At 65.0% G+C, this 114,623-nt stretch carries 107 protein-coding genes, 2 tRNA genes, 1 other RNA gene and 1 pseudogene (1 of these 111 running past the window's edge); 69 read left to right on the plus strand and 42 right to left on the minus strand.

What is annotated here, in order from left to right; all coding sequences use genetic code 11:
- Positions 1 to 672 (plus strand): hypothetical protein (locus tag EYQ35_10835; protein ID HIF64631.1); only part of this gene is annotated, 672 nt, incomplete at its 5' end.
- A gap of 1 nt (position 673) precedes the next feature.
- On the opposite strand, the gene EYQ35_10840 is transcribed toward EYQ35_10835, so the two are convergent.
- From EYQ35_10840 to EYQ35_10890, 11 genes are all read right to left on the minus strand, one after another.
- Complete coding sequence (locus EYQ35_10840; protein HIF64632.1) at positions 674 to 1,111, minus strand: cytochrome C; 438 nt, start codon at positions 1,109 to 1,111, stop codon at positions 674 to 676.
- A complete protein-coding gene (locus EYQ35_10845; GenBank protein HIF64633.1) occupies positions 1,108 to 1,683 on the minus strand; it encodes a methylamine dehydrogenase (amicyanin) light chain in 576 nt (191 codons plus the stop codon). The genes EYQ35_10840 and EYQ35_10845 overlap by 4 nt, the downstream gene beginning before the upstream one ends.
- Positions 1,680 to 2,330, minus strand: coding sequence for a methylamine dehydrogenase accessory protein MauD (gene mauD / locus EYQ35_10850; GenBank protein HIF64634.1), 651 nt, complete (start codon positions 2,328 to 2,330; stop codon positions 1,680 to 1,682). The genes EYQ35_10845 and mauD overlap by 4 nt, the downstream gene beginning before the upstream one ends.
- A 4-nt stretch (positions 2,331 to 2,334) precedes the next feature.
- Positions 2,335 to 2,874, minus strand: coding sequence for a methylamine utilization protein MauE (locus EYQ35_10855; GenBank protein HIF64635.1), 540 nt, complete (start codon positions 2,872 to 2,874; stop codon positions 2,335 to 2,337).
- Positions 2,871 to 4,145, minus strand: coding sequence for a hypothetical protein (locus tag EYQ35_10860; GenBank protein ID HIF64636.1), 1,275 nt, complete (start codon positions 4,143 to 4,145; stop codon positions 2,871 to 2,873). The genes EYQ35_10855 and EYQ35_10860 overlap by 4 nt, the downstream gene beginning before the upstream one ends.
- 88 nt (positions 4,146 to 4,233) lie before the next feature.
- Entirely contained in the window at positions 4,234 to 4,761 is a 528-nt protein-coding gene (locus tag EYQ35_10865) for a peptidylprolyl isomerase (GenBank protein HIF64637.1), read from the minus strand.
- A gap of 53 nt (positions 4,762 to 4,814) precedes the next feature.
- Positions 4,815 to 6,146, minus strand: coding sequence for a DEAD/DEAH box helicase (locus EYQ35_10870; GenBank protein ID HIF64638.1), 1,332 nt, complete (start codon positions 6,144 to 6,146; stop codon positions 4,815 to 4,817).
- Between the two features lie 795 nt (positions 6,147 to 6,941).
- Positions 6,942 to 7,014 (minus strand) — tRNA-Phe (locus EYQ35_10875).
- Between the two features lie 131 nt (positions 7,015 to 7,145).
- Entirely contained in the window at positions 7,146 to 8,093 is a 948-nt protein-coding gene (gshB, locus tag EYQ35_10880) for a glutathione synthase (GenBank protein HIF64639.1), read from the minus strand.
- A gap of 25 nt (positions 8,094 to 8,118) precedes the next feature.
- On the minus strand, positions 8,119 to 8,952 hold the full coding sequence (locus tag EYQ35_10885; GenBank protein HIF64640.1) for a 16S rRNA (uracil(1498)-N(3))-methyltransferase: 834 nt from the start codon (positions 8,950 to 8,952) through the stop codon (positions 8,119 to 8,121).
- Complete coding sequence (locus EYQ35_10890) at positions 8,949 to 9,818, minus strand: 50S ribosomal protein L11 methyltransferase (protein HIF64641.1); 870 nt, start codon at positions 9,816 to 9,818, stop codon at positions 8,949 to 8,951. The genes EYQ35_10885 and EYQ35_10890 overlap by 4 nt, the downstream gene beginning before the upstream one ends.
- A gap of 88 nt (positions 9,819 to 9,906) precedes the next feature.
- Between EYQ35_10890 and EYQ35_10895 the strand changes: the two genes are divergently transcribed.
- Complete coding sequence (locus EYQ35_10895; GenBank protein ID HIF64642.1) at positions 9,907 to 10,623, plus strand: glycerophosphodiester phosphodiesterase; 717 nt, start codon at positions 9,907 to 9,909, stop codon at positions 10,621 to 10,623.
- 20 nt (positions 10,624 to 10,643) lie between these two features.
- Here EYQ35_10895 and EYQ35_10900 read toward each other — a convergent pair whose 3' ends face one another.
- Positions 10,644 to 13,358, minus strand: a complete 2,715-nt coding sequence (locus tag EYQ35_10900) for an insulinase family protein (protein HIF64643.1) — start codon at positions 13,356 to 13,358, stop codon at positions 10,644 to 10,646.
- Between the two features lie 124 nt (positions 13,359 to 13,482).
- Here EYQ35_10900 and EYQ35_10905 point away from each other — a divergent pair, with 124 nt between their 5' ends.
- From EYQ35_10905 to acpS, 23 genes are all read left to right on the plus strand, one after another.
- Positions 13,483 to 14,046 carry a CvpA family protein gene (locus EYQ35_10905; protein HIF64644.1) on the plus strand — a complete coding sequence of 188 codons (564 nt, stop codon included), beginning with the start codon at positions 13,483 to 13,485 and terminating at the stop codon, positions 14,044 to 14,046.
- Positions 14,010 to 15,764, plus strand: coding sequence for a DNA primase (dnaG, locus tag EYQ35_10910; protein ID HIF64645.1), 1,755 nt, complete (start codon positions 14,010 to 14,012; stop codon positions 15,762 to 15,764). The genes EYQ35_10905 and dnaG overlap by 37 nt, the downstream gene beginning before the upstream one ends.
- The gene (rpoD, locus tag EYQ35_10915; GenBank protein HIF64646.1) at positions 15,754 to 17,850 is read left to right on the plus strand and encodes an RNA polymerase sigma factor RpoD; all 2,097 of its coding nucleotides are present in this window, start codon (positions 15,754 to 15,756) and stop codon (positions 17,848 to 17,850) included. The genes dnaG and rpoD overlap by 11 nt, the downstream gene beginning before the upstream one ends.
- Before the next feature lie 15 nt (positions 17,851 to 17,865).
- Positions 17,866 to 17,942: transfer RNA gene (locus EYQ35_10920), tRNA-Met, on the plus strand.
- On the plus strand, positions 17,908 to 18,690 hold the full coding sequence (locus EYQ35_10925) for a hypothetical protein (GenBank protein HIF64647.1): 783 nt from the start codon (positions 17,908 to 17,910) through the stop codon (positions 18,688 to 18,690). Before EYQ35_10920 ends, EYQ35_10925 begins: the two co-directional genes overlap by 35 nt.
- 63 nt (positions 18,691 to 18,753) lie before the next feature.
- Positions 18,754 to 19,124, plus strand: an RNA gene (rnpB, locus tag EYQ35_10930) — RNase P RNA component class A.
- Between the two features lie 304 nt (positions 19,125 to 19,428).
- Entirely contained in the window at positions 19,429 to 19,878 is a 450-nt protein-coding gene (mraZ, locus tag EYQ35_10935) for a division/cell wall cluster transcriptional repressor MraZ (protein ID HIF64648.1), read from the plus strand.
- Positions 19,879 to 20,055: 177 nt separating this feature from the next.
- Positions 20,056 to 21,003 (plus strand): 16S rRNA (cytosine(1402)-N(4))-methyltransferase RsmH, encoded by a 948-nt coding sequence (rsmH, locus tag EYQ35_10940; protein ID HIF64649.1) that lies wholly within the window; start codon positions 20,056 to 20,058, stop codon positions 21,001 to 21,003.
- Positions 20,990 to 21,331: a hypothetical protein gene (locus tag EYQ35_10945; protein ID HIF64650.1), complete on the plus strand. Its 342-nt coding sequence runs from the start codon at positions 20,990 to 20,992 to the stop codon at positions 21,329 to 21,331. Before rsmH ends, EYQ35_10945 begins: the two co-directional genes overlap by 14 nt.
- The gene (locus EYQ35_10950; GenBank protein ID HIF64651.1) at positions 21,318 to 23,273 is read left to right on the plus strand and encodes a PASTA domain-containing protein; all 1,956 of its coding nucleotides are present in this window, start codon (positions 21,318 to 21,320) and stop codon (positions 23,271 to 23,273) included. The genes EYQ35_10945 and EYQ35_10950 overlap by 14 nt, the downstream gene beginning before the upstream one ends.
- Positions 23,150 to 24,814 (plus strand): UDP-N-acetylmuramoyl-L-alanyl-D-glutamate--2,6-diaminopimelate ligase, encoded by a 1,665-nt coding sequence (locus EYQ35_10955; protein ID HIF64652.1) that lies wholly within the window; start codon positions 23,150 to 23,152, stop codon positions 24,812 to 24,814. The genes EYQ35_10950 and EYQ35_10955 overlap by 124 nt, the downstream gene beginning before the upstream one ends.
- Complete coding sequence (locus EYQ35_10960) at positions 24,652 to 26,199, plus strand: UDP-N-acetylmuramoyl-tripeptide--D-alanyl-D-alanine ligase (protein HIF64653.1); 1,548 nt, start codon at positions 24,652 to 24,654, stop codon at positions 26,197 to 26,199. The genes EYQ35_10955 and EYQ35_10960 overlap by 163 nt, the downstream gene beginning before the upstream one ends.
- Positions 26,196 to 27,272, plus strand: a complete 1,077-nt coding sequence (locus EYQ35_10965) for a phospho-N-acetylmuramoyl-pentapeptide-transferase (GenBank protein ID HIF64654.1) — start codon at positions 26,196 to 26,198, stop codon at positions 27,270 to 27,272. Before EYQ35_10960 ends, EYQ35_10965 begins: the two co-directional genes overlap by 4 nt.
- 6 nt (positions 27,273 to 27,278) lie before the next feature.
- The gene (gene murD, locus EYQ35_10970; GenBank protein ID HIF64655.1) at positions 27,279 to 28,667 is read left to right on the plus strand and encodes a UDP-N-acetylmuramoyl-L-alanine--D-glutamate ligase; all 1,389 of its coding nucleotides are present in this window, start codon (positions 27,279 to 27,281) and stop codon (positions 28,665 to 28,667) included.
- 12 nt (positions 28,668 to 28,679) lie between these two features.
- Positions 28,680 to 29,810 (plus strand): putative lipid II flippase FtsW, encoded by a 1,131-nt coding sequence (gene ftsW, locus EYQ35_10975; GenBank protein ID HIF64656.1) that lies wholly within the window; start codon positions 28,680 to 28,682, stop codon positions 29,808 to 29,810.
- Positions 29,807 to 30,886 (plus strand): undecaprenyldiphospho-muramoylpentapeptide beta-N-acetylglucosaminyltransferase, encoded by a 1,080-nt coding sequence (gene murG / locus EYQ35_10980; GenBank protein ID HIF64657.1) that lies wholly within the window; start codon positions 29,807 to 29,809, stop codon positions 30,884 to 30,886. The genes ftsW and murG overlap by 4 nt, the downstream gene beginning before the upstream one ends.
- A gap of 44 nt (positions 30,887 to 30,930) precedes the next feature.
- On the plus strand, positions 30,931 to 32,334 hold the full coding sequence (locus EYQ35_10985) for a UDP-N-acetylmuramate--L-alanine ligase (GenBank protein ID HIF64658.1): 1,404 nt from the start codon (positions 30,931 to 30,933) through the stop codon (positions 32,332 to 32,334).
- Positions 32,315 to 33,253 (plus strand): UDP-N-acetylmuramate dehydrogenase, encoded by a 939-nt coding sequence (gene murB / locus EYQ35_10990; GenBank protein HIF64659.1) that lies wholly within the window; start codon positions 32,315 to 32,317, stop codon positions 33,251 to 33,253. Before EYQ35_10985 ends, murB begins: the two co-directional genes overlap by 20 nt.
- Positions 33,254 to 33,276: 23 nt before the next feature.
- Positions 33,277 to 34,149 (plus strand): FtsQ-type POTRA domain-containing protein, encoded by an 873-nt coding sequence (locus EYQ35_10995; protein ID HIF64660.1) that lies wholly within the window; start codon positions 33,277 to 33,279, stop codon positions 34,147 to 34,149.
- A complete protein-coding gene (ftsA, locus tag EYQ35_11000; GenBank protein HIF64661.1) occupies positions 34,142 to 35,356 on the plus strand; it encodes a cell division protein FtsA in 1,215 nt (404 codons plus the stop codon). Before EYQ35_10995 ends, ftsA begins: the two co-directional genes overlap by 8 nt.
- 128 nt (positions 35,357 to 35,484) lie before the next feature.
- Positions 35,485 to 36,792 (plus strand): cell division protein FtsZ, encoded by a 1,308-nt coding sequence (ftsZ, locus tag EYQ35_11005; GenBank protein ID HIF64662.1) that lies wholly within the window; start codon positions 35,485 to 35,487, stop codon positions 36,790 to 36,792.
- A 71-nt stretch (positions 36,793 to 36,863) separates the two neighbouring features.
- Entirely contained in the window at positions 36,864 to 38,564 is a 1,701-nt protein-coding gene (locus tag EYQ35_11010) for a radical SAM protein (GenBank protein HIF64663.1), read from the plus strand.
- Positions 38,564 to 38,968 carry a holo-[acyl-carrier-protein] synthase gene (gene acpS / locus EYQ35_11015; GenBank protein HIF64664.1) on the plus strand — a complete coding sequence of 135 codons (405 nt, stop codon included), beginning with the start codon at positions 38,564 to 38,566 and terminating at the stop codon, positions 38,966 to 38,968. The genes EYQ35_11010 and acpS overlap by 1 nt, the downstream gene beginning before the upstream one ends.
- A 95-nt stretch (positions 38,969 to 39,063) precedes the next feature.
- On the opposite strand, the gene EYQ35_11020 is transcribed toward acpS, so the two are convergent.
- The gene (locus tag EYQ35_11020; GenBank protein HIF64665.1) at positions 39,064 to 39,525 is read right to left on the minus strand and encodes a hypothetical protein; all 462 of its coding nucleotides are present in this window, start codon (positions 39,523 to 39,525) and stop codon (positions 39,064 to 39,066) included.
- A gap of 188 nt (positions 39,526 to 39,713) precedes the next feature.
- Between EYQ35_11020 and EYQ35_11025 the strand changes: the two genes are divergently transcribed.
- On the plus strand, positions 39,714 to 40,082 hold the full coding sequence (locus tag EYQ35_11025; protein HIF64666.1) for a hypothetical protein: 369 nt from the start codon (positions 39,714 to 39,716) through the stop codon (positions 40,080 to 40,082).
- Between the two features lie 7 nt (positions 40,083 to 40,089).
- Here the strand turns inward: EYQ35_11025 and EYQ35_11030 are convergent, their stop codons facing one another.
- Both EYQ35_11030 and EYQ35_11035 read right to left on the minus strand, forming a co-directional pair.
- A complete protein-coding gene (locus EYQ35_11030; GenBank protein HIF64667.1) occupies positions 40,090 to 41,223 on the minus strand; it encodes a hypothetical protein in 1,134 nt (377 codons plus the stop codon).
- Positions 41,220 to 42,095 (minus strand): hypothetical protein, encoded by an 876-nt coding sequence (locus EYQ35_11035; protein HIF64668.1) that lies wholly within the window; start codon positions 42,093 to 42,095, stop codon positions 41,220 to 41,222. Before EYQ35_11035 ends, EYQ35_11030 begins: the two co-directional genes overlap by 4 nt.
- Before the next feature lie 128 nt (positions 42,096 to 42,223).
- Between EYQ35_11035 and glpK the strand changes: the two genes are divergently transcribed.
- The 11 genes from glpK to EYQ35_11090 all read left to right on the plus strand — a co-directional run bounded on the left by glpK (position 42,224) and on the right by EYQ35_11090 (position 52,198).
- Entirely contained in the window at positions 42,224 to 43,696 is a 1,473-nt protein-coding gene (glpK, locus tag EYQ35_11040; protein HIF64669.1) for a glycerol kinase GlpK, read from the plus strand.
- A gap of 111 nt (positions 43,697 to 43,807) precedes the next feature.
- Positions 43,808 to 44,014, plus strand: a complete 207-nt coding sequence (gene rpmE / locus EYQ35_11045; GenBank protein ID HIF64670.1) for a 50S ribosomal protein L31 — start codon at positions 43,808 to 43,810, stop codon at positions 44,012 to 44,014.
- 33 nt (positions 44,015 to 44,047) lie between these two features.
- A complete protein-coding gene (locus EYQ35_11050) occupies positions 44,048 to 45,118 on the plus strand; it encodes a peptide chain release factor 1 (GenBank protein ID HIF64671.1) in 1,071 nt (356 codons plus the stop codon).
- A complete protein-coding gene (gene prmC / locus EYQ35_11055; protein ID HIF64672.1) occupies positions 45,115 to 46,011 on the plus strand; it encodes a peptide chain release factor N(5)-glutamine methyltransferase in 897 nt (298 codons plus the stop codon). Before EYQ35_11050 ends, prmC begins: the two co-directional genes overlap by 4 nt.
- A gap of 11 nt (positions 46,012 to 46,022) precedes the next feature.
- Positions 46,023 to 47,291 carry a UDP-N-acetylglucosamine 1-carboxyvinyltransferase gene (murA, locus tag EYQ35_11060; protein HIF64673.1) on the plus strand — a complete coding sequence of 423 codons (1,269 nt, stop codon included), beginning with the start codon at positions 46,023 to 46,025 and terminating at the stop codon, positions 47,289 to 47,291.
- 24 nt (positions 47,292 to 47,315) lie between these two features.
- Complete coding sequence (gene hisD / locus EYQ35_11065) at positions 47,316 to 48,689, plus strand: histidinol dehydrogenase (GenBank protein HIF64674.1); 1,374 nt, start codon at positions 47,316 to 47,318, stop codon at positions 48,687 to 48,689.
- A gap of 27 nt (positions 48,690 to 48,716) precedes the next feature.
- The gene (gene hisB / locus EYQ35_11070) at positions 48,717 to 49,307 is read left to right on the plus strand and encodes an imidazoleglycerol-phosphate dehydratase HisB (protein ID HIF64675.1); all 591 of its coding nucleotides are present in this window, start codon (positions 48,717 to 48,719) and stop codon (positions 49,305 to 49,307) included.
- Positions 49,308 to 49,344: 37 nt separating this feature from the next.
- Positions 49,345 to 49,968: an imidazole glycerol phosphate synthase subunit HisH gene (hisH, locus tag EYQ35_11075; protein ID HIF64676.1), complete on the plus strand. Its 624-nt coding sequence runs from the start codon at positions 49,345 to 49,347 to the stop codon at positions 49,966 to 49,968.
- A gap of 1 nt (position 49,969) precedes the next feature.
- Positions 49,970 to 50,707: a 1-(5-phosphoribosyl)-5-[(5-phosphoribosylamino)methylideneamino]imidazole-4-carboxamide isomerase gene (gene hisA, locus EYQ35_11080; GenBank protein HIF64677.1), complete on the plus strand. Its 738-nt coding sequence runs from the start codon at positions 49,970 to 49,972 to the stop codon at positions 50,705 to 50,707.
- Positions 50,708 to 50,732: 25 nt separating this feature from the next.
- Positions 50,733 to 51,584 carry an imidazole glycerol phosphate synthase subunit HisF gene (gene hisF / locus EYQ35_11085; GenBank protein HIF64678.1) on the plus strand — a complete coding sequence of 284 codons (852 nt, stop codon included), beginning with the start codon at positions 50,733 to 50,735 and terminating at the stop codon, positions 51,582 to 51,584.
- A complete protein-coding gene (locus EYQ35_11090) occupies positions 51,539 to 52,198 on the plus strand; it encodes a VOC family protein (protein ID HIF64679.1) in 660 nt (219 codons plus the stop codon). Before hisF ends, EYQ35_11090 begins: the two co-directional genes overlap by 46 nt.
- Before the next feature lie 25 nt (positions 52,199 to 52,223).
- Here the strand turns inward: EYQ35_11090 and trxB are convergent, their stop codons facing one another.
- Positions 52,224 to 53,174, minus strand: coding sequence for a thioredoxin-disulfide reductase (trxB, locus tag EYQ35_11095; protein ID HIF64680.1), 951 nt, complete (start codon positions 53,172 to 53,174; stop codon positions 52,224 to 52,226).
- A 71-nt stretch (positions 53,175 to 53,245) separates the two neighbouring features.
- On the opposite strand from trxB, the gene moaC reads away from it, so the two are divergent.
- Together moaC and EYQ35_11105 are read left to right on the plus strand one after the other, a co-directional pair.
- The gene (gene moaC / locus EYQ35_11100; GenBank protein HIF64681.1) at positions 53,246 to 53,764 is read left to right on the plus strand and encodes a cyclic pyranopterin monophosphate synthase MoaC; all 519 of its coding nucleotides are present in this window, start codon (positions 53,246 to 53,248) and stop codon (positions 53,762 to 53,764) included.
- Between the two features lie 136 nt (positions 53,765 to 53,900).
- Positions 53,901 to 54,590: a JAB domain-containing protein gene (locus tag EYQ35_11105; GenBank protein ID HIF64682.1), complete on the plus strand. Its 690-nt coding sequence runs from the start codon at positions 53,901 to 53,903 to the stop codon at positions 54,588 to 54,590.
- A 28-nt stretch (positions 54,591 to 54,618) separates the two neighbouring features.
- Here the strand turns inward: EYQ35_11105 and EYQ35_11110 are convergent, their stop codons facing one another.
- Positions 54,619 to 55,050 (minus strand): single-stranded DNA-binding protein, encoded by a 432-nt coding sequence (locus tag EYQ35_11110; protein ID HIF64683.1) that lies wholly within the window; start codon positions 55,048 to 55,050, stop codon positions 54,619 to 54,621.
- 204 nt (positions 55,051 to 55,254) lie between these two features.
- On the opposite strand from EYQ35_11110, the gene EYQ35_11115 reads away from it, so the two are divergent.
- The 9 genes from EYQ35_11115 to folE all read left to right on the plus strand — a co-directional run bounded on the left by EYQ35_11115 (position 55,255) and on the right by folE (position 65,419).
- The gene (locus EYQ35_11115; protein ID HIF64684.1) at positions 55,255 to 56,052 is read left to right on the plus strand and encodes an undecaprenyl-diphosphate phosphatase; all 798 of its coding nucleotides are present in this window, start codon (positions 55,255 to 55,257) and stop codon (positions 56,050 to 56,052) included.
- Positions 56,045 to 58,561, plus strand: coding sequence for a DNA translocase FtsK (locus EYQ35_11120; protein ID HIF64685.1), 2,517 nt, complete (start codon positions 56,045 to 56,047; stop codon positions 58,559 to 58,561). Before EYQ35_11115 ends, EYQ35_11120 begins: the two co-directional genes overlap by 8 nt.
- A gap of 92 nt (positions 58,562 to 58,653) precedes the next feature.
- Positions 58,654 to 59,286, plus strand: a complete 633-nt coding sequence (locus EYQ35_11125; protein ID HIF64686.1) for an outer membrane lipoprotein carrier protein LolA — start codon at positions 58,654 to 58,656, stop codon at positions 59,284 to 59,286.
- On the plus strand, positions 59,283 to 60,692 hold the full coding sequence (rimO, locus tag EYQ35_11130) for a 30S ribosomal protein S12 methylthiotransferase RimO (protein HIF64687.1): 1,410 nt from the start codon (positions 59,283 to 59,285) through the stop codon (positions 60,690 to 60,692). The genes EYQ35_11125 and rimO overlap by 4 nt, the downstream gene beginning before the upstream one ends.
- Before the next feature lie 53 nt (positions 60,693 to 60,745).
- Positions 60,746 to 61,171, plus strand: a complete 426-nt coding sequence (locus tag EYQ35_11135) for a TraR/DksA family transcriptional regulator (GenBank protein HIF64688.1) — start codon at positions 60,746 to 60,748, stop codon at positions 61,169 to 61,171.
- A gap of 113 nt (positions 61,172 to 61,284) precedes the next feature.
- Positions 61,285 to 62,064, plus strand: coding sequence for a 7-carboxy-7-deazaguanine synthase QueE (locus EYQ35_11140; GenBank protein ID HIF64689.1), 780 nt, complete (start codon positions 61,285 to 61,287; stop codon positions 62,062 to 62,064).
- Positions 62,061 to 63,716: a glycerol-3-phosphate dehydrogenase/oxidase gene (locus tag EYQ35_11145; GenBank protein HIF64690.1), complete on the plus strand. Its 1,656-nt coding sequence runs from the start codon at positions 62,061 to 62,063 to the stop codon at positions 63,714 to 63,716. Before EYQ35_11140 ends, EYQ35_11145 begins: the two co-directional genes overlap by 4 nt.
- Before the next feature lie 106 nt (positions 63,717 to 63,822).
- Positions 63,823 to 64,869, plus strand: a complete 1,047-nt coding sequence (locus EYQ35_11150; GenBank protein HIF64691.1) for a hypothetical protein — start codon at positions 63,823 to 63,825, stop codon at positions 64,867 to 64,869.
- Position 64,870: 1 nt separating this feature from the next.
- Positions 64,871 to 65,419, plus strand: coding sequence for a GTP cyclohydrolase I FolE (gene folE, locus EYQ35_11155; protein ID HIF64692.1), 549 nt, complete (start codon positions 64,871 to 64,873; stop codon positions 65,417 to 65,419).
- A gap of 48 nt (positions 65,420 to 65,467) precedes the next feature.
- Here the strand turns inward: folE and EYQ35_11160 are convergent, their stop codons facing one another.
- Positions 65,468 to 67,048: a TolC family protein gene (locus EYQ35_11160; GenBank protein HIF64693.1), complete on the minus strand. Its 1,581-nt coding sequence runs from the start codon at positions 67,046 to 67,048 to the stop codon at positions 65,468 to 65,470.
- 309 nt (positions 67,049 to 67,357) lie between these two features.
- Between EYQ35_11160 and EYQ35_11165 the strand changes: the two genes are divergently transcribed.
- The 3 genes from EYQ35_11165 to EYQ35_11175 are packed head-to-tail and all read left to right on the plus strand — an operon-like array spanning position 67,358 to position 71,433.
- Positions 67,358 to 68,506 carry an alanine--glyoxylate aminotransferase family protein gene (locus EYQ35_11165; GenBank protein ID HIF64694.1) on the plus strand — a complete coding sequence of 383 codons (1,149 nt, stop codon included), beginning with the start codon at positions 67,358 to 67,360 and terminating at the stop codon, positions 68,504 to 68,506.
- Position 68,507: 1 nt separating this feature from the next.
- Positions 68,508 to 70,100, plus strand: a complete 1,593-nt coding sequence (locus tag EYQ35_11170) for a phosphoglycerate dehydrogenase (protein HIF64695.1) — start codon at positions 68,508 to 68,510, stop codon at positions 70,098 to 70,100.
- Between the two features lie 31 nt (positions 70,101 to 70,131).
- Positions 70,132 to 71,433: an adenylosuccinate synthase gene (locus tag EYQ35_11175; protein HIF64696.1), complete on the plus strand. Its 1,302-nt coding sequence runs from the start codon at positions 70,132 to 70,134 to the stop codon at positions 71,431 to 71,433.
- Between the two features lie 7 nt (positions 71,434 to 71,440).
- Here the strand turns inward: EYQ35_11175 and ggt are convergent, their stop codons facing one another.
- A complete protein-coding gene (gene ggt, locus EYQ35_11180; GenBank protein ID HIF64697.1) occupies positions 71,441 to 73,171 on the minus strand; it encodes a gamma-glutamyltransferase in 1,731 nt (576 codons plus the stop codon).
- Here ggt and EYQ35_11185 point away from each other — a divergent pair.
- The 3 genes from EYQ35_11185 to EYQ35_11195 all read left to right on the plus strand — a co-directional run bounded on the left by EYQ35_11185 (position 73,152) and on the right by EYQ35_11195 (position 76,038).
- A complete protein-coding gene (locus EYQ35_11185) occupies positions 73,152 to 74,333 on the plus strand; it encodes a GNAT family N-acetyltransferase (GenBank protein HIF64698.1) in 1,182 nt (393 codons plus the stop codon). The two genes, ggt and EYQ35_11185, sit on opposite strands and share 20 nt — an antisense overlap.
- A gap of 16 nt (positions 74,334 to 74,349) precedes the next feature.
- Entirely contained in the window at positions 74,350 to 74,637 is a 288-nt protein-coding gene (locus EYQ35_11190; protein ID HIF64699.1) for a hypothetical protein, read from the plus strand.
- A 399-nt stretch (positions 74,638 to 75,036) separates the two neighbouring features.
- A complete protein-coding gene (locus EYQ35_11195; GenBank protein ID HIF64700.1) occupies positions 75,037 to 76,038 on the plus strand; it encodes a hypothetical protein in 1,002 nt (333 codons plus the stop codon).
- A 185-nt stretch (positions 76,039 to 76,223) separates the two neighbouring features.
- On the opposite strand, the gene EYQ35_11200 is transcribed toward EYQ35_11195, so the two are convergent.
- Positions 76,224 to 76,505, minus strand: coding sequence for a sulfurtransferase TusA family protein (locus EYQ35_11200; protein HIF64701.1), 282 nt, complete (start codon positions 76,503 to 76,505; stop codon positions 76,224 to 76,226).
- A gap of 715 nt (positions 76,506 to 77,220) precedes the next feature.
- Here EYQ35_11200 and EYQ35_11205 point away from each other — a divergent pair.
- From EYQ35_11205 to EYQ35_11230, 6 genes are all read left to right on the plus strand, one after another.
- Positions 77,221 to 79,227: a hypothetical protein gene (locus tag EYQ35_11205; GenBank protein HIF64702.1), complete on the plus strand. Its 2,007-nt coding sequence runs from the start codon at positions 77,221 to 77,223 to the stop codon at positions 79,225 to 79,227.
- Between the two features lie 157 nt (positions 79,228 to 79,384).
- Positions 79,385 to 80,284, plus strand: a complete 900-nt coding sequence (locus EYQ35_11210; protein HIF64703.1) for an outer membrane lipoprotein-sorting protein — start codon at positions 79,385 to 79,387, stop codon at positions 80,282 to 80,284.
- A 157-nt stretch (positions 80,285 to 80,441) separates the two neighbouring features.
- On the plus strand, positions 80,442 to 80,720 hold the full coding sequence (locus EYQ35_11215; protein HIF64704.1) for an XRE family transcriptional regulator: 279 nt from the start codon (positions 80,442 to 80,444) through the stop codon (positions 80,718 to 80,720).
- A 114-nt stretch (positions 80,721 to 80,834) separates the two neighbouring features.
- Positions 80,835 to 81,872, plus strand: a complete 1,038-nt coding sequence (gene dusB / locus EYQ35_11220) for a tRNA dihydrouridine synthase DusB (protein HIF64705.1) — start codon at positions 80,835 to 80,837, stop codon at positions 81,870 to 81,872.
- A gap of 4 nt (positions 81,873 to 81,876) precedes the next feature.
- On the plus strand, positions 81,877 to 82,386 hold the full coding sequence (locus tag EYQ35_11225; GenBank protein HIF64706.1) for a 6-pyruvoyl tetrahydropterin synthase family protein: 510 nt from the start codon (positions 81,877 to 81,879) through the stop codon (positions 82,384 to 82,386).
- Positions 82,383 to 82,673: a hypothetical protein gene (locus tag EYQ35_11230; GenBank protein ID HIF64707.1), complete on the plus strand. Its 291-nt coding sequence runs from the start codon at positions 82,383 to 82,385 to the stop codon at positions 82,671 to 82,673. Before EYQ35_11225 ends, EYQ35_11230 begins: the two co-directional genes overlap by 4 nt.
- A 25-nt stretch (positions 82,674 to 82,698) precedes the next feature.
- Here the strand turns inward: EYQ35_11230 and EYQ35_11235 are convergent, their stop codons facing one another.
- Positions 82,699 to 84,033, minus strand: a complete 1,335-nt coding sequence (locus EYQ35_11235; GenBank protein ID HIF64708.1) for a M24 family metallopeptidase — start codon at positions 84,031 to 84,033, stop codon at positions 82,699 to 82,701.
- A 51-nt stretch (positions 84,034 to 84,084) separates the two neighbouring features.
- Here EYQ35_11235 and EYQ35_11240 point away from each other — a divergent pair, with 51 nt between their 5' ends.
- A complete protein-coding gene (locus EYQ35_11240) occupies positions 84,085 to 84,441 on the plus strand; it encodes a hypothetical protein (GenBank protein ID HIF64709.1) in 357 nt (118 codons plus the stop codon).
- 18 nt (positions 84,442 to 84,459) lie between these two features.
- On the plus strand, positions 84,460 to 85,284 hold the full coding sequence (locus EYQ35_11245) for a hypothetical protein (GenBank protein HIF64710.1): 825 nt from the start codon (positions 84,460 to 84,462) through the stop codon (positions 85,282 to 85,284).
- 15 nt (positions 85,285 to 85,299) lie between these two features.
- Here the strand turns inward: EYQ35_11245 and sppA are convergent, their stop codons facing one another.
- On the minus strand, positions 85,300 to 87,006 hold the full coding sequence (gene sppA, locus EYQ35_11250; protein ID HIF64711.1) for a signal peptide peptidase SppA: 1,707 nt from the start codon (positions 87,004 to 87,006) through the stop codon (positions 85,300 to 85,302).
- Positions 87,007 to 87,188: 182 nt separating this feature from the next.
- On the opposite strand from sppA, the gene EYQ35_11255 reads away from it, so the two are divergent.
- The 4 genes from EYQ35_11255 to EYQ35_11270 are packed head-to-tail and all read left to right on the plus strand — an operon-like array spanning position 87,189 to position 89,600.
- Positions 87,189 to 88,235 (plus strand): hypothetical protein, encoded by a 1,047-nt coding sequence (locus EYQ35_11255; GenBank protein ID HIF64712.1) that lies wholly within the window; start codon positions 87,189 to 87,191, stop codon positions 88,233 to 88,235.
- Between the two features lie 54 nt (positions 88,236 to 88,289).
- Entirely contained in the window at positions 88,290 to 88,634 is a 345-nt protein-coding gene (locus EYQ35_11260; GenBank protein HIF64713.1) for a histidine triad nucleotide-binding protein, read from the plus strand.
- Positions 88,619 to 89,371, plus strand: a complete 753-nt coding sequence (locus EYQ35_11265) for an HAD family phosphatase (GenBank protein HIF64714.1) — start codon at positions 88,619 to 88,621, stop codon at positions 89,369 to 89,371. The genes EYQ35_11260 and EYQ35_11265 overlap by 16 nt, the downstream gene beginning before the upstream one ends.
- A complete protein-coding gene (locus EYQ35_11270; GenBank protein ID HIF64715.1) occupies positions 89,364 to 89,600 on the plus strand; it encodes a hypothetical protein in 237 nt (78 codons plus the stop codon). Before EYQ35_11265 ends, EYQ35_11270 begins: the two co-directional genes overlap by 8 nt.
- A gap of 104 nt (positions 89,601 to 89,704) precedes the next feature.
- On the opposite strand, the gene EYQ35_11275 is transcribed toward EYQ35_11270, so the two are convergent.
- The 10 genes and pseudogenes from EYQ35_11275 to EYQ35_11320 all read right to left on the minus strand — a co-directional run bounded on the left by EYQ35_11275 (position 89,705) and on the right by EYQ35_11320 (position 99,336).
- Complete coding sequence (locus EYQ35_11275; GenBank protein ID HIF64716.1) at positions 89,705 to 90,049, minus strand: PDZ domain-containing protein; 345 nt, start codon at positions 90,047 to 90,049, stop codon at positions 89,705 to 89,707.
- Positions 89,817 to 91,202 carry a trypsin-like serine protease gene (locus EYQ35_11280; protein ID HIF64717.1) on the minus strand — a complete coding sequence of 462 codons (1,386 nt, stop codon included), beginning with the start codon at positions 91,200 to 91,202 and terminating at the stop codon, positions 89,817 to 89,819. Before EYQ35_11280 ends, EYQ35_11275 begins: the two co-directional genes overlap by 233 nt.
- Positions 91,112 to 93,205: a VacB/RNase II family 3'-5' exoribonuclease gene (locus EYQ35_11285; protein HIF64718.1), complete on the minus strand. Its 2,094-nt coding sequence runs from the start codon at positions 93,203 to 93,205 to the stop codon at positions 91,112 to 91,114. Before EYQ35_11285 ends, EYQ35_11280 begins: the two co-directional genes overlap by 91 nt.
- Before the next feature lie 6 nt (positions 93,206 to 93,211).
- A pseudogene (locus EYQ35_11290) lies at positions 93,212 to 93,573 on the minus strand (hypothetical protein).
- A 4-nt stretch (positions 93,574 to 93,577) separates the two neighbouring features.
- A complete protein-coding gene (locus EYQ35_11295; protein HIF64719.1) occupies positions 93,578 to 95,230 on the minus strand; it encodes a methylmalonyl-CoA mutase in 1,653 nt (550 codons plus the stop codon).
- A 37-nt stretch (positions 95,231 to 95,267) separates the two neighbouring features.
- The gene (locus EYQ35_11300; GenBank protein HIF64720.1) at positions 95,268 to 96,389 is read right to left on the minus strand and encodes a sodium ion-translocating decarboxylase subunit beta; all 1,122 of its coding nucleotides are present in this window, start codon (positions 96,387 to 96,389) and stop codon (positions 95,268 to 95,270) included.
- Positions 96,390 to 96,404: 15 nt separating this feature from the next.
- Entirely contained in the window at positions 96,405 to 96,833 is a 429-nt protein-coding gene (locus EYQ35_11305) for a biotin/lipoyl-binding protein (GenBank protein HIF64721.1), read from the minus strand.
- Between the two features lies 1 nt (position 96,834).
- The gene (locus EYQ35_11310) at positions 96,835 to 97,191 is read right to left on the minus strand and encodes a hypothetical protein (protein ID HIF64722.1); all 357 of its coding nucleotides are present in this window, start codon (positions 97,189 to 97,191) and stop codon (positions 96,835 to 96,837) included.
- Positions 97,192 to 97,193: 2 nt separating this feature from the next.
- Positions 97,194 to 98,744 carry a methylmalonyl-CoA carboxyltransferase gene (locus EYQ35_11315; GenBank protein HIF64723.1) on the minus strand — a complete coding sequence of 517 codons (1,551 nt, stop codon included), beginning with the start codon at positions 98,742 to 98,744 and terminating at the stop codon, positions 97,194 to 97,196.
- A gap of 133 nt (positions 98,745 to 98,877) precedes the next feature.
- Complete coding sequence (locus tag EYQ35_11320; protein ID HIF64724.1) at positions 98,878 to 99,336, minus strand: DUF192 domain-containing protein; 459 nt, start codon at positions 99,334 to 99,336, stop codon at positions 98,878 to 98,880.
- A 92-nt stretch (positions 99,337 to 99,428) separates the two neighbouring features.
- Between EYQ35_11320 and EYQ35_11325 the strand changes: the two genes are divergently transcribed.
- Positions 99,429 to 101,459 (plus strand): (Fe-S)-binding protein, encoded by a 2,031-nt coding sequence (locus tag EYQ35_11325; protein HIF64725.1) that lies wholly within the window; start codon positions 99,429 to 99,431, stop codon positions 101,457 to 101,459.
- 37 nt (positions 101,460 to 101,496) lie between these two features.
- On the opposite strand, the gene EYQ35_11330 is transcribed toward EYQ35_11325, so the two are convergent.
- Positions 101,497 to 102,462 (minus strand): electron transfer flavoprotein subunit alpha/FixB family protein, encoded by a 966-nt coding sequence (locus EYQ35_11330; protein ID HIF64726.1) that lies wholly within the window; start codon positions 102,460 to 102,462, stop codon positions 101,497 to 101,499.
- A gap of 27 nt (positions 102,463 to 102,489) precedes the next feature.
- Positions 102,490 to 103,242, minus strand: coding sequence for an electron transfer flavoprotein subunit beta/FixA family protein (locus tag EYQ35_11335; protein ID HIF64727.1), 753 nt, complete (start codon positions 103,240 to 103,242; stop codon positions 102,490 to 102,492).
- Between the two features lie 264 nt (positions 103,243 to 103,506).
- Here EYQ35_11335 and EYQ35_11340 point away from each other — a divergent pair, with 264 nt between their 5' ends.
- A complete protein-coding gene (locus EYQ35_11340; GenBank protein ID HIF64728.1) occupies positions 103,507 to 104,430 on the plus strand; it encodes a methionyl-tRNA formyltransferase in 924 nt (307 codons plus the stop codon).
- A gap of 3 nt (positions 104,431 to 104,433) precedes the next feature.
- Here the strand turns inward: EYQ35_11340 and EYQ35_11345 are convergent, their stop codons facing one another.
- The 6 genes from EYQ35_11345 to EYQ35_11370 form a co-directional block, all read right to left on the minus strand.
- Entirely contained in the window at positions 104,434 to 105,126 is a 693-nt protein-coding gene (locus EYQ35_11345) for an HAD family phosphatase (protein ID HIF64729.1), read from the minus strand.
- Between the two features lie 64 nt (positions 105,127 to 105,190).
- The gene (locus EYQ35_11350; protein ID HIF64730.1) at positions 105,191 to 106,330 is read right to left on the minus strand and encodes a HupE/UreJ family protein; all 1,140 of its coding nucleotides are present in this window, start codon (positions 106,328 to 106,330) and stop codon (positions 105,191 to 105,193) included.
- 46 nt (positions 106,331 to 106,376) lie between these two features.
- Positions 106,377 to 108,188: a DUF4215 domain-containing protein gene (locus tag EYQ35_11355; GenBank protein HIF64731.1), complete on the minus strand. Its 1,812-nt coding sequence runs from the start codon at positions 108,186 to 108,188 to the stop codon at positions 106,377 to 106,379.
- 166 nt (positions 108,189 to 108,354) lie between these two features.
- Entirely contained in the window at positions 108,355 to 109,242 is an 888-nt protein-coding gene (locus EYQ35_11360; GenBank protein ID HIF64732.1) for a hypothetical protein, read from the minus strand.
- Positions 109,239 to 110,150, minus strand: a complete 912-nt coding sequence (locus EYQ35_11365) for an acyltransferase family protein (GenBank protein HIF64733.1) — start codon at positions 110,148 to 110,150, stop codon at positions 109,239 to 109,241. The genes EYQ35_11360 and EYQ35_11365 overlap by 4 nt, the downstream gene beginning before the upstream one ends.
- A complete protein-coding gene (locus EYQ35_11370) occupies positions 110,150 to 111,064 on the minus strand; it encodes an SDR family oxidoreductase (protein ID HIF64734.1) in 915 nt (304 codons plus the stop codon). Before EYQ35_11370 ends, EYQ35_11365 begins: the two co-directional genes overlap by 1 nt.
- A gap of 54 nt (positions 111,065 to 111,118) precedes the next feature.
- On the opposite strand from EYQ35_11370, the gene EYQ35_11375 reads away from it, so the two are divergent.
- A complete protein-coding gene (locus EYQ35_11375) occupies positions 111,119 to 112,093 on the plus strand; it encodes a hypothetical protein (GenBank protein ID HIF64735.1) in 975 nt (324 codons plus the stop codon).
- Between the two features lie 36 nt (positions 112,094 to 112,129).
- Here EYQ35_11375 and EYQ35_11380 read toward each other — a convergent pair whose 3' ends face one another.
- Together EYQ35_11380 and EYQ35_11385 are read right to left on the minus strand one after the other, a co-directional pair.
- Positions 112,130 to 113,668, minus strand: coding sequence for an aldehyde dehydrogenase family protein (locus EYQ35_11380; protein ID HIF64736.1), 1,539 nt, complete (start codon positions 113,666 to 113,668; stop codon positions 112,130 to 112,132).
- A gap of 78 nt (positions 113,669 to 113,746) precedes the next feature.
- Positions 113,747 to 114,623, minus strand: the 3' portion of a protein-coding gene (locus EYQ35_11385) for a 3-hydroxyacyl-CoA dehydrogenase family protein (GenBank protein ID HIF64737.1). The gene runs 2 nt beyond the window's last position; the window shows 877 of its 879 coding nt (coding positions 3–879); only part of the start codon is in view: it crosses the right edge, with 1 base visible at position 114,623; its stop codon occupies positions 113,747 to 113,749.

The raw sequence follows: 114,623 nt of genomic DNA on the forward strand, positions 1-114,623 counted from the left end.
TTTACCCGTCGGTGGATCGAAGCTCACCCCCGGCAAGCCCGGTCGCCCGAAGCCCGGCGCTGCCAAGAGTTCGAGTCCTGGGCGGCAGGCGCCCGGTCGCTGATCGAGGCGGGTCGGATCGACAGCAGCTTTCCTTTTCTGCTCGCGTCGGTGGGCACCGGTACCTCGGTGTTGCTGGTCAACAACGACAGCGTGCACCGGGTGGGAGGCACGGCACTGGGAGGCGGCACCTTCATGGGACTGGTGAACGTGCTGGCCGGTGCCCGCGACTTTGCGGCCGCCGTTGTACTCGCGGCCGCCGGCGATCGAAAGAACGTGGACCTCCTGGTCAAGGACGTTTACCGCGACAGCAAAGAGTTGCCGCTGCCTGGCGACTTGAACGCGGCGTCCTTCGGCAAGATAACCGCTGATGGCCCCGAGCCCGTAGCGGCCGACCTCGCCAACTCGGCCGCGGCGCTGGTGGCCGAGAACATAGCCCTGCTCTGTCACGGCATGGCCGCTGCCGCGGGAGTGGACACGGTGGTGTACGGTGGCGCCACGCTGCGCGACAACCCGGCACTGGTGAGCGTGCTCACCGAGGTGTCGGCAGCCGTCGGCCTGCGAGCGGTGGTGCCGGACAATGGCGAGTTCACCGGCGCTCTGGGCGCGCTCAAGCTCGCTGCGAGTCTGTAGCCTACCCGTCGTTGCCGTCGTTGCCGTCGTTGCCGGCCAGCACGCGCTGACGCGCGGCCAGCGGGTCGAGGTAGGCCTGGGCCCGCAGGCGCCCGATTTCACTGGCCGTGTAAGGCGGGTCGGCCGTCGTCTGACCAAAGCGCGACAGCACCCAGTTGAGTACGGCTGCGAGCCGTTGGTCGTCCAGTGGTGAGTGGGCTGCGCCGGGCACGCGCCCGAGGTATTCACGGCCGCCGGGCAGCGCGAAGATGCGGCCGGTGTCGGCAAGTGAGGGTACCGCGCGTGATCCCTGGCCCTGGAGCAGGTGGCAGCCGCCACAGCTGAGCAGGTAGTCGTTGCGAACCTGCGCGTTGTTGTCGGTGGCTGCCTGGCTCGGCGACGCAGCAGCGGCGGTGGCTATAAGGGCAGTGACGAGCAGCGCCGGTAAGCGGGACTTCATTTCTCCGGCTGCCCTTCTACCGCCAGTCCGATGATCATGGCAGTGGAGCAGTTGTAGACCTGCGACTGCGCGCCCGCGCACCAGTTGATGTCGTTGTTGCGGTAGGGGTGGTAGACCGGCCGTTCCCCCTCGTTGCGGTTGCAGAAGCAGCGGCCGCAGGGGTTCTTGCCGCAGCAGTCGTTGTACCAGATGAGGTAGTCTTTCTTATCCAGCGGGTTGCGACAGGTTCCTATCCAGGTCACCGGCGACATTTCGGTGCCCGGCGGGCAGCTCGTGCCGCTGCCGCCACAACAACCGCATAGAAATCCGTCGATGGCACAGTTGCGCCAGTAGTCGCAGTGGTTGGGGTCGCCCTCGGGGCCTTCAATGTCTTCGGGCGGGGCGGCAGCGCGTGAACCGGGGCTTTCGTCGGAGGCTTGTCCGCGGGCCACCGGCAACAGTGGCAACGCCGCGACCCCGGCCACGGTGCCCCCAGCTATCACGTGGCCCAGGCGGGCGAGAAAACTACGCCGCCCACTGCGCCGCGCGAGCGCGCGCGAGCTGTTTTCCATCCAACGGTCCAACCTGCTCATAGAGCTTGTTCTCCTGCGGGTGCATCCAGCTCGTGGCCGGAGGGCTCAAGTTCGGCCGACTCAAGTTCGAGATACTCCTGTACCGAGGCCACGCCCAGGCGTCGCGCCTCGAACAGGCTCTCGAGGTGCTCGCGGGTGTTTACCATGCCGCGGGCGCGCAGCAGTCCGTCGCCGTCCACGAGGGCCGCATAGGGCAGTTTTGAAACCTGCCAGGCCAGGCCGAGCTCGGTTGATACCACCAGCGGCAGCGACGAGACCCCGTTGGCGCTGGCGTAGCGGCGGTACTCGTCAGGGTCGCCGTCGCCGGCCAGTACCACGCGTGCGCTCGCGTCTTCGTCTGCTGCTACCCGCAGCAGGGTGGGCAGCAGGGTGCGGCAGAGCGGGCAGGTAGGCGAGAGAAAGAACAGCAGCGTGTCGCGTCCGTCGGGGCTGGGCGCACCCAGTTCCAGGCTGCTCCCATCGAGCGTGGTGAGGGACAGTCGCGGCGCCGGCTGGCCCACGGTCGGTCCCTTGGCGGGTGCCAGCGCGCCTGCCGGTGCTACCCGTTCGTGCAGCAGGCCCACTTGCCGCGAGAGCGCGAACACGACCAGCGCCAGTGCCACCACGCAGACCCACAGCAGCACGTTGGTTATGACCAGGGCCTGCACGGCGTCAGGCCTCCTCTCCACTGGGCGATGACAAGGACATCAGCCGGTTGGATGCCGCCCACAGCAGGCTGGCGCAGGCCACCGTGCCCAGGAATGACAGGCCGTCGAGCCAGCCAAGTGCGCGAGCCGACGTGGGCGCGCAGGCCATCAGTCCGGCCGCCACCAGCGCCAGGTTACGGCCTAGCAGGCCGGGGTGCAGGCGTTGCGGTGGTCCGCCGCAGCCGCAGTCAAGGTCGCGCCGGCCACGCAGCAGGTTGATGGCGATGGCGCAGGAGTAGACAGTCAGCAGCGCGGCCGCCGCAAGCGCGGGCAGCAGCCCGGCCGCGGGCAACAGGAAGGCCACGGCCAGCAGCAGTTCTCCCACGCCGGTGGCCCAGGCGATGGGCGTGACCAGGCCGTCGGGCACGAGACGGTAATCCGAGAGCACCGAGCGAAAGGCCATCGGGTCGCTCAGCTTGTGCAGCGCTGCGCCCGCGAACAACAGCGCCATGCAGGCCCTCAGCGCCAGCGCCAGCACGGGATCGATCTCGGCCATGGTGATCACGGAATGCGGATCTCCCCGCCGGTCATGCCCGCTTCTTCTATGGTGTGCCGGTGGCGGCCGTCACGCGCGTCGAGTACGCCGATGACGCCGATTTCACCGTGGCGCAGGAACAGCAGCGGCTCGTCGTCCTGGCTCACCACTATCCTGTGGGCTCCCATTGACGGCGTAAAAAAACTCAGCGCGCGGTAGGCCAGGCTACCCGGCTCGAGACCCAGCACCGGGCGCAGGAAGGCCGGCAGCAGTGCCGGGATCTCGAAGGTGTCCGCGCGTGCTTGTTTTTCAAGGTCATAGACCCAGATCTCGCTGCCGGCGTCCTTGTGAGAGCCGGGCCCACCCTGGTGAACGAGCGAGTACAGGCGGCGGCTGTTGCGGTGAAGCGCGAGGTGCTGGGAGCCGCCCACCAACCAGGAATCGGTACGCTCTCGGTCGGTCATGAGCGACCAGCGCGCCACCAGCGAGGGCTTGCCGCCGGCAAACTCGACCTCGTGAAGGTAGCCGTCGAACGAAGCGAACAGCCAGCGACTACCGTCGCGCGCGCCCTTTTCGCTGAGCGGGTCTGCGACCACGTCGAAGAAGGGCTCACTGCGCCTGGTCTCGGCGGCGCTGCCGTCGTCGGCCAGGGTGACGGCCAAGGCGGCGCCGTCACCGCAGAGCATGCCGAAGCTGCGCCGCCCGGTGGGGTACACCAGCGAGCAACCGGCCACGGGTATCTCGGCCGCGAAGCGTCGTTGTTCGAGGTCAACGACGGTCACTGAACCTGACTGCACGAGGTTGAGCACCACCAGGAAACGCTCGTCGTCGAGCAGGGCCGACAGCGCTATGCCGGTGCCGGTCTCGGTAGCGTGCGTGGGCAGTTCGATCTCGCCCGTGACCGCGAGCGTGTGGAGATCGTAGATGGTCACGTAGTCGGTACGCTCGCCGCGGTGGCCGCGGTCGTATACCGGTTCGACCACGTAGACCTCGCGCCTCGAGTAGGACGTGTGCGGCGCCACCCCGCCCAGCGAGGCGGTGATGTCTACCATGCCCAGCGCCTGCCCGCTGTCGCCGTCAAACAGTATGCTGTGGCGAAACAGCCGGTCGCCCACCCACAGAGCGTGCGGGCCGAGCTCCGGGCGCACGCTTTCGACCACGCCGTGCGGGTCCTGGGCAACGATGGGCGTCGCGTCCGAACCGTCTTTGTTGGCCTCGGGCGCAGACGGCCAGGCGGTGTCGGCGGCTGGGCCGAGGGAGAAGAAAGTTGCGGCAAACAGTGCTGGCAGTAGTGCTTTCACGGGCGAAAGCACAGCCTAGTTACGCGACCGGCATGAGACAAGGCGGCGCCCGCCCGGTAATCGCGCCGGAGGTCAGCGCCGCCGGGCGCTATTGGACGGCGATGATCTTGACGTCGAAGGTCAGGTTCTGGCCCGCCAGCGGGTGGTTGAAATCAATCACGGCCGTTTCGTCTTTGATCTCGACTACGCGCACCGGACGACGGCTGCCGTCGGGCGCGCCGACCACCAGCGTGGTGCCGGCTTCGCGGGCTTCTTCGGGTATCAGCGACAGCTCGACCTGGCGGAAGGCCTCTTCGTCGATTTCACCGTAGCCGTCTGAGGATGAGAGTTTTACCTGTTTGCTCTGGTCTACCGCGAGGCCAAGCAGGGCTGCTTCGAGGGCCGGCAGGATCTCGTTGCTACCCTGGGTGTAGACCATCGGGGCCCGGCCCTCGCTGCTGTCGGCCGTCGTGCCGTCGTCGAGCTTGAGCGTGTACTCTATAGAGACCTTGCTACCTTCCTTTACTACCTTGGACTCCTTGTCGCTGTCTTGCGCGTAAGAGGCCGAGGCCACCAGTACTGCCAGAAGGCTGGCGGTCGCGATCCGTGCAACGGCTGTAATTGTTCCAGATCTCATAACATGGCTCCTGTTTTCTGGTTCCCTAGTACCGTGTCCGATAACCGGTCGCTTCAGGACGCTCTTGCGACCCGATTAGTGCGACGGCGTCCGCCGCCCGGTCCAGCTCCCTTGCTGTTCGAATCGCGGCCGTGTCGCTGCGGGTGGGTGGACTTGCTGGGCCCGCCGCCCGACGAGTTGTGCTTGCCGTTGCGCTGCGCGTGGACGTAGCGTTTTTCGTCGTCGGGTTGCGTCTCGAAGCCATCGACCACGCGGCGCTTGATCTTCACGCCCAGCTTTCGCTCTATGGCCTTGACCTGCTGCGCGTCTTCCCTGGCAACGAAGGTGTAGGCCTTGCCGCTGCGCTCGGCCCTGCCCGTGCGGCCAATGCGGTGGGTGTACGCGTCGGGCGTGTTGGGAATGTCAAAATTGATTACGTGCGAGATGCCAGCCACGTCGATGCCGCGGGCGGCGATGTCGGTGGCCACGAGCACGCTGAAACGCCCCTCACGAAAACCCTTCATGGCCCGATCGCGCTGGCCCTGCGTCATGTTGCCTTGCAGTGCCACGGCCTCGTGGCCCTTGTTGCTCAGCTGCTCGGCGAGTTTTTTGGCCCTGTGCTTGGTACGCGAAAAAACGATGGACGACTTGAAGTCGTCGCCGTCGAGCAGGTGTAGCAGCAGGTCTACCTTGCGCGTCGCTGCCACCGGGTAGAGCGCGTGCTCTATGGTCTCGATGGGCGCGGCGTGTTCGAGCTCGAAGACCTCGGGTTTGTACAGCACCGTGTTGGCCAGCTTGCGTATGGCCGACGGCATGGTGGCCGAGAACATCAGGTTCTGTCGGTCATCGGGCAAAGCGGCGATGATCTTGCGGATGTCGGGAAGAAATCCCATGTCGAACATGTGGTCGGCCTCGTCGATGACCAGCGTCTCCACGTGCGAAAGGTCAACGAAGCCCCTTCCGAAGAGGTCGAGCAGGCGCCCGGGACAGGCCACGATGATGTCGGGCTTGGCCTTCAGTCCCCTGATCTGGTTGCCGGCCGACACGCCGCCGAACACGGTGATGACCTTGGCCTTGGTAAACTTTGCCAGCAGTCGGGTCTCGGCCTGTATCTGCATGGCCAGCTCGCGGGTGGGCGCCAGTATGAGTGCGCGCGGACCGCGGCGGGGGTCGGTGACGATGCGCTGCAGTATGGGCAGCACGAAGGCAGCGGTCTTGCCGGTGCCGGTCTGGGCCAGGCCCAGTACGTCGTAGCCTTCGAGCGCCGACGGGATGGTGGCCGCCTGTACCGGGCGGGGCGTGACGAAGCCGGCCTCCTTGATGCTGCGACGAAGCGTGTCGTCGAGCGGCAGCTGCTCAAAAGTGGTCACCGTATCGGGAGAGCCGCCGTGGTTGGGGGCAGGCATGTCGGGAATAACCTGGTCGGAAGGGGAAGTGTCAGGGATAGAGGCGTCAGTAATAGAAGTAGTATCGTTCATTGGAAATAATTAACTCGTGGATGGACGTACACATTCGGTGTACCCACCGGTAGATTCAGACCCGTACAACAGAGAAGGGTGTGGATTTATTGAAACGCGGCGCGATCTTCCTAAAGAAGCGATCCTGCTGTGCGCCGCCAGTCGCCGGAAGGGCGACCATCAGAGGTTAATTGTATAGCCGGGCTTTGCTGCCGGCGCAAGCGCTGTTTTGCCTCGCGGCTCTTTTTTCTCCCCGGTGGCCGCTGTCGCTACCGTTTCTGACCGTCGACCAAGGTGCGGGCAGGCCTTCCAGCCCTCCTGCGACGCGGGCCAGGGCGGGACGACCGGGTGTTTGTATGAGGGTGTTCGCGGGAGTAAATAGAGGCCTGAACAGTCCTGTTGCGCTTGCCGAAAGGGGGTAAACAGATGCACGGATACAATCATAAGTTCGCTGTTCTGGCCACGGGCGTTTTTCTGGCCACCTGCCTTGCGGGCTGTGACGAGGGGACGACCACTACCATTTCGACGTCTGCTACTTCGACATCTGTTACTTCGACGAGCAGCAGTTCGGCCCCGTTCTCGACCTATGTCCCCTGCGAATTCCTGACCGTACCCCGGCCCTACTGCTCAACCACCACCAGTTCGACGCTACAAGGTGATTAGCCAACGCCGGCGTTAAGCGAGCCCGGCCGCGCAAGGCGTCACCTGGACCGATTCGCCCTGAACCACGGGCTGCGGGCAAGATGCCCAGGGGCGGAATCGAACCACCGACACGGGGATTTTCAGTCCCCTGCTCTACCGACTGAGCTACCTGGGCGTGAGGGCAACGCGCAGGCCACGCGCGGTGGCCGGCGTAACCTGCCTGCGCAACTTTTCTAACGGTGTAGGGCGGGGGGGTCAACACGCCGCCGGGCGTATGGAGGCAGGCTGCTGTCCGCCAGGCGCGGCTCAGTGGCCCGAGGGGCAGCGGCGCTCGACCAGGTCGATGACCTCGGCGGCGAGGTCGGCACCACCCAGTCGCTTGATTTCCTGCAGGCCGGTGGGGCTGGTCACGTTTATCTCCGTGAGCAGTCCACCGATTATATCCAGGCCGGCAAAGTATATGCCCGCTTCGGAGAGCAGGGGCTCTATCGTGCGGCAGATTTCGTGTTCGCGCTCGCCGATCTCGGCCGCCACCACGCTGCCGCCCACGTGCAGGTTGCCGCGCAGATCGTCTGCGCGCGGCACCCGGCGCATGGCACCGGCCGCACGGCCTTCGAGATAGACCAGGCGCGTGTCGCCTTCGCGCGACGCGGGCAGGTAACGCTGCGCCATGATCTGGCGGCGCCCGTTGTCGGTGGACAGCTCGAGTATTGCGTTGATGTTGAGGTCGCCCGCCGACAGGCGAAAGATGCCCTGGCCGCCGCAGCCGTCAAGCGGCTTGACGACCACGTCCTCGCCCAGGCGCTGCATGAAGGCCAGCACGCGTTGCGGGTCAGCCGTTACTATGGTCTCGGCCACGAGATCGGGAAAACGCAGGATGCTCAGCTTCTCACTTATCTCGCGCAGGCCCGCAGGATTGTTGAACACGAAGGTGCGCGCGGGGTCGGCCAGGCTGAGCAGCTGGGTGGCAAAGAAAAAATCCGAGTCAAAAGGCGGGTCCTTGCGCATGAAGATCGCGTCGAAGTCGTCGGCGCGCTGGTCCGACCACTGCCCGAGTTCAAAGTGTTCGCCCTGCACGGGCTTCACCGTTACCGGCGCGGTGTGGGCCGCCAACCCGTCGTCGTACAGGAGCTGGTCAATCTGGCAGAACCAGTTTTCGTGGCCGCGCGACTGGGCCTCGGCCAGGAAGACAAAAGACGTATCCATGCTGATGTCTATCCCGTCGAGCGGGTCCATGACGAAGAGAAATTTCATGATCGGCTGGCTACCTGCGGGCTGGCTACCTGGCCACCGGAGGCCGGCTGGTCCCGGCAGCGCTGGCGGGAATGACCGGCGGTTTACGTCCGAGGTCGCCCCACAGGTGCTGGCACACGGCGGCTGCCACTATCGAGGCGGTCTCGGCGCGCAGCACCCGCGGCCCCATGCCGACGTCGATCCACCCGTGCTGGTCGGCGAGTTCTAGTTCCTGGTCGGAGAAGCCTCCCTCGGGGCCGAGCACCGCTATTACGCTGTGGGTGTTGGGGTAGCGCTGTCGCAAGGTGGCGGGCGGGTCGTGGTCGGCGTTGGTGGTGAATATCAACCCCAGGGTGTCGTCGGGGCGGGTGGGTATGAACTCTTCAAAGCTGCGTATGCGCTCGACCACGGGCACCTGGGTGCGCCCGCTCTGCTCGGCGGCGGCCACGGCGATGCGACGCCAGCGTTCCACCTTGTTGACGGCCGTGTCTTCGCGCGGACGCGACACGCTGCGGTCGCTGCTTATCGGGCAGACGCGGTCCACGCCCAGCTCCACGATTTTTTCGACGACGAGGTCGAGCTTCTTTCCCTTGGCCAGGCAGGGGGCGATCGTCAGGTCGAGCGACGACTCGGTGCTGCTGTCTATCTCCTCCACTATACGCACCACCGCGGTCTCACCCTGGAACAGCTCGAGCACGCCCAGCGCCTCGCGTCCCTTGCCGTCGAAGACCACCAGCTCGTCGCCGGGCTGCAACCTGAGCACTGCCTGCACGTGGTGCAGGGCCGGGCCGGTGAGCACGGCTCGGTCGGCGGTCAAGCGATCGTCGCCCACGAAGATGCGCGTCTTTGGTGGTGAGGATGTGGTAGCCGAGTGGATCATGTCGATGCTTCTTTGCGGCAGATGGCGATGCTGCTCCAGCCGTCGTGTTGCAGGCAGTGTAGCGCCGTCCAACCCGGCTTGATAAACGCTGTTTGCACAATAGGCAAGCGCTCGTCGTCGATGCCCGACAAGATCAGCCTGCCCCCGGGTGCGACGCAGCGCGTCAGCGCGGGCTGCATGCCGACCAGGGTGGAGGCCAGTATGTTGGCAAAAACAAGGTCGTACAGTCCCCCTGAGGGCGGGCCGTCACACACGCGGGTCTCCAGTCCGGCCTCCAGTGAGTTCAGCCGCGCGTTCTCAAGCGTGGTGGTGACGGCCACCGGGTCGTTGTCGGTGGCCAGCGCGCTGCTGGCGCCCATGCGCAGCGCCGCCAGCGCCAGCACGCCCGATCCGCAGCCCACGTCGGCCACCCTGTCGCCCGCTTGCAGGCAGAGGTCGAGCAGCTCGAGACAGCAGCGGGTGGTCGCGTGTTGGCCGGTGCCGAAGGCGAGGCCGGGGTTGATGATCACCGTGTCGCGCTCCGGGGCCGCCTGCTCCCAGGGAGGAATGACCTCGAGTCGCTTGCCTATGGGCAGGCGCGGAAAAAAGCTTTTCCAGTTGTCGGCCCAGGCGCTGTTGTCGATCTGCCTGGGCGCGGCCGCGGTCACCATGCCGGCGGGCAACGACGCCGTGAGCGCGCGTGACATGCCGGCGGCCTGGGCGGCGCCGGCCGCCTGCAGGTAGACCACCAGCTCGGCTTCGCTACTGTCCTGGCCCCGCAGTTCGCTGTTGGCAAAGCCCTGCTCGGCCAGCAGTCCGGTGAGCAGGTCTACCTGCCCGGGGCTGCTGCGCAGCACCAGCTCGTACCAGCTGTGGTCGGTGTCCATGCGGGCAGGCTAACAGCGGGCCGCTCGCAGACAAAGCCGCCGGGCTTGGCACTTGCTTCGCCGCGGGGAGGCGGTTAGCCCTGCACGCATGCTGGTCATTGGTCACCGCGGCTCCACGGTCGACAGGCCCGAGAACACCATGCCGTCGTTCGCGCGTGCGCTCGAGGCGGGGGCCGACGGTTTCGAGTTCGACGTGCAGTTGAGCGCCGACGGTGCGCCGGTGGTCATACACGACGAGACGGTGGACCGCACCACCGACGGCTCGGGCTCGGTTGCCGGTCTGGAGACGGCCGGGCTCAGGCGCCTGGACGCGGGCTCCTGGTTCGACCCTGTTTTTGCCGGACTGCGCCTGCCCTTGCTCGACGAATTGCTGGCCGAGTTTTCGGACCGTTGCACGCTCAACCTGGAGCTGAAGACCGAGCAGGCCGACCCGGCCCTGGTCGAGCGCTGCCTGGCTGCCGTCAACAGGCACGCGGCGCTCGAGACGGTGGTGTTTTCGTCTTTCAGCTGGGACTGCCTGCAACTGTTGCGAGAGCGCAGTTCGGCGGCGCGGGTGGGCGTGCTCTATGTGCCCAACAAGGAGGAGGGTGCCTTTGAGGCCGCGGCCACCCTGGGCGCAGCCACCCTGCATCCGCACGTGTCGGTGGTCGACAAGAAGCTGATGGCGCGTTGTCGCAAGGCCGGGCTGGACATCTGGACCTGGAATGCCAACGACGAGGCCGAGGTCAGGCGGCTGCGCGATCTCGGCGTGGCCGCCGTGTTTTCAGACGACCCGGCGGCGGCCGTCGCGGCGTTGACCAACTGAGGGGAGGCCTGCCCTCTCCTTCAGGGGCCGACAACCGCGATGGTGACTTTTTCGGGGTCGAGGTAGCGCTGGGCCACCCGTAGCAGGTCCTCGGGAGTGACCGCGTTCATGCGCTCGGCGTGCTGGCGGCCGTTGAGATAGCCCAGTCCGTAGAGTTCGTTGAACAGCATTTCGTCGCCAATGGCGCCGTTGGTTTGCAGGGCGATGTCGTGGCTTCCCAGCAGGTAGAGCCGGGCGCGTTCCAGTTCGTCGCCGTCAACGAGTTCTGTTCTTACCAAGGCCAGCTGTTCGAGCAGCCCATCGATGGCGGGCTGTTCGTTGTCGGGGTCGGTGGCTATGTAGCCGCCGAACAGTCCAGGGGCCATGCCCTCGGTGTGGAAGGCGGTCACGCTGTAGGCCAGTCCGCGCTTATCGCGCAGTTCACGAAACAGTCGGCCGCCTTGCCGCGACAACACCGCGTCGAGAATGTCGAGGGCAAACCTGTCACTGTTGTGCAGGTCGGCGCCCGGCCATGCCACCACCACGTGTGATTGTTCGCGCGGTACCGCTTTGCGCACTTTCTGCACCACCCCGGGCGCATCGGCAGCCGGCGGCTGCACGAAGGCGTCGGCGGGTGCCTCGAGCCCCTCAAGCGCCGCCCGCAGGCGCTTGAGCACGTCGTCGCTCTGCACGTCGCCCACCACCGACACGACCAGGCTCGTGGGGTCGAGCGCGCGACGGTAAAAGTTTTCTATCGCGGCCTTGTCCATGGCCTGCACTGTTTCTTTTTCACCCACGGTCGTCATGCCGAAGGGGTGCGAGGGGTACACGGTGCGCCAGGCCAGTTCGAAGGCGAGGTGGCTCGTTGCGTCTTCCCTGTTGTCGATGACCTGCAGCAACTCGTGGCGGGTCTTCTCAATTTCGTCGTCCGGAAAGTCGGGCCTCAGCAGTACGTCGAGAAAAAGTTCGACGCCTTCGTCGAACGATCCCGACAGGAACGACCCGCTCACGCCCAGCGAGTTGCGACCCGAAAAGCCGCCCAGCTCACCGGCCATGGTCTCGACCTGCCGGGCCAGCTGCTCGCGGTCGATTGAGCCTGCCCCGCGGGTGAGCATCTCGGCCGTAAAGGTAGATACTCCGTTGTCCGATTTACTTTCGGCCAGCAGGCCACCGCGCATGGCCGCCCGGATGGAGAACAGCGGCGCTTCGTGGTGCTCCTGCACGATGATCCTGACGCCGTTGTCGAGCGTGACCAGCCGCGGCTCGGTGTCCCTCCCGTGCCTGGTGGTTGACCGCGAAGGTGCAGAGGGCCGCGCCTCGGCCTCGGCCTTTTCGTCGGCCTGCGATTGCACGGCTACCGAGAGCACGCGGGCCGCTTCCACGGCCGTGGCCTTGTCCAGTACCACCTCGCTGCCGGTGGGCACCAGGCTCACCACCGTGAGGTTATCGGCCACGAGGTAACGCCGGGCCACCCGCTGCAGGTCGGCCAGGGTGAGCGAGTCGAGTCGCTCGATGTAGCGGCGGTCAAAGTCGAGGTCTTCGTGCACGGTGAGCAGGTAGCCGGCTTCGCGGGCCTGGCCCTGCACTGTCTGGCGCTGGTAGATGAAGTCGGTTTGCAGGTTTTTACGCGCTCGCCTGAGTTCGTCGGCGCCCACCGGGCCGGCCAGCAGGGGCGTGATCTGTTCGAGCAGGGCGGGCAGGGTGGCCACGAGATTGGAGTCGTCCATCGACGCCGTCACCACGAACATGCCCGGGTCAGCGGGGGTGTAGGCGTAAGTGTTGACGCCGTTCACGAGCTGGGTTTCGGCCACCAGCTCCCGGTACAGGCGCGAGCTTTCGCCACCGCCCAGTATCCAGGCCAGGGTATCCAGTGCCGCTACGTCTTCGTGGTTGGCGCCGGGCACGTGGAAGCCCAGCGCGAGGTGCGACTCCTTCACGTCCATGTGCAAGGCCTCGAACTCGGTGCCGGCCTGCGCGGGTTCGCTGGCCCGGCTGGGACGTTCAACGGGGCGGTTTTCGAAGTCGCCAAAGAGGTCGTCGACCACCGACCGCAGCTCGCGCGCCTTGACGTCGCCCACTATCACCAGCGCCATGTTGCCCGGCGAGTAGAACCTGCCGAAGAAACTCAGGATCTTCTCACGGTCGAGCCCGGTTATTGATTCCTCGGTGCCTATGACCGGTCGGCCGTAGGGGTGCTGCTTGAAGGCCTTGGCAAACATGGCCTTGAACACGCGGCTTCCCGGCATGTCCTGGCTGCGCTTGTACTCCTCCATGACGACGCCCAGTTCGCGCTCGAGCTCTTCGGGGTCGAAGGCAGAATTGCGTACCGCGTCGGCCAGGATGTCGAGCCCCTGCTCGGCGTGACGCGAAGCCAGCACGAGGTGGTAAACGGTCTGGTCCCAGGAGGTCCACGCGTTGATGCGTCCACCGGAGCCTTCCACCTCGGCGGCGATCTCGCCCACGCCGCGGCGCGAGGTGCCCTTGAACAACATGTGCTCGTGCACGTGCGCCACGCCGGCCTCGGGGTCCAGCTCGTCGGCGGCGCCGGCCTTGACCCAGACCTGCAGCGCGACCACGGGCGCAAAATGATCCTCGCTCACCAGCACCTGCATTCCGTTGTCGAGTGTCCAGGTACTGAGTTTTTCTTCGCCGCGCTGCGGCATGACTGCGTCTATCATCGAGCTACACCCGTACAGGGACAGCGCAAAGACGGCAAGCAGGCTACAGACGTAGGATCCTGAGGCTGGGCGATTCATCGGTAAAAGGGGAACCGGGCGAATCCCATGTGGGGCGCGAGGTGTCAACCCGTGCTAGAGTAAACGCCTGTAGATGACCCGTGCAGGGGCTTAACAGCCGGTACTGGTCGGTGTGGAGGTTGGTATGAACATCGTCGATGTCGGGCTTCTCCTGCTCCTTTTTTTCGCGGCCCTCCGGGGTTACTCGCGGGGATTTTTTCACGAACTGCTCTCGCTGGTATCCATAGTGGCGGGCTGCGCGGTCGCGTTTCGTTTCTGCCCGGCCGTGGCCGAGGGCATCGCCGTTCGCGCCACCATGCCCTACTTTCTCACCATCAGCCTGGCCTTTCTCGCACTGTTTTTCCCGGTGGTCTTAGGCTTGAGGATAGCCAACACGCTGGTAGAACGCTTCTGGGTGTCGATTGCCGTGTCGCCGCAGAACAGGCTCGCGGGCATGGGCTTCGGTGTGCTCAAGGGCGCCCTGGTGCTCGGCAGCGCAGTGATACTGCTGCGCAGCTCAGTACCAGTGTCCGAAACCCGCGACGCTTTTGCGGGGCGTTTTCTCGGGGTAGCCGAAGAGCTGCAGGTGCGCGTGCAGGAGTCGCAGGTAGGCGATGCCCTTGCACGGGTTTCACTTGGCATTTTCGCCGTGGCAATGGATAAGGGACAGGACTGGTTCGTCTCTGTCGGCCACGACGGTCACCCTTGATTGCTGAGGACAAAATAAACGAGATCCGCGAAGCGGCGCGCATATCCGAGTTCATCTCGTCGCACGTCGAATTGAGGAGAGCCGGCCGCTCTCTGAAGGGCCTGTGCCCCTTCCACGAAGAAAAAACCCCGTCATTCTCGGTCAACGACGATGGCGGTTTCTATCACTGCTTTGGCTGCGGCGAAGGCGGCAACGTTTTTAAGTTCATCATGGCGCTCGAGGGGCTGAGTTTTCCCGAGGCGGTGCGCAAGGTCGCCGACCGTTGCGGCATAGAGCTCCCCGAAGAACGGGGCTCGGCCGGTGGCCCAGTGCGCAAGGACCTGTTTGCCCTGCTCGACTCGGTGGCCGGTTACTATCGTCGTGTGTTGCTTGAGACCCAGGCCGGCGAGTCCTGGCTCGAGTACCTCGCTGCGCGCGGCATCAACGAAAAGTCATCCGACAGTTTCATGCTTGGCGCGGCGCCCGATTCAGGGGACGGCCTGTTGCGCTGGCTCAAGCAGGAGGGTGCCGATCTCGAGCAGGCGCAATCGCTCGGCCTGGTCACGCGGCGGCAGGGCCGAACGGTAGACTCGTTTCGTTCGAGGTTGATTTTTCCGCTGCGCGATAACCAGGGTCGCGTGGTCGGCTTTGCCGGTCGCAAGGGCGAGACAGCCGAGGGCCCCAAGTACATAAACTCGGTGGAGTCGTCGGTCTATCACAAGGGTAGGGTTCTCTACGGGCTCGACCTTGCCCGCACCGCCGTGAGGGACAAGGGTTTCGCGCTGCTCGTTGAAGGTTACACTGACGTCATCGCCCTGCACCAGGCAGGAATGGAGAACGTGGTGGCCACCTGCGGCACGGCGCTCACCGCCGAGCAGGTCAAACTGCTCAAGCGCTTCAGCTCGGAGATGATCACGCTGTTTGACGGCGACGAGGCTGGCAGCCGGGCAGCCGGGCGCAGCTTTCCGGTGTTCATGGAGGCCGGCGTCTGGGCCCGTGGCCTGTCGTTGCCCGCCGACGCCGATCCCGACAGCTTTGTGCGCGAGCGCGGCGTGGAGGCTCTTGCGCAACTGCTGGGCGGGGCTGGCCCGCTGGTCGACACCTGGCTGCGGCAGCTTACCGGCCAGGCCGCCGATACGGCCTCCATGGCCAGGGCGGCCAGCGACCTGTCAAGTTTGCTCAAAAAGGTGCAGGACCCGTTCGAATATGACCTTTTGCTGCGCAAGGCTTCGGTGTGGACGGGCATAAGCGAGAAGGTTCTCAGGGGGCAGGCTGCGCCCATGCCACAGAAGCGCGTCGCGAGGGGCGCCGAGTCCCTTGGAGGGGCGGCGGGACTGGACGAACTGTTGGTGACCCTGCTGCTAAGTGATTCGGCGCTGGCCGCCTCGGTGGTAGAGGCCGGGGCCCTGGACCGCATGGAAGACGGGCCGTTCCGGCAGGTTGCGGGCGATTTACTGCAGGCCAGCAGCCCGGCCGACGCCGCCGACCAGCTGGCCGCGTTGCCCTCGGACCTGGGGGCGCGGGTGGCTCAGAGGCTCAACGAGGGGGTATATTCCGATACCGCCGTGGCTCGGCGAGCCCTGGGCGACTGCCTGTCGGGCCTGGAAAGACGGCAGCGCAAAGCAATAAACCGCCAACGCCTGCTGGAACTGAAGCGGGCTGAGGAGGCTGGCTCGGATATTGCTCCTATCCCCGGGATGGGAGACTGGAAATCCAGCCGGATGTCAGATGGCAAGTAGCAGCAAAAGCGACGCAACACCTGTTGGGGCGCCGGCCAGTGGGGCAGAACTGGCCCCGGAAGTAGGCGCCGAGGCCCTCGGGTCATTGCTCACCCTGGGAAAGAAGCAGGGCTTTGTTACCTACGAGGACGTCAACGTCGTGCTCGGTGCGGGAAGCGAGGACGACCGTAGCGTGAGCGGCATCGAAAGCATGCTTGAGGCTCTGCGCAAAAACGACGTCCTGCTCGCCGACAATACCAGCGAAGGCGAGCGCGCGGTAGCTGAGAGCAAGGCGGCCGCCAAGTCAGCCGCCAGCAAGACCGGCAAGAAGAAAGAAGTCGGGGCCAGCGATCGCGAGGGCGATGTCGACTACGTGCGCATGTACATGCGCGACATGAGCAACTTCAAGCTGCTCACCCGTGAAAAAGAAGTAGCCATTGCCAAGCGAATAGAGGCTGGCTCTAACCGATTGTTTGACCTTGTCTTTTCGTCTCCCTTTGGTCGCAACCGGGTGCGCGCGCTGTTGGAGCTGGTAGAGGCCGGCGATATTCGTGTTCGCTCGGTGGTCAAGCTGGTCGAACCCGATCTCGAGGTTTCGGGCGAGGTTTCGGGCGAAGGCGAAGGCGAGGGCGAGCAGGGTGCCGAGGGTGTCGTGGGCCTGGAGGCCGGATCCCAGGGCGATGATGCCCCGGATGATGATGCCCCGGATGATGATGCTGTAAACCTGGCCGCCGAGGTGGTGGCCGGTGATGAACTCGATGCCGAGGACGTGGCTGTTGAGCCCACTGCGGATGCCGAGGCCCCGGTTGGCGATGAGCCCGAAGAATTGGTAGCCAGCGAGGCAGCGTCGGAGGGCATGGTCGCCAACGAGGGCGAGCAGGAGCTCAACCGGCAGCTCACAGTGTTGCTTAAGAAGCTCGTGCGCAAGGCCAACAGCATTGAGCGCAACCTCGACCGGGCCGACGGCAGTGACGACAAGGACCAGGAGCGCTTGCTGGCATCCGCACGCCGGCTCAACAACGGATTTCTCCAGGGCTTGCGCGACATTCCGCTGCATAGCAGCCAGCTCAATTCGGTCGTAGAGGAAATCGCGACCGCGCGTTCGCGCCTGGGCCGGCGCCGGCGTCTGCTCGAGAAGGCGCGGCGTAAGACCGGGCGTGACCCCGAGCAGGTCGTAGAACTCGTGGGCAATCTAGGCAAGGGCAAGACCAGCGACCAGCGCATTTGTGGAACCCTGCGCTTGAGCGTCGAGGGTGCAATGAAGCTGGCCGTGGACATCGGCAAGTGCCAGGAGGAGACCTTGGAGATCATAGCCCTGACCGGGCTCACCGTTTCCGAGTTCGACGAGCTCTGGCGAAGCATCAACCAGGCCCGCGATGATACGACGACGGCCAAGACCGAGATGACCGAGGCCAACCTGCGCCTGGTCGTTTCGATAGCCAAGCGTTACAACAACCGCGGCTTGCAGTTTCTCGACCTCATACAGGAGGGGAACATCGGCCTGATGAAGGCCGTCGAAAAATTCGACTACAAGCGCGGCTACAAGTTCTCGACCTATGCCACCTGGTGGATACGCCAGTCGATCACCCGAGCCATTGCCGACCAGGCGCGCACCATCCGCATCCCGGTGCACATGATTGAGTGGATCAACAAACTCATCCGAGCCAAGCGGCAGTTTATCCTCGACCACGCCCGCGAGCCTTCGATCGAGGAACTGTCGGTCCTCATGGAGCTGCCCCCCGACCGGGTGCGCAAGGTGCTCAAGATCGCCAGGGAGCCTATTTCGCTTGAAACTCCCATCGGCGACGAAGAAGAGAGCAATCTCAGTGATTTTATTGAAGATAAGCGGGCTATCGCCCCCCCGGACATAGTGGTGAACAAGAACCTGCAGACGCATACGCGCAAGGTTCTGGCCACGCTGACCCCGCGGGAGGAGCAGGTGCTGAGGCTGCGATTTGGAATTGGAGAAAAAACCGACCATACCTTGGAGGAGGTCGGGGGACGTTTTTCCGTCACGCGCGAGCGAATACGGCAGATCGAGGCCAAGGCCCTGCGCAAGCTTCGGTTGCCCAGTCGCAGCCGTAAGCTCAAAGGGTTCGTGGGCTGAAACGTTCCTCGTTTCGGGCCCATAGCTCAGTTGGTTAGAGCAGTGGACTCATAATCCATTGGTCCCAGGTTCGAGTCCTGGTGGGCCCACCACTGGTTTTATGGCGACTGGTCTATCAGAAGTATATTGACGTCAGAGCTCAAAAAACTCTATGAACTACAGAAGACCGACAGCGGTCTTGCCGAACAACGCCGCGAGGTCGATCGCCACGAAGGCGCCCTGGCGTCGCGTCGCGGGGCGATAGCCGAATGCGCGCAGCGCGAGAGCGCGGTGGCAGCCGAGCGAGCCGCGTTGGTGCACCGGCGGGCCCTGCTCGAGCGCGAACTCGAAGATCTCAACTCCAAGCTGCGCGAGCGTAAGCAACGCCAGAACACAGTGGCCTCTGCAAGGGAGTTTGACGCTTCGAAGATCGAGCTTCGCGACCTCTCCCGCGACATAGAAGGACACGAAGAGCAGCTGTACGAAATCGAGGTCGAGATCGAGAAGGTCGAGGCCCGCTTGCTCGTGCATCGGAAGGAGCGCGAGGATCTGGAGCAGGCCGACCACAGGCAGGTCGAGGACGAGGGCGGGCGCATTGACGAATTGCGTGCGATTCTGGAAAAGGCAGCCGAGGAAAGACAGCTCGTGACTGGTGCCATCGAGGCGTCGGCGCTTAAGCGCTACGAGACCGTGCTCAAGCGCGGTGCCGGGCTGGCCGTGGTCGAAGTGGAAGGCGAAGCCTGCAAGGGCTGCCACGTGCGCATACCGCCGCAGGTGCTCATCGATATCCGGAGCTCACGTTCGATTAACCACTGCCCCAGCTGTCAGCGCATTCTTTTTCTGGTCTCACCGGAGGACTGATCCCTATCCGCATACGCGGGGCTGGACAGCGGGGGGCTTTCCGTTGTATGCAGTCGGTGAAACGGAGCTGGCCGGGCAGTCGCTCGCGTCTCGTACGCGGGAGGAAAGTCCGGACTCCTCAGGGCAGGGTGGCCGCTAACAGCGGCCCGTCGCGAGGCGGGGAAAGTGCAACAGAAAGTAAACCGCCCCGGCCAAGGCCGGGGTAAGGGTGAAACGGTGAGGTAAGAGCTCACCAGGCCCGTCGGTAACGGCGGGTGCTTTGTAAACCCCACCTGGAGCAAGACCAAATAGGGGGGCGGACGGCCCGTCCTTTGCCCCTGGGTAAGGTCGCACGAGCCGCCGGGCAACCGGCGGCCCAGATGAATGACTGCCCCGAGCACCGCCTTTACGGGTCGGTGTTCGGACAGAATCCGGCTTACAGGCCGGCTCCGTTTTTTTCCCCTTTCTTTCCTGCCCCCCCCCTGTGACTGAGCGGCCCGGGCCTGCCGGCAATTTTTTTTCCCCACAGTGGCCCACTCTCTAACAAAGCGAATACACTTAGCTTTCGCGTTTGGGAAAAACCGTTACGAGCACAAGCCAGAGAAAACCACTTGCCTTCCGGTGTTGAAGTGGGATAGAAACGGAACTTGTGGGTGGTTGTGGGGCTGTGTGGGGAAAGGTCTCCTTGGTTGGAATCGGTCGGGGGCTGGAATGTGGACAATCTCTCGGGAGGTTGGCCACCCACGTTTTTTTTGACTCATGTTCAGAGGCACGTTTGCACACTCAATCGACGACAAGGGGCGCATTGCGATCCCCCGTCGTTTTCGTGAGCAGCTTGCCCAGCTGGGCGACAGCGCGGTAGTACTGACCAGGGCCCTGGACTCCAGGTTCAGGTGCCTTGATCTGTACCCGCTCAGCGAGTGGGCGCGCCTGGAGGCCCGCCTGGGCGAAATGCCGCCCTTCGAGTCGAGGACCGTCGATTTCAAGCGCCTCTACGTTCATCCCGCCCAGGACCAGCAGATCGACGCCCAGGGGCGGGTGCTGGTGCCCGCGGAACTCCGGGATTACGCGGGCCTGGCCAAGGAAGCCGTTTTTACCGGCGACCTGCAGAAGTTTCAGCTCTGGAGCCAGCCCGACTGGGAAAACGGCCGTCGCCAGCTCGACGAGGCCAGGCAGGATCCCTCCTTCTTCGGCGATTTTTCTTTCTGAACTCCCCTCGAAACAGCGAAGAACAGTTGTGCGCGCCCTGGGGGCGCGGGGCTTAAAACTGTACACCGGTGTTATAGACTGGGGGGCAGTGGCCTATCGACCCGCCGGGCAGCCTGCGGTCTCGGGTGAGCGCAGTTGAACGACGAGAGTTTGAATATCGGCACCCACACGCCCGTCATGATTGATGAGGTTATGCAGGCGCTGGGCTTGCGGCCGGGTTGTAGGGCGCTCGACCTGACACTGGGAGAGGGTGGCTTTACCCGCCGCCTGCTCGAGGCTTGTGGGCCCGGTGGCGAGGTGCTGGCGATGGACCGCGACCGCGAGGCGGTTGAACGCGCCCGGGCCGGGATGGCGAGCGAGGCTGGCCACCTGCACCTGGTGCACGACAGCTACTCGCTGGCGGCTGAGCAGCTGGCGCGATTGGGGTGGGATGATGGAGTGGATGCGGTGGTAGCAGACCTGGGATTATCCAGCGTACAGCTGGACGACGCCGAGCGCGGATTCAGTTTCAGCAAGGACGGCCCGCTCGACATGCGCATGGACCGTTCCACCGGCGCCACCGCAGCCGACCTGCTCAACGAACTTTCCGAATCCGAATTAGCCGATATCTTTTACCAGTACGGCGAGGAGCGTAAATCGCGCAGGGTGGCCGCCGCCGTGGTGCGCAAGCGAGCGCTGTCGCCTTTTGCGCGCACCTCGGACCTGTCCCAGGCTGTGCGCGAGGCGGGGCTGCGCGGCCGCCCGGGGCACGACCCGGCCACGCGCACTTTTCAGGCGCTGCGCATAGCGGTCAACCGCGAGCTCGACGAACTCACGACCCTGCTCGACCAGGGTTGGGAGCTGCTCAGGCCAGCCGGCCGCATGGCGGTGCTCTCCTACCACTCGCTCGAAGACAGGATAGTGAAGAGGACTTTCCGGCAGTGGTCGGCTGACTGCCTGTGCCCGCCCGACCTACCGGTGTGCAACTGTGGCTGGCAGGCGCGTACTCGCCTGCTCGGCAAGCGCCAGGTCGCCGGCAGCGACGAGATAGAGCGCAATCCCCGCGCCCGCAGCGCCGGCCTCAGGGTTGTTGAGAGAATAACGGAGCGGAGCACGACCGCGGAGACAACCGGTGGCACGGCGTAAAGCGAAACGGGGTAAAATCGGCGCCTGGTGGGCGCGGCGGGCCTTTGACCCTGCCTCTGCCGGTACGCGCGTGCGCCTGGCCGTGGCCGCGGCGCTGGTGCTCGGCGCGGGACTGTCGCAGGTGATGGTGCGCGCCAAGGTTATGGATCTCGGCTACGCGATCGAAAGCACGCGCGGGCTGATCGACGAGCTGGGTCACGAGCACACGCGGCTCAGGGTAGCCGTGGACCGCGAAAGCGGCTTCGAACGCATGCGCAATCGCGCGGACGACGAACTGGGGCTGAAACCGCGCGTGGGGCGCAGCAGGGAAATGAATGACAGACCGTAGTAGATTTGGGCGTCGACTCGCGTTCGTGGGTTCCTGCCTCGGAATTTTTGCCGTGGCGCTGTTCGCCAGGATGTTCACTCTCACCGCCCTGGAGGGCGAGCGACGCGCCGACAAGGCGCAGCGCATGACCTGCTCAGAGACCGCCCTGGTGTCGTTTCGCGGGCGTGTCGTCGATCGCAACGGCGCCACCCTGGCCGCGAGCCTGTCCACGCGCAGCATTTCGCGCAGCAGCACCAAGTACCGCTACGATCCGTCCCACGCCGCCCTGCTGGCGCCCGTGCTGGGCCTCGAACGCGGCCGCGTGGACGGACTGCTCAAGGGCAAGCCGGGCAAGTTCCAGTGGCTGGCGCGCAGGGTGAGCCTCGACGTGGCAGCCGCCGCGAGCCGACTGGGCATTGCCGGACTCGAAGTCCATACTTCGCAAAGCGAGATACAGCGCCGAATTTACCCCCAGGGCCGCCTTGCCTCACACGTGGTCGGCCACACCAACAGCTACTCCAGGGCCATGGAAGGCGTGGAGCTGGAGTTCGACGAGTACATAAAGGGCAAGCCGGTCAGCGTCCGGGTCTGCCGCGATATACACAAGCGACCGTTCTACAACGAGAGCGATCTCGCCGGCGTCAACTGGGGCGATACCGTACAGCTCACGCTCGACTCCAACCTGCAGAGCATCGCCGCCCGCGAGTTGGCGGCCGCGCTCGAGGAGTTCGACGCGCAAAGCGGGAGCGTGGTCATCGTGGAGCCTTCAACGGGCAACGTACTGGCCATGGTCAGCCTGCCCGACTACGACTCCAACAGCCCCTGGCTGTCGGACCCGGCCGATCGGCGCAATCGGGCAGTCACCGACAACTTTGAACCCGGGTCAACGATGAAGCCTTTCCTGGTGGCGGCTGCACTCGACTCGGGTGTCGTCAGCGAGGAAGACAGTTTTTTCTGCGAGGATGGGCTCTGGCGCTATGGTGGCCGCCCCATACACGACTACCACCCGCACGGTGACCTGCTGGTGCCCGAGATCATCAAGTACTCGAGCAACATCTGCTCGGCCAAGATCGGTGTCGAGCTGGGCGCCGAGCGCCTGCACGACTACCTTGAGCGTTTTGGCTTCGGGTCGCGCAGCGGCGTGAGGTTACCCGGCGAGGTGAGCGGACAGCTCGCGGCCGCCGCTTCGTGGCGGCCGGTGCGCTTGGCCAACATCAGCTTTGGACAGGGGATGGGGAGTACGGCCCTGCAGTTGGCGGTGGGCTACGCCACGCTGGCTAACGGCGGCGTGCGCATGAAGCCGCGCCTGGTCAAGACAGTGGTAGCGGCAGACGGCACGGTGAAGGTACCCGACGAGACTGTCGTGGAGGGCAGGGCGGTGAGCAAGCAGGTGGCGGCCAGTGTCACTGCCATGCTCGAGTCGGTGGTCGAACCAGGTGGCACGGCTCTCAGGGCGGCGGTTGACGGGGTGCGGGTGGCCGGTAAGACCGGTACCGCGCAGCAGATAGGCGAGGATCGTACTTATGCCAACGGCTGGTGGGCGTCGGTGTTTGCCGGCTACCTGCCCGCCGACAACCCGCGTCTGGCCATGGCCGTGGTGGTTAACCGGCCGGTGCGCAATCACTTCGGCGGCGTGGTCTCCGCGCCGGTGTTTCGCCGCATAGCCGAGTCGGGGCTCGATTATCTCAAGATCCGTCGCGACCAACCCCGCGAAGAAAAACCTGTGATGGTTCGCTTGCGCCGGCGCGTGCGTCCGCAGGCCGAGCAAGCGGGGGGCAAAGACCTCATGCCCGATCTCGAGGGCCTCAGCATGCGTTCGGCGTTGCACATGCTCGACGGATGCGATTGCGATATAGCGGCCTCGGGCAGCGGCTACGTGGCCGACCAGCAACCCGCGGCCGGCACCCGCCTGGCGGCGGCCACACCGGTGCGGTTGCAACTTCTTCCGGAATTGCAACCTTGAGGCCGGTGTTGCTCAAAAGTCTAATCTCGGCCATACCCGCCAGCGACCTGGTGGACCCTGTCGTCGGTCTTGACACCGAGGTAGCCGGCCTCTGCAATGATTCGCGGAAGGTCTCGAGCGGTGATCTTTTTCTCGCCCTGCCCGGTAGCAGGATCAACGGGGCTCGCTTCGTGGAACAGGCTCTCGAGGCTGGCGCGGTGGCCGTGCTGGCCGACCGATCGCTGCCCGCCCGGCCGCGCCTGCTGCGCTGCGATAACACGGCCCGCAACGCCGGCCTGCTGGCCGACGCTTTTTATGGTCGCCCGTCGAGCGAGCTCGCCCTGGTGGGCATTACCGGTACCAACGGCAAGACGAGCTGTGCGTGGTTGCTCGAGAGCATCTGGCGCGCGGCTGGGATCGAGGCGGGCATAATGGGTACGCTCGACGCCCGCTGCTCGACCTTCGCGCGCCCGGCGCTTCTCACCACGCCCGGCTGCGTGGAGTTGCAGGCTACGCTGGCCGATTTCAGGGCCGCCGCTTGCGAGGCCGTGGCCATGGAGGTGTCGTCGCATGCGCTCGAACAACAGCGCGTGTCCGGCTGCCGTTTTGACACGGCCGTGTTCACCAACCTCACTCGTGATCACCTCGACTACCACGCCGACGAACAGGCTTATTTTGACGCCAAGGCGCTGTTGTTTACCGAGCACCTGGCCGGTGACTCGGTGGCCGTAATAAACCACGACGACCCCTGGGGCCACCGCCTTCTCGGCAGGCTGGGGTCCTCTACCGAGGCCTGGACCTGGTCGACCGTGCAGGGAGAGAAAGCCTGCGTAACGCTGCGGCAGCTCGAGCTTGGTCTCGACGGCATACGCGCGGTGGTTGACCTGCGGGGGCGTCGGCTCGGCATACGTTCGTGTCTGCTGGGAGCGGTCAACGTGTCGAACATGCTGGCCGCCATTGCCGTGGCATCTTCGATGGGCGTAGACGATGGTTGCATAGTCCGTGGCCTAGCCGACTGCGCCCCGGTGCCCGGAAGAATGGAGCGCGTGGGGCAAGGCGGCCCCGTGGTGCTGGTGGACTACGCGCATACCCCGGACGCGCTGGAGCGCACCCTGCGGGCGCTCAAAAGCCAGGTCGAAGGCCGACTGCTGGTGGTGTTCGGCTGCGGCGGCGACCGCGACAAGGGCAAGCGCGCCATGATGGGGGAGGTGGCGGGCCGCCTGGCCGACGTGGCCGTGCTGACCTCCGACAACCCGCGGACCGAGGACCCCGAGACTATTCTCGACGACATTGAGCAGGGTACGCTTTCGTCGATGTCGCTGTTGAAGCACGCGACGGGCAGTGGCTACCTGCGCGAGGCCGACCGCGGTGCGGCCATTCGCTCGGCCATAGGCATGGCATCTCCCGCCGACGTGGTTGTGGTGGCGGGCAAGGGACACGAAGATTACCAGGAGACCGACGGTGTGAGGGCTCCCTTCGACGACAGGCTGGTGGTGGCCGAGGTGCTCGACCAAGGACGGCCCGGCAACGGCACACGGGCGACGGCGCAGGCGGGCGAGTGACCGGCCTCGACGCAGCGGCGGCTTGCAGCGCCACTTCGCGGCCGCGGGCCGACGACCGCGAGTTTGCCGGCGTTTCGACCGACAGTCGCAGCATCAGGCCCCGCGACCTCTTCGTGGCGCTCACCGGCGATCGTTTTGACGGTCACGATTACGTAGACAGCGCCATAGCGGGCGGCGCCACCGGCGTTGTGTGCCTGCGCGGCCGCAGCGGTGACCGCCGCGACGTGTTGTTTCTCGAGGTCGACGACACCCTGCACGCGCTCGGCGATCTAGCGGCCTGGAACCGTGGCCGTTTTGATGTGCCGGTGGTCGCGGTGACCGGGTCAAACGGTAAAACCAGCACCAAGGAAATGCTCAGGTCCGTTCTGGCCACGGCTTACGGCGCCGACGCCGTGCTGGCCAACAAGGGCAACTTGAACAACCTCATTGGCATGCCCACCACGCTGCTTGAGCTGGGCGAGAGCCACCGCGTGGCTGTGCTTGAAATGGGTATGAACGCTCCGGGCGAGATCGCCCGCCTCACCGAAATTGCCTCGCCGACGCTGGGGCTGGTGACCTGCGTGGGCAGCGCGCACCTCGAAGGGCTGGGCTCCATAGAAGGCGTGGCCGCGGCCAAGGGTGAGTTGTTTGCCGGCCTGCCGGCCGGGGCGACAGCCCTGGTCAACCTCGACGACGCCAGGGTCGTGGAGCAGGCTGCCCGTTTTTCTGGTCGCCACGTTGGTTACGGCGAGCAGGGCCAGACGATGGCCTGCGAAATCGAAGGGCTGGGGCTGAGGGGGTCGCGCTTTGTGCTCGTGCACGGCGACGAGCGCTGCGCGGTGGAGATAAAGGCGGTGGGTCGCCATAACGTGGCCAACGCGCTGGCGGCGGCGGCCGTGGGCGTGGAGCTGGGACTGGGCCTGGCCGAGGTCGCCGAGGGGTTGGGCTCGGCGCCGGTGCCGGGCATGCGCATGCAACCCCGCCTGCTGGCTAACGGCGTGACCGTTGTCGACGACTGCTACAACGCCAACCCCGCGTCGCTGGAGGTCGCCCTGCAGACCATAGGCGATGCAGCCGGGCAGGGGCGTTGCCTGCTGGCCCTGGGCGACATGCTCGAGTTGGGAAGCGAGGCCGACCGGCTGCACGAGGTTGCCGGGCGCGCGGCGGCCAACCTGGCGCCGGCCCTGCTGTGCGTCCTGGGAGCAAACGCCGAGGCGCTGGTGGACGGTGCGCTGGCGGCGGGCCTGGCGGCCAACAGGGTGGCGATCTGCGCCGACCACGCCGAGGTGGCCGCGTCGGTGGCCAGGTGCTGGCGCGCGGGCGACGTGGTACTGGTCAAGGGATCGAGGGGGTCCGCGATGGACCGCGTCGTAGACGAGCTCGAACAGCTGGGAGCCAGGGAATGATGTACAACCTGCTGTTACCCTTTGCCGATTCATTGCCGTTGCTCAACGTTCTTCGCTACATCACCTTTCGCAGCCTGGCGGCGGCCCTGCTCGCGCTGCTGTTCGCCTTCGTCTTCGGGCCGCGCCTTATCCGGGTACTCAAGGCGGGGCAGATTCGCCAGCCGGTGAGCGAGTACGTGCCCGAGGGGCACGCGGTGAAACAGGGCACGCCCACCATGGGCGGCATACTGATCATCATGTCGCTGCTCGTCCCGGTGCTGCTGCTCGCCGACCTGCAGAACTTTTACGTGTTGATTACAGTGGTGGTCATAGCCGGCTACGGCTCGATCGGCGCCATGGATGATTTTCGCAAGATTTCCCTGGGCAGCAACGAGGGACTGAGCGGGCGCAGCAAGCTGGCCTGGCAGGCCCTGATCGCCGGCGGCGTGATGCTGGCCATGTACCTCAGGCCGGGTTTCGACAGCACCCTGGCCATACCTTTCTTCAAGGACCTGCACCCCGACCTCGGCTTGTGGTACATCCCCTTCGCGGTGCTGGTGGTGGTGGGCACCTCCAACGCTGTCAATCTCACCGACGGGCTGGACGGCCTGGCCATAGGGCCGGTGATGACCACCGCTGTTACCTTTGCCATCTTTGCATACTCGGCTGGTCACGCGGGTATATCTGACTACCTGCTCATACCCGGCGTGCCGGGAGCCGGCGAGCTCACGGTTGTGTGCGCGGCGATGGTCACGGCCAGCCTCGGCTTTCTGTGGTTCAACACTTACCCGGCGCAGATGTTCATGGGCGACGTGGGTTCGCTTGCCCTCGGTGGTGGGCTGGGGATGGTGGCCGTCATTACACGCAACGAGCTGGTGCTCGTGCTGGCCGGCGGCGTCTTCGTGGCCGAGGCCTTGTCGGTGATAGTGCAGATCGGATCTATCAAGCTCAGGGGTAAGCGGGTGTTCCGCATGGCTCCCATACATCATCACTATGAGCTCAAGGGCTGGCCCGAACCGCTGATCATCGTGCGCTGCTGGATCATCTCGGTGCTGTGCGCGCTCATGGCGCTGTCCACGCTCAAGCTGCGCTGAAGGGCTTTGGCTGTGGCGACGACGAAGCCGATTGCGGTGGCTGCTCCGGGGCGCGTACTTGTTCTCGGCCTCGGTCGCAGCGGCCGCGCGGCCGTAGGCGCCGCCCTCAGGCGCGGAATCACGGTGCTGGCGACCGACGACAGCGGCGAGGCCTGCGAGCAAGCCGAGATGGTGGCGCCCGAAGGGGCGGTTGCGCGCCTGGGCGAAGTTGACGCGCTGGTGGTAAGCCCCGGTGCGCCGGCCGACCACCCACTGATGCTCGCCGCCCTTGATCGCGGCGTCGAGGTTATCTCTGAGCTTGAGTTCGCGTGGCGACTGCTCGGGCCGGCGCCGTTGTACGCCGTGACCGGGACCAACGGCAAGAGCACGACCACCGCGCTGCTTGGGCACGTGTTCGGCTCCTGCGGGCGCAAAGTGTTCACCGGTGGCAACCTCGGCACTCCGCTGAGCGACGCGGTGGTGACGGCCGGCAAAGACGAGCAGCCCTGGGACTGCTACGTGGTGGAGGTGTCGAGCTTTCAGCTCGAGCGCGTGAGCGGTTTTGCCCCCGACCTGGCCGTGCTGCTCAACCTGACCCCTGACCACCTCGACCGCCACGGCACTATGCAGGACTACCTCGCCGCCAAGCTGGCTGTCTTTGCGCGCGCGCGTCACTCGGTGATAGGGCGCGACCAGGACTGGCCCCAGAGGGCCCGCGCCGACGGCTGCGGCGGAGTGCCGGATCCCTCGGCGGCCGACTGCAGCAGCTTCGGCCGTTCGCCACTGCCCGCGGGGGACGGCGGGGTCTGCTGGCAGGCAGAAGGGCGCACGGTTACGGCTGCCGACGGCTGGACGGTAAAACTGCCCGACCACTGGCCCCGCGTTGCCCACGATTTCGAGAACGCGGCAGCGGCTGCCCTGCTGGCGCGACTGGCGGGCCTCTCTGGCCAGCAGTTCGAACAAGCGCTGAGTAGTTTTGAGCCACTTCCGCACAGGCTCGTGTCGGTGGGCGTGGGTCATGGGATAGAGTTCTGGAACGACTCGAAAGCCACAAACACCGGCTCGGTGTTGAGCAGCGTGGCTGCCCTGGACCGCGAGCTGGTGCTGCTGATGGGCGGTGTGGATAAGGGCGCAGACTTCTCGGAGGTCGCCTCCAGCGGTGCTAGGATAAAGACCGTGATCGCCTTCGGGGCAGCCGCCGGCCGAATAGACGACGACCTGCAGGGCAGCCTGCGGGTGGTGCGGGCGGCTGGGCTCGAGGAGGCGTTTTCCGTGGCGGTGGAAGAAGCCGAGGCTGGCGACGCGGTGCTACTGGCCCCGGGTTGCGCGAGTTTTGACGAGTTTGCGGACTACGCTGAACGTGGCCGTCGCTTTGAACAGTTGGCGCGGGGTTGGGTAGCCGGGATCGGGCGGTGAGGGATCGGGTGGATGGCGACAGCAAAGCGTAAGAGGGTGAGCGTACGGGCCTCGGACAGGCCCGACCCGTGGATGATTGCTGCCGTCGGCCTGCTGGTGGTTGCGGGCCTGCTCTTCGTGCTCGACACGACGTATTTTTTCTCGCGGCAGACTTACGGCGACAGCTACCGCATGTTTATCAAGCACGTTGTCTCGGTGGTGCTCGGGGTTGCGCTCATGTTCGGCCTGTCGCGCTGCCGTTCCGACCTGCTCGAGAGGGCGGCTCCCTGGCTGCTCGTGGGTTCCTTGCTGTTGCTATGCCTGCCGCTGATGCCGGGCCTGGGCCACTGCACGCACGGTGCCTGTCGCTGGATTGCCCTGGGTCCGGTCAACCTGCAGCCGGGTGAGCTGGTGAAGTGGACCTTCGTGGTGTTCGCCGCCGCAGTACTGGCCGCGCACGGACAGCACGGCCCCGGCTGGAAACGCGAGGTGGCCATAGTTGGCCTCCTGCTGGCCGTCATCACCACGGTGCTCATGCGGCAGCCCGACTTCGGCACCACGGTTCTCATCGGCGCACTGGGCATGGGTATGCTACTGATCGCCGGACTGCCCACCGCATGGCTGGTGGCCATGGGCACGGCTGGGGCGGCGGCAGCGGCCGCTGCGATAGCGCTTGAACCTTACCGCGTGAGGCGGGTGCTGGCCTTTCTCAGTCCCGATGCCGACCCGCTGGGAAGCAACTGGCAGCTGAACAAGTCGCTCATCACCTTCGGGTCGGGGCGTTGGACCGGTGTGGGCCTGGGCAGCTCGCGATTGAAGACCGGCTGGCTGCCCGAGGCGCACACCGATTTCATTTTCTCGGTGGTGGGCGAGGAGACGGGGATACTGGGCGCGGGCGTGTTGCTGCTTTGTTTCTGCCTGCTGGCCCAGCGTGGATTTCGCATAGCCTATCGCCACCCCGATCGTTACGGCCAACTGCTGGCCGCCGGTCTGACCATGGCCTTGACCATGCAGGCCCTGCTCAACATGGGAGTGGTACTGGGGCTGCTGCCCACCAAGGGTATGGCGTTGCCGTTCGTGAGCTACGGCGGTTCGTCGATGCTTTTCAGCCTGGCCTGCGTGGGCGTGCTTATGTCGCTTTCGCGGGAGCTGCGCGAAAGATGAACGTGGCCATAGCCGGGGGAGGTACGGGCGGGCACTTGTTTCCCGGCCTGGCCGTTGCCCGCTTGTTGAGGAGGCGCCATCCGGACGCCTCCATTTTTTTTCTCGGCGCAGAACGCGGCATCGAAGCAAGGGTGGTCGAGCCGGCCGGCTTCGAACTGGTGTGCCAACCGCTGCAACCGTTGGCCGGTCGCAATCCGCGGGCGGCCGCCGGCGCGCTGCTGAGCGTGACCCGCGGGGCACTGGGCGCACGCCGTGAACTCAAGAGCCGCGGCTGTGGCGTGCTGCTGGGCCTGGGGGGGTACGCTTCTGCGGCAGGCGTACTCGGTGCGCGCCTGGCTGGCCTGCCTGTGGTGCTGCTCGAGCAGAACCGCAAACCGGGATTGACCAACAAGCTGTTGGCGCGTGCCGCGGCCAGGGTCTGCACCAGCTTCGAGGAAAGCGCCGACGCGTTTCCCGCTGGTCGTTGTAGCTGGACGGGTAACCCCCTGCGAGAAGGACTCGACCTGGCCGATGGCGCCGAGTCGACGGACGGGGGAGACACGCTGCTGGTGCTCGGTGGCAGCGCGGGGGCGGTGAGCCTGAACCGGGCGGTGACCACGGCCCTGGCTTCGATCTCGTCGCGGGTGCAGTTGCCGCCCATACTTCACCAGGCTGGCGAGACCGGGCTGGACGAGACCCGCGCCGCCTACCAGGCCGCCTCCATCGAGGCTCGCGTCGTGCCCTTCATAGAGGACATGGCGGCTGCCTACTCAGGCGCGCGCGTGGCGGTGTGCCGGGCGGGTGCCACCACGGTGGCCGAGCTGCTGGCCACGGCGACTCCTTCGTTGTTATTACCCTATCCCTGGGCGGCCGACGATCACCAGTCGGCCAACGCGGCCGTGCTCGAGGAGCTGGGGGCCGCGATCACTGTTGTCGATGACGAGCGCGCGGCAGCAGCCACAGCGCGACACCTGCTCGGCTTGCTAAGCGAAGACGACGGGCTAGACTCCATGACCCAAGCCGCCCGCAAATCGGCGCGGCCCGGGGCTGGAGAAAGGGTGCTGAAAGTTATCGAAGAAGTCCTCGCCGTATCCTGATGGGCAATTCGCAACCCAGCCGACAGTACCAACCCTGGGATCACATGTTTCCCGGCGTTGGTTCCGCCCTGGATGCCGGCGTGCGCGAACACATCCACCTGGTGGGCGTGGGGGGAATAGGCATGAGCGGCATCGCCGAAGTGTTGCTCACCCTGGGCTACCGCGTGAGCGGTTCCGACCTGCGCACGAGCGAAGTCACGCGCCGGCTCGAAAAGCTGGGCGCGGACATCGGTTACGGGCACAGCGCGGACTCGATCGACTCGGGCATAGACGTCGTGGTGGTGTCGTCCGCCGTCGACGACGGCAACCCCGAGGTCGTGGAGGCCCGTGCCCTCAGGGTTCCTGTCATACGCCGGGCCGAGATGCTGGCCGAGCTCATGCGCCTGAAATACGGCGTGGCGGTGGCCGGCGCACACGGCAAGACAACCACCACCTCGTTGATGGCGGCGGTGCTGGGCGAGGGCGGTTACGACCCCACGCTGGTCATCGGTGGTCGCCTGAAGTCGCTGGGCGGCAGCAACGCCAGGCTCGGAACCTCGCGCTACATGGTAGCCGAGGCCGACGAGAGCGACGGTAGCTTCGTGGCTCTCAGGCCGGTTATTGCCGTGGTCACCAACATCGACCGTGAGCACATGAACCACTACCGCACCATGGAGCGACTGGTCGACGCCTACGTGGAGTTTGTGAACAGCGTGCCGTTCTACGGCCGCGCCATACTGTGCGTTGACAGCGACGAAGTGCGTGGCATGCTCCCGCGCATTCGCAAGCGGGTGGTTACCTACGGATTTTCGGCCGACGCCGACCTGCGCGCGGTAGAAGTAACGCGCGATGGCTTCAAGACCTCGTTCGAGGTCATACGCCGCGGCGTGGCCCTGGGCGCAATCGAGCTGGCCATGCCCGGCCGTCACTCGGTGCTCAACGCCCTGGCCTCGGTGGCGACGGCCCTTGAGCTGGGCATGGATTTTTCCGATTGCAGTAAAGCCCTGTCGGCCTTTGAGGGCATCATGCGACGCTTTGAGGTCAAGGGCGAGTGCAACGGCGTGACGGTGATAGACGACTACGCTCATCATCCCACCGAGCTGCGTGCGACCCTGGGCGCCGCCCGCGATGGTTTCTCGCAGCGGGTGCTGGCCGTTTTTCAACCCCACCGCTACAGCCGCCTTGCCGACCTCTTCAAGGACTTCGCGGCTGCTTTTGAAGACGCCGACGAGGTGGTGGTCACCGACATTTACGCGGCCGGCGAACAGCCGCTCGAAGAAGCCAGCGCCCAACTACTCGTGGAGGCCATCGGGCGGCTGCACGACGGTCCGGTGAGCTACCTTCCGTTTGACGAGACGCTTGCCTCCAGAGTGGCCGAACTGTCCCGCCCCGGTGACCTCGTGATCACTATGGGGGCCGGTGACATAACGTGCCTGGGTCCCGAAATCCTTGCTCGACTCGCCGGCTGAACGCCTCGAGGCCCTGGCCCTCGGGCTGGCCGAGGACGAGGTGCAATTCCACAGGTCGCGGTCGCTGGCGCGGCTCACCTCCTGGCGCATAGGCGGCCCCGGCGATCTCTTCGTTGCGCCCAACGATCGGCGGTCGCTTTCGGCTGCCCTGGGCCGGGCGTCGGCCACCGGCGTTCCGGTGACCTTTATAGGCGGCGGCACCAACCTGCTGGTATCCGACAAGGGAGTGCGCGGCCTGGTAATCAAGCTGGGCGAGGGCTTCGATTACATCCGCTGGGTCGACGAGGGCGGTGAGAAGGCCACCGTGGAGGTTGGCGCTGCCACGAAGCTGGCCCGATTGGTGCGCGAAACCGTGGACGCGGGCTACGGCGGACTGGAGTTTGCAGCCGGTATACCTGGCCTGGTGGGTGGCGGGACGCTGATGAACGCCGGCGCCTTCGGGGGCGAGCTGGGCGAGGCCATACTATCGATCGAAGTGGCCGCTGGCGAGGGGCAGGTGAGCAGAATTGGCACAGACGACTTGCAGTTCTCTTACCGTAAGCTGGCGCTGCAGGCCGACCGCGTGCTAATCTCAGTGAGATTCGTGTTGTTGCGCTCTTCCACGTCAAGGCTGAGGAGCGCGGTGGAAGTGGTGCAGAGGAAGCGGAGAAAGAAACAACCGGTGGGCCATCCCAACGCGGGCTCTGTTTTTCGTAATCCGGCCGGCGAGTACGCTGGTCGCCTCATCGAGCGTGCGGGACTCAAGGGCACCCAGGTGGGCCAGGCCCGGATTTCGGACGAGCACGCCAACTTCATAGTCAACCTGGGTGACGCCCGGGCCGACGATGTGCGGCGCTTGATGCAACTGGTGCAGGACTCGGTGTGGGAGCGCAGCGGCGTGTGGCTGGAGCCAGAAGTGCGCATGCTCGGTGAGTGGTGAAGTGAGCGTTTGCGAAGTGAACGGTGGAGACGGTGGCGGTAAAGACGGTGGCGGCGCGTAAACGAAAACTGACAAAGCGGGAAAAAGCGGCTCGCGAGAAAACCGTGCGAGGCGGCCTGCTCGTGGCGTGCACGGCGGTCAGCCTGTGGATCATATCTGCCTTCGCGTGGCCGGCCTTCGCCGATCATCCTTACTTCAAATTGAAATCGGTGAGAGTGAGTTGTGACTCTGAGGCGGCCGACCCGCGCAGGTTGGCTGCGCGCGCCGGACTCTACGCCGGCACCAGCGTGTGGCGGCTCGACCTTGAGGGAGCCATTCGCGAGCTCGAGTCCGACACCTGGGTCGAACGCGTAGACCTCGAACGCAGGCTACCGGCCGAGGTGCGCCTGCGCGTGCTGCGCAAGCGACCGGTGGCCGCCACCATGCTCGACAGTGGCCCGTGGCTGGTCGACGAGAGCGGCGCAGTATATCGTGGCGTGGATCGCTCGGCGCTGCCCGACATTCCCTGGGTGACCGGCTGGCAGGACATCGACAGCAGGGGCGCGAGGGTAAACCGGCTCAGGGCTGCCGTGGCGGTGGTGCACGAGGCCAACGCTCGCGAGCTGCCGCTGTCGCAAGTGAACCTGGACGCCGACGGTGAAGTGTGGCTCTACCTGGACGGCTATCTGGTATCTATCAGACTTGGCTTGCCCGGTGATTCGGGCGCGCGATTGAACCGCCTGTCGCGCGTACTCGGAGAACTTGGTTCTGGCCTGGAGCAGGTCAGTCACATTGACCTGGCCATGGACGGAGTAGTCGTGGTGAAGGCCCGCGGTGGAAAAATACGCGCGCTGTCTGCGACGTTGGCCTCGAGAGCCAGGTCGGGCGGGCCGGGAACGGGTGGCGGTCGTGGCTAAGACTCCGCAGATATTTGCTGGCCTCGATATAGGCTCACAGAAAGTCGCCATGATCATAGCCGAGCGCGGCCCGGGTGGTACTGTTGACGTGCTGGGCGTGGGTACGGCGCTGTCCAACGGCATAACGGCCGGCCGCGTTGTCGGCGTTGAGGCCACGGCCGATGCTATCGCGGTGGCCATGTCCGAGGCCGAGCTCATGGCCGGCACCTCGGTGCGCTCGGTGTCGGTGTCGATGTCGGGCGACCACGTGCGTGGGACCAACAGTCACGGGGTCGCGGCGGTGGACAACGGCGAAGTGTCGGCCGGCGACGCGCGCAGGGTCATAGAGGCGGCCCAGGCCGTGCCTCTTCCGCCAGACCAGGAAATACAACAGACGCTTTGTCGCGACTTCGTGGTCGATGGCCAATCGGGAGTGAGCGACCCGGTGGGAATGAGCGGCGTGCGGCTGGAGGTCAACCTTCATCTTGTAAGTGGTGCCGAGACCGCGGTGGCCAACGTCTTCAAGTGCTGCAACCGCGCCGGGCTGAGCGTGGAAGACATGGTGGCCTCTTCGCTGGCCTCGGCCCAGGCCGTGCTCTCGGACGACGAGAAAGACCTGGGCGTGGTGCTCATGGACATGGGCGCCGGTACGATCGACCTGGTTGTCTACCGTGGCGGCTCGGTCGCCCACAGCTCGGTGAGCACCATTGCCGGCGATCATATAACCAGCGATCTTGCCCACTGTCTTGAGACTTCCCTGGGCGAGGCCGAGGCGCTCAAAAAACGCCACGGTCGCGCGCATTCCCTGCTGGTCGATTCGGATTCGGAGATCGAAGTGGCCGGTGTCGGTGGCCGCTCGCCCAGCCTGGTGGGCAGGGCACTGGTGGCCGACATCGTGGAGTCGAGGCTCGAAGAAATATTTGAGGGCGTCCTCGAACGCCTCGAAGAAGCCGGCCAGGGCGAAAAGCTGACTTCGGGCGTGGTGCTGACCGGTGGTTGCTCGATGATGCCCGGCATAGTGGACGTCGCCTCGAGGGTGCTGCGCCTGCCGGTGCGCCTGGGCGAACCCGCGCAGCTGGGCGGCTTGGCCGAGGAGGTTGACGACCCGTCGTGGGCCACGGTGATAGGGTTGGTACACGACCTGCCGGGCCGCGATATTATAAACGCCGGCGCGACGCCCCGTTTTCTGCCACGCTGGCTTCAGCGCAAGTGGCGCGAATTGTTCTGAGCTTTGCACTGCCGCGGGGTCGCGCAGCGGCTCGCCGTGGTGTATTCTTGATGCTTCCTGGCGCACTCGGCGCAAATTTTCGGTAGGTGAGTTTCGTTTGCGGCCGGGCCGCAGTGGAGGAGGGGTGGATGATCGAGTTGGCGGACGGCGACGAGGGTAAGGCCAGGATAGTAGTAGTGGGCGTGGGCGGCGGCGGCGGTAACGCGGCCAACACCATGATCCAGGGCCAACTCAACGGCATACATTTCATAGTTGCTAACACCGACCTCCAGGCGCTGGGTACCAGCCAGGCGCCGGTCAAGGTGCAGATCGGGGCGGAGCTGACCAAGGGACTGGGCGCCGGCGCCAACCCTGAAATAGGTCGCAAGGCTGCCCTCGAGCAGGAAGACCTCATCCGCGAAGAAGTCTCGGGTGCCGACATGGTATTTGTTACCGCCGGCATGGGCGGTGGCACGGGCACCGGGGCAGCGCCGGTCATAGCTCGCATAGCCCGTGACCTGGGCACCCTGACCGTCGGCGTGGTGACGCGCCCGTTCAAGTTCGAGGGACGAAAGAGACAGCGACAGGCCGAGGAAGGCGTGCGCGAGATGCGCGCGGCCGTAGATACGCTCATCGTTATCCCCAACCAGAGGCTGGTCGACATATCACAGCGGGGTACCACCGCGCTCGACGCCTTTGGTCTCGCCGACGACGTATTATTCCAGGCCGTCAAGGGCATTTCGCAGATCATAACCGAGGCCGGCCTCATCAACGTGGACTTTGCCGACGTGAGAACGATCATGTCCGAGATGGGTCTTGCCATGATGGGCGCGGGCACCGGTAGTGGTGACACCCGGGCACTCGACGCGGCTACGGCCGCTGTATCGAGCCCACTGCTCGAAGACCTCACGATATCAGGCGCCAGCGGGCTGCTGGTCAACATCACCGCCAGCGACGATTTTGGCATGCAGGAAATGAACGAAGCCGTCGATTTCCTGCAAGAGCAGGTACACGAGGACGCCAACATAATTGTCGGCCTGGTGCACGACTCAACCATCAAGGACGAGGTGAGCATAACCGTTATCGCTACCGGCTTCGGCGATTCGCTCAGCGAAGAGGAGCAGGACAGCGCCGAGATGTTGGGCAACTTGCCGGGCGACGGCCCGCGTGCCTCGGCCGACCAGCCCCTGACCTCGTTGGCCAACGGCCTCACTGGCGTTGCGCCCGTGCTGCCCGACGACGCTGAACTGGCGGGTCCCGACCAGCATTCGGACTTCAGCATGGAGCCGGGCGAGGGCGAAGCCACTCTGGACCAGGCCGAAAACCAGTACGGCGCGCCCGAGATCGACCCGGCACCGGCGATGGACGTGGCGCCCGCGCGCAGCGAATCGCGCTCTCTCGACATTCCGGCCTACCTCAGGCGCTGGAAAGAACGAGCTCAACGCCCCAACCGCTGACCTGCCGGGCCGGGATGACCGGCCCGCGACTGCTTCCAAAGGGGCTCCACCGGCTGTAGACTGGCCCGCCGGTGAGCGCCCCCGACGAAAAACTTCTATTCAAGCCCAACAGCTTCGGCGCGGTGTCGGTGTGTCTGGCCTACCCGGGCCCTCGCGAAGTGGCGCTGGCCAACCTCGGCTTCCAGGCCGTGTTCCGCATACTGGCCACCACGCCCGGCGTGGTCTGCGAGCGGGCTTACCAGCCGGAGCCGGGCCAAGCGCTGCTCAGCTACGAGTCGAGGCGCTCGGCCGGCGACTTCGACATAGTGGCGTTCTCGCTGTCGTTTGAGAGCGATTACCCACTGGTGGTTGCCATGCTCGACTCTGCGGGTATCCCCGCGAGGCGCGAGGTCCGAGAGCCGAGTGATCGAGCCTGGCCGCTGCTGCTGGCCGGCGGCCCGGCCTGTTTTCTCAACCCCGAACCCATGGCGCCCTTCATGGACCTCTTCCTGCTGGGCGAGGCCGAGGAGATGCTGGCCGAGGCTTTTCGGTCGGCTGAATCCTGGCGTGGCATAGGCGGCGCGGCGGTGCTCGACGCGCTTTCGTCTGTGGCCGGTGCCTACCGGCCGTCTGACTGCGATCCTGTGTACGGCACCGATGGGCGACTAGCTGAGCGCGGCGCGAGGGAGGGGGCCGCTGGGACGGTGCTGCGCCGCTACGTCAAAAACCTCGACGATGCGGGCGCGCGCACCGTGGTGGTAGCTCCCGACGCCGTGTTCGGTGACAAGTTCCTGGTCGAAGCCAGCCGTGGGTGCGAGTGGGGCTGCCGGTTCTGCGCGGCGGGCTTCATGTACCGACCCGTGCGCCATCGCGACAGCGGCAGGGTGCTGGCCGATGCGAAGGCCGGGCTTGAACACAGCCGGGAGGTTGGCTTGGTGGGCGCCGAGATGGCAAGCCATCCAGGCATCACTCGCACCTGCTCGGACATCGCCGACCTGGGCGCGCGCGTGTCGCCGTCTTCTCTCAAGGCAGATGTCATAACGCCGGGCCTGGCCGCCGCCCTGGCCCGCGCCGGCACGCGCTCGGTCACCGTTGCCCCCGAGGCCGGTTCGGAACGCATGCGGCGGGTCATCAACAAGAACTTGAGCGAAGCCGAGATACTGCGCGCGGCCGACATGCTGGCCGCCGACGGTGTGGAGTCGCTCAAGCTCTACTTCATGGTGGGACTGCCGGGCGAAGAGGAAGAAGACCGCCAGGCCATCGTCGAGCTGGTCACGACCATACGCGATCGCCTGCTCAGCGCCGGGCGCGAGCGCGGGCGCGTGGGTTCGGTCAAGGTCTCGATCAACCCCTTCGTACCCAAGCCCTGGACGCCCTTCCAGTGGGACGCGATGATGCCCGTGTCCCAGCTCAAGGACGTATTGCGGCGGCTGCGTCGATCGCTGGGTCGGCTTGCCAACGTGCAGGTCGACGCCGACTCGCCGCGGGAGGCTTACCTGCAGACCCTGTTGTCGCGGGGCGACAGGCGCGTGGCCGATATCATTGAGACCCTGGCGAGGGCCGACAAGGATCAGTGGTGGGGCTTACTGCGCGAGATGGCCCGGGGGCGTGCGGCCATCAACCCCGACGACTATGTCACGCGCGAGTATGGCTGCGAGGAGTTGCTGCCCTGGGATTTCATCGACCAGGGCATAGACCGAGATTATCTCTGGCTGGAGCGGCGGCGCTCGCAGTCGGCCCTTGAGACCGAGCCCTGCGACGTTTCGAGCTGCGTTGTCTGCGGGGCCTGCTGATGGCGCTGCTGGGCACGGGTGTGGACCTGGTCGACGTTGAGCGCGTGCGAGTGATACTGGCCAACGGTGCGCGCGGCGAGCGCTTCAAGCAGCGAGTGTTCACCCCCGGCGAGCGTCACTACGCCGATGGTTGCTCGCGCCCCGAACAGGCTTACGCTGCGCGCTTTGCCGCCAAGGAAGCGCTGCTCAAGGCGCTGGGAAGCTGTGGTGGGCCGGCCTGGGGATTTCCCTGGCAGGACATAGACGTGGTGCACTCGTCCGCGGGCGCGCCTTGCCTGCAATTGTTGGGGCGCGTGGCCGAGGTGGCCCGGGAACTCGACGTTGGTCGCATACACTTGTCGCTGGCCCACGAGCGCGCGATGGCCGTTGCTACGGTCGTGTTGGAGGCGGGGCCCGGCCGATGACCCGCGGCGGGGTTACGAGCAACCCGCCAACCACAACTCCTTCCTGCTTGTCGAGATTTCTTGAAGCCGGCCGGCTTCAAGCGAGCCGTGCAGGCTTATTCGTTGAAATCGAAGTCGGTGCCCAGCACCATCATGTAGTCGCGCAGGGCGACGATGATGCGGTACTGCTCGTGGGCGTCGGCGTCGGAGTAGATCGGGTTCCAGTCGTCGTCTTCGTTGAAGCTGAAAAAGTTGGGCATCTTGGTGCCCGGCTGCAGGCTCTGCGGGTCGATGAGCCACTGCAGCATCCATTCGGGGCGAAGCCGGTGCTTGGCCAGGATGAGGTTGGGAGCGATGATGTCGTCTGTGAGCGGCTCACCCGCGCGCGTAGCGTGGCAAAGGGCACACTGGTAGGCCTCGAACATCTGCTTGCCAAGCGTGGCACTGGCGCGAAACTGGGGCGTATCGGTACGAAAGTACTGTGCTTGTCCGGCTGCATCGGCCGGCACGGGCGTGATCGCCAGCAGGCCGCAGGCCAACACCGACAGGGTCGTAGCTTTGAGGATTCGGCTGCTCATCGGGGCTCCTTCGCGGTGGGTCTGTCAGCCCCGCACACGGTCGGGCGACAGCAGAAAGAATTAGCAGCAGTCGCGCCACGGGGCAAATCAACGGGCATGGATTTGCCCCCATGGGGGGGGGAGCTATACTTATCGGGCAGCTGCGGCGGTCGAGCGCGGCTTGGGGGATATAGATGGACACTGGTAGCTTGGAAAAAAGATTTGGAACCCTTCTGGGCGAAGTCCGTGGCCTCGTGGGTCGCGAAACGATCGATTCGGTCATAGAGGGAGCTGCCAAGGGGGCGGCGAAGACCCGCGCCTCGGTGGATCGCAATCTCGATGCCCTACTGTCAATGGCCAACCTACCCTCGCGCAGAGACTACCGTAAGCTGCAGACCAAGCTCGACACGGTGCAGGGCAGCCTACGCAACCTCAACCGCAAGCTCGACACGCTGAGCGAGGCGCTTGAGGCTGGTAATGGCGCGACGTCGAAGAAGGCGGCGTCAAGTAAACCAGCGTCGAAGGCTAAGAAAGGCTCGGCCACAAAGCGGCCAAGCAGGGCTCGAGCCAAAAAGTAGCGCCGCCTTACTCGGCGCGCACGGCGGCGGCGAGCAGATCGTCCAGATCGGGAAGCTCCGCCCCCAGCAGGGCCAGGTCCTCAAGCGACCCGGCTTCAACCACCAGGTCCTCAACTCGCAGTACGGCCGCGTGGGTTGCGTCTTCGATCCGCGCTGTTACCTCGGCTTCGGCCTGGCGCAATAAGCCCAGCTCGGCGTTGATGCGTTCGAGCAGTTGGGCGCATCCCGGCGGCGCGTCGGTTGACAGGTCGATTTTGGATCTCCCGGCGGCAGTGGCGGGCGGCGTGAGCCTGTTGGCCACTATGGGTGCTACCGCAAAGCCGCGGTCCAGCAGTTCCTCTCTCAGGGCCAGCGTCGCGTTGGCCGAAGCGACGGACGCCCTGCCCACCAGTGCAAAGCAGCTTGGAGGCGTGGCCAGCAGCGTCTCAATGTCGCGCGAACGCTCCACCATGTTCTCCATCATACGCGCGAAGTCGGTCACGAAGCTGGACACCTGCCCCAGCAACGCAGCTCCGGTCACGCGCTCGACCATGCCCAGCAGCAAGGTAGCCGTGGCCCGTGCGAGCCGGCTCCCTCGGCCGGCTGCGGCGCGGGCCGGGTCCACGAGCAGGGCCACCGCGCGTGTTTCGAGCAGTGCGGCCATGCGCGACGGCGCCGACAACAGCTCCTCGGCGTGCAGGGCCGGAGGGGTATCAACTACGATGAGATCCCACAGCTTGCTTTCGGCCAGCTCGTGCAGTCGTTGAAAGGCCATGTAGGGGCCCGAGCTGCCGGTGGAAGCAGCCACGGCCTGGTACACTGGATTTGCCTTTATACGTTCGGCCACCGTGTTGTCGTCAGCGAGGCGATCGACCATCCGATCAAAGGTGCCGCTGGTGTCCAGGCGCAGGGCGTGTAACGAGCCGGTTTTGCCGCTGTCGGGCTCCCCGTTACCCACCAGCAGTGGCTCGTCGCCCAGTCGATCCAACCCCAGCGCGTCGGCCAGGCGTGGGGCGGGGTCTATGGTCATTACTGCCACGCGTAGGCCCGAGAGGCTGGCCTTCAAGGCAGTGGCGGCAGCGAGTGTGGTCTTGCCCACGCCACCCTCACCGGCGAACACCAGTAGCCTCGGTCGGGCTGTACCGGGGTCGGTCACGCTCACGAGAACGCCCCCAGCACCCGTCCGCTGAGTCGCTCGGCGGCAGCCATCCTTTGGTTACCGGGCTGCTGACCGTTACCGCCGAATAGAAAGGGGATTACAATGGCGTTGCGCCGGGCGTTCTCCAGTTGTTCCAGCACACGGGCGTGGCGCTCGGCGCGCGCCTGCTGCCAGCGTGCCGGTAGCAGCGCGGGGTCATCGTCGGCCGCCTGTTGCAGCCATGCGAGTTGCGCCGGGTTGGCGTGCAGCGGGTAAACAGCGTTGAGCACCGGGGGGAGGGCGGCCACGCCCAGCTCGGCCAGCTCGGTACTCAGCAACTGCGACTCGTTGAGCGAGAAATCTTCGGGCGTGCTCACCACCAACGACCTGAAGCGCCGGGGGTCGGTTAGCAGCTGTTCGAGTTTGCGCGCCGCTCCGGCGATGGCGCCCGAGGAGGCCAGGCCCAGCACCGTCTGTGGCGATCGCAACAGGGCCGCCGCGTGGCCAGAAGACGGCCCGTCGACAACAACCAGACCCTTGGGCAGGCGCGAACCGATCTGCTCTATCCACGCCAGGGTGACCAGCTCGGTCACGCCGGGGGCGGCCTCTGCCACGGCCCTGAAGCTGCTGCTGTCGAGGAGGCGGTCGGCGATAAATCCCAGGCGGAACAGTGACGCCAGCAGGTCGCGCAGGGCTGTGCGGCGGTCGAGCACAAGAGTGCGGGTCGCAGTAGGCTTATGTGGCTCGCCGTCGACATTGCCGGTTTTATCCCGGTCGTCGAGCGATAGCCTGAGCACCGGGATGCCGCGGCGCCGGGCACCCTCGGCGAGCAGTTCGGCCAGCAGGGTCTTGCCGCAGCCGCCCTTGCCCGTGAGGTATACAAAGCGCGCGGCCACCCGTTGTCATTAGTAGACCCGGGCGCGCCCTGCAATCGGGGCCCGTGCATGGGTGGTATTGTCCGCTTGTGGTTTATCGCGCGGCTGATAAACCACGTTCCGGGCGCCCGGCAGCTGGAGGACGAACAATGTCGCGATTCGTAATGGCCATAGACCAGGGAACCACCGGTTCTACAGTGATGGTGTTCGACGGGCGCGGGCGCGTGCGCTCACGCGTGTACTCCGAGTTCACCCAGTACTACCCACGCCCCGCCTGGGTGGAGCACGACGCCGAGCAGATCTGGAAGGTGACCCGAGGCCTGCTGGCGCGCGCTTGTCGCAAGGCCGACATCAAGCCTTCTGCGTTGGCAGCTATAGGCATAACCAACCAACGCGAGACGACAGTTGTTTGGGACAGGCAGACCGGGGAGCCCATTCACCGGGCCATTGTCTGGCAGGACCGGCGCACGGCGGATCACTGCCGCCGCCTTGAGTCCGACGGACTCCTGCCCGAGGTCAGAAAACGAACAGGCCTGGTGCTCGACCCGTACTTCTCGGGCAGCAAGGTTGCGTGGATACTCGATCACGTCAGGGGCGCGCGGCGCAGGGCCGAGCGCGGCGAACTGGCCTTCGGCACCATCGATTCCTGGCTGATCTACAAGCTCACCGGCGGCCGCGTGCACGCCACCGATTACACCAACGCTTCGCGCACCATGCTTTTCAACATCCGTCGCCGTCGCTGGGACGCCACCCTTTGCCGGGCGCTGGGCGTGCCCATGGAGATGCTGCCCGAGGTGCACCCATCCTCGGGCGTGTTCGGCACGACGGTACTCTCGGGCGCCGAGATACCCATAGCGGGCGTGGCCGGCGACCAGCAGGCTGCGCTGTACGGGCAGGCCTGCTTTCGTCCGGGCATGATAAAGAACACTTACGGCACGGGTTGCTTCATGCTCATGTACACCGGCGACAAGCCGGTGACTTCACGCAACCGCCTGCTCACGACCATGGCCTGCGCACCCGACGGTGGCCCCGCCTACGCGCTTGAGGGCTCGGTGTTCATAGCCGGCGCGGCCGTGCAGTGGCTCAGGGACGGGCTGGGCCTGTTGAAGAACGCGGCCGATTCGGAGGCCGCCGCCCGCCGCGTGGATTCAACACTGGGCACCTACCTGGTGCCGGCCTTCACGGGCCTGGGCGCGCCCTACTGGGACCCCGACGCGCGCGGAGCGCTGGTGGGGCTCACCCGCGGGGTGACGGCTGACCATGTCATACGCGCCACGCTCGAGTCGCTGGCCTACCAGTCGCGGGATCTCGCCGACGCCATGGCGGCCGACGCCGGTCGCAAACCCAGGGTGCTGCGCGTTGACGGCGGCGCGGCAGCCAATGATTTTCTCATGCAGTTCCAGGCTGACCTGCTCGGTGGCTCGGTGGACAGGCCCAGGGTGGTTGAGACCACCGCAGTCGGGGCGGCCTTCCTGGCGGGTCGCGCAACGGGTGTGTGGAAGGGGGCGGCTGACATAGAGGCCGCGCGCAGCACCGACCGCGTGTTTCGGCCCTCGATGAAGCCGGCCCGCCGCCGAGAGCTCTACGAGGGCTGGGAGCAGGCCGTCGCCCGCGTGCGCTGAAGCCCCGCCTTGCCAAACACGGGCGTACAGGTATAAATGCCCGGTCATGCACGAGCACCGGGCCCACCCTTGGGGTGGCTGCGGCGGCCCGGTTTTACGGAGAAGATTACGGTGAAGGCTGAAATACACCCCGAGTACAACGAGATAGAGGTTGTCTGCGCCTGCGGCAATACTTTTACGACCCGCTCAACGATCGACAAGATTCACGTCGAAATCTGCTCGGCCTGCCACCCCTTCTACACCGGTCAGCAGAAGATCGTCGATACGGCGGGTCGCGTTGAGCGCTTCCGCCGCCGTTACGGCATGGACAAGAAGTAACCCTGCCCGCCGGGCCGGGATGCACGACCCGCCATGTTCGATCGGCTCAAAGCCATCGAGGGACGCTTCGACGAACTGGAGCAGCTGCTCGCCTCGCCCGAGGTGGTGCAGGATCGCGCCCGTTACACTGATCTCTCCCGCGAGCACGCCGAGTTGCGCGAGCTGGTGGAGCTGTCGCGACAGCGCAGCCGCGCGGCGGTTGAGCTCGAAGAGGCACAGGCCCTGGCCGCCGACACCGACGCCGACCTGGCCGCCATGGCCGGTGAGGAGGGTGGGCGCCTGGGTGCGCTGGTAGAGGACCTCGAGGCACGCATAAAGGTCCTGCTCGTGCCCAGTGATCCGGTCGACCGGCGCAACGCGGTGCTCGAGGTACGTGCCGGTACCGGCGGCGACGAGGCGGCCCTGTTTGCCGGTGACCTGTTGAGAATGTACGAGCGTTACGCCGAGCGTCGCGGTTGGAAGGTCGAATCATTGTCGGCCAACTCCGGTTCCAAGGGCGGCATAAAAGAAGCCGTGGTTAACGTGCTGGGTCGCGATGCCTACGGTTGCCTGCGTCGCGAGGCGGGCGTGCACCGGGTGCAGAGGGTGCCCGAAACCGAGTCGCAGGGGCGCATACATACCTCGGCCGTAACCGTGGCGGTGCTGCCCGAGGCCGAACCGCTGGACCTCAAGGTGGCCGACAACGACATACGCGTGGATGTATACCGTTCCTCTGGCCCCGGCGGGCAGTCGGTCAACACCACCGACTCGGCGGTGCGGCTTACGCACGAGCCCACCGGCCTGGTGGTGACCTGCCAGGACGAGAAATCCCAGCACAAGAACAAGGCCAGAGCCATGAAGATACTTCTGGCCCGCCTGTTCGACCTCGAGGAGCAGAAGCGCCATCAGGCGCAGGCCGCCGACCGCCGCGCCATGGTGGGCAGCGGTGACCGTTCGGAGAGAGTACGCACCTACAATTTCCCCCAGGGCCGCATCAGCGACCACCGCATCGGAATGACCGTGCATAACCTCGAAGCTTTTCTCGACGGCGAGATCGACGATGTCGTCGACGCCCTGGCCGCCGCCGAGCAGGCTGCGCGCCTGGTGGCGGAGGACGGCTCGTGAGCGGCGCTGGCGCCACTGGCAAGAGCGCGGCGCCACCCAGGCTGCTTGGCGAGTACCTCGCGGTTACCACTGATTTCCTGGAGGGGAAGGGCATAGAGAGTCCGCGTATAGACGCCGAGCTCATGCTGGCCACGGCGCTGGGCATGACACGGGTGGAGCTCTACACCAACCATGAGCGACCGCTGGCTGCCGACGAGGTGGGACGTTACCGCGAGATGGTCAAACGTCGCGCCGGCCGCGAGCCGGTACACTACATAGTGGGCTCGCGTGAATTCTGGTCGCTGGATTTTCGCGTCGACCGGCGCGTGCTGATTCCCAGGCCCGAGACCGAGCTGCTGGTGGAGCTGGCCGTGGAGTTCTTGAGGGCCCGCGATCCCGGTGCCCGCCTGCTCGACCTGGGCACCGGCTCGGGGGCCCTGGCCATATCTGTTGCCAGCGAAATAGCCGACCTACATGTTCTTGCAACCGACACGTCGGCTTCGGTGCTCGAACTGGCGCCCGTGAATGCCCAGGCCCATTCGGTGGCAGACAGGATAGAGTTCTGCCGCGGCGATCTTTTTGCCGCCGTGGCCGAAGATAGCCAACCCTTTGACCTGCTGCTGAGCAACCCACCTTACGTCACAAGCGAGGAGTACGGCGGCTTGCAGCCCGAAGTACGACAGTGGGAGCCCATGACGGCGCTGGTCGGTGGTGACGACGGCATGTCGGTGGTCGGTCGCCTGGTAGACGAGGCGCCTGCTTACCTCAAAGGCGACGGGCAACTGATGGTAGAAGTGGGCAGCCAGTGGAGGCAGGTGGTCGAACGCTTCGAGGCCGGCGGCTGGCGCGACTTACAGCTCAAGCGCGATCTCGCGGGCCGCGAGAGGGTGGTAACTGGCATCAGGCCCGACTGAAGAGCGATCGAGTGGACATGATACGCATACAGGGAGGGCGCAGGCTCAAGGGCAGTGTGGAGGTGGCGGGTTCCAAGAACGCGGCGCTGCCGCTGCTGTTTGCCTGCCTGCTCAGCGACGACGACTGTCACCTCACGGGCTTGCCCAACGTGGCCGACATACGCACGGCTGCGCGCTTGCTCGAGCGCCTGGGCGCGAGCGTTGAGCGCCACGACCCCTCGAGCATGACCATCAACTGCTCGGGAGTCGACCAGTGGGAGGCCCCCTACGACCTGGTGCGGACCATGCGAGCGTCGTTTCTCGTGCTGGGCCCGTTGCTGGCCCGCTTCGGTCGCGCGCGCGTGTCGATGCCCGGCGGCTGTGCCATAGGCGCCCGGCCGGTGGATGTGCACCTGTCGGCCTTGCGGCTGATGGGTGCGCGCATAGAGACCGTGCGCGGCTACGAGGAGGCTTCGGTCGATGGGCTCAAGGGCGCGCACATCATACTGGAGAAACCCTCGGTGGGCGCCACCGAGAACCTGCTCATGGCTGCCAGCCTTGCGCGTGGTAGCACCCGCCTGGAAAACGCCGCGCGCGAACCCGAGGTCGTTGACCTGGCCCGTGCGCTCCAGAAAATGGGCGCGAACATATCGGGCGCTGGTTCGTCGGTAGTAGAGATAGAGGGCGTGGAGCGGCTGGGGGGTATGACTCACCGGGTTATACCCGACCGAATAGAGGCCGGTACCTTCCTGATAGCGGCGGCAATGACGAGGGGCGAAGTAACGGTGAAAGGCGCTCGCGCGGACGACCTGCGCGAGCTCGTAACGGCTCTGGAAAGCGCCGGCGTGGTGCTGCGCGATAATGGCGACGGTATGACCGCGCGCTGCGACAAGCGGCCCTCGGCAGTAAACGTGTCCACCGCGCCGCACCCCGGTTTTGCCACCGACCTGCAGGCCCAGTTCATGGCGCTCATGTGCTTGGCCGACGGCGAGGCGATCGTGACCGAGAACATCTTTGAGAACCGCTTCATGCACGTCAGTGAGCTACAGCGTATGGGCGCCGACATCACGCTGTCGGGCAACAGCGCGTTGGTCAGAGGTCGGGTGAGCCTGAGTGGCGCAGCGGTGATGGCCACCGATCTCAGGGCCAGCGTGAGCATGGTGCTCGCAGGCCTGGCCGGCGACTACCAGACCGACGTACTCAGGGTCTACCACTTGGACCGTGGCTACGAGCGTATAGAAGAAAAGCTGAGAACCCTGGGTGCCGACGTCGAGCGCGTGGACATGGAAGGGCCGTACTGACACGGGCACTGAAACGGAGCGACAATGATTATTGAACCGCTGATAGACGGAGGTGCTGCTGCCACGAAACGCCTGCGTCTGCTCGAAGGCCGGCACGCGCAGGGCGGGTCGGTGGAGCGCGACGTGGTGGCCATCATCGCCGGCGTGCGCCGCGGGGGCGACCGCGCTGTAGCTCGCTACACCAGGAAGTTCGACGGTGTAACGTTGGCCGCCGACGGTTTTGAGGTCGGGCGCGACGAGATCGCCGAGGCGCTGGCGTCGCTGCCGGCGTCGCTGAGGGCGGCCCTGCGTGCGGCTCACCGCCGCATAGTGGCGTTTCACAAACCGCAGCTGGCGCGTGGCTACGAGCTGCGCGAGGGCGACACCCGCAACTCGGTTCGCGTGCTGCCGTTGGCCCGCGTGGGAGTCTACGCACCCGGTGGCCGTGCTGCCTACCCGTCCACTGTGTTGATGAACGTGGTGCCGGCGCGCGTGGCGGGTGTAGACGAGGTGGTCATGGCGACCCCGCCGGGGCCGGGGGGCACGGTGGAGCCAGCCGTGCTCGCTGCTGCTGCCATAGCCGGCGTCGACCGCGTCTTTCGCGTGGGCGGTGCCCAGGCCATCGCCGCGCTGGCGCTCGGCACCGACAGCATCGCGCGCGTGGACAAGATCGTGGGCCCGGGCAACATCTACGTGGCTACGGCCAAGCGTCTGCTCTTCGGCAAGGTCGATATCGACATGATCGCGGGTCCCACCGAGGTGTTGATCATAGCCGACGGAAGCGCGCGTGCCGACTACGTGGCAGCTGACATGCTGGCCCAGGCCGAGCACGATCCCTTGGCCGCCTCTGTGTGCATCACCACCAGCCGGCGCATGGCTGCTGCCGTGGCGAAGCAGCTCGAAAGCCAGCTCGCCGGGTTGGAGCGTCGAGCAATCGCCGCGGCGTCGTTGAAGAAGTACGGCAGCATACTGGTGGTCAAGTCACTCGCACGGGCCGTGGAGTTGGCCAACGAGATCGCTCCCGAGCACCTCGAGGTGATGACCGCCGCGCCGCGCGAACTGTTGGGCGGATTGCGTAACGCGGGGGCTATCTTCCTCGGTGCGATGAGCAGCGAGCCTTTCGGCGACTACGCGGCCGGCCCCAACCACGTGCTGCCCACCGGCGGTTCGGCGCGCTTTGCTTCGCCCCTGGGAGTGTATGATTTCGTCAAGCGCAGCAGTATTATTGACATGGGCGTGGGTGGCGTGGGCGCGATAGGCCCCACGGTGCTGCGCCTCGCGGAGGCCGAGGGATTGACGGCCCACGCCGCCGCGGTCCGCCTGCGCCTGGACGACGTTGCCGGTAAACCGGCGGCGAAAAAAAAAGCGGCGGCAACGAAAAAGCAGCGGTCGGGCAGCGGCCGCAAGGGAGGAAGGTAAGTGGCGACCAGCAGTCGAAAGACAGGTATCCGCCGGGCAAAGGTAACGCGACAGACCGGCGAGACCAGCATAAACGTTGACCTCGTACTTGACGGCAGCGGCAAGGGCTCTATCGATTCCGGCGTACCGTTTCTCGACCACATGCTCGACTCGCTGTCACGGCACAGCCTGATCGACCTCAAGGTCAAGGCCACGGGCGATCTGCACGTCGACGCTCACCACACCGTCGAAGACGTGGGCCTGGCGCTGGGCCAGGCCATCGACAAGGCCCTGGGTGACAGGGCCGGCATCGTACGCTACGGCCACGCCGAAATTCCCCTGGACGAGGCACTGGTGGCGGTCACCGTCGATCTAGGCGGTCGCCCCTTCATGGTCTACGACTTGAAGATACGCCAGCACCGAGTGGGCGACTTCGAGGTCGATCTCGTCAACGACTTCATGCAGGCGCTGATGAACGAGGCCCGCATGAACCTCCACATTAACAAGCGCTACGGTCGCAATGCCCACCACCTGATCGAGGCCACCTTCAAGGCGCTCGCGAGAGCGTTGGGGCAGGCCTGTGCGCGCGACCCCAGGGTAAAGGGCGTCCCTTCCACCAAGGGCCGGTTACGGGGATGACCGGCGCGGGGATCACCGGCGCGGGGATGACCGGCGGGTGATAGCGGTCGTCGACTACGGCGTTGGCAACCTGCGCAGCGTTGCCAAGGCGCTTGAGAAGGTAGGCGCAAGCGTGCGCGTGACCTCGAGCGCTTCGGATCTGGCCGACGCACAGGCGGTGGTGCTGCCCGGCGTGGGCGCGTTTGCTCGTTGCATGGGTAACCTCGAGGAGGCCGGGCTGCGCGAGGCCGTGTGCCGGGCGGCGACCTCGGGCAAGCCTTTCCTGGGCATATGCGTGGGCATGCAGATCCTCTTTGATCACAGCGACGAGTTCGGCCGGGTAGAGGGGCTGGGCCTGCTGCCGGGCCACGTGAGCCGCTTCGAGGGCCTGCCCCGGGAGCTCAAGGTGCCGCACATGGGTTGGAACGAGATCAAGCTGCGCGGTGCTTCTCCTTACTTTGAAGGCATAGCCGACAACGAGCGATTTTACTTTGTGCACAGCTACCGAGTGCTCAGCGACAACGAGCAGGTGGTGGCTGCTGCTTGTGACTACGGCGGTAGTTTTGTCGCCGCCGCGGCGCGCGACAACCTGCTAGCGACCCAGTTTCACCCCGAAAAAAGCCAATCGGCCGGGCTGCGCCTGTTGGCCAACTTCGTGGGCACGGCCGGCGAGAATTCCTGACGTGCTGGTACTGCCGGCCATAGACATACGCGCTGGGCGTTGCGTGCGCCTGCTCAGGGGCGACTACGAGCAAGAGACCGTTTTTTCCGACGACCCGGCGGCCATGGCCCAACGTTGGATAGACGAGGGCGCGCGAGCCCTGCACCTGGTTGACCTTGATGGCGCCCGCGGTGCGGGAGATGACAACCAGCGGGCGGTAGAAGCCATACTCGCGGTGGTCGCAGGCGCGGGCGACGATTTTATTACCGAACTTGGCGGCGGCATACGCGACCTGGTTACGGTGGAGCGCTGGCTGGAGGCTGGCGTGGGGCGGGTGATACTGGGCACGGTGGCTGTCCGTGCCCCCGACATCGTTGAGCAGGCTGCGCGCCGATGGCCGGGGCGGGTCTGGGTTGGGATCGACGCTCGCTCGGGTCGCGTGGCGGTCGACGGTTGGCTCAACGACGGTGGTTGCGACGCGCTCGAGCTGGCCATGGCCATGCAGGACGCCGGTGTGGCCGGCATTGTCTACACCGACATCGACCGCGACGGAACCGGCGACGGCGTCAATGCGGAGGCCACCGCGCGACTGGCGCGGTCGGTAACCGTACCCGTGGTGGCATCGGGTGGTGTGCACGGCGTGGCCGACGTTGAGCGTCTCCGGGAGGTCGCCGGCAGCGGCATAGATGGCGTGGTGGTCGGGCGCGCGTTGTACGACGGCGCGGTAACGCTGGCCAGACTGACGGAGGCCGCCGGCTGATACCGGCCGCGAGTACCGATACCCGATGCTGGCTAAGCGCATAATACCCTGCCTCGACGTCAAGGACGGCCGTGTCGTGAAGGGAGTCAATTTTGTTGACCTGCGCGATGCCGGTGACCCGGTGGAGTGCGCCATGCGCTACGACGCCGAGGGTGCCGATGAGCTTACGTTTCTCGACATAACCGCCAGCCATGAGAAACGCGACATCATGCTCGACGTGGTGTCGCGCACGGCAGAGCAGGCCTTCATGCCGCTGACCGTGGGAGGCGGCGTGCGCGTGGTCGAAGACCTGGGCGCTCTGTTGCGGGCCGGTGCCGACAAGGTCTCGATCAACACGGCCGCTGTCATCAACCCCGATTTCGTGGACGAAGCTGCCCGCGTGTACGGTAGCCAGTGCGTGGTGGTGGCCGTCGACGCGCGCAGGCGCGACCAACACCTCGAACTTGCCGAAGACGGTGGCGGCGTGGACGGGGCACCGGATTGGGCCGGGACCTGGCCCGAGTTGCTGGTGGACAAGGCAGGTAACGACGGCTGGGAAATCTACACCCACGGCGGTCGCCGTCCCACCGGCATCGACGCCGTTGCCTGGTGCCGCCGTATGGAAGAACTGGGAGCGGGGGAGCTACTGCTCACCAGTATGGACCGCGACGGTACGCGCGACGGATACGATCTTGAGCTTACCCGCGCGGTGGCCGACGCGGTGGGCGTGCCGGTCATAGCCTCGGGCGGAGTGGGCGGGCCCGGGCACCTGCTCGAGGGCGTGACCACGGGCGGCGCCGACGCGGTGCTGGCCGCATCGATTTTTCACTACGGTGAGTACTCAATAGCCGAGTGCAAGCGCTATCTCGCAGAGCGCGGCGTTGTCGTAAGGGTCTGACCAGGGGCCTGGTACCCCGCCCGTGGAATCATGTCGGCTGGTGGGCTACATTTGGCCGGACCAGGGAGGATCAAGGTTTGACTACAACAACCGGACTGCACCACGTCGCTTTCGTAACCAGGGACCCGGAGGCCACGCGAAAGTTCTACGTCGACAAACTCGGCATGCCGCTGGTCCACGTAGAAAACCATCTGAGCGGCGATGGGTGGTTTCGCCATTTCTTTTTCGACATGGGTGGGGGCGCTTCGCTGGGTTTCTTTGAGCTCAACGGTGTGGGTGAAAAGGAGGACTACGCGACCGACCTGTCCAGTACCGTGGGCCTGCCGCCCTGGGCCAACCACGTTGCCTTTCGCGTTGAAAACGAGCAACGCCTTCTCGAGCTCAAGCAGCGCTTTGAGGGAAACGGGGTTGAGCCATTAGTAGAATTTGACCACGGCTGGTGCCGCTCCATCTACACGGTCGATCCCAGCGGCATAGCGGTGGAGTTCTGCGCCACGACCAAGGCCGAAGGCTTTGCCATGAGCGAGGAAGAAGCTTTACGCCTGCTGCGCCAGCCGCCCGAGGAATTTTCCGAGGGTTCGCGTAAGGAACAGCGCAAGCAACCCGACAAGTAATCAGCCGGGCTGGTACGGGTGCCGGCTACTCCTGTTCGGCCAGCCAGCGTTCGGCGTCTATGGCGGCTTCACAACCGCTTCCGGCCGCGGTGATGGCCTGTCGATACACACTGTCGCGTACGTCGCCGCAGGCAAATACGCCTTCAATGCTGGTGTAGGTCGAGTCGGGCCGGGTGGCGACGTAACCCTTCTGGTCGGTGTCCAACTGGCCGTCAAACAACGCGGTGTTGGGCAAATGCCCTATGGCCATGAAGACCCCGTCGCAGTCCACGCGTTCGGTCGAGCCGGCGCTGGCACCGTCACTGGTGTCGCGCAGGGTCACTGCCGTGACGCCGCCCTCGGCCACGTCGCCGTGGATCTCGTCTATGGTTCGGTTGAGAAGGAAGTCGATCTTCGGATTGACCTGGGCCCGTTCGAGCATGATCTGCGACGCACGGAACCCTTCGCGTCGGTGCACCACGGTCACCGAGCTGGCAAACTTGGACAGGAAGGTGGCTTCTTCCATGGCCGAATCACCGCCGCCGATGACCAGCACCTTGCGATCTCTGAAGAAAAAGCCATCGCAAGTGGCGCATGCAGACACGCCGTAACCCATGAGCCGCGTTTCGGATTCCAGCCCGAGCAAGCGAGCGGTCGCCCCGGTGGCGACTACCAGTGCGTCGCAGGTAAAGGTGATGTCTGGCGAGTTGAGCGTGAACGGTCGCCGGGACAGGTCCACCGACTCGATGTCGCCGGTAGCGAACTCGGTGCCGAAGCGCGCCGCCTGGTCGCGAAACTTCTGCATCATGTCTGGCCCCATCACGCCTTCGGGAAACCCCGGGTAGTTTTCTACGTCGGTGGTTATCGTCAGTTGACCGCCGGGCTGGCTGCCCTCTACTACCAACGGTGCGAGGTCGGCGCGGGCAGCATATATGGCCGCAGTGAGTCCCGCCGGGCCGGATCCGAGGATGATTACCTTGCTGTGTTGTGTAGCCATGTGCAGTTCTTTTCCGTTTATTGTGGGCCGTGTTCAAGTCCGCGTACTGGCGGCAGGGTCGCGGTCGATGTATGAAGTTTGGCGGTGGTTTGCAAGCGGGAGAGCGTGGGTTGAAAGAGTTCAGTCACACAGATGAGAAGGGTCGCGTACGCATGGTCGACGTGTCGGGCAAGGACGCGACCCGGCGTGAGGCCGTAGCCGCGGCCGAACTGCAGATGCAGCCCTCCACCCTTGAACGCATACTCGCGGGCGATCTGCCCAAGGGCGACGTGCTCGCGGTGGCGCGCACTGCCGGCATCATGGCGGCCAAGCAGACCCACACGCTCATCCCCATGTGCCATCAGCTTGGACTCGATTCGGTTTCGGTTGATTTTGAGACCGACCCCGAACGGCCTGGCGTGCTGTGCCTGCAGGCAACGGCGGTGGTCAACGGGCGCACGGGGGTCGAAATGGAGGCCCTGCTTGCCGCCACCCTCGCGGGGCTTACGGTCTACGACATGTGCAAGGCCGTCGACCGCGGCATGGTGCTCGGAGAGGTTCGCCTGCTGGAGAAGAGCGGCGGGCGAAGCGGCCACTACCAGCGCGCCTGATTCCTGCTAGCCAGGAGTTTTTCCTTTCCATGACGACTCCAGTCTGGCCGCCACGGTGATGACCTTGCTGTAATTGATGTCCCGCACTGACGCGTTTTTGCTTTGCGGCAGGGGCAAGTGGGGTTAGTCTACGCTGGTGTCGCACGCGGCCCCAAAACACACCTGGCTCAACAGTGAGGCTCCGCGCGAACGCCTGCGGGAGGTAGGAGCCGCGGCGCTGAGCGACGGCGAGCTGCTGGCATTGTTGGCGGGAAGCGGCCACGCAAGTTCGGGCAACGCTCTTGAGCTCGCGCGTGGACTGCTCGCCAGGTTCGGCGACCTTCGCAGGCTTTCTGGTGTGGGTACGAGCGAGCTCTGCTCGGTGCCGGGACTGGGCAACGCGCGAGCCTCGAGGTTGGAGGCTGCCTGGGAGATTGGCCGCCGGGTCCATTCTCGGGAGCTCAAGCTCGGATGCGCCCTGACTTCGTCCGAGCAGGTGTTCAAACACTTCGGCCCCTTGCTATCGGAGCTCAAGCGCGAGCGTTTCTACGGCCTGCTGCTCGACAGCAAGAACCGGCTGTTGCGCAAGGCGATGATCTCGGAGGGCTCGCTGGGGGCCTCGTTGGTTCATCCCCGCGAGGCATTCCGCCCAGCGGTGTGCGAAGCTGCCGCCGCGGTGATTTTTATGCACAACCACCCCAGCGGAGATCCCGGTCCCAGCAGCGAAGACCGGCGTATCACGGCGCGCTTGAGGCGGGCCGGTGAAATCCTGGGCATACCGGTACTCGACCACGTGGTGGTGGGCCGAGACGGCTACTTTTCTTTCGCTGATTCCGGTTGGGAGTAGCCAGCCGGCTAACAGCCAGCCGTGCGCACTAGAAGGGTACGTCCGAGCCCGCGCCGGCTTCCGGCTGGGACGGGAAGCTGGGCACGTCGTCCCTGCTGTCCGAGCTGGCCCGCGGCGCGTCGCCATCGCTGCGTCCGCCCAGAAACTGGACGCGGTCGGCCACTATCTCGGTAGAGTAGCGGTCGTTTCCGTCCCTGTCCTGCCACTTGCGGGTCTGCAGGCGGCCTTCCACGTATACCGGGCGCCCTTTCTGCAGGTACTGCACGCAGTTTTCAGCCTGCCGGCCCCATACGACCACACTGTGCCACTCGGTGCGTTCCTGCCGCTCTCCCGACTGGTCGGTCCACACGTCGGTGGTGGCCATGCGCATGGTCGTGACGGCCTTGCCGCTGTTCGTGTTGCGCAATTCGGGGTCCTGCCCGAGATTTCCGATGAGAATTACCTTGTTTACTGATGCCATGGAGAGCCTCCTGATGCCTTTGTGGGAGGCTAGAGCCGGCCCTGCCCGTTGTCAATGATATGGCTGTGCTCAGTTGTGCAGGAAGCGCGCTGTAAAGAAAGCCCGCTGTGCAGGAAGACCGTTGCTGGTGGCAGGAGGCTTGTTCCCATCGCCGGGCGGTTATAAAATCGCGCAGCGGGACAGCCCGCGTGGTGGTTGTAGAGGGTGAACACAGCGCAGGCAGTACTGCTGGGGATCCTCCAGGGATTGACCGAGTTCCTACCGGTCTCCAGTTCCGGCCACCTGGTGCTGGCCCGCCGGCTGTTCGGCAGCTCTGTCGAGTCGCCCGTGGCCTTGGACGTCATGCTGCACGTGGGCACGCTGTTGGCCGTGCTGGGGTATTTCAGGGCTGACCTGCTGCGCCTGCTGCTGTCGCTGGGTGGTGGAGATTCGCCCGACCGGCGACAGGTCGGGCTGCTGGCCCTGGCCACCTTGCCCATAGTGGTCGTGGGCCTGCTGTTCGCCGCGCAGGTAGAGGCCGCGTTTTCGTCGCCGGCCGTGGTGGGCCTGTGCCTCTTGATTACAGCCTGCATGCTGGCCTGGGCCTCGAGGCTGGCGGCCGGGAGCAAGGGAGCCGATGCCATGCGGCCGCTGGACGCTCTGGTCATAGGCGCCCTGCAGGCGGTGGCCGTGTTGCCGGGCATATCGCGGGCCGGGGCCACGGTCACTGCCGGCCTGGGGCGAGGGCTCGACCGCGACCTGGCGGCCCGTTTTGCCTTCCTTTTGTCGATTCCGGCCATACTGGGCGCGGTAGTTTTCAAGCTCGACGAGCTGGTACACCTGCTTGATACGAGTTTCACGCCGGTGTTGGCAGGGGTCGCCGCGTCGGCCGTGACCGGCTGGCTGGCCATAGCAATAATGATGCGTGCCATCAGGAGGGGAAGGCTGCTGCCCTTTGCGCTATACTGCATTGTTACAGGCTGTTTGGGCCTGTACCTGGGAGTTTTGACTGGTAGTGGCTAAACGGCCCGCAAGGAACAGGAAGACCGAGTCGCGCCTCGTACACGAGGTGGAGGCAATACTGTGCTCGGCGCTCGGGGCTGCCCTGGCGCTGAGTTTCTACTCCTACTCACCCGATTCGCCCGCGACCAACCAGGTGGGCGTGGTGGGCTACACCGTGGCCCACGCACTGGTGCAGTGCTTCGGATACGCCAGCTACCTGTTTCCCGCGCTGCTCGTCGCCGGTGCCGTGGGCTTGTTTGCAAGGCAGACGGCCACCGTGTCGCCGGTGCGGCTGGTGGGCGCGGTTGCCCTGTTATTTGAGGGCGCCGTGGTCCTTGGTCTTTACCGGCAGGGGGTAGTGCCGACCGAAGCCGGCGGCTGGGTTGGTGGTTTTCTTTCTGCCTTGGCCAGGCAGGCCTTCGGTATGGTAGGCAGCTCGGTGATCCTGGCCGCGTTTGCCGGCTGGATTTTTATTATGCTCACCGGCGCCGCGCCTTCGCGGGTTCTCGCGCGCTTTGCCCTGTTGGTTCGCAGCGCGGTGCTGCGCGCGGGTAACTTCATGGGCGAGAAGATAGAGCGCGCGGCCTCGGGCCTGGGAGAGTTCGCGCGGGCGCACCGGCCTCGTATGCCGCGCATGCCGTCCCGCCCCGCCCCGCCCGCGGCGTTGTCGCGTAGCGAGCAGGTCGAGGAGCCGGCCGCGCCAATGGTCTTCTCCATAGATGACGAGCCCGACCTTGATGAGGCCGACACCGACGCGATTGGCTTCGGTGTCGATGAAGTTGCGGTCGACGTAGCTTCTAATGGCCACGCCGAACTCGAAGAGGGCAAGGCCCGGGCCATACTCGAGATCACCAGCAGCGCCGAGTCGGTGGCCGAGGCACGCCGGCGCATGAGCGAGGAATCGAAGGGCCGCGACAAGCAGGAGAAGTTTAACTTCAGCGTCGACGACAACGACTACAGTCTTCCCCCGGTCAATCTGCTGGGCGATCCCGACGAGGCCGACGTGGACGTCGACGAGGACACGCTGATAGCCTTGTCCAAGGTACTCGAGCAGAAGCTGTCTACCTTTGGGGTGTCGGGCAGCGTCACCGCGGTGCGCTCGGGCCCGGTTATTACCACTTACGAGTTCGAGCCCGACGCCGGCATCAAGGTGAGCCGCATAGTGAATCTCTGCGACGATCTGACCATGGCCCTGAGGGCCCACGGCGTGAGAATCGTGGCACCGATTCCGGGCAAGAACGTGGTAGGAATCGAGGTATCCAACCGTCACCGCGACCTCGTTGGCCTGCGTGACCTGATCGACTGCGAAGAGTTTCGCGGCCTGCCTTCGGCGCTGTCGGTGGTCGTGGGCAGGGACACCACGGGCGTGGCGCGTTACGCCGATCTGGCAAAGATGCCCCACCTGCTGATGGCTGGCGCTACGGGTTCGGGTAAATCGGTGGCACTGAACGCCATCATCATGAGCATCCTGTACAAGGCCACGCCGAGGGACGTGCGCTTCATAATGATCGACCCCAAGATGCTCGAGTTGTCGATCTACGAGGGCATTCCCCACTTGCTGGTACCGGTAGTGACCGACGTCCGGAAAGCTGCCGCCGCCCTGGCCAACGTCATGCGCGAGATGGACCGTCGCTTTGAGCTGATGAAGGAGCTCAAGGTTCGCAGTGTCGACGACTACAACGCGCGCGTGGCCGAGCAGCTCGAAGAAGAGTACGAAGAGTACGAGGAAGAAGAGGAAGAGCAGGAAGAGGAGCTCGAGCTTGCCGAGGGCGAAGAGTACGAGGAAGAAGAGGAAGAGGAAGGAGAGGAAGAGTACGAGGAAGGAGAGGAAGAGGAAGAAGAGGAGTACGAGCTCGAAGAAGAAAGCCCGCACGAGCATCTTCCCCGGGTGGTGGTCGTGGTGGACGAGCTTGCTGACCTGATGATGGTGGTGGGCCGCGAGGTCGAAGAGTCGATCACGCGCCTGGCGCAAAAGGCGCGGGCGGCGGGTATACACCTGATACTGGCCACGCAGCGGCCTTCGGTCGACGTAATTACCGGGCTGATCAAGGCCAACTTTCCCGCGCGCATTTCTTTCCAGGTCACCTCGCGGCATGACTCCAAGACCATTCTCGACGGCGTCGGGGCTGAGCGCCTGCTGGGCATGGGCGACATGCTCTACATGGCTCCCGGCACTTCGTTCCTGGCGCGTCTGCACGGGGCCTTCATCAGCGATCGCGAGATCGATGAGGTCGTTGAGTTCATTAAGGAGCAGGGCGATCCGCAGTACCAGATGGAGCTGCTCGACAGCCAGTCGGGCGACGACGAGGACGAGGGCGAACCGGACTTCTTCGATGAGCTCTACGACAAGGCCGTTGACGTGGTTACCCGCCACGGGCAGGGTTCTACGTCGTGGGTACAGCGGCAACTGGGAGTCGGTTACAACCGTGCGGCGCGCATCATGGAACAGATGGAGCGCGACGGAGTGGTGGGTCCGGCCGACGGGTCGCGGCCGCGACAGGTGTTGGCCCAGGCCATACCGCCTGCCTGACTGCCCGCTTCGTATCGCTGGCCCTGCTGGCGGCGCTGCTACTGACTGCGCCGGCTGTTTCGTCGGCCGTTTCTTCTGCCGACGCGCACGACATGCTGTCCTGCTACGGAGAGTTCTGGCGCAACACGACCACGCTCGCGGCCGATTTTTCGCAGGCCGTGCACGTGCCGGGCATACAGGAGCCCGTGCGTACCGGCGGCCGGTTTTATTTTGCGGCGCCCGATCATTTTCGCTGGGATTACACCGCCGGCGAACGGCAGACAGTGGTAGGCGACGGCACCTCGCTGTGGATACACCAGCACGAGCTCGAGCAGGTCTACCGGCTTGACTACGGGCGCGCTTTTGGCGGCGGGGGCCTGGTGGCGCTGATGGGCAACACCGACTTGCTCGAGTCCCGCTACCGGTCCGAAGTGTTAGAGTCCGACGGGCAGCTCGTTACCCTGCGCCTGGAAAAGGCGCCCGTATCCGAACATGCCGCGGCCGAAACGGTGGAGATCGTGCTGCGGCAGCCCGATTGCCGACCGGTTTCCTTGCAGTTGACCGACGCCGTGGGCAGCGTGACCCGCATGGAACTGGCCGGCCTGGAGCTCGACACCGTGCTCGCCGAGCGCCTGTTTCACTTTGAAGTTCCGGCCGGCGTTGACCTCATCGAGCAACCGGATGCTTCTGATTCGGAGGCCGCCAGCCCGGCTGGCACCGGTGCCGAGGGTGGCGCTGGCAGATGAGCGGCGGCGTGGGAGACAGGAAGAAAATCTTTTTCGTGCCGCTGGGCTGTGCCCGTAACCACGTGGACGGCGAGTACATGCTGGGCCAGGCGCGCGCGGCGGGCCACGAAATCGTGGGAGCGGCGGCCGATGCCGATACCATAGTGGTGAACACCTGCGCCTTCATAGAGGAGGCCCGCCAGGAATCGATAGACACCATCCTCGGGTTGGCCGCTGGCGATTCAGCCGCAACCACTAACGGCAGCTCGCCGCGCATGCTGGTCACCGGTTGCATGGCCGAGCGCTACGGCCAGGAACTGTCGCAGGCCATACCCGAGATCGACGTGATGGTGGGCACCGGCGACCTCGATCGATTTGTGGAGGCCCTCAACGCGCCCGGTGGCAGCAGCTTTACGGGTAAGCGTCACTATCTGCCGGCCGCTGGCGCGGCGCGGGAAGTCGACCTCTCGCAGGGCTGGGCCTGGGTCAAGGTCTCGGAGGGCTGCGACCACGAGTGTTCGTTCTGCGCCATTCCGTCGTTCAGGGGGAGCCACGAGAGCAGGACGGTGGAGGACGTGGTCGAAGAGGTTCGCGGCCTGGTGGCCGCTGGTGCGCTGGAGGTCAACCTGGTGGCCCAGGACCTGAGCGCTTACGGACGTGACAGGAAACAGCGCGACGGATTGTCGCAGTTGCTGCGGCAGTTAGACGGGTTGCAGGGGCTCGAGCGCGTGCGTTGTTTTTACATGTACCCGACCACGCTGGTAGACGAGACCCTCGATGCCATGCGAGAGCTACCCTCGGTGTGCAACTACCTCGACCTGCCGCTTCAGCACGCCGACCGCGAGATGCTCAAACGCATGCGTCGGGCCGCCGACCCGGACGCCACCCGTCGTCTGCTCGACAGGGTTCGCAGCAAGGTTCCGGACGTGGTGCTGAGGTCGTCGTTCCTCGTGGGATTTCCGGGCGAGACCGACGAGGCCTTCGAGCGGCTGTGTCGCTTCGTTGAGGAGCAGCGCTTTGGGCACCTATCGGTGTTCGAGTATTCGCGCGAAGAAGGCACAACGGCAATGGAGCTGGGCGACGAGGTGGCTCCCGAGCTGGCGAGGCTCAGGCGCGACCGCCTGCTTGATCTGCACGAAGGCCTGCGCGCGGGCTACCTGGCCGCCCGCGTGGGTAAGCCCGAGCGCGTGTTGGTCTGCGGGCGCGACGGCGACGGCAACTGCTACGGGCGCACGAGCTGGCAGGGCCCCGATGTTGACGGTGTGACCTGGCTGGGCGATGTGCCTGGGGTCCCGACGGCGGGCATGCTCGACGTCTCGGTTACGGGTTCTGACGGTTACGATCTTTTTGCGGTGCCGCGGGCGTCGCAGGGGGGCTGGAGGCCATCGCGGGCAGGGGCTGTTGACGCCGCAGGCCGCCGGAACTAGGTTACGCCGCTGAATACGGGCACCTGATGCCTTGCGGTGGGCGGTAGAGACTGATGAGAAAGCGAGAACTAGATAAATTCGAAGCACTTTTGCTTGAGATGCGCAGTGACATCCTGCGCGAGATCAAGCAGGACATGAAAGAAGGGCGCGAAGGCGAAGCCGGCGAGGGTCGCGATACCTATGACATTGCCAGCGACGACCGCGATCGAGAGATAAACCTCCTTCTCGGCGACAGGGACCGTCGCAAGCTGCAGCTTGTGGACGAGGCCCTGCTGCGCATAGAGAGCCGTGACTACGGCAAGTGCGAAGAGTGCGAGGGTGATATCTCTCCCTCGCGGCTCAAGGCCATGCCCTTCAGCGAGCTTTGCGTCACCTGCCAGGATGAGTACGAGCAGGCCCAGCGCACCATGCACACCGATGGTGGCGATAGCCTGTCGGCACGTGTTCCCCCCGGCGAAAGCGAACCTGAAATTTCCTGATACGAGCTCACCGGTCGACCGCCCTGCTGTTCTACGGCGGCAGCTGTTAGCCGCCCGCAGGGTTCGTGCTAGTCTGCGTTGACGATGGCCGGATCCCACAAACACGAGGGCTCATGCGAGCGGCAGATCCGGGTAAGCGACGGGCCCCGCGGGTGAACGGGTGGCTGAGCGAACTCTTCGTCTCGCTGCAGGGCGAGGGCAGTTACTCCGGGCAGCGGCAGTTGTTCGTGCGCCTGTCGGGCTGCAACATGCGCTGCGGCTACTGTGACACTCCCGACTCGCTCGAAAAGAGCCAGCACTGCCGCGTCGACTTTCCTGGCGGTGAGAGCAAGTTTCTCGACAATCCCGTATCGGTAGAAACACTGGCCGCCGTGGTGGCCCGCTTCATCGCCGAAGACCCTTCCATAGCCATGCTGGCAGTAACCGGTGGCGAGCCCATGCTGCAGGCTGATTTTCTCGAGGCCTGGTTCAAGGCCTCGCCCCCTGGACGGCCCTGCCTGCTTGAGACCAACGCCACCATCGCCCGGGGGCTGGATCGGCTGTTGCCATCGTTCAGCGTCGTGTCGGCCGACGTGAAGTTGCCGTCCAACAGCGGCGAGGCTTCCTTCTGGAAGCAACACGAGGAGTTTCTTTCGGGTTGCGACGGGGTCGAGCTTTACGTCAAGATGCCGGTGGACGCGGTCACCAGCCGTGAAGACGTGGTCAGGGGGGCCGAACTGGTGGCCCGTTATGCCCCGGCAGCCACGCTTTACCTGCAGCCGCTGGCCGACCCCGGGTCCAACGAGGCGGCGCGTCCGGCGGCCTTCATGGAAGAGTTGCTCGCGGAAGCATCCGCGCGGGTGGCAGACACACGGGTGTCGGTGCAGATGCACAAAATGATGGGCCTGCGATGAGCGGCGCTGGGCAGGATTCGGCCTCACCGGGCTCCAATTCCCCGGAGTATCGCCAAGCCACCTGGCAGCAATTGCAGTCGGAGGTTTTTGATCTTCTCATCATAGGGGGAGGTATAAACGGTGCCGCGGTGGCGAGGGACGCCGTGCTCAGGGGCATGTCGGTGGCGCTGGTCGAGCGCTCCGATTTCGCGTCGGGCACCAGCAGCCGCTCGTCCAAGCTCATTCACGGCGGGGTACGTTACCTGGAGCAGGGCGACATCGGCCTGGTGCTTGAATCCTGCCGCGAGCGCGACTTGTTGCGCACGCGCATCGCGCCCCACCTGGTGCGCGCGCAGAGGTTTCTGTTCCCCATCTACGCCGACGATTCGCTCCCCCTGTGGAAGATGCGGGCCGGCCTGCTGGCCTACGACATGCTGGCTGCTTTTCGCAACGTGGAGACGCACCGCGGGCTGGGTGCCGCCGAGGTCATGGCCGAAGAGCCCGGACTGCTGTCGGAGGGTCTCGAGGGCGGCGCCGTCTACTGGGATTGCTGGACCGACGACGCGAGGCTAACCGTCGAAACTGTGCTGGCTGCGCGTTCGGGCGGGGCCGCGGTGCTCAACTACGCTGAGGTCGTGGCCCTGGACAAGGACAGCACGGGTCGGTTGGCGTCGGCCGTGGTACGTGATCTTGAACTGGGGCGCGAAGCCCGCGTGCGCGCCCGGTGTTTTGTTAACACCAGTGGACCGTGGCTCGACGCGCTGAGAAAACTCGACGACGGTGGCACGCCGCCCAGGCTGCGCGCGACCAAGGGCGCTCACGTGATATTCGATCGGGCGCGCCTTCCGGTAAACAACGCGGTGGTCATACGCGGCGCCGGCGACAACCGCGTCATGTTTGCCATTCCCTGGCAGACGCGCGTGCTCGTGGGCACGACCGACACCTGGTACGAGGGCGACCCTGCCGAGGTGTCGGTTGAGAAAGAAGACGTAGATTACATCCTGGCCAGCGCCAACCGGGCTTTTCCGATGGCTGACCTGCTGGCCAGCGACGTCGTGAGCAGCTACGCCGGCCTGCGCCCGCTGGTGCAGCCTGAAGACGAGCTTGACGAGTCCGACGTGAGCCGCGATGACCAGGTGTTCGAGAGTCCCTCGGGGCTGGTGTCGCTGGGAGGGGGCAAGCTGACCACGCACAGGCACGTGGCCGAGCGAATAGTGAACCGCGTGGCCCGATGGGTGGGCCGCCCGGTAGGCCGCTGCCGCACAGCCCAGGTGCCGTTGCCCGGGGCGGCCGGCGTCGAGCCCGGCGCGGCCATGCACAGGGCCCCGGGGTCGGGCGAAGAGCATGTGCGCTGGCGCTACGGGGCGAGGGCTGCCGAAGTGTCGGCCCTGGTCAGGGGCGATGAGGAATTGGCGACCGGTCTGGTCGACGATACGCCCGATCTCAAGGCCGAGCTGGTGCACGCCGTTGACCAGGAGATGGCCATGTCGCTCGAAGACGCGCTGACCAGGCGCACGCATGTCACGCTCGAGAGCGCCCAGGTCAGCGAGCAGCTGGCCCGCTCGGCCGCTGCCCTGCTGGCTGAGCACCTGGGCTGGGACGACGAGCGGGTAGAGCTCGAGGTAAAAAAATATCTCGCCAGCGTGCAGTTTTGCGGTGCCACGACGCCGTAGAAAGCAGCCCGGCAAGCAGAAAACGTCAAGGGTAAAATATTGACTTGCCTGTCAAAGGGATGAATGATTCCTCGTTCGGCGACCGGGATCCGCCGAGCCCCCACTGATGTTGCTCGCTGCGCTTGAACTGGACAGGAAGGCCCTGTCCGACGTTGCCGATGAATACGGCCTCGGCCGCCTGGTCGATGGCAGCGGTGCGATAGAACAGCGCGGTTTCAGGCGCTATCGGCTCGTTACCGGCAAAACCACTTACAACATGGACGTCTACCTGGTGGACGACGAGGTAGACCTGAGGCGTGAAATGGACGTCATGGCCTTCCTTGAGAAGCACAGCTTCGCCTCCCCGAGGCTGGTCGTGCAGCGCAGCGGCCGACCGTTTGCCGAACGGGGCGACTACCTGCTGGTGGTTACCAGGCATCCCCAGGCCGAGTTCTGCGACGAGGCCGGGCTGACCGAGAAACGCATCTACCGCTCGGGCAGCGCTATCGGCGAATTTCACACGCTGTGTCGCAGTTACAAGAAAGGCGCTGACAGCCGCATGGGTTTTGACCAGGTGTTTGAGACCTACGCCGAGGTGCGCCGACGAATACCGCCGTACTTCAAGAAAATAGTGCGCACCTTCGACGAGGAGACCGAGTACCTGGGCAACTACCTTGAGACCAAGCTGCCCAAGGGATTTATCCACGGCGGGCTGGCGCTCGACTGCATATCGTTCAAGGGTGAGTCGGTCGCTTGTATATCCGACTTCTGGGACGCGAGCCGAGGCAAGTACGTGTTCGACCTCGCCACGGCGGTAAACGCCATGTGTTTTGTAGACGGCAGCTACTCGCTCGACCGTTTTACTGCGCTGATGGCGGGCTACGAATCGATCAGGACCCTGTCGCTGGCCGAGTGGGACTCGTTTCCCAACGAGATGCGCTTTGCGGCGCTCAAGTTCGGGGTGGTCAGCCTGCACCGTTTTTTTGACGCGGGTAGGGAAGAAGGCGAGCGCATCAACAATGACTTCAGGCGTTATCTCGAACGCCTGCGCGTGCTCAGGCGCGAAGTCGAAGGCGGCATGGAAAGCCTGCTCATGGCCATGGCCACCGGCTACGACTACCGAAAGTACCAGCGCGTGAAGGGCGAGGACGGCGAGGGCGGCGAGGGCGGCTAGGATCGTGGCCGGCATTGAAGACAGTGTGCGTGACATCCTCGTTGCGCTGGGCGAAGACCCCGACCGCGAGGGGCTGGTCAAGACCCCCGAGCGAGTGGCGCGCAGCTACGAGTTCCTGGCCAGCGGTTACCAGCAGGACCCCCACGAGGTGATTGGCGACGCTCTGTTTACCGAGGACTACTCGGAGATGATAATCGTTCGCGACATCGATTTCTTCTCGCTGTGCGAGCACCACATGTTGCCTTTCTACGGGCGCGCCCACGTGGCCTACGTCCCCGACAAGCACATAGTGGGCATCAGCAAGCTGGCCCGCCTCGTGGAGTGTTACGCCAGGCGCTTGCAGGTGCAGGAGCGCATGACCTCGCAGATCGCCGGCTTTATCCAGGACAAGCTCAAGCCCCTGGGTGTGGGCGTGGTCATACGCGCCGAGCACATGTGCATGCGTATGCGCGGCGTGCAGAAGCCCAACTCCTCGGTGGTGACCAGCTCGTTGCTGGGCGTGTTCCAGGAGCGCGACACCCGCCAGGAGTTCATGAACCTGCTGTCCTGACCCCCCGGGCTCGTCTCGGCGCTGGCTCGAGAGCAGGCCGCGTGCTGGTCAGAAAGAGGCCCACCAGGGACGGGCCTGCTGCTCGTCGCCTTCCAGTTTGACTCCGTAGTGCTCCAGCAGCGTGCCCTGGGCGCGCTGCTGACTGGCCTCGGCCAGCGCGTGGTCGGTCACGGCCAGGGTACGGGCGGCCATGGAGTCGGCCAGCTTCTGTTGAAAACTCAGCACGTCGGTTGTCGTGACCATGCCCTCTTCAAAACGCCGGCGCTGGTCGTGCAGGTTTTCGTCGGCCAGTTCTACCGCCAGCCGGGCTGCCTGCACTCGCTGCCAGGCCGAGGCCAGGTCGGCGCGGGCGCGGTCGAGTTGCAGGATCACGGTGGATTCGAGATCTTCGAGTTCATGGTCGGCCTGCAGTTGCCTGGCTTGGGCCCTATCGAGCCGGGCCCGGGAAGCACTGCGCGCCAATGGCAACTCAAAACTCAATCCCACCGACCAGCGGTTGAAGTCGCCGTCGGCCAACAGGTCGATAGCTTCCGACCAGCTGCCACCAAAGGGGCTGCTCACCACCTCGTCGCTGCCGAAGGGGCTTATGGGTACCGCGCGTCCACCGGCGCCAAGAAGCGTGTAACCGGCCGACAGCGACAGTGACGGCAGCCGGTCGTCTCTCGCCTTACCCACGCTGAGCACGCGGTTTTGGCGTTGCAGGCGGGCCAGCCGCAGTTCGGGTCGGCGCGCCAGCGCCAGCGCCAGCGAGCGCTCGGGGTCTGCCTGCGACGCGACGGGCTCGTGGCCGTGCGCGGGCTGGATTTCAAACGGGCGGCGGCCGTCGCCCGCCCTTACCATGTGCGCGAGCCTGAGCAGCGAGAGGCGGACTTCGTTGCCGGCCGACAGGGCCTGCTCCTCACGGCTCGCGGCTTCTGCGCGCGCCTCCTTGACGGCTACCGGCGCCAGCATGCCCACCTGCACGCGTTTTTCGGCGTCGGCGGCCAGGCTGCGGGCAAGCTGCAGGGCCAGTTGCGCGGCCTCACTGCGCGACTCGGTCAGCACCACGTCCCAGTAGGCCCCCGCGATGGCGAATACGAAGTCGGCGAGGTCGGCGGCAAAGCGTGCGCGCTCGGCTGCGGTGTCGTTGCGTGCCAGCTTCAGCGTAATTTCGTCCTGCATGCCCCAGCGGTTGCGCAGCAGCGGCTGCTCCAGGCCCAGGCCCAGGCTGGGGCGGTACTCGGGCACCAGGCCCTGGAAAGACGAGTTGGTTTCGCGCCGGGCGGCGGCCAGCGAAAGGTCCAGCGTGGTTCCGCTCCTGAGCAGCTTGGACAACGACAGCGAGCCCGACGCCTGCTCTTCGCTGAGCACGGAGTCGCCGTCTTCCGTACCGGCCAGCGCGCTGGTCGGCACCAGGCTGCTGCTGTCCCAGCCCAGCTCGAGCTTTATCACCGGCTCCCAGGCGGCCAGTGCTTCCAGCTCGCCGCTGCGCGTGGCCACGGGCAACTGGGCGCGGGCCAGCACGCCCGGGTTACCGGCTACAGCGGTGGCCACGGCCTCGCGGAGGCTCATCTCCAGCGTTGCCGGTACAAGCGGTGCCGGCGCGCTCTCCAGGGCCAGGGCTGTGGCGCCTGACACTGAGGCGAGCAAGAGACTTGCGCAGGCGATGGCTGTGCGGGGGCTGATCACTGTATTAAGGGCGGCCCCGCGCACGCTTACGGTGCTGTTTACCCTGCGGACGCAAAGACCCGCACTAGACGTTGACCGGCCCCCGGCCTGCCGTCAAGACCCCGGGGGTACTCCCTGGCCGGTTTATACGGGACCGGTTGACCCCTGCCCGGTTGACATCCACCCCCTCGGGGAATAATTAGCCATACCGGCAACAGCCGGCCCGCCTGCCGCGTAGACTCCTCAGCGCGTGGCCATCCGGCCTGTTCGGACCACGCCATGACTACAACGATACTCAAGCGCCATCTGCTCGCCCCCGGGCCCACCCAGGTACCCGCCGAGGTGCAGCTGGCCATGGCCGCGCCCATCATTCACCACCGCACGCCGCAGTTCAGCGAGTTGTTCGGCAAAACCGCGGCCGGTGCGCGCGCCATGTTCGCCACCGAGCAGCCCGTGATGATGCTCGCCTGCACGGGCACCGGTGGTATGGAGGCCGCGGTCACCAACACCTTGAGCCACGGCGACCACGTGCTGGTCGTAAAGGGCGGCAAGTTCGGTGAGCGCTGGGAAGAAATAGCACTGCGCTACGGCCTCCGCGTTACAGCGCTGGATGTCGAGTGGGGCAAGGCCGTTGACCCGGCCCAGGTGGCAGCCATCCTCGCGCAGGCCGACGACCTGAAGGCCGTGCTCGTGCAGGGCAGCGAAACCTCGACCACGGTGCTGCACCCGGTGACCGAGCTGGCCGCCTTGACCCGCGACCGCGACTGCCTGCTCATAGTGGACGGCATAACCTCGGTGGGCGTGGCCGACATGCCCATGGACGCCAGCGGCATAGACGTGCTCGTTACCGGTTCGCAGAAGGCCATGATGTTGCCGCCGGGGCTTGCCCTGGTGGCCCTGAGCGAGAAGGCCTGGCGCGCGAACGAGAACGCCGACCTGCCGCGCTATTACTTTGACCTGGCGCGCGAACGCGACGCGCTGGCCAAGGATACTTCGGCTTACACACCGGCCGTGTCGCTGGTCACGGGACTGGCGGCGGTGTTCGAACTGGTGGAGGCTACCGGCGGCTGGCCGCAGGTGTACCGCAGGCACGACATCCTGGCGCGGGCCACGCGCGCGGGCGTGCTGGCCATGGGCCTGGACTTGCTGGCGCCCGACGCTCCCAGCCCGGCGGCCACCGGCGTGCGCCTGCCCGAGACGGTGGACGGCGGCGCGCTCACGAAGTACCTGCGCGATACCATGGGCGTGACCGTGGCCGGCGGACAGGGCCACCTCAAGGGCCGCATCGTGCGCCTGGCCCACATAGGCTACGCCGATACCTTTGACGTGGTGGTGGCGCTGTCGGCGCTGGAAATGGCGCTGGCGGGGCTGGGCCACGAGGTCGAATTCGGGCGCGGCACGGCCGCTGCCCAGAAACTGCTCATGGAGATGTACGCTTAGCATGGCCGAGGTTTGCAAGGTTGTTGTTTCGGACAAGCTGGCGCCCGAGGGCCTGGCCATACTCGAGGCTTCGCCGGGGCTGTCGGTGGACTACCAACCCGGCCTGTCGCCCGAAGATCTCGCCGTTGTTGTAGCCGACGCCCAAGGGTTGGTCATACGCAGCGGCACTCGCGTCACGGCCGAGCTGCTGGATGCTGCAACAGAGCTGAAGGTCGTGGGCCGCGCGGGTATCGGGGTGGACAACGTAGACGTCGCCGAGGCTACGCGCCGTGGCGTGGTCGTCATGAACACGCCCGGGGGCAACAACGTCACCACCGCCGAGCACACCGTGTCGCTGATGATGGCACTGGCGCGCCACATACCGCAGGCCAACGCCACGCTCAGGCAGGGCGACTGGCGACGCAGCGACTTTGTGGGTACCGAGCTCTGCGGTAAGACCCTGGGCGTGGTGGGGCTTGGAAACATAGGCGCCATCGTCAGCGATCGCGCGCGCGGCCTGAAGATGAAGATATTGGCCTACGATCCTTTTCTCACCGAGGAGGGCGCTACCCGGCTGGGCGTGGAGCTGGCGACGCTCGCAGAAGTGTACGCGCGGGCTGATTTTCTGACCGTGCATACCCCGCTCACCGACGACACCCGCGGCATGGTGGGCGACGATGCCTTCGCCGCCATGCGCGACGGCGTACGCATAGTAAACTGCGCCAGGGGTGGCATAGTCGACGAAGAAGCGCTGCTGCGGGCGCTCGAGTCGGGCAAGGTAGCTGGCGCGGCCCTGGACGTGTTCGCCGAAGAACCGCCCACAGATTTTCGCCTCGTGGAGCACCCGGCGGTGGTGGCCACACCCCACCTTGGAGCAAGCACCGGAGAGGCCCAGCTCAACGTGGCCCTGGCCGTGGCCGAGCAGGTGCGCGACTACCTGGTCGACGGGGTGGTGGTCAATGCCATCAACCTGCCGTCGGTTTCGGTCGAAATGGCGGAGCGCATCGCGCCGTATCTTTTGCTGGCCGAGCGCATGGGCCGCCTGCACGGCCAGCTGGCCGAGGGTGATGCCCCCACCGAGGTCACGGTGGAATACCACGGCGAGGCGGCCGACCTCGAAGACACCCGCCCGGTGAGCGCGGCCGTGCTCAAGGGCCTGCTCTCGAGCTTTTTCGCCGCGCCGGTAAATGCTGTCAACGCCGAGTCCATAGCCAGCGAACGCGGAGTGCGCCTGGTCGAGGTGCGCGAGCGTGCGAGCTCGGCCTTCGCGAGTTCGCTCACCGTGCGCTTGAGTGGCCCGACCGGCGGGCACGTCATTTCGGGCGCCGTGTTCGGCCGCGCGACGGTGCGCCTGGTGCGGCTCGACGATTTTTACTTCGAGGCCATCCCCGAGGGCAACATACTAATACTCAACAACAAGGATGTGCCGGGCGTGGTGGGACGCGTGGGCGCGTTGCTGGGCGAGGCCAACATCAACATTTCGGGCGTGGTGCTGGGCAGCGTTGACGGTGAGGCCGTGTCGTTCTTTCACGTGGACGACCCCCTTGACGCCGCTCAGCTCGAGAGCCTGCGGGCCCTGCCCGAGATAACCGGCGCGCGCATGGTCTGCCTGTAGGCCCGCGAGTGCGGATCCAAGAACAGTGAATATCAATACCAACAGCGTGGCCGTGGTTGGCCTGCAGTGGGGCGACGAGGGTAAGGGCAAGATCGTTGACCTGCTGGCCGAGGCCGCCGACGTGGTGGTTCGCTTCCAGGGCGGCAACAACGCCGGCCACACCCTGGTGGTTGATGGTGAGCAGACCGTGCTGCACCTGGTGCCGTCGGGTGCCCTGCACGCCGACACCACCTGTGTCATAGGCGGCGGCGTGGTGGTGGACCCCGGCGTGCTCGCCTCCGAGCTCGCGAGCCTTCGCGCCCGCGGCTACCTGGTCGAGCCGGGCAGCCTCATGCTGAGCCAGGAAGCGCACCTGATATTGCCCTACCACAAGGCCATCGACCAGGCCCGCGAGCGCAAGCGCGGCAAGGGTAAGATAGGCACCACCGGCCGCGGCATAGGCCCGGCCTACGAGGACAAGGTCGCGCGCATCGGAATAAGGGCCGGCGACCTGCTCGACCGCGACGGCTTCGTGTCGCGTCTTAGAGAAAACCTGGCTGAGAAGAACGCCTATCTCGAGGCCATGCTTGGCGAAGGTGCACTGGATTTTGACTCGGTGCTGGCCGAACTCGACGAGAGTACTGCCGGCTTGCTGGAACTGGTGGCCGACACTTCCAGCTGGCTCGACGAGGCCACGAGGTCGGGCAGCAAGGTGCTGTTCGAGGGCGCCCAGGCGCTCATGCTCGACGTTGACCACGGCACCTATCCCTTCGTGACGTCTTCTAATACCGGTACCGGGGCCATCGCCACCGGCGCGGGCATAGCACCGTCACTGGTGGGCCGCGTGCTGGGCATCACCAAGGCCTACACCACCAGGGTGGGGTCGGGGCCGTTTCCCACCGAGCTCGACAACGAGGTGGGAGAGCGCATGCGCGAGACCGGCGGCGAGTTCGGTGCCACCACGGGCAGGCCCCGCAGGTGCGGTTGGCTTGACGCCGTGCTGCTGGCCAAGGCGGTACGCATCAACGGCGTCGACGGTCTCACGGTGACCAAGCTCGACGTGCTCACCGGTATCGAAACGCTCAACATCTGCACCGGCTACCGCGACCCGGCCGGCGAGCCCTGCGACGTGCCTTCGACGGTGGCGGCCCTCGAACTGGTAGAGCCCGTGTACGAGCAGATGCAGGGCTGGGACGAAGACCTAGGCGCTGCTCAAAGCCTCGACGATCTACCGCGCACGGCGCGGGCCTACCTGGCCAGGATCGAAGAGCTTACGGGCGTGCCCGTGGACGTGGTCTCGCTGGGCCAGGACCGATTGCGCACCCTGGTTCTCGAGCACCCCTTCGGCGTCTGACGGCCGATCAACGGGCAGCAGCGACGCCGCCCTTGCGTGGGTCAGACGCAGCCAGCAATGTTCCGTCGTCGCGCCGCACGACCATCTGTACGGCCGCCGCGCGTTTACCCACCACCAGCTTGTGACCGCGCCGGCGCAGGCTGTCGGCCAGGTGTTGCCCGGCGCCCTGTTCGAGCATGAGAAGGTCCGGCATCCACTGGTGGTGCAGGCGCGGGGCGCTTATGGCGTCGAGCGGACCCTTGGCGAACTCGGTTGCGTTGAGCAGAGCCTGCAGCGTGCCGCTGATGATGAGCGGACCACCCGAAGCGCCCACCGCCATTCGTGCCTTGCCGTCGGCCACCAGCAGGGTGGGCGACATGCTCGACAGCGGACGCTTGCCGCCGGCCACCGAGTTGGCCTCGCTGCCGACCAGGCCGTAGACGTTGGCGCGGCCGGGCCTGAGGCTGAAGTCGTCCATGGTGTTGTTGAGTGGGTAGCCGCGGCCGGGGACTCCCAGCATGGCGCCGAAGCCGGTGTTGACGCTGCTCGTGCAGGCCGCAGCGTTGCCCTGGGAGTCGATGACCGACACGTGCGAGGTGCCGGCATCGTCGCTGGTCACCGAGCCCCCCCAGGTCCGGGCGGGGACGGGCGCTACCGCGCTCAGCCGTGAGCGCACCCAGTCGGCGTGCCTGGGTGACAGCAGCCTTGCCAAGGGAACATCAAAGTAAGCGGGGTCGCCGTACCAGCGGGCGCGGTCGGCGAAGGCCGCGCGCATGGCTTCGGCCAGCAGGTGGCTGTAACTGGCGCTGTTGTGTTCGAGCTGGGCCAGGCGGTAGGGGGCAAGCACCGCCAGCACCTGGCCAATAAGTCCACCGCCGCTGCTGGGCGGGGGCATCCCCAGCACGGTCTGCCCACGCCAGGCGAACGCGACCGGCTCGCGTTCGATCACCCGGTAGTCGCGCAGGTCTTCTTCGCTCATGATGCCGCCGTGCGCGCGCAGGGCTGCGAGCAGGTCACGGGCGATGGGGCCGCTGTAGAACGGCGAGGGGCCTTCATCGGCCAGCACGCGCAGTGTGCGCGCCAGCTTGGGCCGCCTCAGCGTCTCACCCTCGGCGAAGGGGCTGCCGTCGTCATGGAGAAACTCGGAGGCCAGGCTGGGGTTGGCCGCCAGTTCGTCGCGGTGGCGGGCGAGGGAGTCGGACAGGTGAGCTTCGAGCTTGAAGCCCTGCTCGGCAAGCCGTATGGCGGGGGCGGCCACCTCGGCCATGGAGAGGCTGCCGTAGTGTTGCAGAGCCCAGGCCATGCCAGCCGCTTCACCCGGTACGGCAACCGCCAGTCCGCCACGGCGGCTGGCGTCGTCGGCCAGGCCTTCGGACATAAAAGTGTCACGCCGGGCCGCTGACGGCGCGGTCTCGCGAAAATCGAGGGCGCGGGCGCCCCGCCCATCGGCCAACCAAAGGAGCATGAAGCCGCCACCGCCCAGTCCCGCAGACGAGGGGTTGACCACGCCGGTGGCGAGCGTCGCGGCAACGGCGGCATCGATGGCGTTGCCGCCAAGGGCGAGTATTTCGAGCCCCGCTTCGGAGGCAAGGCGGTGCTCGGCGGCCACCGCACCCATCCGGCCGGACAACAGCTGGCCTGATAGCTGCCCGCCATCGGCCCCCAAGGCAGCTTCGACCAGGGGCCCAGCTGCGGCTGTCACAAGGACGAACAAGACGGCCGCCGCCGACGTCAAGTAAATGTTCGCGGTGCGCTTCACGCTTGGGGTTGTAGAAGCGAGGGCGAGCGTATGCAAGAATCCCTCGTCTGCCGGGATGGGGGGCGCAGCGAGAGCCGATATGAGCAAGGCCGAAGAAAAGACAGCGAGCAGCGAGCTTCCGCCGCCCGGCGAGAAGCAGTTCTACCTGCAGGCCTTCCGCGGCAGGGCCATCCTTTTCCACCTGGCCGATCCGGGCCCACAAAAAGCCGTGCAGGCGGTGGTTGACCAGCTGGTCGCCAATCGCAGCATGGTGGTCGTGGTGTCGGATGCGGCTCGGTCGGCGGTCGGCCCGGGCAGTCGCGACCTCGCCGAGGGTAGCCCGGTGCTGGCGCGGCTGGCTGCGCGGCTGGTAGAGAGCCGGCTGGTCAGGGTGAAGCGGCCCCGGACCGCTGCCGTGAAATCCCTGGCCTTCTCGCTGCAACTGGCCTCGCGGCTGGGTATAGGCAAGGTGGTGCTTGTCGACGGCAGGGGCGGGCTGGCTGTGACCGGGCAGGGGGCTGGCGGCTCCTTCGTCAGCGCGGCAGGTCTCAAGCGCCTGCTGGCGGGCGACCGGGATACAGGTGGCTGGAGTCACGCCGAACTCGGCTTGATGCTGGCTGCGTTGGGCGACGGTGTGGAGGCCATCAACCTGACTTCGGCCGAGGGCTGCGCTGCCGAGCTGTTCAGCTACCGGGGCAGCGGTACCCTGCTCAGCGCTCATACCTACTGCAGGCTCGGGCGCCTGGGCGTGGACGACTACACCGACGGTTTGCGCCTGCTCGCCAAGGGCGAGCGCGAGGGTTACCTGCTTGCTCGCAGTGAGCAGCAGCGCTACGAGCTGCTGCAGAGCGCTTACGGGGCCTGGTTCGAGCACCACCGCCTGGCCGGGGTGGCCGCGCTCAGGACCGCGCCTTATCGTCGCAGCCGCCTGGCCGAGATCTCGGGTTTGTACACCATAAGTCGGTTCAAGGGCGGAGGGGTGGGTGCTCGCCTGCTCGCCCACCTGCTCGGCAGGGCGCGCGAGTTGAAGCTGCGCGCCGTCTTTGCCTGCACCGCGGATCGGGCCGCCGGCGAGTTCTTTGAGCGGCAGGGTTTCGTCGAGGTCGAGCGCGGGCGGGTGCCGGCTTCGAAGTGGAAGGGGCGCAAGGGTGATTTGCCTCGCGTGTACTGGAGGGACCTTTAAGGTCGGGAGGTGAACCGTGGCTATGTACTTGAGGACTTTCGGTGGCGTGCTGGTGGCGCTGGGCCTGGTGGCCAGCGTTTCGTGCTGGAGCGGCCTGCTCGGCGATGAGCCTTACTACAAGGCCCTGCGGGCGCTGGAGAAGTACCCGGGCAACGTTCTCTACACCACCGAGCTGCGCATGGCCGAGCCCAGGCACATGCTGTTGGGCGCGGGAACAGCGATGGGACTGCCCATGGGGCTCGTTTTTGGCAGCCTGTGTCTCGGCCTGGCTGAACTGTTGGCCGGCCGCGGCCGCGCGGCGTAAAAGGCTCGTGGCGGGATTTTTCCCTTGACGTACGCGCAAGTGACGAATTTCTAACGCTTTGTTGTTGGCACGCGAACAACACGCGCGTTGCGTCATGGAAAGTATCGAAAAAATCTCCCCCGACAGTTGAAATCAGTTGCCCGGATAGGCACCTTGGATGGAGCGGCATTTCCGGATGGCGTGTCGTTCTGCTTTGGATTTCCGATTATCGGGCTTCCAGGCAGAGAGGCAGGCTGGTCGGCAAGGCCAAGGGCGCGGCGGGTCATATTGATCTGTCGGGCCTTCTTCGGTGGTTCTCCCCAGGGGGCACTGGCCGGGGGGAGTCATGAGAAGGTACTGGTAGTCGGAAACTAGAAAACGGGGTGTAGGGATTTAATCCCTTTTAAGGAGGACATAGGAATGAGAAAATTCATAACAATAATAACGGTCGGGGTATTCCTGGCTGCAACGGGTAGCGTCGCGCTGGCGGACGGACCTGACGTGAGCATCGGGGCTTCGGCTTCGTACGTGTTTGACGTCAACGATCCGGACTCAGGTGGCAACGGCTTCCTGTACGCCAACCAGTCTGACAGCGGTAACGAGTCGTTTAACATCGACCTCGTGCAGCTCGGCGTGGCAGGCGGTAACGGCGACGTGAGCTACGGCGCCAAGCTCAACATGGGTGATCTTTCCAGCTCGTCGGATGACGGCGTGGAAGTGATGACCGCGAATGTAACCTACGACGCTGGCAGCGCATCAGTAACGGCTGGTCGTATCGATACGCCCATAGGTTACGAAGTGCTTGAGCCCTGGGGCAACGCGCATGCCAGCCGTTCGATTGCATGGGGCCTGCAGCCCATCAACCACGACGGTGTGACCGTGAGCAGCAGCACGTCCGGATTGGACATCATGCTGGGCGTGGTCAATGGCGTTGGGCCGGGCAACGACAGCGACGACGAGAAGGGCCTGATCGGCTCGGTCGGCGGTGCTGCCGGTAACGTTGATTTCAGCCTCTCGGGACTCTTTTCCGAGGAAAGCGACGTTGTCGATGTGACCATCCTGAACCTGATCCTGTCCAGCGAGCTGGCGGGCATGGATGTCGCGTTGGAAGCCAACCTGACGGAAATGGATCCCGATTCCGGCACCGACGTGGAAGTGAACAGCGTAGCTCTTTATGCTGGCACCGACCTGGGCAACACCAGCCTTGATGCGCGCCTTGAGTTCGTAGACGCGGACTGTGGCATTGGTTGTGACGATGAGCTCTGGGGCCTTACTGTAACTGCTGGCTGGGAGCTGGCCGACGGCGTTGGTTTCCGTCTTGAGTACAGGCACGATTCCTCGGATAGCGATATCTACGCTGATGGAGCTGGCTCGGAAGATAGTGTTGACGTCATCCAGGCGCAGTTGGTGCTGACCAACTAGAACGAAGTATTGAGAGGCGGTGGGTCGCATGACGGCCCACCGCCCAGGCTTCACAGGGGCCCCCGGACACCACCGGGGGCCCTTTTTTTATGGCTGCAGCCAGCAGCCTGCAGCCTGCCAAGGCCCGGGGGGCAGTGTTGCACCGTGTTGCGTGCTGTTGCGCGCTACTGAGACAGCAGCTTCGACTACTTTTCAAGCAGTATGGTGCTTGTCTCGCCGGCGGATCCTGGCGACGGCGTTTCCGGGCCCCTCACGTTCACCGCCAGCACCACGTGACCCTCTGCTTCGGCCGCCCGGGGGATGTCCAGTGGCGCCCTGGGGTCGTCTACCAGTAGTTCCAGAAGCTCACCGTTAGCCATGAGCGCGAGAGCCGCCTTGGCGCGGGCCCAGTTGAGCGGGCAGGCTACCCCCCGGAGGTCCAGGCGGCGAGCCGGTTCGCGCATTGCATTCTTGTCTATTTCGCTCATGTCATCTCAGCTGCCGGCCAGCAGTGCCCGGCCGCGTTGCACCAGATAACCGGGTGCTTTGGCGGCTACAAACTGCGATTGGAAGAGGACTAGACACAGCCTGTGCATTTTTTACCCCGATCGGGGGGGTTTTACCCTTGCCAATAGGACCCAAAACCATGTACAAACGTTAGGATTATGGCGGCGGAAGCTGACCGCCTGCCTTAGACTGGTTGAGGCGGCAGGTAATGGCCGAGCTGGGCTGTAACAGAGGAGAAAAATTCAGATGACGATCAAGCACGGTGGTTTCTTAAGTGTAGCAATGGCTGGAATCCTGGCGCTCGCCCTGGTTGGTGACGCGCAGGCCTCCTACAACAAGTTTGAGCAGAAATGCCGCTCGACCCTGGCAAAGAACGGCAGCAAGCTCGCCGCGACCGTGGCCAAGACCCTCGGCGGTTGCCACAAGAACCGCGTCAAGGGAAAGATCGCCCCTGCGGTCGACTGCAACGACATCTCGGAAGCCGATATCAAGGGTAAGGTTGCCAAGACCGAGTCCAAGCTGCGCGACGCGATTGGTGGCGCCAAGGATAAGTGTCCGCAGGCCGTGGTAGGAACACCCGGCGACCTCCACTTCTTCTCCTGCCCGGCTCCCTGCGACGTCACGGTTCCCGCGATCGCTACATTCGCTGACGTGGCCGAGTGCCAGATCTGCCTGATCGAGACCTCGGTGCAGGCCATGAGCACTTCGGGCCAGGGCGCTCCCGGTGTCCCCTTGGGCAAGGACGAGGCCAAGTGCCACGGCACCATCGGCAAGACCCAGGGTAAGCACCTCGCGACCATTCTCAAGGAAAGGACCAAGTGCCAGTCAGGTGCGGAAAAGGGCGGCGCTGAAGATAACAGCAGCTGCATAGCCGCTGACCCCAAGGGTAAGATCGCCGGCGCTCGCAGCAAGGGCGAGTCCGGTTTTGACAAGAGTTGTACGGCGGCAGACCTCAGCACGGTGGGCTCTTGTGCCACCGACCTTGCCGGCTTGAAGACCTGCGTGTTCGACGACTCGGACACCCGCGGCAGCGACCTTTTCGATGGGCTCACCGGGCTCGGTAGCCTGGTCGTGTGTGGCGACGGGGCCACGGGAGCCGGCGAAGATTGCGATGACGGAAACTCTGACAACACCGACGCCTGTCTCAACGACTGCACGGACGCGTCCTGCGGCGATGGCTATGTCCAGGATGGCGTAGACCAGTGCGACGACGGTGGCGTCGTTCCCGGCGACTGCTGCGACGCGAGCTGCCAGCTGGAGATAGGCAGCGGATGCCAGCACCCCGAGTGCCCGAATTCCGGATCAGCCACCCTGTGGGCCGGCACCGGCGGCGCGTGTGCCAGTGACCTCGATTGCCCGGCCGGCACCTGCAACCTGACCATCGGCCGTTGCCAGACCACAACCGAGCTTGACTCGGGTGCCAGTGGGATAGGTCACGACGCCGACGTTAACGATTTTGCGACCGGGCTTGGAACCTTACTTTGCGAGGGCCCTCCGGGCGTGGGCGGTTGCGGTGAATGCTCCTTGGAGGGTGTCGATCCGTCGGCAGGTAACTGCCGCTGCGAGAATGACCTGCGGGTTATTTGCGACGAGCCCTTTGCGGTCGACAACGACGACTGCGGTGGCGACACCTGCCAGTGCTTTCTCGGCGCGCCTTTTCCGCTGGCATCTGGCGGCATAGCGGTCTGCGTGGTAAGTCGACTCTCCCAGGATCTCATCGGCACTGCCAACGTCGACACGGGTGAATTCGAGACAGCGGCCGCCCTGCGCACGCAGGTGTTCCTGGGCCTCGATCTCTTCAACCCCTGTCCCACCTGTGACGGTGATGCCGTGTACGACGACGGCGTCAGGGGCGGCATCTGCAGCTTCGGCCGCAACATGGGTGAGTCCTGTGACTCGACGGCCCTCAACCATACCTTCCCCAACGTGAGGCGCAGGTGCAGCGTTACGTCTGGTCCCTGCGAGGTGAACTCCGACTGTCCCAACGCTCCATCGGAGAATTGCGAGGCTTACACGCCGGCGTCTGTGGGCGGCGAGTACAGCCTCGACTGTATGCCGGCGGTGGGCAAGAACGTTTCGGGGCAGGGCCTGCCCATTGACCTGAGCCTGACCTCGGGTACGCGGACGCTTACCGCCACCAAGACCTGCCCGTTCCCCTTCGGGGCGTATAACTGCCACTGCCTGCAATGCAGCGCCGACACCACCGTGCCTTGCAGCAACGACGCTGAATGTGCCGCCGTGGGAGCGGGTATCTGCACCGTCACTGGCGCGGGCGTGATGAACGGTCCCGATCCATGCATTTCGTTCAGCACGGTCTGCACGGCGACAACTGGCAACGAGGCCGAGTGTCCGGGTGTTGTGGAGAGTACCTGCGACGGCTTTGTGCGGGCCAGTGGCGAGGGCTACCTCAGCTGCACTGTTAACGCTGATTGCCAGTTTGGTGCGTTGAGCGCGGGCAACTGCACGCTGGACAAGACGCGTGAGTGCTTCCTGCCCACCATACAGGCCGACGGTGTTGCCAACCCAGGCAACCCCCAGGCTGCCTCGGTGTTCTGCATCGCCCCGGTTTCGAGCGCGGGCGTCAACTCGGCCGTGGGCCTGCCGGGTGCGGGCCGGGTGGTACAGGAACTCACGACGACCCTTTACTGCGCCAACAATCCGGCGGTAGAGTACACGCCGGGTGATCCGACCAGCTGCCAGTAGCGACAGGCCTTGTCGGGCAGTTGTGCCCGACATTAACAGCCCCGTCCCGGTTAACGCCGGGGCGGGGTTTTTTGTGCCGGCAGCCGGGCTGCGGCCCACTGGTCTACCACAGCGCGTTTTACGGCGCTTGACCGACCGGTGGCAAGCGGCCTAGGCTATGCCCGGAATGCCTGGGGGAGTGAAAGGGGGCGTGGCTGTTTGGCCGGGCTGGAGCCTGGGAGTGCTACCGGCACTGTTGCTGTTTCTGGGTGCGTCGCCCGCGTTTGCGAGTGAAGTCGCGGGCGAGGGACGGCAGTGGCTGCAACGCTCACAGCGTGCTCGTTTTCCGGCAGCGGACATGAGGGCCTCGTTCGAGATGCTGGTCGTGCTTTCCGACGGCAGCCGCTTGTCGCGTCGGGGCACGGCCTACCGTCGCAACGGCGAGGGGGCACTGGCCGACAGGCTCTACGTCTTTCGCGAGCCCTCGTCGCTCAACGGGTTGGCCCTGCTCAGCCGAGACAGGCAAGGCAAAGCTGCTGACCAGTGGCTGTACCTGCCGGCTTACGGGAGGGCGCGGCGCGTGGCCATGCACACGGCCGGCGACGCTTTTGTAGGGTCTGATTTTTTCTACTCCGACCTCGCCCGCGTGAGGGTAGAGGACGGCACCCACCGTCTGCAGGGAGACCGGCCATGTGCCGCTGACGGTTCGTTGGCGGGCAAGTCTGCCTGCGTGGCGGTAGCCACTACCGACCTGCCGGGCGGCTACCCCTGGGGGAGCGTGGTCAACTTCATAGACAAGCGCAACGCCTTGCCGCGCCGTGTGGAGTACTACGACAGGGACGGCGACCTGGCCAGGGTGATGACCATCGACCGCGTGAGCACTGTCCACGGTTTTGCCACGCCCCTGTCGATCACGATGAAGACCGTCGCTTCGGCTGGCTACTCCACCCTCACCCTGGACGGGATCAGCTATGATCAGGGCCTGGAGGCCGATACTTTTTCGGTCGAAGCGCTCGAACGCGGTGCCCATGTACAGGCAGCCGCGAAGGCCTCCACGGACGCTTCTTCGGCGCCCTGAGCCCAGCTGGCCGCCTTTGGGCGGTGTAATATATCGCTGCGAACTACTAAGTGGCCGCTCGAGGTCTGCTGATTCCTCTCTGTCATTGACTGCCGGCCGTCATCGGCGTTAGCCTTCCACTTGTTCCGCAGGGGATGCGGCAAGAGGGGTTTTTAAGATGGATTCGGAAACTAAAGCAGAAATAAAAACACGGATTTCCAAGATCCTTTACGACAAGGGCTGGACCGAGATGGAGTTGTCGCGTCGAACCGGCCTGGCCCAGAGCTACATCAACAGGGTCAAAAACTCGCGCATCGTGCCCACGGTGAGGACCGCCATGCGTATCTGCAAGGCACTGGACGTGAGCGTAGAGGACGCCTTCGTGTACGACGAAAAGGGACTGTTGCTGCTCTCGAGCAGTCACCCGGAAATAGCGCGCTTCGAACGCAGGGGCTGACAAGGGGCGGCGTCCTGGCGGGTGGCGGCTTGCAGGCTGACACCCCAGCGAGTAACCTCACGCTCCCCCCTGTATGCAGGGCGTCGCGTCGGTCGCGGCAAGGGATTTCCCCGCGTGATCAGGCCGCTGGATATAGGAACCTTACGGGTTAAAACCAACCTCGTTCTCTCGCCCATGTCGGGCGTGACCGACTGTGCCTTTCGCAGCCTCGTACGTCATTGCAGTGGTGGGGCACTCGGCCTGGTGGTGAGCGAGTTTGTCGCCGCCGAGGGTATCACCCGCGACAACCAACGCACGCTCTCCATGCTCAGGATCGAGGACCGCGAGCGACCGGTGTCCATACAGATTTTTGGTTCGGAACCCACGCGCATGGCCGACGCCGCGCGCGTGGTCGAACAGGCGGGTGCCGATATAGTTGATATCAACTGCGGATGTCCCGCACCCAAGGTCGTGCGCAGGGGGGGCGGGGCCGAGCTCATGCGCCAGACCGAGCGCCTGGAGTCGGTGGTCCGGCAGGTGCGCGAGGCCGTGAGCGTGCCGGTGACAGTCAAGATACGCGCTGGCTGGGACCAGGACTCGGTCAACGCGGTAGAGGTGGCGCGCCTGGTCGAACAGGCCGGCGCGAGCGCACTGGCGGTGCATGGTCGCACCCGCGTGCAGCTCTACAACGGCAGCGCCGACTGGGAGCTCGTGGAGCGCGTGGCCGCCGCGGTGGACATACCCGTGCTCGGCAGCGGCGACGTGGTGGAGGCCGGCACCGCAGTCGAGAGGCTGGCGGCACCCGGGGTGTCGGGGCTTTTGATAGGCCGGGCGGCACTCGATAACCCGTGGATATTCAGGCAGGTGGGCGATCTGGCGGCCGGTCGCCTGCCGTTTGCGCCCGGGCCTGCCGACAAAGTCGCCGCGCTGAAGTTGTTCAGGGACCTGTTGCGTGAAACCCTTCCCGACCAGGCCTTCATGGGCCGTTACCGGGGCATGGCCTGCCGGGCGGTCAAGGGATTGCCCGAGGCGGCCGCAGCGCGAAGGCGCATGGGCAGCGCCGCGAGCGTGGATGAAGTAACCCAGTTGCTGGGCGAGTTCCTGGCAGGGGCGGGCGACCGGACCGAGGCGCAGCAGGAGCCAGTGGTAGAACCGGCGATGGGGGCAGGCTGATAAAATGGCGGACAGGTTCCAGGTATTCGTAGGCAAGGAGGACTTTCGCTTCAACGCGGCCCACTTCTCGGTCTACTCGGGCTTCAGGGAGCGGCTGCACGGCCACAACTACCGAGTAAGCGTGCTACTGGAAGGCGAGATAGGGCCGGACGGTTACGTGGTGGATTTCGGTGACATAAAGAAGGCCACCCGCTTGCTCTGCTCGCGACTGAACGAGCGTTTCATCGTGCCCACGCTCAACGACCGAATAGAGGTGAGCTGCGCTGACGGGCAGATGGAGCTGTTGTGTCTCGACGACGGCGGGCGCTACAGCATGCCCGAAGTCGACTGCGCCATGCTCCCCATAGCCCACTCGTCGGCAGAAGAACTCGCGTTGTGGTTCTGCGATCGCCTGGCCGAGGAGTTGGCCCTGCCCGCGGACCGCACACTGCTCAGCCTGGAAGTGACCGTTGCCGAGGCACCCGGTCAGGAGGCGCGCTGTTGCAGGCAGCTGGCCGGAAAGGCCCGGACGTGAGTATAAGATCGTCGCTACAGGCGGGTGCGTTGATAGTGCTGTTGGCCGCCGTGGGGGCGGGGTGCAGGTCGGCACTGCCTGAGCAGGGCAGCGCCGACGAGCAGCTTTACAGCCTTCGCTGCGGTGGTTGTCACCCGCCCTACGAGCCGGGGATCATGAAACCGGCGATGTGGGGCATCATGGTGGCGCGCATGGAGAGCGAGCTTAAGCGCCGGGGGCTGCCGCGTCTCGCCGACGAAGAGCGCGAGAAGATCATCGCCTACCTGTCGAGACACGCGGCCGACTGAGCACCGAAAGGTGTCAGCCGGTGGGTCAGGAAAGCGCCGCGCGGCGTATCCTTGATATTTCGTCACGCTCGCGTGGTAGCGCGGCAGTGAGGTTGTCGCTGCCGTCGGCCGTGACCAGCACGTCGTCTTCCAGGCGTATGCCGATTCCCCTGAAACGCTCGGGTGCCTCGCTGTCTGTGCGCACGTAGATGCCCGGCTCCACGGTGAGCACCATGCCCGCGGCCAGTGGCCGGGGGCCTTCGTCGTCGCGGTAGCTGCCCACGTCGTGCACGTCCATGCCCAGCCAGTGGCTGGTGCGGTGCATGTAGTAGGGCTGGTAGGCGCCCGACTCCAGCGAAGCGTTCGTGTCGCTGCCTTCGAGCAAGCCTAGGTCGTGCATTCCCTGCACGAGTACACCGAGAGCTGCCTGGTGCACGCTGTCGCAGCTCGATCCTGGTTTCACCTGCGCTAGAGCGCTGCGCTGGGCCGTGAGCACGAGGTCGTACAACTCCGCCTGCGCGTTGCTCCAGTCGGCGCTCATGGGAAAGGTCGACGTGATATCGGCCGCGTAGCCGCCGTACTCGCCGCCCGCGTCGAGCAACACGAGGTCACCCTGCCCAGGTGTCCCCCGGTTGGAGGTGTAGTGCAGCACGGTAGCGTTATTGCCTGCCGCGGCGATGGTGCCGTAGGCCGGGCCCGAACAGCCACCCCGACGAAATCGGTATTCCACGCTGGCCTCTATATCAGATTCGCTGTGGCCGGGCCGTAGGTCTTCGAGCACAGCGATGTGGGCCTGCACGGCTATGGCGCAGGAACGCCGCATGAGCTCGGCTTCCTCGTCGGACTTGAAAAGCCTCATTTCTGACATCAGCTCCGAACTATCGTGCAGCACCAGCGGGGCCAAGCCGCTGCGGGGACGCCCGGCGTTGACTCGCTTCACGAGCTCGAGCATCGCGCTGTCGCTGCCGGCGCTGCGCCCGAAACCGTAGTAAAGCGTTCGCGCGCCGCTCAGGGCCTGCTCGAGTTTTTCTTCGCCTTGTTCCAGGGCCCACGCGTTGTCCGCGCCGTAGGTTTCGCGCGCGCCTTCAAGACCGGCCCTGCGCCCGGTCCATGTCTCGCTCTGCGGGTCGCGTTCGCGTACGAACATCGAGAAACCCTTCGATTCGCAGTCCCCGGCCACCAGCATCAGCGAACAGGGCTCTTCGAAGCCGCTCAGGTAGCGCGTGTCGCTGTCGGGCCGGTAGCGATAGTGCACGTCGTTGGAGTAGCGTGCTTCCTCGACGGGGGGCAGAAACAGCACCGCGTCGTTGAGTCGGGCGAGCAGGGTTTCGCGGCGCCGGCGGTACGAGTCGGGAGATGGGCCGTTGTGGGTCATCGCCACGAAGGTAGCACGAAAACTTGCATCGTGCCCACCCTACCCGATAATCGCTGCATGGCGACCGACGAACGATTGTGGGCTATCGAAAGACTGGCGGGTGGACTGGGCGAGCTGGTGACCGTGATCGGTCCGGAGGCCGCGCCGGTGGTCGAGAGGGTGAAAGCCCGGCTCATAGAGGCGATGGCGGCGCGCGACGACGGCCGCAGTCCCGAGGCGCTGACCGCGCTGGCGGCGGCCATGGCCGACCTCGTAGAGTTGGGCGACCGTCTCGACCCGGCCGAGGGGGCCATGATGCGCATGCTGGTGTCGGCTTTTATCGAGGGACTGGGAGCCGGGGACCGCGAGCAGGTGGAGGCCGGCCTTCAGCGCATACAGGAAAAAACCGGCACGCCCCACGAGCCGCAGGGCTGAAGCCACGGCTCGGTCGAGATGGCCCCTCCCAGCGATAACCGCGACGCATCCATGTCGGGCCTGGTTACCCTGACCACGGATTTCGGCAGTGTCGACGGCTACGCAGGGGCTGTAAAGGGAGTACTGCTGGCCGCGTGTAGAGAGCTGCGCGTAATTGATATCACCCACGACCTGCCCATGGGCGATGTGCTGGCCGGCGCGCTGGCGCTGGAAGCGGCGATAAATTGGTTTCCGCCGGCAACGGTCCACCTGGCCGTGGTAGACCCCGGTGTCGGTTCTGACCGCAACGCACTGCTGCTTCAGGACGAGCACGGGAGTTTTGCCCTGGGACCAGACAACGGGTTGCTCTCGTTGGCTTTCGGAGAGCCGGTGGCCTGCTGGAAACTCGACGTCGGGCGAGTTTCCTCGCGACCGGTATCGCCGGTGTTCCACGGTCGCGATCTGTTTGCCCCGGCCGCGGCCGCGCTGGTTGCGGGGGCTGACGCCGGCGACCTGGGTGACCCGGTGGGCGACTTCGAGCGCCTGCAACTGCCTGTGCCGAAGTCTGTTGGCGGACAGCTCGAGGGCGAGGTTATCCACGTCGATCGTTTCGGCAACATGGTGACCAACATCGCTGCCTCACTCGCAACCGGGCTGCCGGGGACGGGCGAGTTGAAGACCGCGGCCGGTGGGCTGGTCATCGATGGCTTCAGTCGCTGCTACGCCGACGTGGGCGAGGGCGAGCTGCTGGCCCTCGAGGGCAGCGGCGGCCGACTCGAGCTGGCGCTGCGCGCAGGGTCAGCCGCCGAGCTACCGGCTATGAGCGGCGTCGGCATGCCCCTGCGCGTGTACCGCAGCGAGTAGACGCAGCGAGTTCGGTCAGTTGATCACCGGTAGCGCCGGGGAGAGTAGCTGCACGCCTGGCCGCAAAGCAGCGGCCGGTTCCACCAGCTCGGCCAGCCGCCCGAGCAAGGGCGGCAGCTTCACGGTGGATACAACCGATCCACGCAGGCGCGAAAGCCTTTCGCCCAGTTTTTCCCTGCGCGGGTAGTAAACCAGCTCAACAGAATCAATGTCTTCTATGGTAGCCGCGGTGGCGGCGGCGGCTACCGCCTGCTCAAAGCCGCCGATCTCGTCTACCAGTCCCCGCTCGAGCGCCTGTTGCCCGCTCCACACGCGTCCGCCGCCCACGCTGTCCACGTCGTTTATGCTCAGCGACCGGCCCCGGGCCACCCGCCGAAGGAAGAGCTGGTAGGTGCGCTCCATCTGCGTGCGTACCAGCGATAGCTCGGCCCTGTCAAAACCCTTGCTGATGTCCATCAGGCCCGCGTAGCGGCCCCTGGTGAGCGTTTCGCTGCCTATGCCAAGCCTGCCCAGCAGGCCCGCCACGTTGGGCTTGAACAGCACCACTCCTATCGATCCGGTGATGGACATTCCCTGGGCCAGCACGCGGTCGGCGCCAGAGGCCATGTAGTACCCGCCCGAGCCCGCGATGTTGCCGAGCGAAGCCACCACGGGCGTCGTTCGAGATGCGGCTCGCACCAGTCTCCAGACCTGGTCCGACGCCTGTGCCGAACCGCCGGGGCTGTCCACGCGCAACACGATGGCTTTTACGCCGTCGGCCAGGGCCTCGTCAAAAGCCCGCGCCAGGGTGTCGGCTCCAACCGACGCGCCGGTCGCTCCACCGGCCCTGCTCTCCCCGTTCACGATGTTACCCGCGGCGTGGATGACGGCCACCCGTTCGCCGCCGCCCAGTCCGAGCGATGATGCACTCACGCGCCTGTAGTCTTCTTCGTAGACCAGGGGAGGGGAAGGGCCGTCGGCTGGGTTTTCGCGCAACTGGTCCATGTGGCGCACGCCGTCGGCGAGGCCCGAATCCATGAAGGCTTCTGGCGACGCCGGGCACGCGTCCACCACGGCGGGCAACTCGCCGGGCTCGAGCCCGCGCGACAAAGCGATGGACACGCCGAACTGCCCATAGAGATCGTCGAGCAGAAAGTCAGCGGCTTCACGGTGGGCCGCCGACATGCCCCTGCGGCCTATCATGTCACCCATCGATTTGTATTCGCGGATCTGCTCGACCTCCATGTCGATGTCGATCTTTTCCCAGACGCCTCCCAGGAAGACGAAGTGCGCTGCCATGCCGTTGAGCATGGCCGAGGATCCTGGGGGCAGGTACAACTCGTCTGCCGCCGAAGCGATGAAGTACTCCCTGTTGCTGCCGAACGACCCGCTGTCGAGCAGCGACACGACTTTCTTACCGGCGTCCTGCAGGCCGGCCAGCGACGTACGGATTTCCTGGGCCTGCGCCCAGCCCAGTTGGGTGTCCTGCACGCGCAGCAGCACCCCGTCGATGCGCTCGTCGTGGCGGGCCTTGCGCAGGGTGGCGAGCAGGTCGAGAAAAGCCGGCCGGTCGTCGAGCAGCCGGTCAAGGGCGTCACGTCCGGGCGGGAGCTCGGCGTAGGTGCCCTCGAGGTCGATCACGAGATAGCTGCCCCTGGGTACGTCCGGCTCCGAGTCGCGGAGAAGGACGAAAACAGCCAGTGCCAGCAATCCAAGCACGATCCATCGTTTCTTGATGCGCATGTTTACTCCGCCGGGAATCTTCGCCGCGAATCACTCCTGGGCCTGCTGTCTCCCGGCCGGACCACGGCAGGCCCTTCCTTGTATCACAGCTGGCCGGCAGTGACGCGTTTGCGGACCGGGCCTGCAAGCCGGGATCGTGGTGGCGGGCTGCTGCCGACGGGGTGATCTGCTAGTCTCGCGGGGTGTCACGGGATCTTATAAGCGTTGAACTGGGCTCGGTGTCGGGTTACGAGGCCTGGCGGGCCGAATTACTGGCTGCCACCCTGGCGGCCGACCTGGGCTGCGCCTGGCTGTTGACCTGGACCCGCAGTGAGCAGGGCGTGAGCCTGGGGCGCTTCCACCGGCGTGCCGAGGGTGCCGAGTCCATTGAGCGACGCTTGACGGGCGGACGAAATGTGCCCGCGGGGCCAGCCGTACAGGAATTTGCCTTCGTGCTGCCATCGGTGGACTGGCTCGACGAGGGCGCTGGTGGCCTTGGGCCGGGGCAGGTACTCAACCGGGCGCTCAGGCCCCTGCTCGCTTGTCTCAGGGCAGAGTTATCGAGCCGCTCCGGGCTTGAGCCGTTCTACCCGGGGCGCGATCTTGTCACCGTCGACTCCAGGCCTGTGGCCCACGCAGCGTATTCTGTTTTTGCTGACGGGGTCTGCGTCGTCGAACAGATGTTGTTTACGGCCGAGGCGCCGGGCGTGGTTGACTCGTTGCTCGAGCTGCTGGATCCCGCTGGAATAACCGGCCAGGCGCTGGGTGGACTCGACGCGGGCTGCAGCCTTGCCCAACTCGGTGTTGATCAGCAGATCGACTGGGCCCGGCTGATGGCGCTGGAGTCTGCCAGCGTTTTTGCCTGCAAGCTGTCGCCGGGCTCGCTTCCCGGGCAAGGGCTCACGGCCGATGCTTCGGCCTGGGACTGCTTCCAACGCGAGCGGGGCAGTCTTGCTGCGGGGCGGCTGCTGGCTGCCGGCCCGTCCATGCTGGGCATGCTCGAGTGCAGCGGGGTCGGCCCGGGCACGGAGGGCGATGTCTCGCTGTCGGGCATAGAGATATGCGGAGACCTGCTGGCACCGTTTCACTTGATCGACCAGGTTGAGCAAGCCCTCGAGGGTTGCCCGCCTGTTGTTTCCGAGATCGCGAGCAGGATAGAGCAGCTGACATCCTCGACGGGCGGATTTATCCTGGGCTGTGACAACAGCGGGGAACAAGCGCTCGCCGCCCTGCTGGCGCGCTGCGCGTGAGGCGGCCGACGCTGGCGATTGCGCCCGTGCCCGTGGCGTGGCATTGACGGCTGCATGGCGGACTGTCTTTTCTGTTCGATTGGCGCTGGTGAGGTCCCGGCCGAGAAGGTTTACGAGGACGACCAGCTGTTTGCGATCCGCGACATAAATCCGGTCGCGCCGCTGCACCTGTTGCTCATTCCCCGCAAGCACATCGCTACCATACTCGACTTCGAGGACGCCGATAGTGCACTGGTGGCTGGTATCTATCGCCTGGCGGCTCGCCTTGCCGCTGAAAACGACCTCAGTGACGACGGCTACCGCGTGGTCGCCAACTGCAAGAGCGACGGCGGGCAGACAGTTTACCACGTACACTTTCACCTGCTGGGCGGACGCGCGATGGCGTGGCCGCCGGGCTGAGCAGGAGTACGCAGGGCAAGGGCATGCTGGGCGCTGTTATTTTTGATTTCGACGGGGTGATTGCCGACGACGAGGGACTGCACCTGGCTGGCTTCAGGCACGCCCTGTTGTCGCTGGGCATGGAAATCAGCGACGAGGATTATTACCAACGCTACGTGGGCTACGACGACCGCGACGGCTTCACCGTGATCTTCCGTGATAGGGGAGTGAGCCTGGACGAAGAAGCCCTGCTCAGATTGATGGCCGATAAGGCCGCCGAGTTTGAGCGCCTGGCGGCGGGCGGCGCTCGCCTCTTTGATGGTGTCGAAGAGCTTATCTCTGCCCTGGCCGAAGCGGGCGTGCCCCTGGCCATCGGCTCGGGAGCGCTTGGTAACGAAATACGGATGGTGCTGGCGCAGTCCGGGTTGGCCAGTCGCTTTGAGGTCATCGTGTCAGCCGAGGACGTATCGGCGGGCAAGCCCGACCCGGAGACCTACGACAGGGCCCGGCGCTTGTTGCAGCAGGGGGCTGGTCGCGAGGCCGGCGCTGGCATAGCGGCCGAGAATTGCGTGGTCATAGAAGACACGACGGCCGGCCTGGTCTCGGCCCGCTCAGCCGGTATGCATACGCTGGCGGTGACCAACACCTTTGCGGCCGCGAGCCTGGACGCCGACCTGGTGGTCGACAGCCTGGCCGACGTCAGCGTTGAGACCCTGCGTGGCTTGCTGGACAGGGCGGGAGACAAGAGGCGTGGGTAAAAACAGCAACGGCGAAATCCTGGAACAGATAGCCATTTCACACGAGATCTTTGTTGAGCTCATGGACCGCCGTCTGCCCGAGCTCGAGGCGGAAGACCTCGAGCGTTACTTCGCGGCGCTGAGTCGTTTCCTGGGAATGCTCGAGGACGATGAAAAAGAACTGCGGCAGGCGGCCCGCGAAATGGCGGCGGAGGCCATGACCCTGCTGCTCGACGAGCTGGCACGATGAAGCCGGCGGCCGGCATCCAGCCGGACTCGCATGTCGTGGCCTTGCAGGCGGTGGCGTTTTATTCGGCGTAGCGGGATCCGTTGTTCTCGGCGTCAGGGAACGTTTCAGAACTCGCGCTTCAAGGGCAGCGTTACGCGGTAGACATTGCGCCCCCTTACGACCGAGACCAGTACCGCGTTGCTGTTGCGCAGCGCCGCTAGCCGGCGGCGAAACGCGTCACGGTCGGCCACCTCGCGGCCGCCGAGCGAGCTTATTCCGTCGCCTGGCCTGATGCCGATTTCGGCCGCCGGACTGTTTTCTCTCACCGCCGAAACAGCAAGCGGTCCTTCCTTGCGCTCCACCAGCTTCAGCCCGAGTCCCTGCCACGCCAGCCGGTCTATACGCTCGGCTGGGTATACTGCTACCTGCAGTTTCAGCGAGCGCAGCACCCCGTCGTTCAACACGCCCACCTCGAGGGTCTCGCCGGCCGGCCAACTGGGCCTGGTACTGGGCCATGTTGTGTACTTTGTCGCCGTCTATAGCGCCTATGATGTCGCCCGCAGCCACGCCGGCTTCGGCTGCCGGGCTGTCCTTTTCTACGCCCCGGACGAGTACTCCGCCGTCGCTGTCTACGCCCAGATGAAAGGCGATTTCTCCGGTAAGACCCTGCACCTTGAGCCCCAGCCACGCCGGTTGAACCGAGCCGTAGTTGAGGATCTGCTCGACCACGATACGGACTTTCGCGCTGGGAATGGCAAAGCCTATTCCCTCGCCGTCGCGGTGTATGGCCGTGTTGATGCCCAGCAAGCGTCCTTCAACGTCCACCAGTGGCCCACCCGAGTTGCCGGGGTTGATCGAAGCGTCGGTTTGCAGCAGGCCGTGGTACACGAGCCTGCCGGCGTTGATCGTTCGCCCGGCAGCGCTGATGACCCCGGTCGTCACGCTGTGCGACAGTCCGAAGGGGTTGCCTATGGCTACGACCGTTTCGCCGATCATCACCGAGTCGTCCGATGGCAGCGGGACAAAGGGAAGGGGGGTGTCGCTGTCGATGTGAAGCACGGCGAGGTCGGAATCCGAGTCGGCTCCCTGCAGGCTGGCATCGAACTCTCTGCCGTCAGACATCAGTACGCGTATCGATGTGGCTCGCAGGATGACGTGCTCGTTGGTGACGATGGTGCCGTCGGCGTCAACGAGCAGGCCCGACCCCAGTGAGCTTCGTTTCTGCCGTCGTGAGCGAGGTTGCATCTCGCCGAAGAAGTCGGAGAAGAAATCATCGACAAACGGGTCGCCAAAAAACGGCGAGCGACGTCCCAGCGGCGCGTCCACTATGGTCTCGGTGTAGATATTGACCACCGCTGGGCTGACCTTCTCTATGGCCTCCACCACCGGTGTGCGCCTGACGCTGCGGTCCGGCGAAGCCTTGCCCGCGTCGGTCACGGCGGGTGCGAAGGCGGGCAGGACCACTGCGGCTGCGAGTGCGAGCGGGAGCAATCGCAGCGTGAGCGCGACAGGCGGCTGGTATGTCGGGCTGATCAATCGCACGGTTCGAAGTCTATCCGCCGTTTCGTCACGTCGGTGGAAACCACCCGCACGCGGGCGCGGTCCCCTGGCCTGGCGGTCCATTTGCCATCGCGACTCATCAATTCCATTCGATCCTCATCGTGGTCCACGTAGTAGTCCAGCCGAGACAAGGGTACCAGCCCTTCAACGCCACTGTCATCCAGGCGCACGTAGTAGCCGTGCGGCGCCACGCCGCTGATGGTGCCGTCGTAACGCCTGCCTATGCGGGTGCTCAGGTAGATGGCCCACGCGGCGCGGGTCACGCTGCGTTCGAGCGCCTCTGCTCGGCGCTCGAGACGTGAGCAGTCCCCTGACATCGACTCGATCGCTGCCTTTCCCGGTCTCGAATCGGCGCGCCCGCCCATCCGGGCCACCAGCGCACGGTGCACCAGCAGGTCGGGGTAGCGCCGTATGGGTGAGGTGAAGTGCGCGTAGCAGGGGCTGGCCAGGCCGAAGTGCTGATCTTTATACGCGGTGTAACGCGCACGCATCATCGATCTCAATATCATCAGGCTCACCTGGCCCGAGCCCGGCAGCTGGGCGGCCTTCTCGAGCAGGGCCTGCAGGTCGGCCGGCTTGATGTTTTCGGGGGCAGTGTCCAGCCGCAGCCCCAAGGCGGGCAGGCGCGAGGCAAGCGATATCATAGCCGCCTGGTCGGGGCGCTCGTGCACGCGGTAAGGAAAAGCCGGTCCTTCTCGGTCGAGTTTGTCGGCGACCGTTTCGTTGGCAGCCAGCATGAAGTCCTCGATGAGAAGGTGTGCGGCCAGCCGCGGCCGGTTGACGATAACGTCGGGGTCGCCGTTGTCGTTGACCTGTACCTGGCTTTCGGGGAGGTCCAGCTCCAGTGACCCGCGTTTGCGTCGGGCCGTCCTCATGGCGACAGCGCAGCGCTGCATCTGTCCGAGCATCTCGGCGGTCGCGCTGTCGATGTCCTCCGGCTGCCCGTCGAGGCAGTCCTGCACCGACTGGTAGGTGAGTCTCGCCTTACTGCGTATGATACTGCGCGCAAAGGTGGCATCGGTGACTTCGCCGCTGTTGCTTATGGTCATCTCGACCGAGACGGTCAGCCGGTCGCGGTCCGGGCGCAGACTGGCAAGGTTGGTGGAGATTCGTTCCGGTAGCATGGGCACGGCATAGCCCGGAAAATAAACGCTCGTGCCCCTGTCAAAGGCTTCGGCGTCGAGCTTGCTGCCGTCCTTGACGTACCAGGACACGTCGGCGATGGCCACGCAGAGCAGCCAGCCCTTACCCTTGCGCGACAGGCAGATAGCGTCGTCAAAATCCCTGGCGTCGGCTCCGTCTATGGTTACGAAGTGACTGTCCCTGAGGTCGAGTCGTTCCTCGGCGTCCCTGTCGCCGGGTTCACGAAAACGCTCGGCCTCGGCCAGCACCTCGTCGCTGAACTCAACCGGCAGCGAAGCCTCGGCGCAGGCGATGGCGATCTCCCTGTCCAGTGGGCCACGGCTTTCTACCTCGCCATCGATGCGGACCTCTATGTTGTCGTGCCGGCCCGGGTAGCGGCTTATGGTGGCCTTGAGCAGGCAGCCGGGCTGCGCGGGGGGGCTGTCGTGGGCAAGCCGGACCTCGTAGTCAATGGCGTGGTCGTTGGGAATGAACACTCTGCGGTTGCGCGTCGACATCTCCCCGGTGATGACCTTGCGGCCTCGCTCAAGCACGCTGTGTATGGCCGCGTTCGCAGGCCTCCGGGTACTCCTGGTCAGCGGTTCGGCCAGCACCAGGTCGCCGTCCATGGCGGGCCTCAGCGCGTTTGCCGACACGCGCAACGCGTCCTGCGAATCGTCCAGCGGGATGATGAGGGCATCGCGACTACGGCGTCTTACCCTGCCGGCCACCAGCCCGAGTTTTCGGGTGAGGCCCACGCGGGACTTTCGGCGAAGCAGTTCACCGCGCTTGGCCAGCGAGGCCAGTGCCTCTTCGAACTCGGCCGGCTCAAGCTCGGTGCTCGCCTGGAGCTCGGCCACCGGGGTGTAACGCTTGCGCGATTTACGCAGTCGCGCGAGGACGACTGCTTCGTTGTCGGGTTTATTTTTCTTTCTCACGTCGATGGGATCTCAGTGGACGAACACGCAGGCGGCGACCAGGACCTTCCAACGCTTGGCTGTAGCCCCCCTGGCCGATTGCAAGACATTGCGGGTGCGTACGATCTGATCGCTCGGTGTCCAGTACGCCTTCTTTCGTCGTAGCTGGTGTCTGGGGCGAAATCTACGTTGAGTATCTTGGCAAGCGTCCGGGCCGCGAGATACTCGGTGTAATCACCGGCCTGCGCGTCGGTTTCGCCAAAGGAATGGTGTTCGCCCAGGTAGCCGTACATCGAACGGTCGCGGGGTACGGCCACACTCACCGAGGCCGTTAGTTTTTCTTTGTGCCGCCCCACGCCACGGGTCAGGAAGGCCCTGGTCGCGACTTCACCCACTGGTTCAGATAAACACGGGTGCGTCGAACTCGCCGAATACCTCTCGCATGGCGTCGGACACTTCGCCCAGGGTGGCATAAGTTTTAACCGCGTCGACGATCACCGGCATGAGGTTGCCGTCTCCCCTCGCGGTCTCGGTCACCAACGCCAGCGCGGCCCGCACGGCGTCGTTGTCGCGCCTCGCCTTGAGGTCAGCTAGCTTTTTGAGTTGTTTCGTTTCTACCGACGCGTCTATTTTGAGCAGGTCTACGGGCGCTTCTTCGTCGGCCTGGAAGCGGTTTACTCCCACCAGGACATTGTCGCCGCTCTCCTGTGCCAGCTGGTACGCGTAGGCGGCCTGCTGGATTTCCTGTTGCTGGAAGCCACGCTCGATGGCAGCCACCGCTCCGCCGAGCTTGTCGATCTGCTCGATGTACTGCTCGGCCCGCTGCTCTATTTCGTCGGTCAACTGCTCGACGAACCAGGAACCGCCCATGGGGTCTATCGAGTCGGCCACGCCTGACTCGTGGGCTATGATCTGCTGGGTGCGCAGCGCTGCCGTTACCGCGGCCTCGGTGGGCAAGGCCATGGCCTCGTCGTAGGAGTTGGTGTGCAGCGACTGTGTACCGCCGCAGACGGCGGCCAGCGCCTGTACGGCCGTCCTCACGATGTTGTTGATGGGTTGTTGGGCGGTGAGCGATGAGCCCGCGGTCTGGCTGTGAAAGCGCAGCATCATGGAGCGCTCGCGGGTGGCGCCGAAGCGTTCCTTCATGATCTTCGCCCACAGGCGACGCGCAGCGCGGTACTTGGCGATCTCTTCAAAAAAGTTGTTGTGCACGTTGAAGAAGAACGACAAGCGACCGGCAAAATCATCGACATTGAGGCCCACGTCGATCGCGGCCTGCACGTAGGCGATACCGTCGGCCAGCGTGAAGGCTACTTCCTGCACTGCCGTCGAACCGGCTTCGCGGATGTGGTAGCCGCTGATCGAGATCGTGTTCCAGCGCGGGACCTTCTCGGTACAGAAAGCAAAGATGTCAGTGATCACGCGCATGGAAGCCGTGGGTGGGTAGACGTAGGTGCCGCGCGCGATGTACTCCTTGAGCACGTCGTTCTGTACGGTTCCACCCACCTTGTCCCAGGGCACGCCCTGCTTGTCGGCCACCGCCAGGTAAAGCGCCAGCAGTATCGAAGCAGTCGCGTTGATGGTCATCGAGGTGGTGACTTCGTCGAGCGGTATGTCACGGAAAAGGATTTCCATGTCTTCGAGCGAATCGATCGCGACGCCTACCTTGCCGACCTCGCCGGCCGATAGTGCGTGGTCCGAGTCGTGGCCCATCTGCGTGGGCAGGTCGAATGCCACACTCAGGCCGTTGGTGCCCTTGTCGAGAAGGTAGCGGTAGCGGTTGTTGCTCTCTTCGGCCGAGGCAAAGCCGGCGTACTGGCGCATGGTCCACAAGCGGCCGCGGTACATGGTGGGCTGGGCCCCGCGCGTGAAGGGAAACTGGCCGGGAAGTCCCAGCTTGTCGGGGTAGTCGCTATCGGCCGGGCCGTACACCCGCTCTATTGGGATGTTGGAGGTGGTAGTAAAGTTTTCCCGGCGCTCGGAGTTCTTTTTGAGTGCCTTGGACAGGGTGGCGTTTTCCCAGTCTTCGAGTTGTTCGTGAAAGTTGCTCATGATTTCGGGTCTCCGTCGATCAGTCGGGCTGGCCTGATTATCCGAGCATGGCCAGGAGCACGCCGGCTGCCACGGCCGAGCCGATCACGCCGGCCACGTTGGGGGCCATGGCGTGCATGATGAGAAAGTTTGTCGGGTCTTCTTTCTGCGCGGTCGTGAGGGCCACGCGCGCGGCCATGGGTACGGCCGACACCCCGGCAGCACCGATGATGGGGTTGATAGGGTCCTTCGAAAAACGATTCATGATCTTGGCAAACACCACCCCGGTGGCGGTGGCAATGCAGAAGGCCACCAGCCCCAAACCAAAGATCTGCAACGATTCAACACGTAGAAAACGCTCGGCCGTGGCGCCGGCGCCCACGCAGATGCCCAGGATTATGGTGATCGAGTCTATGAAAGCGTTGCGCGCCGTGTTGGCCAGGCGGTCGGTGACCCCGCTCTCCTTGAGCAGGTTGCCGAAGAACAGCATTCCCAGCAGTACTGTCGCCTTGGGTGCGATCAACGTGCAGACGATAAAGCCCACTATGGGAAACAGTATCTTCTGAGCGCGCGACACCTCGCGCGGATCCTTCATGCGTATCAGCCGTTCTTCGCGGGTTGTGAGCAGGCGCACGATAGGGGGCTGTATTATAGGTACCAGGGCCATGTAGCCGTAAGCCGCCACGGCAACGGCCGGCAATAATTCCGGGGCCAGCTGGGCGGTTATGAAAATCGTGGTGGGCCCGTCGGCGCCGCCGATGATGCCTATGGCACCGGCTTCCTGGGGGGTGAAATTAAGCGCCAGCGCACCCCAGTAAGTAAAGAAAATGCCCGCCTGCGCAGCCGCGCCCAGCAGTATAAGCCGGGGCTGCGATAGCATGGCCGAAAAATCCGTCATCGCTCCCAGGCCGAGGAAGATCAGCGCGGGGAAGATCTCATGTTTGACGCCGAAGTAGAGGTAGTGGATGACCCCGTGCTCATCAAAGGGAGACGCCCCTGCCTCGGGGATGTTGCCCATGATCATGCCGAAGCCTATGGGCACCAGCAGCAGGGGCTCGTAATTTTTGGTTATGGCCAGGCCTATGAGCAGCAGCCCGACGCCTATCATCAGCAGGGAGCCGGGGTTCTGGGGGAAAAGCGCGAATCCGGTTTGCGAGAGAAAGTGAGCCAGGGAATCCATCATGGCGGGTGTCCGTCAGCCGACCTCGACCAGCAACTGGCCACTGTTGACTTCGCTGCCTTGTGATATGTGCACGGCCTTGACCGTACCGGCTGCCGGGGTAGCGATGTCGTTTTCCATTTTCATTGCTTCGAGCTTGAGCACTATCTGCCCGGCAGCAACAGTGTCGCCGGCTTTCACCAGCACGGCGGTCACTACCCCGGGAATGGGAGCCGTGACCGAGCCGCTGCCACCGGCCGCGGGCGCAGGCCTTGCCGGTGCCGGGGGAGCCGCGGCCGGCGTGGCTGCCAGCGGTGAAGCGGCGGCAGGGGGCGCCACCGCCGGCCCGACCGACTCTACCTCGAAGGATTGCCCGTCCACTCTTACCGTAGCCCCGCCACCAGCGTGGTCGGTTACCGTTACCTCGTATTCGTTGCCGCCACTGCGGACCTTGTAAACAGCCATTCTATCTCCCTCGGGTTCCGGCCAGTTGGTTTGCACGAGCCAACGCGGCCCACCTGCTGCTGTTGGCGGCCGGCCGCACACTGACACGGCGCCGCTGGTGCAGCCCCCAGGCTGCCAGTGCCACGGAGGTCAGATCGTCTTTTTCCTGCCCTTCGGCTTTGCCCATCGCCGCGGAAGCCGAAACGCCGTCTTCGCTGGCAAGGCTGGCTGTCGGAGCAGGCACGGCCGTTTTGCCTTCGATCCGGGCCAGTACCTTGTCCATGATGCCGATGACGATTATCAACAACAGCAGTGCCAGGAACACCATGCTTATGCCGAGCACGGCCATGCTCGGCCCCGATACTGCCCCGGCGTCCATGCTCACAGCGGGATATTGCCGTGCTTGCGCGCCGGCGTAGTCGCTTTCTTGTTGGCCAGCATGGCCAGCCCCTGGGCTATGCGTACCCTTAAGTCCGTGGGGGAAATTATTTCGTCTATGTAGCCCAGTTCAGCGGCCCTGAAGGGGGTGGCTATCTTGTTGCCGTAGTCTTCGACCAGCTCCTTGCGGCGCTCTTCGGGCTTGTCGGCTTCCTTGATCTCCTTGCGGAAGATTATGTTGACCGCACCGTCGGCTCCCATCACCGCGATCTGAGCGGTGGGGAAGGCGAGGTTGAGGTCAGCGCCAACGTGCTTGGCCCCCATGACGGCGTAGGCGCCACCGTAAGCCTTGCGGGTTATGACCGTGATCTTGGGTACGGTGGCCTCGGCGTACGCGTAAACGATCTTGGCCCCGTGGCGGATGATGCCACCCCACTCCTGGGTTGTTCCCGGTAGGTAGCCCGGCACGTCTTCGAAGGTGATCACCGGCAGGTTGAAGCAGTCGCAGAACCTGACGAAGCGCGAGATCTTATTCGACGCGTCTATGTCGAGGCAGCCCGCGAGGTGCATGGGCTGGTTGGCCACTATACCCACCGGCCGTCCGCCTATACGCGCAAAACCGGTGATGGCGTTCAGGGCAAAATGGGCGTGGGCTTCCATGAAGCTGCCGCCGTCGACCACTGCCTGCACCAGCGTGTGCATGTCGTAGGGCTTGTTCGGGTTCTCGGGAATAAGGTCTTCGAGCTCGGGCGTGAGCCGGTCCTGGGGGTCGCCAGTGTCGGCCAGCGGTGGGTCATCGACGTTATTTGACGGCAGGAAGGACAGCAGTCGCCTGAGGTCGGCTATGCAGGCCTGGTCGTCGGGCGACACGAAGTGGGCCACGCCGCTGCGGCTGTTGTGGGCCATGGCTCCACCGAGATCTTCCTGGCTGACCTCTTCGCGGGTGACCGACTTGATTACCTCCGGGCCGGTGATGAACATGTAACTGGTCTTGTCGACCATCATTATGAAGTCGGTCAGTGCCGGCGAGTACGAGGCGCCGCCTGCGCAGGGGCCCATGACCAGCGATATCTGCGGCACGACACCCGAGGCCATAGTGTTTCGGTAGAAGATGTCCGAGTAGCCACCGAGGCTCTCCACTCCCTCCTGGATACGCGCGCCGCCCGAATCGTTGATGCCAACTATGGGTGCGCCTGCGGTGGTGGCCATCTCCATGATCTTGCAGATCTTCTCGGCCACGGTGTGGCTGAGGCTGCCGCCGAGCACGGTGAAGTCCTGGGAGTAGCAGAACACGGTGCGGCCCTCGACCGTGCCGAAGCCGGTAATCACGCCGTCACCGGGCACCTTGTTGTCGCCCATGCCGAACTCGTCGCAGCGATGGGTTCGCAGCCGGTCGAGCTCAACGAAGCTGCCCACGTCGAACAGCAGTTCGATGCGCTCCCTGGCGGTAAGCTGCCCCTTGTCGTGACGTTTCTTTATACGCTGTTCGCCACCGCCCGCTTCGGCAGCAGCATTACGGCGCTCAAGCTCGTTTAACACCCGGTCCAGTGCCATCCTGTTCTCCGCTCCCCTGGTTCTTCGCGTAAACGCTTCGCGTAAATGCTTCGGCGTCGTAGGCTCGGTACGGCCCCATGGGGGTGTCCGGAGCCCCGAAAAACAAGATTGATACTGCTTCGGCGGGCAAAATTCAAGGTCGGGTGTACGGCCCCCCCCCGGGGCCGCCAGGAAGGCCGGGGGGGAGTGTAGCCCGATCGCCCACACGCAGCCCGTGTCTGCTGCAGAAACCGGCCACGACCTCGAGCACATAGCGGGCCGGAGCCCCCGACGCGATGCTGCGTTCTGAGTAGGGGCGGGTGTCAGGGGCTATTGAAACCAGCTTGCCGCTGGAGTCAAAAAAGATGATATCGAGGGACAGCGGGGTATTTTTCATCCAGAAACTACGTGGTTTTTCTTCGGCAAACACGAACAGCATGCCTTCGTCATCAGCCATTTCGCTGCGCCACATAAGCCCGCGCTGCAACTGCCCCGGGCTGGTCGCCACTTCTACGCGTATCGAGATGTCGCCCAGCTCGGTGTGCAGAACCACTACCGGGCTGCTGTCGTGGGTGCATCCCGCGAGGGCGAAGGACGTCAACAGCAGGATCATTGCCCATAAGGCGGGCTTAAAGCTGTACTTCAGCTGCATACTGTCCTATCTTAGACCTTCTTCTTATCGACCGCTGCACCCGAGGGGGAACGATGGCAAGCTCGATTATCTGGACATTGGTTCTTACTGGTTTCGCTGGGCTCTTTGCCTGGCAGATGTATCGGCGCTTCAAGCCCCTGCTCAAGGCTCAGCCCACGCCTTTTGCACGCGTCGACCGTATTCCTGAGCGCCTGAAGCACACGCTTGTATACGCCATCGGGCAACTCAAGTTTATCCGCGGCGAGCAGCCCGCTGGCGTCATGCACGCCATGGTCTTCTGGGGCTTTCTCATACTGGGCGGGCAGGTAGCAACCATGTTCCTGCGCGGCTGGGCGCCCGAGGCCAACCTGCCGCTTCTCGCGGTTGACCAGCTGGGTGGCCCCTACATGCTGCTGCGCGACCTCACCGAGGTCATCGTCTGCGTGACTGCACTCGGCCTGCTATCACGCTGGCTCATTACCCACCCGCAGCGCCTGTACGGTTTTAAGCCAGCCGAGGAAAAAATCGCCGGAGCTTCTCACTGGGAGGCCATGCTGATTCTCTGCTTCATAGCGGGCATAACCATGAGCGGCCTGGTTTACGACGCTGGCCGCCTGGTGTTCCTCAAGGGGCATTCCGAGATCGAGGCCGAGAGGGCCTGGCAACCTGTCGCGAACCTGCTGTCGGGCCTGCTGGCCCAGGGTGGTCCGTCGGCGGCCGAGAGCGTGAGCAACGCGGCCTGGTGGATACATAACCTGATCGTGCTCACCTTCCTCAACATGTTACCGCTCTCAAAGCACTTTCATGTCATAACGGCCATTCCCAATGTTTTCATGAGCAAGCTCGATCCGGTGGGTGCACTGTCGAAGCAGGATCTCGAGACCGCCGAGATTTACGGCACCTCGCAGATGGCTCACTTCGACTGGAAGCAGGTGCTCGACATGTACACCTGCACCGAGTGCGGCCGCTGCTCGTCGGTGTGTCCGGCCACGGCCACCAACAAGCCGCTGGCTCCGCGTCAGATGCTGCTCGACCTGCGCGATTACCTTTACGAGAAGCCCGAGTCGATACTCGACGAGAGTTACGACGAGAAGATAGTGGGCGACAACTGCATCAGCGACGAGGTCATCTGGTCGTGTACTACCTGCCGGGCCTGCGAAGATGCCTGCCCGGTGCACATAGAGTACGTGGACAAGATCGTCGATATGCGGCGTCACCTGGTGCAGGAAGAAGCACGGTTTCCCGCCGAGTTGACTCGCACCTTCAAGGGCCTGGAGACCCAGGGCAACCCCTGGGGCATAGGTGCCGACAAGAAGGCCGACTGGGCCGAGGGCCTGGGCATTCCCCACCTGGCGGACAAGCCCGACGCCGAGTACCTGTTCTACGTGGGTTGCGCGGGCTCGTTCGACGACCGTGCAAAAAAAATCACCCAGGCCGTGGCTCGCATACTCGACGCTGCGGGCGTGAGCTACGCCATACTGGGGCGCGATGAACCCTGCAACGGCGACACGGCGCGCCGCCTGGGCAACGAGTACCTGTACCAGACCATGGCCCAGGCCGCGGTCGACGTGCTGGCAGGCTTCAACGTAAAGAAGGTGATCACCAACTGTCCGCACTGCTTCAACACAATACGCAACGAGTTTCCGCAGTTCGGCGGCGATTTCGAGGTGCTGCACGCGTCCGAGCTGGTGGCCGGCCTGGTAAAGGACGGCAGCGTACGCATAAGCCGCGAGGCAGCCCAGACCATCGTCTACCACGATTCGTGCTACCTGGGCCGCTACAACGAGGTATACGACGCCCCGCGCGAGATACTCGCGGCCATACCGGGAGTGATACTGGCCGAGGCCGAGCGCAGCCGTAACGTGGGCATGTGCTGTGGTGCCGGTGGCGGCCGCATGTGGGTGGAAGAAGAACCCACGCAGCGCGTGAACACGCTCAGGGTCGAGCAGCTACTCGAAACAAAGCCGGACGTGATAGCCTCGGCCTGTCCCTACTGCATGACCATGCTCGACGATGGCATCAAGGGGAAGGGGCTCGAGGAGACCGTGCAGGCCCGCGACGTGCTTGAGATAGTGGCCGACGCCATCGAGTCATCCCCGGCCTGACCGCCGGTCATCAGCGGCCGGGGCGGCAGGCCTGGTGTCAGGCCAGGGCCTTAACCTTCTCGGTCAACTCGGGCACGGCCTCGAAGAGATCGGCCACCAGTCCGAAGTCGGCGACACTGAAGATCGGCGCATCCGCGTCCTTGTTGATGGCCACTATGACCTTCGAGTCTTTCATGCCCGCGAGGTGCTGGATGGCGCCCGAGATGCCCACGCCTATGTAGAGCGTGGGCGCGATGACCTTGCCGGTCTGGCCCACCTGCAGGTCGTTGGGCACGTAGCCCGCGTCCACCGCGGCACGGCTGGCGCCCATGGCTGCGCCCAGCGCGTCGACCAGGGGCTCGAGCACCGTGGTGAAGTTCTCTGCGGACTTCAGTCCGCGGCCACCGGCCACGACGCGCTCGGCCTCGGTCAGGACCGGGCGGTCCGACACCGTGGCGTCGAGCTTTACGAACTCTACCGCGTTGCCGGGCTTTTCTATGCTCAGCGACAGGTCCTCGCTGGCCGATGCCGCCGCGCCCTCTACGGGCTCGAAAGCAGTGGTTCGTACCGACACCACCTTGAAGTCCGACTCCAGCTTGACGGTGGCAAACACGTTGCCCGCGTACATGGGACGGACGAAGGTGCCGTCGTCGTTGACGGCGGTCACGTCGCTGGCGATCGCAGCCTCGGCGGCCGCCGCCAGGCGCGGGGCGATGTCCTTGCCCGCGGTCGTCGCGGCAAACACCACGGTGTCAGAGCCGGTGGCCTCGGCCACGGCTTTCATGGTCAGGGTCCTGATGTCGGCTGTCTCGTGCTCGAGGTCGGCGCTTTCTACGCACACGACCTTTGTTGCGCCCAGTTGCGCAGCCGCATCCTTGACGCCACCGAGATCGTTGCCCAGCAGGGCCAGTATAGTGTCACCGCCGCTCGCGGCAGCGATCTGCTGCGCGGCACCCACTGCAACGGCCGTGGCCTTGGGGATGTTTCCGCCAGCGTGCTCTCCATAAATAAGTACGTTACCCACTTGAATTCTCCTTGTCCGGGGATCCGCTTAGAGGACCTTGGCTTCGCCCTGCAGGGCGGTGATCAGTTCGTCTACGCTTTCAACCACGCGGCCTGCCGCCCGTTCCGGGGGAGGCTCGACGCTCACGATGGTGACCGACCTGCCGAGTTCAATGCCCAGCGAAGCGGCGTCTACCTCTTCCATGGGCTTCTTGCGCGCTTTCATGATTCCAGGCAGCGATGCGTAACGCGGCTCGTTCAGGCGCAGGTCGGCGGTTATCACCGCGGGCAGCGGAAACGACAGGGTCTCGAGTCCACCGTCTATTTCGCGCACGCAGGTAGCGCTGCCGCCGCCGTCGGCCAGCTCGAGCTCCGAGATAAAGGTAGCCTGCGGCCAGCCCAGTCTCTGCGCGAGCATCTGTCCGACCTCGTTGGAATCGTCGTCGATGGCCTGCTTGCCCATGATGACGAGATCGGGACTTTCTTTCTCGACGATTTTTTCGAGTATGCGCGACACGACCGTGGGGTCGGGGTTGTCGGCACTCACCAGGATGGCCCTGTCGGCGCCCATGGCCAGCCCCGTGCGCAACTGTTCCTGGCTGTCGCTGTTACCGACCGAAACGATCACGACCTCGGATTCACCCTGGGATTCCTTGATCTGCAAGGCCTGCTCAATTGCTATTTCATCAAAGGGGTTTACCACCCACTTGATACCCGCCTCTTCTATTCCCGTTCCGTCCGCGTTGACCTTGATCGTGGTCTCCGGGTCCGGGACGCGCTTGGCGGTCACCAGAATCTTCACTGTTTATCTCCTCCTGATTGCCTGCAGTTTGAGCTGGTCTATTCGGCGAAAACCGCCCAGCCCACTACGGTCAAAGCGGTCACGCAGGGCAACCGTTCCGACGATGGAATCCGGCAGAATTACCACGCAGCGCGTTAGGACACAAGCCGGCACCGGGGGAGGTCGAGTCACTGATCCCTGGCGACAGCGCGCCGGCTTGCCTCGGGCTGGTTAACTGGCAACAGTCCCGGCGCGGGCAGGCGTTGGCCGGCAGGGGAACAGAACATGGCGCGTATACTTTTACTTGGACAGGCGGCATTCGGCCGAGACGTGCTGGCGGGGTTGCTCGCGGCGGGGCACGAGATAAGCGCGGTATCTTTGCCCCCCGATAGGGAGGGAAGGGCGCTGGACCCGCTCAAGGAGGCCGCGCTGGCTGCGGGCCTGGACACCGTGCAGAGGCGGAGCTATCGCGACGCCGACGCGGCCTCGGCCCTGCGCGCCAATACGGTGGACATCGCCGTGCTCGCCTTCGTGACGCAGATAATTCCGGTGGAGCTACTCGACGCCCCGCGCCTGGCGTCGCTGTGTTTTCACCCCTCGCTTCTACCGGCCTACCGCGGGGGCTCGGCCATCAACTGGCAGATCATCCGTGGCGAAACCCGCGGTGGCCTGGCGCTGTTTCGGCCCGACGCCGGCCTTGACGCCGGGCCAGTGTATCTCGAAAAGGAACTCGTCATCGGCCCCGACGACACCGCGGGCTCATACTACTACTCGACGGTGTTCGAAACCGGTGTGGCGGCGACCCTGGAGTCGGTGGAGCTGTTGTTGGCGGGTGAAGCCGTGCCCAGGGTGCAGGACGAATCCCTGGCCAGCTACGACCCGCTGTGCCGGGACGAGCACGCGGTTGTCGATTTTGACAGGCCCCGCGACGGTCTCCACGATCTCGTCAGGGGCTGCGATCCTTCGCCCGGCGCGCACTGCCAGTGGCGCGGCGAAACACTGCGGCTCTACGGCTCGCGAAAGGTGGACGGCGAACGCGCCGCCGCCGGTACCGTGCTGGTCATCGACGATGATGGTATGACCGTGGCCTGCGCTGACGGGGCGTTGCGCTTTGCCCGCCTGGGTACCGCTAGCGTACGCAAGGCCGCGGCCGCCGAGCTGGCCGATGGCCTGGGCCTTGCGGTAGGGGCACGCCTGGAAGTGGCCTGACCTTCAGTCGCCAACCGTTGCCGCGTTGGCCGCTACCTGGTCGAGTATGGCCACGACTTCTTCGGTGGACGTGTACAACACCGTCTGCCAGCCCAACGAGCGAGCGGCCTTGAGGTTGATGCCCAGGTCGTCCACGAAGAGGATGGCCTCGTGGTCCACGGCCAGCCGCTCGCGCGTGAGTTCGTATATGCGCCGTTCGGGTTTGCGCGTGCCGACCTCGCTGGAGTCGACGATCACGTTGAACAGGCCGCCCAGCGAGGGAAGGCTCTGCCACTGCTGTCGCCACTCGGTCACGTTGTTGGTGAGCAGGGCCACCGGCATGCTCGCCGCTAACCGCCTCACGGCCTCTATCATGGGCTGCCGCACGGCCGACTCGTCTCCCAGTGGGCGGGGGTCGCCCAGCACGGCGTCGGCCTGTTCGGCGGTGACGTGACCGCCTTCTTCTTCTATGCGCCGTCTCAGTTCAGAGTTGAAGTCGCTCCAGCTCATCTCCGCGCGCTCGAGCCGTGCCCACGGGCCCTCGTTGTCACCGAATATCTGGAGTCGCAGGCGATCCCAGGTCTCCTCGTCCAGGCCCGTACGGCTGCCGAAGGCCCTGGGGCCGGCGGGGCCGCCCACGTTGATCAGTACGCCACCGAGATCGAATACCGCGGCGCGTACTCTCAGCGGGTCCAGTGTGTCGATGAGCGCTGGCATAGCCGCGGATTCTTGCCGAAAAAGTCGTCCTAAGCCAGTAGCGGCGGCCTCCACGGTCCGCTTTTCAGGCCAACAGGGCTGCGCTTCGTTCAAGCAGCCATGCGCTGCCGGCTGCGAGCGCGAACCATGAAAGCGCCGTGCGCAGCGGTAGCCGGCTGTGCCTGCTCAACAGCGCCAGCAGGGGAAGCAGCACGGCGATTACAGCGAGCTGCCCCGCTTCAACGCCCAGGTTGAAGCCCAGTAATGGCGCCAGAAAAGCACCGTTGCCTATACCTGCCTGCTTGAGCACGCCGGCAAAACCGAAGCCGTGCAGCAGCCCGAACACGAAGGTCACCAGCCAGCGGTGGCCGCCGGGCCCGCGCCAGATATTTTCGGCAGCCACGTAGACGATGCTCGCCGCGATGGCGATCTCGACCGGGACAGGCGGCAGCACAACCGCGCCCAGGGTGGCCAGCGCCAGTGTGATGCTGTGGGCGATGGTAAACGAGGTTACTATACCGGCCAGGCGGCCCAGCGTGCCACCAGGTATGAGCAGCGCGAGCAGGAACAGCAGGTGGTCGTAGCCTTCGAGTATGTGCTCGAACCCGAGCAGGGAGAATCGCCAGAAACCCGAACCTTCAGACGTGGATTCGCCACGTCCGGCAGAGCTGCTGAAGCTTGGCCCCAGCGACAGGCGGTTGTTGTGGCGGTCGAAGACCCAGCTGCGGTTTTCGCCCGATAGTGACTTGAGCGAGACCATGTTGCGGTAGTCCGGCAGCAGGTCGTCAAAGAGATGGAAGTCCACCGAGAACGAATCGCTGGGCCCCGGGCAGGAGTAGCGGAGCGTGATCTCGATGTCGGCCTGATGATCGGGGCCGATTATGTCCGACACCGAGGGGCTGCAGCGGCCGGCCGGTACTTCGACGATCAGCTGCCGTTGAAACCAGCGATCCAACAGCTTGTCGACAGCGAGTACTTCCTGCCTGCTGGGGTTCTCTGGCTTTACGGCCTGGAGGCCGGGCAGGAGGTGGGCGGCAAAACGTAAGCGGTAGTCAACGAGATCTGCTCGCGCCACCACCGTGGAGTAGCTCACAGATCCCATGTGGGCCTGGGCGTGTCCGGAGGTCGTGGCGAGCAGTGTTATCGAGGCCAGCGCGGTCGCCGCAGCAATAAGCGCGGCCGTGACGAGTCCGGGTGGTCTAGCTGGGAGCTGGCGCAGCCGCATCGGGCGATGGTAGCCGCGCCGGCAACTCACGCCAAGTCGCGCTCGCTCAGAGCGTGGTGGTCGTGGTCGAAGAGGTGGTCGAGGTGGTCGTAGTGGTCGTGGTCGAAGAGGTGCTCGTGGTGGTGCTGGTGGTGCTCACGCTGTTTATACTACAGGTGTCCGAGCAGGCGTCGCTGGCCACCGTGTTACCGTCGTCGCACTGCTCGGGCCCGCTGTCGGGACCGTGGATGCATGAGGCGTCGCTGCATAGAAACCCGTCGCCACAGGTAGCCGACAGGCAACTGTTGAGGCAGGAGTCCAGGTTGGCGTTGTTGCCGTCGTCGCAGCTTTCACCGCTGTCGGCCACGCCGTCGCCGCAGGAAGCAACGAGACAGTTGGAGCGACAGCTGTTGGGGAGCAGGTCGCTGTTGGCGTTGGCCGCGTCGCAGGTTTCGCCCGAAGCGGGGTCAGTCACTCCGTCCCCGCACCAGGGGTCGCGGCAATCTGAACGACAGGCATCCGCGTTCACGTCGGAGTTGCCGGCGCCGTTGTCACACTGTTCGAGTAGGCCGGCCTGGATGATGCCGTCGCCGCAGAACTCGGTAATACAGGTATCCGAGCAGCCGTCGCTGGCCACCGTGTTACCGTCGTCGCAGGTTTCGGGAGCGCAGATTGCGCCGCTGCCGCAGCCGCTTGGCTTGCAGGTACTGTCGCAGCCGTCGCAGTCCACTGTATTGCCGTCGTCGCAGGTCTCGTCGAGCCCGGCCTGTACCACGCCGTCGCCGCAGCTCTCGGTTATGCAGGCAACATTGCAGCCGTCGCTGGCCACGGTGTTGCCGTCGTCGCAGGTTTCGGGAGCACAGGCGGCACCGTTGCCACAGGCAGGTAGCGCGCAGTTGCGGTCGCAGCCGTCACAGCTCAGGCGATTGCCGTCGTCGCATTGCTCGTCCAGGTCGACCACTCCGTCCCCGCATTCGGGTCCACCGGGAAATACAGCCGAAGCCGCGCTGGCGAGGGCCTGCGCGAGCTGGTCGTTGATGGTGTGAAAAAGATCACTGCTGGTAAAGGTGCCGCCGGTGGGGTCGGTGAGAACCAGGCCGAAGCCCATGGCGTTGACATCACCCGAACAGGAGTCGGTTATCTCCTGCAACAGGGTCAGTGAGGGCCTGGTCATCCTGGAGTCCAGCTTGGTGTCGCCCGTGCTGGCAGTCGTTCCCGGCCAGCCGGTCACGGCGTAACAGTTGAGTCCAGCAGCGGGATCCTTGCCCAGAGCCGAAAAACATTTGCCCGTCAGGGCCAGTCCCCGTCCGAGCGATTTGCGAAGCCTCAGCGCCAGCTCCGTGCGGCAAGCTGCTTCCTCGGCTCCAAGTGTGCCGGCGGCAGGTTTGTTGATGGTCGCAGCGAGGTTGTCGCCAATGGTTTTGCCCAGGTCGGCCGCGCAGGCATCCAGGGCTTGCCACTCAGCCTCGGTGGTTCGATTTTCGCTGCTCCGCAGCGTAGCCACGGCGGCGCACAGTCCGTCAACGCTTATGGCAGCGGCAGTGACGCTGGCATTGCAGCGCTGTTCAAGTTTTCCGCGATAATCGATGGCCTTGCCGAGCTTCTTGTCCACGAGGGCGCTGCCGGTGCCAGGGCCCGAGGGGGCGGGGTCGAGAAGACAGTCTACGGTAGGTGCAAATTTGCCAGAGGCTTTGCCGCGCACGCATTTTCCGCGCGCCTTGAGCAGCAGCCTGGCCGATCGCCGGGCGGTAGTCGCAACGCGATCCCGGCAGCTGTTTTCATGGCGGCTGAGTGCAGCCGAACTGCTGGGCAGCGCAAGCGGAAGCAGGGCTGCGGTGGCCAGCGTCACGAGAGTTATTAGGGAAGCCAGCTTTGTCATGTGGGGTGGGGGCCGCGCGCACGGTCCCCACGTACTAAGGTAACTGGTGAAACAGGCCTGCGGCAACCACTTTATGTAGAGAAATAGAACTTGAAGGGACAGATACAGGCTTTTTTAGACGGCAGGGCTGCCCCGATCGGGGGGGAGCGCAGGCGTGGCTTACCGCTCAGACGGCGTGCAGATGACCGACGGGCTCTTCTACGTCCGGGCGGTTGACCGCCCGCTTGGCGTCCCGGTAGCCGGCCGCGAGCAGGCGCTCGGCTTTTTCCGGGCTGGAATGGAAGAGCAGGCGCAGCCCCGCTCCGCTGAATTCTTCGCCCGGCTCTATGACAGTTATCGGCACGCCGTGAAAAAGCCCGTCGTCGAGACTCGCGTGAATTCGCCCCACGTTGCCGATGGTCCTGAACAAGACGTCGGCCAACCGGCGCAGGTAAGCCACCCGCCCAGCCACTGGCGGCAGGTAGGGGAGGGTGCTGCTCACCGGGGCCAGCACGTAGATCTCGGTGGCTTCCAGTTCGATGGCGTAACCCAGGGGTACGTTCCACGCCAGGCCGCCGTCGACAAATTGCTGGCCCTGGAACTCCACCGGTGGAAAGAGCGGGGGGATGGAGTAGCCCGCCCGCGACAGGGTGCGAAGTTCGCGCCAATCGCGGCAGTGGCGTTTCGACCACATCTCGCCGCGGCCGGTCGAGAGGTTGAGCAGTATGAACTCCAGGTCAATGCTGCTGTCCATCAGGCCGGGAAAGTCGATGAACTCTTCTATGCCCGACGCCAGTCTTTCGATCGACGACAGCGCCAGCCCGGTAAAGGGGTTGTCGCGCAGGGTGGGGTAGAACATTCGCGGGAAGGCTTGGAATTCTTTCCAGGCCTGCACCACTCCCTGCGCTCCCACCGAGGCGTACACGCAGGAGTTAACCACGCCGATGGAGCTGGCGATGAGCACGTCGGGCTTGATGCCTTGCTCGTCGAGGTACTGCAGTGCTCCAGCCTGGTGGGCACCGAGGGCCGCGCCGCCGCCCATCACGAAGATTCGTTTGCGGTCGCCGTGGCTCACAGAAAGATGCTCGTGCGCTCGGCCAGTCCACGTCTGAGCATGGACTGGATGGAGTCCTTCACTTCATCCACCTTGTGGCTGATGGTGTCGTCTTCGTCGTTGTGGTCGCCTTCAAAGTGCATGGCTTGCCCGAACTCGATGTGGTAGCGCACCGGCAGCGGCAACATCCCCAGCGGCCCCAGCAGCGGCCAGGTCAGCGTAACGGGAAAGGCCGGCATGTTGAGCATGGCGGCCACCGATTCGAGGTTGGCGATGCCCGGGGCCTGCTCCTCGGAGCCGACCACGGCAAACGGCACTATCGGGGTGTTGGTCTCCAGTGCCAGCCGCATGAAACCGAGACCGAAGTCCTGCAGCTGGTAAGCGTCTGCGTAGACCTTGTTCATGCCGCGAACTCCCTCGGGAAACACCAGCACGCACTCGTCCCTGTTGAGCATCTCGGCGCAGGTCGATGGCGTGCCGATGGAGTGGCCCATGCGGTCCAACAGGACGTTGAGCCAGGGCAGGGTCGCCAGCCAGTACTCGCCCATGCCGCGAGCCAGCCGCGGTGGCGAAGCCTCGAGCAGCATCGCCGTGGCCACCATCATGCCGTCAAAGGCGATCTGCCCGGCGTGGTTTCCCACCAGCAGCACGCGGCCGGGCGGCAGCCTGTCCATGCCGACGGAAACGACTCTGAAATAATGGCGGTAGAGAATGGCAGCCGTCATCATCGAGGTCTTGAGTACATCGGGGTTGAATCCCCAGGGGTCGTAGCCGTATTCGTTGAGGTCAATGGGCAGCTGGTCGATCTTGTCGGACAGCTCGCGGGACAAGTCGGCGAACGGCAAGCCGGGAAGCGAGGACGAAGAAAGGGACAGCCCCGACTGTATGGCGCTGGCTGCCAGTTCGGCCACCTTGTTGAAATAGAACATCAGGCCACGCTCGCGAATACGTCTCTAAGTGAAAACAAGGGTTTGAAACCCGTGGCTTCTACGAAACTGCTGCCGTCAACCGTACACGGGTATTTTATGAAGTCCATGGCCGCGGGCGGGAAGTCGTAGACGCGGAAGCGAAAAAGCTCGCGGATGATGAGATGGGCCAACGGCTCCGGCACCGATATGCGCCGCCGTCCGATTTCGTGTATCGCAGTTTTCAAGGGCACCGCGCCCGGCCCGGCCACGTTGAACACGCCACGCAGCTGTTTTTCTATGGCCAGCGCGAGCGCCTCGCACACGTCTTCTTCGTGTATGAATTGCAGCATGGGGTTGAAGCCGGTCACTGTCGGCACAATATCCAATCCGAGGTAGCTGCCGATGGCACTGTGCACGTAGTAGCCCAGCGTGTTTACCGGCCGCAGGATCGACGTCGAGATTTCCGGGTACCTCCACAGGAAACTCGAGACCAGGCCTTCCACCTCGGCCAGGTCGCGGATGTCGGGAAAATTGCGTGCCACGTTCAGAGGGCTGTCCTCGGCCATGTACATGGGGTTTTCAGGCAACGCGCCGTAGACGTAGGCGCTCGAGAGCACGACCACCTGCTTGACCCCGTAGCGGGCGCAGGAGTTGAGCAAGCGGCGCGTCCCACCGACGTTGACCTCGTGGCGCAGCTCGTTGCTGCCGCGAAAGTGACGCACGAAGGCAAGGTGCACCACGGCGTCCGGGCGGTTTTTGCGCAGCACGTCTTCGAACTTTTTCTTGCGCAGGTCGAGCGTTTTTACGTCAACATATTCGGGTGCGCCCTCCCATGGGACGCGGTCCACGCCGGTGATCTGCCAGCCCTCTGACAGCCTCTTGGCGAGCAGCCGGCCCTGTCCGCCCGAGATCCCTGTTATGAGTAGTCTTTTCATTCGCCCTGCGTTTATTGCAAAAGAAACAGTTACTGGCAATGGGAAGCTCTGCTGTTGACTGATTTAAGTGAAAGTTCGTTCGAGGGATGCCTGGTCGGCATGCTTGTTGGCGAGGCCATGGGCGCGCGCGTTGAAGGCCTGAACCGAGAGGCTATAGCCCCGCGTTTTGGTGGGGTAGCGGGCCTGGCCAAGCTCATGCCGGGCGCCCCGGGACCCGCCGCGCTGTCGACTGCGGCCGTGGCAGCCTCGCTGGTCGTGGCTCCGGATTTTGATGGCGAGGATCTTGCCCTGAGGATGTTGACCGCCTGGGATCCGAAGCAGAGTTGGGGGCAGGGCAGCGACGCGGCCCTGCGCAGACTGCGCGATGGCGTGCACTGGAATGAAGCCGGGCATTCGGTTGGTGGCAGGGAATCATTTGGCAACGGCGCTGCGTTGAGGTCTGCGCCGGTCGGCCTGCTGCTGTCCGACGATGCCGAGACCTTGCGCTGGTTGGCCGAGGAGGCTGCCGGGCTTACCCACCAGCACTTGTTGTCCGGCGAGGGCGCCGTACTCCACGCGATGACGGTGGCGCTGGCCCTGCTGGCTTCCGGCGAGGCCTTGTCGGGGGCTGGACTGCTCGAGACCCTCGCGGGCGAGACCCGGACGAGGGAGTTCGCGTCTCGCTTGAAGGCCGCCGCTGCCATGGTCGGGCGTTCGCGCAGCGACGCGACGGTGGTTGAGACACTTGGTAACAATTCTTCGGCACTGGGGTCGGTGGTTACCGCCACCTGGTGTTTTGCAGAGCACAGCGAGAGCTACACCGACACGGTATGCCGGGCTATGTCGCTGGGAGGTTCGGTGACCTCGATAGCCGCGATGGCGGGCGCCGCCTCCGGGGCCTTCCTGGGTCTCGACGCTATACCCGCTCGTTGGCGCGACGCTGTTTCCCCCGGGGGGGTCAGCGTGGCCAAGATGGTGGAGCTGGCGCGTGGCCTGTTCGACGTCGTTGCCGGCCCGGGAGAAGCAACGACAGACTACGACCGGGCCTGAAGGCGACCAGCCGGCCCGGACGAAAGGAGCCGCAGCTCAGGAAGCCAGCTTGTTCTTCCAGCTCGACCGGTACAGCAGGTTGAGAACCTTGCGCAGGACACCGGCCAGCGCCTTGGGTGCCGGGTACCAGATGGGTTCTTTGTTCGTACCGAAGCGATCGATGACAATGGTTTGCTGACTGCAGAACTTGCGTATGCCTTCTTCGCCGTTGCGCCGGCCTATGCCCGATTCCTTGATGCCGCCCATGGGCACTTCGGGTATGAGCATGTGGATCATGTGATCGTTGATGCAGACGGCGCCGGCTTCCACGCGGCGCGCTATGTTGGTGGCCCCTTCCTTGTCGCGCGACCAGACCGAGGCTGAAAGACCAAAGCGCGAATCGTTGGCCAGGCGGATGGCCTCGGCGTCGTCTTTTACCTTCTGTATCGCGATCACCGGCCCGAAGGTTTCTTCCTGCATGATCTCCATGTCGTGGTTGACGTCGACCAGTACCGTGGGCTGGTACCAGCAGCCTTCCAGCTGGGGCCGGGCTCCGCCGGCGAGCACGGTAGCGCCGCTGGCGCGGGCTTTGTCGAGCTGGTCTTCGATGATGTCGCGCTGGGGCGGGTGTATTATTGACCCCACGTCGGCATCTTCGCCCAGTCCCTGGCGTATCTGGCCTACAACGTTGACCACCTTGTCGACGAATTCGTCGTATATGTCCTCGTGGGCGTAGACCCTCTCGATAGACATGCAGACCTGGCCGAGATTGACCATGCTGCCCCACACGCAGCCGTTGGCGGCCCGGTCAAGGTTAGCGTCGGCGCACACGATGGCCGGGTCCTTGCCGCCCAGCTCCATGGTCGTGGGCTTGAGTTGCTCGGCGCAGCGCATCTGCACCTTGCGGCCGGTCTCTACGCTGCCGGTGAACGACACCATGTCGACAAAATCGATGAGCGTATCGCCGGTGCCACCCCGCCCGGTGACGGTGGCCAGCAGGCCCTCGGGCAGCCCCGCTTCGTCGGCCAGTCGGCAGCACAGTTCGGCGCACAGCGGTGTTGCCGACGCGGGCTTTATGACCACGCCGTTACCCGCCATCAGCGCGGGGATGGCCTCGCCGATGGTCAACGTCAGCGGAAAGTTCCACGGGGTGATCATGCCGATGACGCCGCGGGGCTTGTAGGTCGAGATCGCCTTTTTTGTTTTGAGCAGGTGGGTCGAAACCTGCCGGTCGGCCAGCAGGCGGGCCGCGTTGCGACCCCAGTAGCCTATGCCATCACAGATATAGAAAAGCTCGGTGGCAAACACGTCTACCCGGGGTTTGCCGGTTTCTGAGATGACCACGTCGGCGATCTCTTCCTTGCGGGAGACGAGCAGATCGCGGTAGTCGCGCAACATCCTTGCGCGCTGGCTGAAGCTCAGTGCCGCCCAGACCGCCTGGGCCTCGCGGCAGCGCGCGACCACGGCTTCCACCTGCCCGCGGTCCATCTGCGGCAGGTTGCCGACGACCTGGCCGCTCACGGGGCTCAGGATGTCGAAGGTCGGGGGGTTCGTGTCCAGGGTATCGGTCGTGCTTGCTGTTGCAGGCTGGGCCATGTGTGGGGCCTCCTCGCGTTGGAATACCGTGAGGCTATTACCCCGCCCGGGGTGTGTCAAAAAAGCTGCCTGGCCTCTTCAGGGGAGGTCGGGGTTGGGCACCGGTGGACGCTCGGAGTAGTCGTAAAAGCCCAGCTTCGACTTGCGCCCGAGCTTGCCTTCTTCGACCAGGCGTTTGAGCAAGGGGGTCGGTGCCATGGTGGGTTCGCCGAAGGTCTCGTGCAGGTTTTCAGCCATGGCGCAGACGATGTCCAGCCCTATGTAGTCGGCCAGCGCGAGCGGGCCCATGGGATGGTTGGCTCCCAGCTGCATGGCCGCGTCTATGCCGGCGATGTCGGCCAGTCCCGCTTCCAGGCAACGGATGGCGTCGACCATGTAAGGGGTGAGCAGTCGGTTGACGATAAACCCGGTGGCGTCCTTCACCCGTACCGGTGTCTTGCCGATCTGTTCGACGAAAGCCACGACCTCGTCGAGCACCGCGGCGTCGGTGGAGTCGGTGCCTACTACCTCGACCAGCTTCATCATCGTGGCCGGGTTGAAGAAGTGCAGGCCGATGAACCTGTCTTTTCTCGACACCGCGTCCTGCATGTCGGAGATAGACAGGGTCGATGTGTTACTCGCGAGTATGGCCCCCTCCTTGAGGATGCCGTCCGCCTCGGCGAAGCGCGTTCTTTTGATTTCGAGGTCTTCGACAATGGACTCGATGAGCAGGTCGGCGTCGGCGGCCTGCGACAGGTCGTCGGTAAAGTTTATACGCGCTAACACCGCGTCGGCGTCTGCCTGCTCGAGCTTGCCCTTGTCGACCCGTCTGGCCAGCCCCTTCTCGATCCCGGCCCTGGCCGCGTCCGACGGACCCGGGGTCGCCTTGACGAGCACGACCTCTACGCCACGCGAGGCTATGGCCTCGGCTATGCCGGCACCCATCTGCCCGCCACCCAGTACTGCTACTTTTGAA

Source organism: Candidatus Binatota bacterium, from assembly GCA_012960245.1.
GTDB lineage: Bacteria > Desulfobacterota > Binatia > UBA1149 > UBA1149 > UBA1149.

Excerpts from the sequence above, each read along its gene's own strand:
- EYQ35_10840 (HIF64632.1), bottom strand. The coding sequence starts at position 1,111 with ATGAAGTCCCGCTTACCGGCGCTGCTCGTCACTGCCCTTATAGCCACC.
- EYQ35_10845 (HIF64633.1), bottom strand. The coding sequence starts at position 1,683 with ATGAGCAGGTTGGACCGTTGGATGGAAAACAGCTCGCGCGCGCTCGCG.
- EYQ35_10865 (HIF64637.1), bottom strand. The coding sequence starts at position 4,761 with ATGAGATCTGGAACAATTACAGCCGTTGCACGGATCGCGACCGCCAGC.
- EYQ35_10870 (HIF64638.1), bottom strand. The coding sequence starts at position 6,146 with ATGCCTGCCCCCAACCACGGCGGCTCTCCCGATACGGTGACCACTTTT.
- gshB (HIF64639.1), bottom strand. The coding sequence starts at position 8,093 with ATGAAATTTCTCTTCGTCATGGACCCGCTCGACGGGATAGACATCAGC.
- EYQ35_10885 (HIF64640.1), bottom strand. The coding sequence starts at position 8,952 with ATGATCCACTCGGCTACCACATCCTCACCACCAAAGACGCGCATCTTC.
- EYQ35_10890 (HIF64641.1), bottom strand. The coding sequence starts at position 9,818 with ATGGACACCGACCACAGCTGGTACGAGCTGGTGCTGCGCAGCAGCCCC.
- EYQ35_10895 (HIF64642.1), top strand. The coding sequence starts at position 9,907 with ATGCTGGTCATTGGTCACCGCGGCTCCACGGTCGACAGGCCCGAGAAC.
- EYQ35_10900 (HIF64643.1), bottom strand. The coding sequence starts at position 13,358 with ATGAATCGCCCAGCCTCAGGATCCTACGTCTGTAGCCTGCTTGCCGTC.
- EYQ35_10905 (HIF64644.1), top strand. The coding sequence starts at position 13,483 with ATGAACATCGTCGATGTCGGGCTTCTCCTGCTCCTTTTTTTCGCGGCC.
- rpoD (HIF64646.1), top strand. The coding sequence starts at position 15,754 with ATGGCAAGTAGCAGCAAAAGCGACGCAACACCTGTTGGGGCGCCGGCC.
- mraZ (HIF64648.1), top strand. The coding sequence starts at position 19,429 with ATGTTCAGAGGCACGTTTGCACACTCAATCGACGACAAGGGGCGCATT.
- rsmH (HIF64649.1), top strand. The coding sequence starts at position 20,056 with ATGATTGATGAGGTTATGCAGGCGCTGGGCTTGCGGCCGGGTTGTAGG.
- EYQ35_10950 (HIF64651.1), top strand. The coding sequence starts at position 21,318 with ATGACAGACCGTAGTAGATTTGGGCGTCGACTCGCGTTCGTGGGTTCC.
- EYQ35_10955 (HIF64652.1), top strand. The coding sequence starts at position 23,150 with ATGCGATTGCGATATAGCGGCCTCGGGCAGCGGCTACGTGGCCGACCA.
- EYQ35_10965 (HIF64654.1), top strand. The coding sequence starts at position 26,196 with ATGATGTACAACCTGCTGTTACCCTTTGCCGATTCATTGCCGTTGCTC.
- ftsW (HIF64656.1), top strand. The coding sequence starts at position 28,680 with ATGGCGACAGCAAAGCGTAAGAGGGTGAGCGTACGGGCCTCGGACAGG.
- murG (HIF64657.1), top strand. The coding sequence starts at position 29,807 with ATGAACGTGGCCATAGCCGGGGGAGGTACGGGCGGGCACTTGTTTCCC.
- EYQ35_10985 (HIF64658.1), top strand. The coding sequence starts at position 30,931 with ATGTTTCCCGGCGTTGGTTCCGCCCTGGATGCCGGCGTGCGCGAACAC.
- ftsZ (HIF64662.1), top strand. The coding sequence starts at position 35,485 with ATGATCGAGTTGGCGGACGGCGACGAGGGTAAGGCCAGGATAGTAGTA.
- acpS (HIF64664.1), top strand. The coding sequence starts at position 38,564 with ATGGCGCTGCTGGGCACGGGTGTGGACCTGGTCGACGTTGAGCGCGTG.
- EYQ35_11020 (HIF64665.1), bottom strand. The coding sequence starts at position 39,525 with ATGAGCAGCCGAATCCTCAAAGCTACGACCCTGTCGGTGTTGGCCTGC.
- glpK (HIF64669.1), top strand. The coding sequence starts at position 42,224 with ATGTCGCGATTCGTAATGGCCATAGACCAGGGAACCACCGGTTCTACA.
- EYQ35_11050 (HIF64671.1), top strand. The coding sequence starts at position 44,048 with ATGTTCGATCGGCTCAAAGCCATCGAGGGACGCTTCGACGAACTGGAG.
- hisD (HIF64674.1), top strand. The coding sequence starts at position 47,316 with ATGATTATTGAACCGCTGATAGACGGAGGTGCTGCTGCCACGAAACGC.
- hisF (HIF64678.1), top strand. The coding sequence starts at position 50,733 with ATGCTGGCTAAGCGCATAATACCCTGCCTCGACGTCAAGGACGGCCGT.
- trxB (HIF64680.1), bottom strand. The coding sequence starts at position 53,174 with ATGGCTACACAACACAGCAAGGTAATCATCCTCGGATCCGGCCCGGCG.
- moaC (HIF64681.1), top strand. The coding sequence starts at position 53,246 with ATGAAGTTTGGCGGTGGTTTGCAAGCGGGAGAGCGTGGGTTGAAAGAG.
- EYQ35_11110 (HIF64683.1), bottom strand. The coding sequence starts at position 55,050 with ATGGCATCAGTAAACAAGGTAATTCTCATCGGAAATCTCGGGCAGGAC.
- EYQ35_11125 (HIF64686.1), top strand. The coding sequence starts at position 58,654 with ATGCTGTCCTGCTACGGAGAGTTCTGGCGCAACACGACCACGCTCGCG.
- rimO (HIF64687.1), top strand. The coding sequence starts at position 59,283 with ATGAGCGGCGGCGTGGGAGACAGGAAGAAAATCTTTTTCGTGCCGCTG.
- EYQ35_11135 (HIF64688.1), top strand. The coding sequence starts at position 60,746 with ATGAGAAAGCGAGAACTAGATAAATTCGAAGCACTTTTGCTTGAGATG.
- EYQ35_11140 (HIF64689.1), top strand. The coding sequence starts at position 61,285 with ATGCGAGCGGCAGATCCGGGTAAGCGACGGGCCCCGCGGGTGAACGGG.
- EYQ35_11145 (HIF64690.1), top strand. The coding sequence starts at position 62,061 with ATGAGCGGCGCTGGGCAGGATTCGGCCTCACCGGGCTCCAATTCCCCG.
- EYQ35_11150 (HIF64691.1), top strand. The coding sequence starts at position 63,823 with ATGTTGCTCGCTGCGCTTGAACTGGACAGGAAGGCCCTGTCCGACGTT.
- EYQ35_11170 (HIF64695.1), top strand. The coding sequence starts at position 68,508 with ATGGCCGAGGTTTGCAAGGTTGTTGTTTCGGACAAGCTGGCGCCCGAG.
- EYQ35_11185 (HIF64698.1), top strand. The coding sequence starts at position 73,152 with ATGTTCGCGGTGCGCTTCACGCTTGGGGTTGTAGAAGCGAGGGCGAGC.
- EYQ35_11195 (HIF64700.1), top strand. The coding sequence starts at position 75,037 with ATGAGAAAATTCATAACAATAATAACGGTCGGGGTATTCCTGGCTGCA.
- EYQ35_11200 (HIF64701.1), bottom strand. The coding sequence starts at position 76,505 with ATGAGCGAAATAGACAAGAATGCAATGCGCGAACCGGCTCGCCGCCTG.
- EYQ35_11205 (HIF64702.1), top strand. The coding sequence starts at position 77,221 with ATGAGCACTTCGGGCCAGGGCGCTCCCGGTGTCCCCTTGGGCAAGGAC.
- EYQ35_11210 (HIF64703.1), top strand. The coding sequence starts at position 79,385 with ATGCCCGGAATGCCTGGGGGAGTGAAAGGGGGCGTGGCTGTTTGGCCG.
- EYQ35_11215 (HIF64704.1), top strand. The coding sequence starts at position 80,442 with ATGGATTCGGAAACTAAAGCAGAAATAAAAACACGGATTTCCAAGATC.
- EYQ35_11225 (HIF64706.1), top strand. The coding sequence starts at position 81,877 with ATGGCGGACAGGTTCCAGGTATTCGTAGGCAAGGAGGACTTTCGCTTC.
- EYQ35_11240 (HIF64709.1), top strand. The coding sequence starts at position 84,085 with ATGGCGACCGACGAACGATTGTGGGCTATCGAAAGACTGGCGGGTGGA.
- EYQ35_11245 (HIF64710.1), top strand. The coding sequence starts at position 84,460 with ATGGCCCCTCCCAGCGATAACCGCGACGCATCCATGTCGGGCCTGGTT.
- sppA (HIF64711.1), bottom strand. The coding sequence starts at position 87,006 with ATGCGCATCAAGAAACGATGGATCGTGCTTGGATTGCTGGCACTGGCT.
- EYQ35_11260 (HIF64713.1), top strand. The coding sequence starts at position 88,290 with ATGGCGGACTGTCTTTTCTGTTCGATTGGCGCTGGTGAGGTCCCGGCC.
- EYQ35_11280 (HIF64717.1), bottom strand. The coding sequence starts at position 91,202 with ATGGACCGCCAGGCCAGGGGACCGCGCCCGCGTGCGGGTGGTTTCCAC.
- EYQ35_11295 (HIF64719.1), bottom strand. The coding sequence starts at position 95,230 with ATGAGCAACTTTCACGAACAACTCGAAGACTGGGAAAACGCCACCCTG.
- EYQ35_11300 (HIF64720.1), bottom strand. The coding sequence starts at position 96,389 with ATGGATTCCCTGGCTCACTTTCTCTCGCAAACCGGATTCGCGCTTTTC.
- EYQ35_11305 (HIF64721.1), bottom strand. The coding sequence starts at position 96,833 with ATGGCTGTTTACAAGGTCCGCAGTGGCGGCAACGAATACGAGGTAACG.
- EYQ35_11310 (HIF64722.1), bottom strand. The coding sequence starts at position 97,191 with ATGGACGCCGGGGCAGTATCGGGGCCGAGCATGGCCGTGCTCGGCATA.
- EYQ35_11315 (HIF64723.1), bottom strand. The coding sequence starts at position 98,744 with ATGGCACTGGACCGGGTGTTAAACGAGCTTGAGCGCCGTAATGCTGCT.
- EYQ35_11320 (HIF64724.1), bottom strand. The coding sequence starts at position 99,336 with ATGATCCTGCTGTTGACGTCCTTCGCCCTCGCGGGATGCACCCACGAC.
- EYQ35_11325 (HIF64725.1), top strand. The coding sequence starts at position 99,429 with ATGGCAAGCTCGATTATCTGGACATTGGTTCTTACTGGTTTCGCTGGG.
- EYQ35_11340 (HIF64728.1), top strand. The coding sequence starts at position 103,507 with ATGGCGCGTATACTTTTACTTGGACAGGCGGCATTCGGCCGAGACGTG.
- EYQ35_11345 (HIF64729.1), bottom strand. The coding sequence starts at position 105,126 with ATGCCAGCGCTCATCGACACACTGGACCCGCTGAGAGTACGCGCCGCG.
- EYQ35_11350 (HIF64730.1), bottom strand. The coding sequence starts at position 106,330 with ATGCGGCTGCGCCAGCTCCCAGCTAGACCACCCGGACTCGTCACGGCC.
- EYQ35_11355 (HIF64731.1), bottom strand. The coding sequence starts at position 108,188 with ATGACAAAGCTGGCTTCCCTAATAACTCTCGTGACGCTGGCCACCGCA.
- EYQ35_11365 (HIF64733.1), bottom strand. The coding sequence starts at position 110,150 with ATGTTCTATTTCAACAAGGTGGCCGAACTGGCAGCCAGCGCCATACAG.
- EYQ35_11370 (HIF64734.1), bottom strand. The coding sequence starts at position 111,064 with ATGAAAAGACTACTCATAACAGGGATCTCGGGCGGACAGGGCCGGCTG.
- EYQ35_11380 (HIF64736.1), bottom strand. The coding sequence starts at position 113,668 with ATGGCCCAGCCTGCAACAGCAAGCACGACCGATACCCTGGACACGAAC.